General features: G+C 64.0%; 101 protein-coding genes and 1 pseudogene (1 of these 102 running past the window's edge). 42 read left to right on the forward strand and 60 right to left on the reverse strand.

What is annotated here, in order from left to right:
* The first annotated feature begins 217 nt into the window (after positions 1-217).
* Positions 218-571 carry a nuclear transport factor 2 family protein gene (locus tag IVA87_RS23745; RefSeq protein WP_247308138.1) on the forward strand — a complete coding sequence of 118 codons (354 nt, stop codon included), beginning with the start codon at positions 218-220 and terminating at the stop codon, positions 569-571.
* Between the two features lie 144 nt (positions 572-715).
* Here the strand turns inward: IVA87_RS23745 and IVA87_RS23750 are convergent, their stop codons facing one another.
* Together IVA87_RS23750 and IVA87_RS23755 are read right to left on the reverse strand one after the other, a co-directional pair.
* Positions 716-1804, reverse strand: a complete 1089-nt coding sequence (locus tag IVA87_RS23750; RefSeq protein ID WP_247278957.1) for a Zn-dependent alcohol dehydrogenase — start codon at positions 1802-1804, stop codon at positions 716-718.
* 68 nt (positions 1805-1872) lie between these two features.
* On the reverse strand, positions 1873-3657 hold the full coding sequence (locus IVA87_RS23755) for an acyl-CoA dehydrogenase family protein (protein WP_247335252.1): 1785 nt from the start codon (positions 3655-3657) through the stop codon (positions 1873-1875).
* A gap of 221 nt (positions 3658-3878) precedes the next feature.
* Here IVA87_RS23755 and IVA87_RS23760 point away from each other — a divergent pair, with 221 nt between their 5' ends.
* Positions 3879-4580 carry an SDR family NAD(P)-dependent oxidoreductase gene (locus IVA87_RS23760; RefSeq protein ID WP_247308132.1) on the forward strand — a complete coding sequence of 234 codons (702 nt, stop codon included), beginning with the start codon at positions 3879-3881 and terminating at the stop codon, positions 4578-4580.
* A gap of 162 nt (positions 4581-4742) precedes the next feature.
* The gene (locus IVA87_RS23765; protein WP_247308127.1) at positions 4743-5573 is read left to right on the forward strand and encodes an enoyl-CoA hydratase; all 831 of its coding nucleotides are present in this window, start codon (positions 4743-4745) and stop codon (positions 5571-5573) included.
* Positions 5574-5642: 69 nt separating this feature from the next.
* On the opposite strand, the gene IVA87_RS23770 is transcribed toward IVA87_RS23765, so the two are convergent.
* Positions 5643-6266 (reverse strand): GNAT family N-acetyltransferase, encoded by a 624-nt coding sequence (locus tag IVA87_RS23770; RefSeq protein WP_247308125.1) that lies wholly within the window; start codon positions 6264-6266, stop codon positions 5643-5645.
* A 69-nt stretch (positions 6267-6335) separates the two neighbouring features.
* On the reverse strand, positions 6336-6539 hold the full coding sequence (locus tag IVA87_RS23775; RefSeq protein ID WP_247278962.1) for a DUF1127 domain-containing protein: 204 nt from the start codon (positions 6537-6539) through the stop codon (positions 6336-6338).
* A 110-nt stretch (positions 6540-6649) separates the two neighbouring features.
* Between IVA87_RS23775 and IVA87_RS23780 the strand changes: the two genes are divergently transcribed.
* Together IVA87_RS23780 and IVA87_RS23785 are read left to right on the forward strand one after the other, a co-directional pair.
* Positions 6650-7549 (forward strand): transcriptional regulator GcvA, encoded by a 900-nt coding sequence (locus IVA87_RS23780; RefSeq protein ID WP_247308121.1) that lies wholly within the window; start codon positions 6650-6652, stop codon positions 7547-7549.
* A gap of 146 nt (positions 7550-7695) precedes the next feature.
* Positions 7696-9027, forward strand: coding sequence for an MFS transporter (locus IVA87_RS23785; RefSeq protein WP_247335257.1), 1332 nt, complete (start codon positions 7696-7698; stop codon positions 9025-9027).
* Between the two features lie 83 nt (positions 9028-9110).
* Here IVA87_RS23785 and IVA87_RS23790 read toward each other — a convergent pair whose 3' ends face one another.
* From IVA87_RS23790 to IVA87_RS23800, 3 genes are read right to left on the reverse strand one after another with little or no spacing between them, the layout of a single operon-like run.
* The gene (locus IVA87_RS23790) at positions 9111-9524 is read right to left on the reverse strand and encodes a Rieske (2Fe-2S) protein (RefSeq protein WP_247308115.1); all 414 of its coding nucleotides are present in this window, start codon (positions 9522-9524) and stop codon (positions 9111-9113) included.
* Positions 9525-9576: 52 nt separating this feature from the next.
* Entirely contained in the window at positions 9577-10689 is a 1113-nt protein-coding gene (locus tag IVA87_RS23795) for an amidohydrolase family protein (RefSeq protein ID WP_247308112.1), read from the reverse strand.
* A 24-nt stretch (positions 10690-10713) separates the two neighbouring features.
* Positions 10714-11772: an amidohydrolase family protein gene (locus IVA87_RS23800; protein ID WP_247308109.1), complete on the reverse strand. Its 1059-nt coding sequence runs from the start codon at positions 11770-11772 to the stop codon at positions 10714-10716.
* 178 nt (positions 11773-11950) lie between these two features.
* Here IVA87_RS23800 and IVA87_RS23805 point away from each other — a divergent pair, with 178 nt between their 5' ends.
* Complete coding sequence (locus tag IVA87_RS23805) at positions 11951-12433, forward strand: CinA family protein (protein ID WP_247308107.1); 483 nt, start codon at positions 11951-11953, stop codon at positions 12431-12433.
* A 271-nt stretch (positions 12434-12704) separates the two neighbouring features.
* Here the strand turns inward: IVA87_RS23805 and IVA87_RS23810 are convergent, their stop codons facing one another.
* From IVA87_RS23810 to IVA87_RS23870, 13 genes are all read right to left on the reverse strand, one after another.
* Positions 12705-12980: a DUF1488 family protein gene (locus IVA87_RS23810; protein ID WP_247281690.1), complete on the reverse strand. Its 276-nt coding sequence runs from the start codon at positions 12978-12980 to the stop codon at positions 12705-12707.
* Between the two features lie 169 nt (positions 12981-13149).
* A complete protein-coding gene (locus tag IVA87_RS23815) occupies positions 13150-13761 on the reverse strand; it encodes a tetratricopeptide repeat protein (RefSeq protein ID WP_247308102.1) in 612 nt (203 codons plus the stop codon).
* Between the two features lie 148 nt (positions 13762-13909).
* Complete coding sequence (locus IVA87_RS23820; protein ID WP_247308099.1) at positions 13910-15379, reverse strand: AMP nucleosidase; 1470 nt, start codon at positions 15377-15379, stop codon at positions 13910-13912.
* Positions 15380-15453: 74 nt separating this feature from the next.
* On the reverse strand, positions 15454-16788 hold the full coding sequence (locus tag IVA87_RS23825; RefSeq protein WP_247308096.1) for an HlyD family type I secretion periplasmic adaptor subunit: 1335 nt from the start codon (positions 16786-16788) through the stop codon (positions 15454-15456).
* Positions 16785-18533, reverse strand: a complete 1749-nt coding sequence (locus IVA87_RS23830) for a type I secretion system permease/ATPase (protein WP_247308093.1) — start codon at positions 18531-18533, stop codon at positions 16785-16787. Before IVA87_RS23830 ends, IVA87_RS23825 begins: the two co-directional genes overlap by 4 nt.
* Positions 18534-18783: 250 nt before the next feature.
* A complete protein-coding gene (locus tag IVA87_RS23835; RefSeq protein WP_028140658.1) occupies positions 18784-19053 on the reverse strand; it encodes a GlsB/YeaQ/YmgE family stress response membrane protein in 270 nt (89 codons plus the stop codon).
* Positions 19054-19162: 109 nt separating this feature from the next.
* Complete coding sequence (locus tag IVA87_RS23840; protein WP_247308090.1) at positions 19163-20137, reverse strand: ABC transporter ATP-binding protein; 975 nt, start codon at positions 20135-20137, stop codon at positions 19163-19165.
* Positions 20137-21549 carry an amidase gene (locus IVA87_RS23845; RefSeq protein ID WP_247308088.1) on the reverse strand — a complete coding sequence of 471 codons (1413 nt, stop codon included), beginning with the start codon at positions 21547-21549 and terminating at the stop codon, positions 20137-20139. Before IVA87_RS23845 ends, IVA87_RS23840 begins: the two co-directional genes overlap by 1 nt.
* On the reverse strand, positions 21546-21743 hold the full coding sequence (locus IVA87_RS23850; protein WP_247308085.1) for a hypothetical protein: 198 nt from the start codon (positions 21741-21743) through the stop codon (positions 21546-21548). Before IVA87_RS23850 ends, IVA87_RS23845 begins: the two co-directional genes overlap by 4 nt.
* Positions 21740-22801, reverse strand: a complete 1062-nt coding sequence (locus IVA87_RS23855) for an oligopeptide/dipeptide ABC transporter ATP-binding protein (RefSeq protein ID WP_247308082.1) — start codon at positions 22799-22801, stop codon at positions 21740-21742. The genes IVA87_RS23850 and IVA87_RS23855 overlap by 4 nt, the downstream gene beginning before the upstream one ends.
* A gap of 185 nt (positions 22802-22986) precedes the next feature.
* The gene (locus IVA87_RS23860; RefSeq protein ID WP_247308080.1) at positions 22987-23889 is read right to left on the reverse strand and encodes an ABC transporter permease; all 903 of its coding nucleotides are present in this window, start codon (positions 23887-23889) and stop codon (positions 22987-22989) included.
* 4 nt (positions 23890-23893) lie between these two features.
* A complete protein-coding gene (locus IVA87_RS23865) occupies positions 23894-24847 on the reverse strand; it encodes an ABC transporter permease (protein ID WP_247308077.1) in 954 nt (317 codons plus the stop codon).
* Between the two features lie 212 nt (positions 24848-25059).
* On the reverse strand, positions 25060-26718 hold the full coding sequence (locus IVA87_RS23870; RefSeq protein WP_247308074.1) for an ABC transporter substrate-binding protein: 1659 nt from the start codon (positions 26716-26718) through the stop codon (positions 25060-25062).
* 200 nt (positions 26719-26918) lie between these two features.
* Between IVA87_RS23870 and IVA87_RS23875 the strand changes: the two genes are divergently transcribed.
* Positions 26919-28514, forward strand: coding sequence for an ABC transporter substrate-binding protein (locus tag IVA87_RS23875; protein WP_247308071.1), 1596 nt, complete (start codon positions 26919-26921; stop codon positions 28512-28514).
* Between the two features lie 139 nt (positions 28515-28653).
* Here IVA87_RS23875 and IVA87_RS23880 read toward each other — a convergent pair whose 3' ends face one another.
* Complete coding sequence (locus tag IVA87_RS23880; protein ID WP_247308068.1) at positions 28654-30885, reverse strand: adenylate/guanylate cyclase domain-containing protein; 2232 nt, start codon at positions 30883-30885, stop codon at positions 28654-28656.
* A gap of 146 nt (positions 30886-31031) precedes the next feature.
* Positions 31032-36398: a VCBS domain-containing protein gene (locus IVA87_RS23885; protein ID WP_247335260.1), complete on the reverse strand. Its 5367-nt coding sequence runs from the start codon at positions 36396-36398 to the stop codon at positions 31032-31034.
* 652 nt (positions 36399-37050) lie between these two features.
* Here IVA87_RS23885 and IVA87_RS23890 point away from each other — a divergent pair.
* Entirely contained in the window at positions 37051-37782 is a 732-nt protein-coding gene (locus IVA87_RS23890; RefSeq protein ID WP_247308063.1) for a transglutaminase-like cysteine peptidase, read from the forward strand.
* A gap of 289 nt (positions 37783-38071) precedes the next feature.
* On the opposite strand, the gene IVA87_RS23895 is transcribed toward IVA87_RS23890, so the two are convergent.
* The 6 genes from IVA87_RS23895 to IVA87_RS23920 all read right to left on the reverse strand — a co-directional run bounded on the left by IVA87_RS23895 (position 38072) and on the right by IVA87_RS23920 (position 44909).
* The gene (locus IVA87_RS23895) at positions 38072-39271 is read right to left on the reverse strand and encodes an ABC transporter substrate-binding protein (RefSeq protein ID WP_247308060.1); all 1200 of its coding nucleotides are present in this window, start codon (positions 39269-39271) and stop codon (positions 38072-38074) included.
* Between the two features lie 140 nt (positions 39272-39411).
* A complete protein-coding gene (locus IVA87_RS23900) occupies positions 39412-41250 on the reverse strand; it encodes an AMP-dependent synthetase/ligase (protein WP_247335263.1) in 1839 nt (612 codons plus the stop codon).
* Between the two features lie 78 nt (positions 41251-41328).
* On the reverse strand, positions 41329-42117 hold the full coding sequence (locus IVA87_RS23905; protein ID WP_247308055.1) for an ABC transporter ATP-binding protein: 789 nt from the start codon (positions 42115-42117) through the stop codon (positions 41329-41331).
* A 4-nt stretch (positions 42118-42121) separates the two neighbouring features.
* The gene (locus IVA87_RS23910) at positions 42122-42880 is read right to left on the reverse strand and encodes an ABC transporter ATP-binding protein (RefSeq protein ID WP_247308053.1); all 759 of its coding nucleotides are present in this window, start codon (positions 42878-42880) and stop codon (positions 42122-42124) included.
* On the reverse strand, positions 42877-44028 hold the full coding sequence (locus tag IVA87_RS23915) for a branched-chain amino acid ABC transporter permease (protein WP_247335266.1): 1152 nt from the start codon (positions 44026-44028) through the stop codon (positions 42877-42879). The genes IVA87_RS23910 and IVA87_RS23915 overlap by 4 nt, the downstream gene beginning before the upstream one ends.
* 5 nt (positions 44029-44033) lie before the next feature.
* Positions 44034-44909, reverse strand: a complete 876-nt coding sequence (locus IVA87_RS23920; protein ID WP_247308050.1) for a branched-chain amino acid ABC transporter permease — start codon at positions 44907-44909, stop codon at positions 44034-44036.
* Between the two features lie 253 nt (positions 44910-45162).
* On the opposite strand from IVA87_RS23920, the gene IVA87_RS23925 reads away from it, so the two are divergent.
* From IVA87_RS23925 to IVA87_RS23950, 6 genes are all read left to right on the forward strand, one after another.
* Complete coding sequence (locus IVA87_RS23925) at positions 45163-45912, forward strand: ABC transporter ATP-binding protein (protein WP_247308163.1); 750 nt, start codon at positions 45163-45165, stop codon at positions 45910-45912.
* Positions 45909-47435, forward strand: a complete 1527-nt coding sequence (locus IVA87_RS23930) for a permease (RefSeq protein WP_247308048.1) — start codon at positions 45909-45911, stop codon at positions 47433-47435. Before IVA87_RS23925 ends, IVA87_RS23930 begins: the two co-directional genes overlap by 4 nt.
* A gap of 107 nt (positions 47436-47542) precedes the next feature.
* Entirely contained in the window at positions 47543-48358 is an 816-nt protein-coding gene (locus tag IVA87_RS23935) for an MBL fold metallo-hydrolase (protein ID WP_247335269.1), read from the forward strand.
* Between the two features lie 71 nt (positions 48359-48429).
* A complete protein-coding gene (locus tag IVA87_RS23940; RefSeq protein ID WP_247335273.1) occupies positions 48430-49374 on the forward strand; it encodes an EamA family transporter in 945 nt (314 codons plus the stop codon).
* Positions 49375-49447: 73 nt separating this feature from the next.
* Positions 49448-49969: a hypothetical protein gene (locus tag IVA87_RS23945; RefSeq protein WP_247308039.1), complete on the forward strand. Its 522-nt coding sequence runs from the start codon at positions 49448-49450 to the stop codon at positions 49967-49969.
* 110 nt (positions 49970-50079) lie between these two features.
* Entirely contained in the window at positions 50080-51132 is a 1053-nt protein-coding gene (locus IVA87_RS23950; protein ID WP_247335277.1) for an amidohydrolase family protein, read from the forward strand.
* Positions 51133-51217: 85 nt separating this feature from the next.
* Here the strand turns inward: IVA87_RS23950 and IVA87_RS23955 are convergent, their stop codons facing one another.
* The 3 genes from IVA87_RS23955 to pcaB form a co-directional block, all read right to left on the reverse strand.
* Complete coding sequence (locus IVA87_RS23955; protein WP_247308033.1) at positions 51218-51673, reverse strand: cupin domain-containing protein; 456 nt, start codon at positions 51671-51673, stop codon at positions 51218-51220.
* A 307-nt stretch (positions 51674-51980) separates the two neighbouring features.
* Entirely contained in the window at positions 51981-53237 is a 1257-nt protein-coding gene (locus IVA87_RS23960) for an aminopeptidase (protein WP_247308030.1), read from the reverse strand.
* A 109-nt stretch (positions 53238-53346) separates the two neighbouring features.
* The gene (gene pcaB, locus IVA87_RS23965; RefSeq protein ID WP_247308028.1) at positions 53347-54708 is read right to left on the reverse strand and encodes a 3-carboxy-cis,cis-muconate cycloisomerase; all 1362 of its coding nucleotides are present in this window, start codon (positions 54706-54708) and stop codon (positions 53347-53349) included.
* A gap of 371 nt (positions 54709-55079) precedes the next feature.
* Here pcaB and IVA87_RS23970 point away from each other — a divergent pair, with 371 nt between their 5' ends.
* Complete coding sequence (locus IVA87_RS23970) at positions 55080-56639, forward strand: winged helix-turn-helix domain-containing protein (RefSeq protein WP_247308025.1); 1560 nt, start codon at positions 55080-55082, stop codon at positions 56637-56639.
* A gap of 53 nt (positions 56640-56692) precedes the next feature.
* On the opposite strand, the gene IVA87_RS23975 is transcribed toward IVA87_RS23970, so the two are convergent.
* Together IVA87_RS23975 and mddA are read right to left on the reverse strand one after the other, a co-directional pair.
* Complete coding sequence (locus IVA87_RS23975) at positions 56693-57115, reverse strand: GFA family protein (RefSeq protein WP_247308022.1); 423 nt, start codon at positions 57113-57115, stop codon at positions 56693-56695.
* Between the two features lie 85 nt (positions 57116-57200).
* The gene (mddA, locus tag IVA87_RS23980; protein WP_247308020.1) at positions 57201-57986 is read right to left on the reverse strand and encodes a methanethiol S-methyltransferase; all 786 of its coding nucleotides are present in this window, start codon (positions 57984-57986) and stop codon (positions 57201-57203) included.
* Positions 57987-58120: 134 nt separating this feature from the next.
* On the opposite strand from mddA, the gene IVA87_RS23985 reads away from it, so the two are divergent.
* From IVA87_RS23985 to IVA87_RS24020, 8 genes are all read left to right on the forward strand, one after another.
* Complete coding sequence (locus IVA87_RS23985; RefSeq protein ID WP_247335280.1) at positions 58121-59671, forward strand: winged helix-turn-helix domain-containing tetratricopeptide repeat protein; 1551 nt, start codon at positions 58121-58123, stop codon at positions 59669-59671.
* A gap of 270 nt (positions 59672-59941) precedes the next feature.
* Positions 59942-61492 carry an ABC transporter substrate-binding protein gene (locus tag IVA87_RS23990; protein WP_247308004.1) on the forward strand — a complete coding sequence of 517 codons (1551 nt, stop codon included), beginning with the start codon at positions 59942-59944 and terminating at the stop codon, positions 61490-61492.
* 199 nt (positions 61493-61691) lie between these two features.
* Positions 61692-62663, forward strand: coding sequence for an ABC transporter permease (locus IVA87_RS23995; RefSeq protein WP_247308001.1), 972 nt, complete (start codon positions 61692-61694; stop codon positions 62661-62663).
* Positions 62660-63499 (forward strand): ABC transporter permease, encoded by an 840-nt coding sequence (locus IVA87_RS24000; protein ID WP_247281726.1) that lies wholly within the window; start codon positions 62660-62662, stop codon positions 63497-63499. Before IVA87_RS23995 ends, IVA87_RS24000 begins: the two co-directional genes overlap by 4 nt.
* Positions 63500-63501: 2 nt before the next feature.
* A complete protein-coding gene (locus tag IVA87_RS24005) occupies positions 63502-65121 on the forward strand; it encodes an ABC transporter ATP-binding protein (RefSeq protein ID WP_247335284.1) in 1620 nt (539 codons plus the stop codon).
* Positions 65122-65480: 359 nt separating this feature from the next.
* The gene (locus IVA87_RS24010; RefSeq protein ID WP_247335288.1) at positions 65481-65654 is read left to right on the forward strand and encodes a hypothetical protein; all 174 of its coding nucleotides are present in this window, start codon (positions 65481-65483) and stop codon (positions 65652-65654) included.
* Positions 65651-65860 (forward strand): hypothetical protein, encoded by a 210-nt coding sequence (locus IVA87_RS24015; RefSeq protein WP_247281729.1) that lies wholly within the window; start codon positions 65651-65653, stop codon positions 65858-65860. Before IVA87_RS24010 ends, IVA87_RS24015 begins: the two co-directional genes overlap by 4 nt.
* A 120-nt stretch (positions 65861-65980) precedes the next feature.
* Complete coding sequence (locus tag IVA87_RS24020; protein WP_247307993.1) at positions 65981-67006, forward strand: AEC family transporter; 1026 nt, start codon at positions 65981-65983, stop codon at positions 67004-67006.
* Here the strand turns inward: IVA87_RS24020 and IVA87_RS24025 are convergent.
* The gene (locus tag IVA87_RS24025; protein ID WP_247307991.1) at positions 66932-67216 is read right to left on the reverse strand and encodes a hypothetical protein; all 285 of its coding nucleotides are present in this window, start codon (positions 67214-67216) and stop codon (positions 66932-66934) included. The two genes, IVA87_RS24020 and IVA87_RS24025, sit on opposite strands and share 75 nt — an antisense overlap.
* A gap of 184 nt (positions 67217-67400) precedes the next feature.
* Here IVA87_RS24025 and IVA87_RS24030 point away from each other — a divergent pair, with 184 nt between their 5' ends.
* From IVA87_RS24030 to IVA87_RS24055, 6 genes are all read left to right on the forward strand, one after another.
* The gene (locus IVA87_RS24030) at positions 67401-67721 is read left to right on the forward strand and encodes a hypothetical protein (RefSeq protein WP_247281732.1); all 321 of its coding nucleotides are present in this window, start codon (positions 67401-67403) and stop codon (positions 67719-67721) included.
* 224 nt (positions 67722-67945) lie between these two features.
* The gene (locus tag IVA87_RS24035; RefSeq protein ID WP_247307988.1) at positions 67946-68671 is read left to right on the forward strand and encodes an outer membrane protein; all 726 of its coding nucleotides are present in this window, start codon (positions 67946-67948) and stop codon (positions 68669-68671) included.
* Between the two features lie 164 nt (positions 68672-68835).
* On the forward strand, positions 68836-70977 hold the full coding sequence (locus IVA87_RS24040; RefSeq protein ID WP_247335293.1) for a HAMP domain-containing methyl-accepting chemotaxis protein: 2142 nt from the start codon (positions 68836-68838) through the stop codon (positions 70975-70977).
* A 283-nt stretch (positions 70978-71260) separates the two neighbouring features.
* Entirely contained in the window at positions 71261-72322 is a 1062-nt protein-coding gene (locus IVA87_RS24045) for an MBL fold metallo-hydrolase (RefSeq protein WP_247307981.1), read from the forward strand.
* Between the two features lie 339 nt (positions 72323-72661).
* On the forward strand, positions 72662-73891 hold the full coding sequence (gene hemA, locus IVA87_RS24050) for a 5-aminolevulinate synthase (protein ID WP_247307979.1): 1230 nt from the start codon (positions 72662-72664) through the stop codon (positions 73889-73891).
* A 172-nt stretch (positions 73892-74063) separates the two neighbouring features.
* The gene (locus tag IVA87_RS24055) at positions 74064-77573 is read left to right on the forward strand and encodes a PAS domain-containing hybrid sensor histidine kinase/response regulator (protein ID WP_247307977.1); all 3510 of its coding nucleotides are present in this window, start codon (positions 74064-74066) and stop codon (positions 77571-77573) included.
* A gap of 12 nt (positions 77574-77585) precedes the next feature.
* Here IVA87_RS24055 and IVA87_RS24060 read toward each other — a convergent pair.
* The 4 genes and pseudogenes from IVA87_RS24060 to IVA87_RS24075 form a co-directional block, all read right to left on the reverse strand.
* Positions 77586-78406: pseudogene (locus tag IVA87_RS24060) on the reverse strand (SDR family NAD(P)-dependent oxidoreductase).
* 1 nt (position 78407) lies between these two features.
* Positions 78408-78971, reverse strand: coding sequence for a cytochrome P460 family protein (locus IVA87_RS24065; RefSeq protein WP_247335295.1), 564 nt, complete (start codon positions 78969-78971; stop codon positions 78408-78410).
* Between the two features lie 71 nt (positions 78972-79042).
* Positions 79043-80071 (reverse strand): alpha/beta hydrolase, encoded by a 1029-nt coding sequence (locus IVA87_RS24070; RefSeq protein WP_247335299.1) that lies wholly within the window; start codon positions 80069-80071, stop codon positions 79043-79045.
* Between the two features lie 34 nt (positions 80072-80105).
* Complete coding sequence (locus IVA87_RS24075) at positions 80106-80525, reverse strand: organic hydroperoxide resistance protein (protein ID WP_247307969.1); 420 nt, start codon at positions 80523-80525, stop codon at positions 80106-80108.
* Positions 80526-80722: 197 nt separating this feature from the next.
* Here IVA87_RS24075 and IVA87_RS24080 point away from each other — a divergent pair, with 197 nt between their 5' ends.
* Positions 80723-83563 carry a tetratricopeptide repeat protein gene (locus tag IVA87_RS24080; RefSeq protein ID WP_247307966.1) on the forward strand — a complete coding sequence of 947 codons (2841 nt, stop codon included), beginning with the start codon at positions 80723-80725 and terminating at the stop codon, positions 83561-83563.
* A gap of 29 nt (positions 83564-83592) precedes the next feature.
* Here the strand turns inward: IVA87_RS24080 and IVA87_RS24085 are convergent, their stop codons facing one another.
* Positions 83593-84264: a response regulator transcription factor gene (locus IVA87_RS24085; protein ID WP_247307965.1), complete on the reverse strand. Its 672-nt coding sequence runs from the start codon at positions 84262-84264 to the stop codon at positions 83593-83595.
* Between the two features lie 339 nt (positions 84265-84603).
* On the opposite strand from IVA87_RS24085, the gene IVA87_RS24090 reads away from it, so the two are divergent.
* Positions 84604-86229, forward strand: coding sequence for an MFS transporter (locus IVA87_RS24090; protein WP_247281744.1), 1626 nt, complete (start codon positions 84604-84606; stop codon positions 86227-86229).
* Positions 86230-86290: 61 nt separating this feature from the next.
* On the opposite strand, the gene IVA87_RS24095 is transcribed toward IVA87_RS24090, so the two are convergent.
* Positions 86291-86764, reverse strand: coding sequence for a secondary thiamine-phosphate synthase enzyme YjbQ (locus IVA87_RS24095; RefSeq protein ID WP_247307959.1), 474 nt, complete (start codon positions 86762-86764; stop codon positions 86291-86293).
* Positions 86765-86909: 145 nt separating this feature from the next.
* Positions 86910-87431 carry a hypothetical protein gene (locus IVA87_RS24100; RefSeq protein ID WP_247307956.1) on the reverse strand — a complete coding sequence of 174 codons (522 nt, stop codon included), beginning with the start codon at positions 87429-87431 and terminating at the stop codon, positions 86910-86912.
* Positions 87432-87789: 358 nt separating this feature from the next.
* Here IVA87_RS24100 and IVA87_RS24105 point away from each other — a divergent pair, with 358 nt between their 5' ends.
* From IVA87_RS24105 to IVA87_RS24125, 5 genes are all read left to right on the forward strand, one after another.
* Complete coding sequence (locus tag IVA87_RS24105) at positions 87790-88164, forward strand: AtpZ/AtpI family protein (protein ID WP_247281747.1); 375 nt, start codon at positions 87790-87792, stop codon at positions 88162-88164.
* A gap of 110 nt (positions 88165-88274) precedes the next feature.
* Positions 88275-89024: a F0F1 ATP synthase subunit A gene (locus IVA87_RS24110; protein WP_247307951.1), complete on the forward strand. Its 750-nt coding sequence runs from the start codon at positions 88275-88277 to the stop codon at positions 89022-89024.
* A gap of 52 nt (positions 89025-89076) precedes the next feature.
* A complete protein-coding gene (locus tag IVA87_RS24115; RefSeq protein ID WP_007599451.1) occupies positions 89077-89307 on the forward strand; it encodes a F0F1 ATP synthase subunit C in 231 nt (76 codons plus the stop codon).
* Between the two features lie 66 nt (positions 89308-89373).
* Positions 89374-89937: a F0F1 ATP synthase subunit B gene (locus IVA87_RS24120; RefSeq protein WP_247307948.1), complete on the forward strand. Its 564-nt coding sequence runs from the start codon at positions 89374-89376 to the stop codon at positions 89935-89937.
* Positions 89938-89942: 5 nt separating this feature from the next.
* The gene (locus IVA87_RS24125) at positions 89943-90428 is read left to right on the forward strand and encodes an ATP F0F1 synthase subunit B (RefSeq protein ID WP_247335304.1); all 486 of its coding nucleotides are present in this window, start codon (positions 89943-89945) and stop codon (positions 90426-90428) included.
* Positions 90429-90641: 213 nt separating this feature from the next.
* Here the strand turns inward: IVA87_RS24125 and IVA87_RS24130 are convergent, their stop codons facing one another.
* From IVA87_RS24130 to IVA87_RS24150, 5 genes are all read right to left on the reverse strand, one after another.
* Positions 90642-91292, reverse strand: a complete 651-nt coding sequence (locus tag IVA87_RS24130; protein WP_247307942.1) for a hypothetical protein — start codon at positions 91290-91292, stop codon at positions 90642-90644.
* Positions 91293-91438: 146 nt separating this feature from the next.
* Positions 91439-92026 carry a GNAT family protein gene (locus tag IVA87_RS24135; protein ID WP_247281752.1) on the reverse strand — a complete coding sequence of 196 codons (588 nt, stop codon included), beginning with the start codon at positions 92024-92026 and terminating at the stop codon, positions 91439-91441.
* A gap of 40 nt (positions 92027-92066) precedes the next feature.
* Positions 92067-93356 carry a pitrilysin family protein gene (locus IVA87_RS24140; protein WP_247281753.1) on the reverse strand — a complete coding sequence of 430 codons (1290 nt, stop codon included), beginning with the start codon at positions 93354-93356 and terminating at the stop codon, positions 92067-92069.
* On the reverse strand, positions 93353-94771 hold the full coding sequence (gene thrC, locus IVA87_RS24145) for a threonine synthase (RefSeq protein WP_247307919.1): 1419 nt from the start codon (positions 94769-94771) through the stop codon (positions 93353-93355). Before thrC ends, IVA87_RS24140 begins: the two co-directional genes overlap by 4 nt.
* A gap of 546 nt (positions 94772-95317) precedes the next feature.
* Positions 95318-95962 (reverse strand): response regulator transcription factor, encoded by a 645-nt coding sequence (locus IVA87_RS24150; protein WP_247307918.1) that lies wholly within the window; start codon positions 95960-95962, stop codon positions 95318-95320.
* An 87-nt stretch (positions 95963-96049) separates the two neighbouring features.
* On the opposite strand from IVA87_RS24150, the gene IVA87_RS24155 reads away from it, so the two are divergent.
* Positions 96050-97384, forward strand: coding sequence for a histidine kinase (locus tag IVA87_RS24155; RefSeq protein ID WP_247307914.1), 1335 nt, complete (start codon positions 96050-96052; stop codon positions 97382-97384).
* A gap of 54 nt (positions 97385-97438) precedes the next feature.
* Here IVA87_RS24155 and IVA87_RS24160 read toward each other — a convergent pair whose 3' ends face one another.
* The 9 genes from IVA87_RS24160 to coxB form a co-directional block, all read right to left on the reverse strand.
* Complete coding sequence (locus tag IVA87_RS24160) at positions 97439-97804, reverse strand: nuclear transport factor 2 family protein (protein ID WP_247307911.1); 366 nt, start codon at positions 97802-97804, stop codon at positions 97439-97441.
* Positions 97805-97909: 105 nt separating this feature from the next.
* On the reverse strand, positions 97910-98671 hold the full coding sequence (locus tag IVA87_RS24165) for an SURF1 family cytochrome oxidase biogenesis protein (protein ID WP_247307909.1): 762 nt from the start codon (positions 98669-98671) through the stop codon (positions 97910-97912).
* Entirely contained in the window at positions 98668-99069 is a 402-nt protein-coding gene (locus IVA87_RS24170; protein ID WP_247307906.1) for a DUF983 domain-containing protein, read from the reverse strand. The genes IVA87_RS24165 and IVA87_RS24170 overlap by 4 nt, the downstream gene beginning before the upstream one ends.
* A gap of 99 nt (positions 99070-99168) precedes the next feature.
* Positions 99169-100065, reverse strand: coding sequence for a cytochrome c oxidase subunit 3 (locus tag IVA87_RS24175; protein WP_247281760.1), 897 nt, complete (start codon positions 100063-100065; stop codon positions 99169-99171).
* 79 nt (positions 100066-100144) lie between these two features.
* Positions 100145-100789: a cytochrome c oxidase assembly protein gene (locus IVA87_RS24180; protein WP_247307881.1), complete on the reverse strand. Its 645-nt coding sequence runs from the start codon at positions 100787-100789 to the stop codon at positions 100145-100147.
* A gap of 5 nt (positions 100790-100794) precedes the next feature.
* Complete coding sequence (locus tag IVA87_RS24185; protein WP_018644977.1) at positions 100795-100959, reverse strand: hypothetical protein; 165 nt, start codon at positions 100957-100959, stop codon at positions 100795-100797.
* Between the two features lie 7 nt (positions 100960-100966).
* Positions 100967-101911, reverse strand: a complete 945-nt coding sequence (locus IVA87_RS24190; protein WP_247335307.1) for a heme o synthase — start codon at positions 101909-101911, stop codon at positions 100967-100969.
* 61 nt (positions 101912-101972) lie between these two features.
* Positions 101973-103589, reverse strand: coding sequence for a cytochrome c oxidase subunit I (gene ctaD, locus IVA87_RS24195; RefSeq protein WP_247281764.1), 1617 nt, complete (start codon positions 103587-103589; stop codon positions 101973-101975).
* 87 nt (positions 103590-103676) lie between these two features.
* A complete protein-coding gene (gene coxB, locus IVA87_RS24200) occupies positions 103677-104516 on the reverse strand; it encodes a cytochrome c oxidase subunit II (protein ID WP_247307877.1) in 840 nt (279 codons plus the stop codon).
* 448 nt (positions 104517-104964) lie between these two features.
* Between coxB and IVA87_RS24205 the strand changes: the two genes are divergently transcribed.
* From IVA87_RS24205 to IVA87_RS24220, 4 genes are all read left to right on the forward strand, one after another.
* Positions 104965-105498, forward strand: a complete 534-nt coding sequence (locus IVA87_RS24205) for an invasion associated locus B family protein (protein WP_247307875.1) — start codon at positions 104965-104967, stop codon at positions 105496-105498.
* A 112-nt stretch (positions 105499-105610) separates the two neighbouring features.
* On the forward strand, positions 105611-107038 hold the full coding sequence (gene tldD / locus IVA87_RS24210) for a metalloprotease TldD (protein ID WP_247307874.1): 1428 nt from the start codon (positions 105611-105613) through the stop codon (positions 107036-107038).
* Entirely contained in the window at positions 107035-107814 is a 780-nt protein-coding gene (lepB, locus tag IVA87_RS24215; protein WP_247307873.1) for a signal peptidase I, read from the forward strand. The genes tldD and lepB overlap by 4 nt, the downstream gene beginning before the upstream one ends.
* Positions 107815-107931: 117 nt before the next feature.
* The gene (locus tag IVA87_RS24220; protein WP_247307872.1) at positions 107932-108501 is read left to right on the forward strand and encodes a nucleotidyltransferase family protein; all 570 of its coding nucleotides are present in this window, start codon (positions 107932-107934) and stop codon (positions 108499-108501) included.
* 27 nt (positions 108502-108528) lie between these two features.
* On the opposite strand, the gene IVA87_RS24225 is transcribed toward IVA87_RS24220, so the two are convergent.
* From IVA87_RS24225 to IVA87_RS24235, 3 genes are all read right to left on the reverse strand, one after another.
* The gene (locus IVA87_RS24225) at positions 108529-109095 is read right to left on the reverse strand and encodes a PAN domain-containing protein (RefSeq protein ID WP_247282045.1); all 567 of its coding nucleotides are present in this window, start codon (positions 109093-109095) and stop codon (positions 108529-108531) included.
* Positions 109096-109205: 110 nt separating this feature from the next.
* Positions 109206-110576, reverse strand: a complete 1371-nt coding sequence (locus IVA87_RS24230) for a glutamate--cysteine ligase (RefSeq protein WP_247281770.1) — start codon at positions 110574-110576, stop codon at positions 109206-109208.
* A 98-nt stretch (positions 110577-110674) separates the two neighbouring features.
* Positions 110675-111172 carry a MarR family winged helix-turn-helix transcriptional regulator gene (locus tag IVA87_RS24235; protein ID WP_247307871.1) on the reverse strand — a complete coding sequence of 166 codons (498 nt, stop codon included), beginning with the start codon at positions 111170-111172 and terminating at the stop codon, positions 110675-110677.
* A 126-nt stretch (positions 111173-111298) separates the two neighbouring features.
* Between IVA87_RS24235 and gstA the strand changes: the two genes are divergently transcribed.
* Entirely contained in the window at positions 111299-111913 is a 615-nt protein-coding gene (gstA, locus tag IVA87_RS24240; protein ID WP_247307870.1) for a glutathione transferase GstA, read from the forward strand.
* Between the two features lie 128 nt (positions 111914-112041).
* Here the strand turns inward: gstA and IVA87_RS24245 are convergent, their stop codons facing one another.
* Both IVA87_RS24245 and IVA87_RS24250 read right to left on the reverse strand, forming a co-directional pair.
* Complete coding sequence (locus tag IVA87_RS24245; protein ID WP_247307867.1) at positions 112042-114255, reverse strand: FAD-dependent oxidoreductase; 2214 nt, start codon at positions 114253-114255, stop codon at positions 112042-112044.
* Between the two features lie 157 nt (positions 114256-114412).
* On the reverse strand, positions 114413-115343 hold the 3' portion of the coding sequence (locus tag IVA87_RS24250; RefSeq protein ID WP_247307865.1) for an acetyl-CoA C-acetyltransferase. 278 nt of this gene lie beyond the right edge of the window; 931 of the gene's 1209 nt are visible here — the last part of the coding sequence; its start codon lies off the right edge, out of view; its stop codon occupies positions 114413-114415.

Here is a 115343-nt window from a genome sequence, read left to right on the forward strand (position 1 = left end):
CCGAAAGATCCCACGGTCGGGACGAAGAGCTGGCCTGCAATCGAACAAAGAGCTGATCATAAATCTTGACACACCAAACCCCCATGTGAGCAATCCAGACTGTACCCGCAGAGACATTTCTGAATTGCTTTTCTTCGCTCGCAATGACGGCGGTAAAACAACATCGAGATTCCGGGGCTAGCGCTACGCGCATCTCGGACGGGAGGAGAGAGAGGCCATGAGCAACGATCTCGAACAGCTCACCGCACTCAACCGCGACTATGTCGCTTCGGTCCAGAACTGCGACGTCAAGCGCTTCGACGAGATCCTGGCGGCGGAGTTCTACTGCTCCAATCCCGACAAGACGCTGGTCGACCGTGCGGCCTTCCTGGAGCAGACGGCGCGGCCGATCGCGATCCGCAATCTGCATGAGCACGACGTCATCATCCGCATCATGGGCGATTTCGCCATCATCCACGCCGCGACGAGCTACACCATGGCGGACGGCCAGCATGCTACGGGACGATATACCGATTGTTGGGCGAAGCAGAACGGCAAGTGGCTGGCGGTGTCGGCGCACGTGTCACGGTGAGTTAGGCACACAGCCGGCATCCCCGGCGCTATCATGCCCCGCGAAGGCGGAGCATCCAGTACTCCGCGGCGGTTCGTTCACGCAACTTCCGTCGCAGCGTATTGGATCGCCCGGTCAAGGCCGGGCGATGACACAGTGGTTGTGTCAGCTATCGAACACGATCACGCTGCGCAGCGTCTTGCCGGCTTTCATGTTGGCAAAGCCCTCGTTGATCTCGCTTAGCTTCAGCTTGGCCGAGATCCAGTCCTCCAGGTGCAGCCGGCCGCGCAGGTAGAAATCGACCAGGCGCGGCATGTCGACGCGGAAATGGTTGGAGCCCATCGAGGAGCCCTGGATCTTGCGCTCGCGCAGGAAGTCGAAGCCGTGCAGCTCGATCTTCTGTCCGAACGGGATCATGCCGACGATGGTCGCGGTGCCGCCGGAGGCGAGCATGCCGAACGCCTGCTCGGCGGTCTCCTTGCGGCCGAGCACCTCGAACGAATGATGCACGCCGCCATTGGTGAGGTCGCGCACCTGCTTCACGACGTCACCATCGGCGGGATTGATGATGTCGGTCGCGCCCAGCTTGGTCGCGAGCTGCAGCTTGGCCGGATTGGTATCGATGGCGATGATGCGGCCGGCGCCGGCGATCTGCGCGCCGTTGATCGCGGCCATGCCGACGCCGCCGCAGCCGATCACCGCCACGGTCTCGCCGGCCGTCACCTTTGCCGTGTTCACCACCGCGCCATAGCCGGTGATAACGCCGCAGCCGATCAGCGCGGCGAGATCGAGCGGCATTTCCTTCCGGATTTTGACGATCGCATTCTCGTGCACCAGCATCTGCTCAGCGAAGGACGAGAGGTTAAGAAACTGGTGCAGCTTCTCAGGTTTCGCCCACTGCATCCGGTCGGAGACGCCCGGCAGCATCTTCACCGTCGTGTCGGTGCAGAGCACGGTGCGACCCGTCGTGCAATTGTCGCAAGTGCCGCAGAAGACCGAGAGGCAGGTGACGACGTGATCGCCCGGCTTGACGTAAGTGACGTCGGAGCCGACCTGTTCGACCACGCCGGCGGACTCGTGCCCAAGCACCGCGGGTAACGGATGCGGATAGAGGCCTTCCATGAAGTGCAGATCGGAATGACAGAGCCCGGCGACTGCGGTGCGGATCAGGACCTCGCGCGGGCCGGGCTTCGGCAGGCTGATGTCCTCGATGACGAGCGGCTGATTGACTTCATAGAGGACGGCGGCCTTCATCGGTGTTTCCTCATGCTGTTTCGTTGAGTGCATTCCTCACCTCTCCCTATGGGAAAGGTGAAAGGAGCCTACGCCGCCAGAACCAGTTCGCCAACCTCGCTCATGGTGGCGTCGCGATCGCCGAGCAGCAGCGCGGCGATCTTCTGCTGCACTGGATTTTCCGTCAGCCGGAACGGATCGCTCGGCAGGACGCGATGGTCGATCACGAGCCGCGACAGCAGCAGCCGGCGCGCGTCGCCGCGCATGTCGTGGATGCGATGCGATTCCCAGGCGAGCGCGACGGCGCTCGCGACATGATAGAGCAGGCTGGTGGCGCGCCGCGCATCGGCCTCGTATTCGACCTTGGCAGCGACCTCTCGCGCGAAGCCGACGGCGCCATCGGTGAGGCGGCGCAGATTATCGCGCCAGGCCTGTGGCACGGAGGCGCTGTCGTCGAGCTGGGCATGCAGATCGGCCGCGAGCGCGGACTCCGCGCCATGACGGCCGACCGCGCGCCGCAGCGCATCGATCGCGACAATGTTGCCGGTGCCTTCCCAGACCGAGCCGAGATGCGCATCGCGCAGCAGGCGCGCGGTGGCGAATTCCTCGATATAGCCGATGCCGCCGCGCATCTCGAGCGCATCTCCGCAGACCTTTCGCGCGTCGCGCGTGGCGCGGAACTTCAGCGTGGGGGTGAGAATGCGCAAGAGCGCCGCCGCATCCTGGCTGCCGGCTTCGGCGCGGTCGAGCGCGTCGGCGGTGAGGAAGCTCATCGACAGCGCTTGCTCGACCGGCAGCATGATTTTCAGCATCTGCCGGCGACCGAGCGGCAGGTCGATGATGCGATTGCCGAACACGACGCGGTTCTTCGCGACGGCAAGCGCGTCGTGATAGGCCCGGCGCATCAGCGCGGTGGATTTGACACCATTTGAGAGCCGCGACGAGTTCACCATCTCGGCCATCTGCACGAACCCACGGTCGAGCTTGCCCACTGCGTAGGCGATCGCGCCTTCGAGCTTGATCTCGCCCGAAGCCATCGAGCGGGTGCCGAGCTTGTCCTTGAGACGCACGATCCGGTAGCTGTTTTGCGAGCCGTCGTCGAGGAAGCGCGGCATCAAGAACAGGCCTACGCCGCGCGTGCCCGGGCCGGCGCCTTCAGGACGCGCCAGCAGCATCACGATCTTGGCGTCGGCGTTCGAGCAGAACCATTTTTCGCCGTAGAGGCGCCAATGGTCGCCTTCCTGCACCGCGCGGGTCGTCAGCGTGCCGACGTCGGAGCCGCCTTCTTTCTCGGTCATGAACTGGCCGCCCTGGGTCAGCTTGCTCATGTCGGTCTGGGTCAGGCCATCCAGATATTTCGCCTTCAGCGCTTCACTGCCGAAATTCGCCAACAGTTTTGCGCAGCCGTCGGTGACGTTGATCGGGCAGCCCATGCCGAATTCGGTCTGGTTGAACAGGAAGGTGAAGGCGTGCTTGGCCACCACGGGATATTTGTCCGGCCAGCCCATGATGCCCTTGCGGATCGAGAGCGCGTGGATGCCGAATTCGCCGAACGCGGCCTTCTCTAGCTCGCGATAGGCCGGATGATACTCGATCCATTGTATGTCGCGGCCGAACTTGTCGCGCTGATGCAGGATGGGCGTGTGCCGGTCGGCAAGCCGCGCGCATTCGTCGAGCTGGCCGCCGGCGAGTTCGCCGAGGCGATCGAGATGCGGCTCGATATGGCGGAACAGCGTGTCCGGCAGATGGATGCGCAAGAGGTCCGTCAGTCCGGGATCGGCGCGGTAGAAATTCATGCCAGTGGTATCGGGTGCCAGCAGGCCGGATGGCTCGACCGCGATACGTGCTGGCGGCGCTGGGATCGGCTTGTGCATGATCGTCCTCTCGTTTCCGCCCGACGGCAATTCTTTGCGCTTGCCGCTTGGGATGATGTCGATCATGCTCCAGAGGCGAATGCGGATAAAGCCGCAAATCGTCAGGGCGGCATGATCGCCGTGAGGGAGCAATTCACTCTGCGGAATTGTGACCGCCCCGGCTGGTCGTCCGCGCAGACCATGCTTAGATCAACGGCTCCTTGTCTGCGAGAGATCACGCCATGGAACACCCAAAATACAGGATCGCGCTCATCATCGGCGCCGGCGAAGGATTGAGCGCCTCGCTGGCAAGGCTCTTTGCGGCCCAGAACATCCGCGTCGCCCTTGCCGCGCGCAAGATCGAGAAGCTGGGCGCGCTCTGCACCGAGACCGGGGCCAAAGCCTATGCCTGCAACGCCACGGAGCCAGAGGAGGTTGAGCGATTGTTCGGCCTGGTCGAGCGCGAGATCGGCACGCCCGACCTCGTCGTCTACAACGCCAGCGGGCGCACGCGCGGACCGCTCGTCGACCTGGTCCCTGCCGATGTCGCGCACGCCATCGCGGTCAGCGCTTATGGCGGCTTCCTGGTGGCGCAGCAGGCGGCCAAGCGTATGCTGCCGAACAGGCACGGCGCGATCCTGTTCACCGGCGCCTCCGCCAGCGTCAAGGGCTATGCGCAGTCGGCGTCGTTTGCGATGGGCAAGTTCGCGCTGCGCGGACTCGCACAGAGCATGGCGCGCGAATTGTCGCCGCAGGGCATCCATGTCGCGCATTTCGTCATCGACGGCGCTATCCGCAGCGCGACGCGGACCGAGCCGGCCGACAAGCCGGACTCGATGCTCGACCCTGACGCCATCGCGCAGAGCTATTGGAACGTGTTGCAGCAGCCGCGCAGCGCCTGGAGCTGGGAGCTGGAGCTGCGGCCATGGGTGGAGACGTTTTGAGGCGGTGTTTTGAGGCAATAACGTCACAACAATCGTCATCGCGAGCGAAGCGAAGCAATCGAGATATCTTCGCGGAGACAAACTGGATTGCTTCGTCGCCAGCGCAGACTTGCGTCGCAATTTTGTCGCGGGCTGCTCGCCATGACGAAGAGAGGGAGCGACATGACCACGGAAACCACCATCGATACCGGCACCAACGAGCTGCTCTGCGTCATCCGCGAGCGCGTCGCTGTCATCACGCTGAACCGGCCGGAGGCGCGCAACTCGCTGTCCGATACGTTAACGCCGGCGCTGCGCACGATGATCCGGAGCTGCGGCGAGAACCCTGATGTCGGCGCACTGCTGCTCACCGGCGCGGGCGAAGCGTTCTGCGCCGGCGGCAACGTCAAGGGCATGGGTGCGCATCGCGATTCAAAGAAGCTGGAGATGTCGCTTGAGGATCGCATCGCCGATCTCCAGGAGCGGCAGCGCCTGCTCACCGGCGCGCTGGTGTCGGTGCGCAAGCCCACCATCGCCGCCCTACCCGGCCCCGCAGTCGGCGCCGGGCTTGCCATCGCCATGGCCTGCGACATCCGCATCGCCGCGCAATCTGCGTTCGTTGCCACCGGCTACGCCCGCATCGCGCTCAGCGGTGATTACGGCATCGCCTGGCTGCTGACCCGGCTGGTCGGCACCGCGCGGGCGCGCGAATTGATGTTCACCGGCGATCGCGTCGATGCCGCGCGCTGCGAGGCGATCGGCCTCGTCAATCGCGTCGTGCCCGACGACTTGCTGCAAGCCGAGGCTTTCGCGCTGGCCAAATCGCTCGCCGAAGGCCCTCGCCTCGCGCTGCGCTACATGAAGGACAATCTCGACGAAGCCCTGCTCTTCGACTTCGAGACCGCGCGCGACCACGAGGCCGAGCGGCTGGTGCGCCTCACCGCGACCGCCGATCACAAGGAGGCCGTGCAGGCCTTCATCGAGAAGCGCAAGGCGGTGTTCACGGGGAAGTAGGCCGAAGAAGGCTGCGTGAAGGCAAAAAAATGCCCGGCTCTGGCTTGGCCAGGCCGGGCTCGGAGTGTGTCAGGCCGAGGCTGAGGGGCTGTCGGCCTGACGGGAAAGGGCGGCGAGGCGCCAGCTCGCACAGGGAATGTCTTTCGGTGCGACCGCGATCTTCTTGTCGAAGCGCACCAGCTTCCAATCGTCGGGATGATTGACGAAAGCGAAGCCGGATTTGCGGGCGAGCGAGATCATGGTCTCGTTGGAGCGCAGCGTCTCGCCAAAGATGTGCTCGGCGCGCAGCGCAGCGGCGCGGCATTCCAGGTTCTTCAGAAGCGCAGTGGCGATGCCGTGACCGTGCCAGCGGTCGTCGACCGACAGGCCGAACTCGACCGCTGCGGTCTCGGCATGGAGCGCATAGCGCATTTCGGCGACGATAGTCTCGAAGCCGTCGACCATCATGGTCGCCACCACGGTGAAGCGCTCGCGCTCTCCGACATCGAGGAAATCGTGCAGGAGTCCCTTCGGCAATTCGCTGATCGCGCCGAAGAAACGGTTGTAGCGGGACCGGGTCGAGAGCGACCGGAAATAATGCTGGAGCTCCTCTGTGTCGCGCGGCTCGGCGAAGCGAACATTGAGCGTCTCACCCTGCCGGGTGCGCAGCGAATCGGAATATTGCCTCAGGTCTTCCAGACGAAGCGTACTCATGACACATGCCGCAAAGGGAAAGGGACCGCCGGCGCCCCTGTGATCAGGCGGCGCCGGCCTGGCGGCCGATCAGGCCCGCCAGAAGGGTTTGTCGGCTTCATAAGCCACATCGCTCCAAGTCAGGCCGACGTCCTGCAGATCACGCGCAGTCCAGTTGGTGAGCTCGCGCCGGGTCCGGTAGCGTTCGTGCCAGATGTGGAGGGTGTCGCCGATCTGGTGGATCAGGCTCGGCGCATGATGATTTGTCATCGAATTTTGGGTCAAGGTAGACATCTTCAGCTCCTAGAGCTAACCTGAGCGCTAATATCTGCCTGCTGCTGCGCCGCGACAAACGACAATTTGTACCTTTCCGCATGAAATAACGTCATACATCCTGCTGCCAAATGACTGCCAGATTGCCATCCCTGAACGGATTGCGAGCGTTCGAGGCCGCCGCGCGCCATCTCAGTTTCACGTTGGCGGCGACCGAACTGAACGTGACCCAGACCGCGATCAGCCATCAGATCCGCAGGCTGGAGGAGGAGCTCGGCATCCGCCTGTTCGTCCGGCAGAACCGCGCGCTGACGCTCACGCCGGAAGCGCGTGACTATTTGCCGGGCGTCCGCGCTGCCTTCAACGATCTCCGCCTCGCCACCGACCGGTTGCTGCGCAAGGACGACGACAAGGTGCTGACCGTGTCGACGCTGGCTTCGCTCGCCGCAAAATGGCTGCTGCCGCGGCTAACCGATTTCCAGGAGCAGCACCCCGGCATCGACGTACGCATCACCACCTCGACCAGTCTTGTCGACTTCCAGCGCGACGACGTCGATGCCGCGATCCGCTACGGCCGCGGCCAGTGGCCGGGCTTGCGTGCCGACTGGCTGATGGCGGACGAGCTGTTTCCGGTGTGCAGTCCCTCCCTACTGCGCGGCGACAAGCCGCTACGCCGGCCCGAAGACCTGCGAAACCATTCGCTGCTGCACACCTCGAATGCCAACAGCGACGATTGGCGGCTGTGGCTGACGGCGGCGGGCCAGCCAGCCGATATCGCCAGGCAGCCCGGCATCACTTTCGACATGATCTTCATGACCATCCAGGCCGCGATCGACGGCATCGGCGTCGCGATGGGCCGGACCTCCTACGTTCAGGACGATATCGCCAAGGGCCGCCTCGTGGTGCCCTTCAAGATCGCGCTGCCGGCCGATGCCGGCTTCTACCTCGTCTCGCCGGAGGGCCGCCGCGAAGCGCCGAAATTGGCCGCTTTCCGGGACTGGATGATCGCTGCGACGCAAAACAAGACCTGAACAATCATCAGCTTTCTCGGCAAAACCGATTGACTCGCCTCCCACCCTGCGGGAAGGGGTATGACAGATTGTCGCAGCATCAATCTGTCGCCTTGCCGTGAAGATGAGTTCCGGCCGGCCACGCCTTTCCAAAGGGGGAGACCGCAATGGCTGGATCAGCCGCATCGACCAATCCACCCGCAATCAAGTCGCGCATTGGCGCCATCCTGCGCGCCACCTCCGGCAATTTCCTCGAGCAGTTCGACTTCTTCCTGTTCGGCTTCTACGCCGCCGCGATCGGCAAGGCGTTCTTTCCCTCCACCGATGAAACAGCGTCGCTGCTCAACACCTTCGGCGTGTTCTGGCTCGGCGCCTTGATGCGCCCCGTCGGCGCGATCGTGCTCGGCGCATACATCGACCGCATCGGCCGCCGCCAGGGCCTGATCGTCACGCTCGGCATCATGGCCTTCGGCACCGTCGTCATCGCGTTCTGCCCGAGCTACGCGACCATCGGTATCGCGGCACCCGTCATCGTGCTGATCGGGCGCCTGCTGCAGGGCTTCTCCGCCGGTGTCGAGCTCGGCGGCGTGTCGGTGTATCTTGCGGAAATCGCAACGCCCGGCAATCGCGGCTTCTACACCTCGTTCCAATCGTCGAGCCAGCAGGTCGCGATCTTCGTGGCTTCGATCCTCGGCTTCATCCTCTCCGAGGTGATGCCGGCCGACACCGTCGCCGCTTGGGGCTGGCGCATTCCCTTCTTCGTCGGCTGCCTGATCATTCCGCTGATCTTCGTCCTGCGGCGGACGCTGGAGGAGACGCCAGCCTTCCTCGCCATGAAGAAGCACCCGACGACCAGCGAGGTGTTCGCCTCCGCGCTCGCCAACTGGCGCATCGTCATCCTCGGCATGATGATCGCGATCCTGACCACCACGACGTTCTATTTCGTCACGGTGTACACGCCGACCTTCGGCAAGACCGTGCTGAAGCTGTCGACACAGGACGCGTTGCTGGTCACGCTGCTCGTGGCAGTCACCAATTTCATCTGGAATCCGGTCGGCGGTGCGCTGTCCGATCGCATCGGCCGCAAATCGGTGCTGCTCGCCATCGCCGGCCTCTCACTCGTCACCGCCTATCCTGCGCTGCACTGGCTGGTGGCGGCGCCGACTTTCGGCAAGCTGCTCGCAGTTGAGATGATGTTTTCGTTCTATTTCGGCGTCTACAGCGGCACCATGCTCGGTGCTCTCGTCGAGATCGTGCCGGCGCATGTGCGCACCACCTGCTTCTCGCTTGCGTTCGCGCTCGCCGCCGCGCTGTTCGGCACCTTCACGCCCCTCGCCTCGACCTGGTTGATTGAGGGGACCGGCGACAAGGCCTCGCCCGGCTTCTGGCTGATGTTCGCAGCCCTGCTCGGCATCATCGCGGCGTCGACGGTGTATCGCGGCGGCGGCAAGGCAGTACCGACCTACGATGCCGTGCCGGAGCCGGTGGCGGGACACTGACGGTCACTCCGGAGGCACGCTCCTTCACCTCTCCCGTAAAAACGGGGCGAAGGAGCACACCTCCGCTGCGGTCGCAGTTCAGGCTACAATTCCACCACCACGTAGTCGCTCTCGACCTTCACCGGGATAGTCTCCGCGACATACGGCCCCTTCACCACGGTCGCGCCCGGCTCGACATGGGCCGGATAGGCCTTCACGCGGAAGCGGCGGGGATCGCAATAGGACTGGCCGGTGCGGATGTCGAACTCCCAGCCGTGCCAGGGGCAGCGGATGATCTCGCCGAGTTTCGTATATTGGATCTCGCCGGGATCGTTCGATTGCGCGAGGCCGATCAGCGGGCCCTCGCACAGCGCCGCGCCCTGATGCGGGCAGCGGTTCATCAGGCCGAAATACTCGCCCTTGACGTTGAACACCGCGATCGGCCGTCCGTCGATCTCCAGTAATTTTCGCGTGCCCGGCGGAAGCTCGTCGACCGCGGCAATCACATGGCGCGCCATATCTGTCTCTTCCGCATGATCTTATCGAAAAACCGCTTCACACTTTTTCGGATCATGCGGCTAGTCCGTAGAGCTTCTTGGCATTGCCGAGATAGAACGCCTCGCGATTGGCTTCGCTGACGCCGGCCGGCAGCACGCGCGAGGGCTCATCATAGTCCCAATGCGGATAGTCGGTCGCAAACAGGAGGCGATCCCAACCGATCCAGTTGATGACGTCGAACAGCTCCTCGCGGCGCTCCGGGTCCTCCATCGGCTGCGTCGTCCACCACACCTGCTCGCGGATATATTCGGACGGCGGCCGCTTCACATGCGGCACCTCACTGCGCAGCCGCTGCCAAGCCTTGTCGAGCCGCCACGCCAGCGACGGCGCCCAGCCGAAGCCGGCTTCGATCATCACCATCTTCAGTTTCGGGAAACGCTCGAACACACCTTCCAAAACCAGACTCGCGAGCGCCGATTGCTGGCACTGCGAATGTCCCACCATCTCCTCGATGTAATAGGAAGGCCAGCCCGACGGCGTGATCGGATTGCCGCCGAAGCCGAAGGCGTGCACGCCGACGGGAAGGCCGGCTTCTTCTGCGGCCTGATAGATCGGCCAGTAGCGGCGCTGGCCGAGCGGCTCGACGTTGCGGCTGAGCAGCAGCACCTGCACGAAGTTCTTGTCGCCGGCCCGCTCGCGGATCTCGGCGGCGGCCGTCAGGCCATCTTCATTGCCGACGACGATCGAGGCCTTCAGGCGCTTGTCCTTGCTGGTCCATTTGTCGATCTGCCAGTCGTTGATCGCCGAGCACAGCGCGGCCGAGAGTTCGTGATTGCGGATGCCCTGGCCGGTGTTGAGCGGATTGAGCACGCCGAGTTGCACGTTGTTAGGGTCGAGCAGTTGCTTCTGCATGAAAGACAACGAAGAGCCCTGCGGGCCGCCTTCCGGCGGATAGGCGTCGCGGCGCGAGGCGTTAGGCTGGGCCTTCGGATAGGGCGGGCCTTCCATCATGCCCTGATAGGCGTGGACGCCATAGATGTCGAGGTGATGCTGCCAGCGTTTGGCGAGGTAGGGATAGAGCTCGGTGTGGGTGGCGCGGGCCGGATGGATGTCGCAATCCGCGATCGCGGTTTTCGCAGTCAGTGGGGAAGCAGCTTCTGGACTTTCGCGAAACTGGATATTCATCGCCTTGCCTCCTTTGGCAGCGGGCTAAGTCAGGCGGGGATAGGTCGCATACGGATTGTCGATCATGATCTTGCGCACGAGATCGGGGGACAGACCTTCGGGCAGCGCCTCCTGGCCATCGAACTGCCAGTGCGGATAGTCCGTGGAGAATAGGACCAATTCGTCCGACTGCATATGATCAAACAGCCGAATTAATGTCTCCGGTTCCGGCGGCGCATCAAAGGGCTGTAACGAGAAGCGAATGTTGCTGCGCACAATCTCCAGCGGCGCGCGATCGACCCAGGGCGTCTCCATCCGCACCCCGCGCCAGAACTTGTGCAGGCGCCAGAGATAGGGCGCGATCCAGGAGACGCCGGACTCCAGCATCACCATTTTCAGTCGCGGATATTTGGCGAACACGCCCTCGACGATCAGGCTGGTGAGCTGGGTCTGGAACGCCTGGGCCTGACCGACATAATCCTCGATGTGATAAGACCCCCACCCCACAGCAGTGGGCGGATTGTGGTAGGCGGAACCGGCGTGGACGCCGACCGGGAGTTCCAGCCGTTCCGCAGCTTCGTAGATCGGCCACAGCGCACGCTTGCCGAGCGGTATGTCGCCCATGACCAGCATGAGCACCTGCACGAAGCGGCGATCTTGCGCGCAGCGCTCGATCTCGGCGACCGCCTTCTCGACGCTTTGCGTGGGGATCACGATCGAGCCGCGCAGGCGCGGATCGCGATCGAGCCACTCCTTCACGAGCCAGTCGTTCAGCGCGCGGCAGAAGGCCGCCTGCATGTCCTCGGAGAACACCATCTGCACGCCGTACAGAGGATTGCAAATGGCGAGCTTGAGCTGGAAACGATCGAGCACATGGCGCTGCATGTCCTGCAGGCTTTCGCCGGGCTTGCCCTTCTCGGGGCGCCAATCGGGACGCGCCACGATCGGCGAGTTCTGCGGATAGGATTGCGAGACGAGATCGACCATGCCGCGCGTCGTCACCTGATCGCGCCAATAATCGTTCAGGTACGGCAGCAGACTGGTCAGATGCGGCACGGCCGGATGCACGTCGCAATCGACAGCGCCGGCGATCAGGGACGCCATGACATCTCCTTCACGTTTCCCTGTGGAGTTCTTAATCTCGTCTTCTCGCGGGCAGCGCCTGGCCGCCCCGCTTTGTCTCCGCCATTCAAGCAGGCCTGCCCGCCGCCTGCAACTCGGCCAAGGCTTCCGTCTATGCTAGCAAGGCTGATCACAGTTGCGAGGATCAGAGGTGAAGGACATGAAAGAACTCGTCGGCATTGCGGAACAGGTCGCGGCCAAACTGATCGCGCGCAAACAGACGATTGCGGTGGCAGAATCCTCGGCCGGTGGCCTGATCTCGGCCAGCCTGCTCGCCGTGCCCGGCGCGTCCGCCTATTTCCTCGGTGGGACCGTGGTCTACACGCGCGACGCCAGGCGCGTGCTGATGGATATTTCGGACGACGGCATGAAGGGCTTTCGATCCTCATCGGAGCCCTACACGAAACTGCTTGCCGAGCGGATGCGAACGCGCTTCGGGTGCGACTGGGGCCTGTCCGAAACCGGCGCCGCCGGTCCCACCGGCAACCGCTACGGCGACGCCGCCGGCCATAGCTGCATGGCGGTGGCGGGCCCTACGGCAGAGGTGATGACGCTGGAGACGGGCAGCAACGACCGGTTCGGCAACATGCAGGTGTTCGCGGCAGCGGCGCTGAGGTTGTTGCTGAAGAAGCTGCAAGCCTGACGCAAGGTAGGGCGATCGCATATGACTTTTGGAGGCGCCTGAGCGCACGCCTCGTCCTTCGAGACGACCGCTTCCAGCGGTCTCCTCAGGATGAGGCCACGTTGGCGCTCGTTGAAACTGTTCCCGCACACTCCGCCCTCATCCTGAGGGCCTGCCGAAGGCGGGCGTCTCGAAGGATGGCCGCAGGCGAGGAGTGTTGCGATCGCCCTGCCATCGCAAACAGAGCTTTGAAGAACGACGGCGGGGGCTGGCGCTCGTGGTTCAATGGATCTCACCTCGCCAAATGCCGCGTGAAAATCCGCACCACGTGCCCCTTCACCCGCGGCGCTTCGTCGTAGAGGTCTGACGCGATCCGCTCGATGGTCTCGCGCAGCGACAGGAATTGCGCCTGGCGCGCGCTGCTTTCGGTGCCCTGCATGCCCGCGAGTTCGTCCATCGCGGCGTCGCTGATCTGGCACTGCACCACATCGCCATCGTTCAGCATGGTGAAGCGAAAGGCCAGCCGTTCGAGATCATGGCCAATGATCTTGTCGCGCATGAGTGGCATCAAGTCGTCCCGGTCGAGCCCCCGCGCCGGACAATGCTGAAAATTTCTTCGCTTGTCACCATGTCCAGGGGTGGGTTAGCCTAGGGCGTAACCCACCTATTGTCGCGATAGTGAACTACGCCGAGCGGACTGCGCTTCGTACAGCGGCAGGCCTGACCCGCCTGCGTTCTCAGTAAACGAGGGCAGCGCCTGTGGGTTTCTCCAGCGCAGTCGCCAGGGACTTGTACTCCTCGCAATCACGCCCGCAGATCGCAGCGATGCGGTCCAGGTGAAACATTGCCTGCTCGCGGTTGCCCTGCTCGAGCTGCCAAAGCCCATAATACTGCCAAGTCAGCACGTGATTCGGATCGGCCTTCAGCGCGCGCTCGTACCAAATCTGCGACTGCTTGTAGTCGCCGAGCTTGCGATATGAGTAACCGATGAGATTGGCGACGGCAGGATGATCGTCGTGGCCGAGCGCCTTCAATTGCTCGATCGCGACCGCATAATCGTTGCGCTCGTAGATCGTGTCATAGGCCGCGCGGTAGCCGGCCGCGAATGCGGGATCACCGATGCTGGACTGGCTGTTCGGCTTCTTGCCTTTCTGGGTTGCCCTTGGGTTGGAGCGTTTCGGGTAGCTGGGCTGCGCTTTCTGATCCGAATAGGCGCCCGCATAGGGGTCCGTGGAGCTGACGCCACCACCTCCACCGCCTCCTCCACCGCCCGCGGCCAAGACCGGCGAAGCGAACAGCGCCGCTGCGAACGTTCCCAGCACGACGATTCTGATCATCGCTGTGATCATTCCTATCTCCTGCTTCTGCGGCCCCGGATGACGTGATAACCCTGTCATGGCGGCGATATTCCGGAATGATTGCGCTCTCACGGAGACGCCAGCGTCGGGCGTGCGACAGTCTTGCTGCCAGATCCTGCCGGCAAGCGGGAGGGACGCGCTACTGAAACGCGACCTCGGCGAAACTCCTCAGCTTTCGCGAATGCAGCCGCTCCGATTCCTGCTGCTTGAGCCGCTCCAGGGCCTTCAGGCCAATCTCGAGATGCTGGCCGACGCGACGGCGATAGAACTCGCTGGCCATGCCCGCGAGCTTGATCTCGCCGTGCAGCGGCTTGTCGGAGACGCAGAGCAGCGTGCCGTACGGGACGCGGAAGCGGTAGCCATTGGCGGCGATCGCGGCCGATTCCATGTCGAGCGCGACCGCACGTGATTGCGACAGGCGGCGGATCACCGCCGGCCCGGAAATCTCCCAATTGCGGTTGTCGACGCTCGCGACGGTGCCGGTGCGCATCAGCCGCTTGAGCTCGAAGCCTTCCAGCCCGGTGACGTCCTCGACCGCCTCCTCGAGCGCAACCTGCATCTCGGCCAGGGCCGGGATCGGCACCCACAGCGGTAGCTCGCGATCGAGCACATGATCCTCGCGCACATAACCATGCGCGAGCACGTAATCGCCAAGCCGCTGCGTGTTGCGCAGGCCTGCGCAATGGCCGAGCATCAGCCAGGCATGCGGGCGCAGCACGGCGACATGATCGGTGACGTTGCGCGCATTGGACGGGCCGGTGCCGATATTGATCAGGCTGATGCCGCGATAGCCGGGCGCGACCAGATGGAAGGCCGGCATCTGCGGCACGCGCAATGGCGGCGTGCCGCTGATCGAGCCACCATTGCGCGTGATGACATTGCCCGGCGCGACAAAGGCTTCGAGGCCAGCCTCGCCGGACTGAAGCCGTTGCTGGCAGAGCTGCGCGAAGGCGTCGACATAGAATTGGTAATTGGTGAAGATGACGAAGTTCTGGAAGTATTCGGGATCCGTGCCGGTGTAGTGATAGAGTCGGCGCAGCGAGTAATCGACGCGCGCAGCGCGGAACAGGGATAGCGGCTCGGGCGCGCCGGGCTGGAGCTCGAAGGTGCCGTCGGCGATCGAATCGTCCATCGTGGCGAGATCAGGCACATCGAACGCATCGCGCAGCGAGCGCGTGATGGCCGAGTTCTCGCTGGTGGTGATGGCGGCTTCGATGTTGATGTCGCGGCGATAGGCGAAGTGGATCGGGATCGGCTCGGCGGATTCCCCGATCTCGACGGGAACACCGTGGTTCTGAACCAGCAGGCCGATCTGCTCGGTGAGATAGGCGCGGAACAGATCCGGCCGCGTCACGCTGGTCTCGTGCACGCCGGGACCGGCGACGAAACCGTAGGACAGGCGCGAATCCAGCCGCGCATGCGTCGCGGTGGTGACGCGGACGAAGGGATAATAGGCCCGTACCCGCGTCGTGACCGCTTCGCCGCCAACATAGGCCTCGAACCGGTCGCGCAGGAATTTCGTGTTGCGCTCGTAGATCTCTTCGAGACGGGCGACGGCAAGGCCGGCGTCGGAGAAGGATTCAGTGGCGATGGAGGGTGGAGATTGCATGCTCGACCGAGGGTTGCTGTTTGCAATCGCAGTATAACAAACTGACAGTCGTGGAGATGGCCCGCTTTCGCGCGTCACTTCTCCCGGAACGCCCGCATCAGCTGGTCGTGCAGCGGTTTCATCAGATACGACAGCATGGTGCGGTCGCCGGTCTGGACGAAGGCTTCCACGGGCATGCCCGGGATCATCTTGATGTCGCCGAGACGGGCGATCTCTTGCGCCGGCATCGAGACGCGGATCGTGTAATAGCTCTGGCCGGTGCGCTGGTCGCTGGTGACGTCGGGTGATACGCGGCTGACGACGCCATTGAGCTCAGGCGTGGTGCGCTGGTTGAAGGCGGACAGACGCAACAGCGTCTTCTGGCCGATCTGGAGCTTGTCGATGTCGACCGGGTTGACCTTGGCCTCGACCTGGAGGTCGTCGGCCTGCGGCACGATCAGCATCAGGGCATCGCCGGCGGTGACGACGCCGCCGACGGTGTGCACCGTCGATTGCAGCACCATGCCGTCCTGCGGCGCGCGGATATCAATGCGGCGGAGCTGGTCTTCGGCGGCGACCTTGCGCTCGATCAGCTCGCCGATCTTGTCGTTGGTCTCGCGCAGATCCTTGGAGACCTCGCTGACGACGTCCTTGTCGATCTGGATGATCTGGAGCTCGGTCTCCGTGATCTTACCCTTGGCCTGGGCGCGCGAAGCGATGTACTGCGCGCGCTCGCCGTTGAGGCGCGCCGAGTCGCGTTCGAGCTGGGTCAGGCGCGAGATCTGCACAAGGCGCTTGTCGTAGAGCTCACGCACGCCGGTGAGCTCATTCTGCACCAGCGCGATCTCCTGATCCTTGGCCTTCTCCTGCGCGCTGAGGCCGGAAATTTCCTCGTTGAGCTGCGTGATGCGCTCGCGCAGCTGGGCCTTCTGCCCGGTGCGACCGTTGACACGGACGTCGAACAGCTTGGTTTCGGCGGAGAGCAGCACCCTGACGTCAGGATCGTTGGCGCGCTCGAGGAGGGCTTGCGGGAATTCGATCTTGTCGAGACCGCGCTGCTCGGCCTGCAGTCGCGCCGCGCGCGCTTGCGCGGCATCGAGATTCTTGGTGACGATGGCGAGGTTGGCCTTGGTGACGGTATCGTCGAGCCGCACCACGATATCGCCGGCCTTGACCACGTCGCCATCGCGGGCGCGCACCTCGCCGACCACGCCGCCGGTCGGATGCTGCACCTTCTTGACATTGGACTCGACCACGATCTGCCCTGGCGCGATCAGCGCGCCCGAAATCAGCACCGTTGAAGCCCAACCGCCGAGACCGACGACGAGGACCACCACGATGGCGAGGCCGAGCAACAGGTGGAACTTGATCGAATCGCGCACGGTCTTTTTCGCGGCGGGCTTCGTGCCGCCGATCGCCAACGTGCTCATGACTTTGGCACTCCACCTTCGCTGACGATCTTGATCGGCGCCGGCGGCGACACGCGCGGCTGCAGCACCTGGGCCAGCACCTGCTCCTTCGGGCCGAAGGCCTGCATGCGGCCGTCGCGCAGCACCAGGATCTGGTCGACCGCCTCGACGCCGATCGGGCGGTGCGCCACCACGACGACAATGGCGCCGCGCTCGCGCGCCGAGCGGATGGCGCGGGTCAGCGCCTCGTCGCCTTCGGTGTCCAAATTTGAGTTGGGCTCGTCGAGCACGATCAGGAACGGATTGCCGTAGAGCGCGCGCGCCAGCGCCACACGCTGCGCCTGACCTGCGGACAGCGCGGCGCCCTGCTCGCCGACCTGCGTGTTGTAGCCCTCGCGCATCTTGATGATCATCTCGTGCACGCCGGCCTCCTTGGCCGCGGCGATGATCGCGTCGGAGGTGGCCTCGGGATCGAACCGGCTGATGTTCTGCGCGATGGTGCCGCCGAACAATTCGACGTCTTGCGGCAAATAGCCGATGTGGCGGCCGAGCATGTCGGAGGACCATTGGTCGAGCGCGGCGCCGTCGAGACGCACCTTGCCGCGCACCGGCTGCCAGACGCCGACCAGCGCGCGGATCAGCGACGACTTGCCGGAGCCGCTCGGCCCGATCACGCCGAGGCCGTTGCCGGCGGCGAGCGCGAAGGTGACGTCCTGCACGATGAGGCGCTGGTCGCCGGGGGCCACCATGGCGACGCCTTCGACCGAGAGCCGGCTGGTGGGCGCCTGCAATTGGGTCGGCATCGCCTGCGCCGGCATCTGTTCGAGGAGCCGCGTGAGACGCTGCCAGCTCTGGCGAGCCGCGACGAAGGATTTCCAGTGCGCAATCGCAAGATCGACCGGCGCCAGCGCGCGGGCGGAGAGGATCGAGCCGGCGATGATGATGCCGGCGGTCGCCTCCTGATGGATCACGAGATAGGCGCCGACCGCGAGCACGGCCGATTGCAGCATCATGCGCAGCACCTTTGCGACCGCGCCGAGACCGCCGGCGACGTCGCTCGCCCGCTGATTGCCGGCGAGATATTTTTCGTTGGCCTCGCTCCAGCGCTGGTTCATCCGGCCGGCCATGCCCATCGACACCATGACTTCGGCATTGCGGCGGCTGGCCTGGGCGAGATCGTTGCGTTGGGCGGCAAGCCCCATCGCTTCGCGCGCCGGCTGGCGGGACATGAACTCGGTGACGAGCGTCAGTCCCACCAGGATGATGGCACCGGCCAGCGCAGTGACGCCGATGAGGACGTGGAAGGCGAAGCAGATGGCGAGATAGAGCGGCAGCCAGGGCAGGTCGAAAAACGCGCTTGGCCCCATGCCGCCGAGGAAGGAGCGGACGTTATCGAGGTCGCGCAGCGGCTGCAGGCCCTCGTTGCGGCTGCCGACGATGAGCGGCAGGCGCACGATGGTGTCGAACACGCGCTTGTTGAGGGCCTCGTCAAGCGCGGTTCCGATCCGACCCAAGATCCGGTTGCGGATCATGTCGAGCACGCCCTGCGCCATGTAGAGGAAGCTGGCGAGGATGATGAGGCCGACCAGGGTCGGAATGCTGCGGCTCGGCAGCACCCGGTCGTAGACCTCCAGCATGAAGACCGATCCGGTCAGATAGAGCAGGTTGATCATGCAGCTCATCAAGCCGACGCCGACGAACGCCGAGCGACAAGCTCGCAAGGCGTCACCGAGCTCTGAACGGCGGACGCCAGGGATGGCTGCCATCAGTCTGATCTCTTTCGGGTGAGGGGCAAAGCCCCCTGATTTCAAAGGCGAATTAAGGGTACTTGACCCGGATTAACAACGCGTTTTCCGCGCGTCCAACGCAGTCGACCTAATCCGGGCCCGATGAGCCACATCTACCCCTGGCAGCCTTCCGCGCAAGTCCGGAATTTCACAGGCTTGCGGCTTTTTTCTTGCAGGCTTTCAGGCTCTTCCCGCAAAAGGCTGAAAGTTCCGATCGACGAACGCCGGGCTAAAACCGGCCCCCGCCGCGCACCAGTCGCACCACGAGAAGCAGAATGACCGCGCCGATGGCGGAATAGACGATCTCGGACACGAGCCCGGTGCCGAGACGAATACCGAGCTTTGGAAACAGGAAGCTCGCGACCAGGGCGCCGGCGATGCCGACCACGATGTCGCCGATGATGCCGAATCCGGTCCCGCGCACCACCTTGCCGGCAAGCCAGCCAGCAACCAGGCCGACGAACAGGATGACGAGCAAGCCTTCGTTGGAAATGTGCATCGGTTACATCCCTCTCCGTGAATGGCCTATGGAACCGAAGCCGGATGAATGGGGTCTGAATGGGTGTTCGCCGCGCCCGACGGTAGACGCTGCGAGATGAATGCAACGCCTACGACGCGACCACCGGCTCCGCCAGCACGCATCTGGCCGCCCGGCCCGGCGCGACCTCCACATTCGCAGGCAACTGCTCCAGGCAGCGTGGCTCGGCGAGCTTGCAGCGGGAGGCGAAGGAGCAATTGTGGGGTTTTTCGGCCAGCGACGGCGGCGTGCCGGGGATGGTTTCGAGCCGCTGCCCGCGCTTGGCGCCGTGGATGGTGGAGGCGAGCAGGCCCTTGGCGTAGGGATGCACCGGCGAACGGACGATGTCGCGCAGGCTTCCCTGCTCCACGATCTGGCCGGCATACATCACCGCGACGCGGTCGCAGATCTCGATGGCGACGCCGATGTCGTGGGTGACGAAGATGACGGACATGCCGAACTCGCGCTGCAGCTCGCGCAGCAGCAAGAGGATCTGGATCTGCACGGTGGCATCGAGGGCGGTGGTCGGCTCGTCCGCGAGCAAAATCTTCGGCCGGCAGGCGAGCGCTAGCGCGATCATCGCGCGCTGGCGCATGCCGCCGGACATCTCATGCGGATAGGCATCCAGCCGCCGCTTGGCCGAGGGGATGCGCACGACCTCGAGCATTTCGAGCGCTCGCGCCCGCCCTTCCGCAAAGCTCTTGCCTTCATGGCGCACGACGCTTTCGGCGATCTGCGCGCCAATGGTGTAGACCGGATCGAGCGCGAGCGCGGGCTCCTGGAAGATCATCGAGACGGTTTGGCCGCGGAAGGACGAAAGCTCTTCGTCGTTCATGGCGAGCACATCGCGGCCCATTACGTTGACCGTGCCCGAAATCTGCGTGCGCTTTTTCGGCAACAGCCGCATCAGCGCACGCAATGTCACGCTCTTGCCCGAGCCGGATTCGCCGAGCAGGCCCAGCACCTCACTGTTTCCGAGCGAGAGGCTGAGATCGTTCACGGCATAGACCGTGCGCTCGCCGGTGAAGCGGATGTTGAGGTGTGAGATCTCGACGAGTTTTGTCATCACGGCAGTTTCGGTAATCGATCGTGATAGTCGGTGACGCGCTGGAACGCGGCGCCGATGGTGAGCAAAGTGGCCTCATCGAACGAGCGGCCGATCAGCTGCATGCCGATCGGCAGGCCGCTTTTGGTGAAGCCGGACGGCACCGTGAGCGACGGCAGGCCGAGGAAGTTCGCCGGGCGGGTGAACAACGTCAGCCGCTGCAACAGCGCCGGCGCGTTCGGGCCGCCGCCGACGTCGCTCTCCTCGATTGTCGGCGCCGGCACGGGGGACGCCGGCGCGATCACCGCGTCGACGGCCGCGGTGGCCGCGTTGTGGGCAGCAAGTGCTGGGCCGCGCCAGCGCATCGCCTCGAGATAAGTGATGGCGGGAACGGCGAGCCCGTTCTGAAGCCGCATCAGGACCTGCGCGCCATAATCTTGCGGACGCTCGATCATCCAGCGCTTGTGGAACGCGGCGGCTTCGGCCGCGAGCACGAGCTGGCTCGCCGAGGACAATTGCCGCTGGTCCGGAAGCTCGACCGTGACGATGTCGGCGCCCTCGCGCTTGAGCACGGCAATAGTCTCGTCCAGCACGCGCGCGACCTCGCTGTCGAGATCGTCGACATAGAAGGACGCCGGCACCCCTAACTTCAGACCCTTCAGAGAGCCCTTGGTCGCAGCCACGTAATCCGACAACGGCTCGTGGCTACAGGTCGAATCCAAGGGGTCCGCACCGGCCATCAGGGCCAGCAGCAGCGCGCAATCCTCGGCGGTGCGGGCGAGCGGGCCGACCGTGTCGAGCGATTGCGACAGCGGCATCGCGCCGGCGTGGCTGACGCGCCCGACGGTGGTCTTGAGGCCTGTGACGCCGCAGAAATGCGCGGGCATGCGGATTGAGCCGCCGGTGTCCGAGCCGAGCGCCGCATAAGTCAAACGCGCAGCAACCGCCGAACCGGAACCGGATGAGGACCCGCCGGTGATGTGGGCCACGTTCCAGGGATTGCGCACCGGACCGTAATGGGCGTTGTGCCCGGTCGGGCCGTAGGCGAATTCAGCGAGGTGCAGCGTGCCGAGCCGGACCTGGCCCGCATCCTTCAGCCGCTGCAAGGCGGTGGAGGTCACGGTCGGAACGAAGTCGCGGCGGATCAGCGAGCCGCAGGTCGTAACCTTACCGGCATCGTAATACATGTCCTTGTGCGCGAGCGGCACGCCGTGCAGCGGACCACGAACGTTGCTCTTGGCAAGCGCGGCGTCGGCGGCCTCGGCCGCCTTCAGCGCGGCTTCCGCCTCGATCGACATGAAGGCATTGAGATGCGGCTGCCACTGCGCGATGCGTTGCAGCAACGCGCGTGTGACCTCATGAGAGGAGACCTGCTTCATCGCGATCGCACGCGCGACCTCGGTGAGCGTCATCAAGGCAGGCTCGGTGCTCATTTCGACACCTTCTGCATCTGCGCGAGCACATAGCCGGCGGGCTCGAGATCGAACGGCAGCGTGCCGGCAATGGCCGCAAAGCCCTCGAAGGCAGGCCCGATGGAGTTGGAGATGCGGGTTGCGATCTCGTCATCCACGGGAACGCCAGCGATCCGTGCTATCGGCTTGATCTCTTTCGGTGTCGGTCTCGTCATGCGGTCTTCTCCCTCGGCGCGCTGCTATGGCCTGAATCTGGGATCGCCATGTAGCACGCGGCCTCGTGCCCCATATTATCGAGCGCAGTTAGCTTTGGCGTCGCATTTGCGCAGAGCGGCTCCGCAAACGGACATCGGGTGTGGAAGCGGCAGCCCGAGGGCGGGTCGATCGGATTGGGCGGATCGCCCGTGATCGGCGGCGTCTCGGTGCGGCTATCAGGGTCGGAAGACGGCATCGCCGCCAGCAGCGCGCGCGTATAGGGATGCGCCGGCTGGTCCCAGACCTGGTCGACCGGGCCGAGCTCGACGACCTCCCCGAGATACATCACCAGCACACGGTCGCTGATGTAGCGGACGACATTGAGGTCGTGGCTAATGAACAGATAGGTTAGGCCGAACTCGCGCTTGAGATCGGCCAGCAAATTGAGCACCTGCGCCTCGACGGACTTGTCGAGCGCGGAGACGGCTTCGTCCAGGATCAGCAGTCGCGGCGACAGGGCTAGGGCGCGCGCGATGTTGACGCGCTGGCGTTGGCCGCCGGAGATTTCGTGCGGATAACGGCTGGCGAAGTTTTCGGGGCGCAGGCCGACCTTGCCGAGCAAATCGCGAGCCAGCGTGCGCGCTGCGTTATCGGCCATGCCGTGAACCTTGGGGCCGAAGGCAATGGATTCCTCGATCGTCAGCCGCGGATTAAGTGAGGCGTAGGAATCCTGGAAAACCATCTGCATGCCGCGGCGAAGCTCGCGCAAGCTCAGCGACTGGCCGACGGTCATGCCGTCATAGATGATGTCGCCGGTGTCGCGCGGCATCAGATGCATCAGGAGGCGCGCGGTGGTCGACTTGCCGCAGCCGGACTCGCCGACGATGCCGACGGTCTCGCCCTTGGCGACGGCGAAGGAGACGTTGTCGACGGCACGCACGGTGCGCTTGGCGGCGAACAGTCCGCCGCGCACGGGAAAGTGTTTGGTCAGGCCATTGACCTGAAGCAGCGGCTGCGCGACGCCGCCGCGGTCCTCGACCGGCTCCAGCATTTCAACAGATGTGTTGCTCTCGCTCATGGCCGCGATCCTTCACCTCTCCCCATCGGGGAGAGGTCGGCGCGCAGCGCCGGGTGAGGGGGCGCGGCAAACTCGATGCAGCGTGACCCCTCACCCGGATTGCATCTCGCGATGCAATCCGACCTCTCCCTAGGGGAGAGGTGTACGGAGCATGCCGCGGCAGTTCGCTCTTGCATCACCATTGTCTAATTCCTGATGTCCATGGCGCTGCGCAGGCCGTCCGAGAGCAGATTGAAGCAAATCGAGACCGCGAAGATCATGGCGCCCGGGAGCGCTGCGACCCAGGGATTGACGTAGATCGCCGTGCGCAAGGTGTTCAACATCAGGCCCCATTCCGGCTCCGGCGGCTTGGTGCCGAGGCCGAGGAAGGACAGACCTGCCGCCAAAATCATCGAGACCGAGATCAGGCTGGTGGCATAGACGAAGATCGCGCCGAGCACATTGCCAAGGATGTGCACGCGCATGATGGTGAAGGCGCCGGCGCCGGACGCGCGTGCGGCCTCGACGAAATCCATGTTGCGCACGCCGGTGGTGACGCTTTCGGCGACGCGGGTGATCTGCGGCACGAACACGACGGTCAACGACACGATGGAATTGAGGATCCCCGCCCCCAGCGCGCCGGAGATGGCGATGGCGAGCAGCACGGACGGAAAGGCATAGAACACGTCGACCGTGCGCATGATCGCGGTGTTGAGCCTGCCGCCGACATAGCCGGCGAGGAGGCCGAGCGAGGTGCCGATGCAGAAGGCGAGGATCACGGGCAAAATGCCGATGAGCAACGACAGCCGCCCGCCATAAATCAAGCGCGCCAGCATGTCGCGACCGAGCTCGTCGGTGCCGAGCGGATAGCCCGTCGTTCCGATGTGGCGGAGGCGGCGGATCATCGAGCCCTTATAGGGATCTTCGAGACCCAGCCATGGCGCGAGGATCGCGGACAGGAAGATCAGCAGCAGCACCAGCGCGCAGGCCATGCTGACTTTGTCGCGCATGATGCGGCGGCCGACAGTCGCCCAGTAGCCGCGCGCCTTTGTTGCGGGTGCGGCCTGAAGTGCGGCGTCGCTGGTGGCGGACAACGGAAGCTCGCTCATCCCGCTAGCCCCGCTTGATGCGCGGGTCGATTGCGGCTTGCGCGATGTCGACCAGCAGATTGAGGAACACGAAAAACAGCGCCAGGATGAGGATCGTGCCTTGCAGCAGCGGCAGGTCGCGCTGGAAGATCGCGGAGTTGAGCAGGAAACCGGAGCCCGGCCAGGAGAACACGGTCTCGATCAGGATCGAGCCGCCGAGCATGTAGCCGAGCTGAAGCCCCATCACCGCGAGCCCGGTCGGCGCTGCATTCTTGATGACGTGGCGGAATACGCCGGTTTCACGCAGGCCTTTGGCGCGCAATGCTTCGACAAAATCCTGGCTGAGAATGTCGCCGGTGAGCGCACGCACGGTGCGGGTGACGATGCCCATCGGGATCACCGAGGTCGTGATCGCCGGCAGCACGAGATATTTCAGGTGCGCCCAGTCCCAGGCCCACGAGTTGGAGCCGTTGGGCCCGGCGCCGATCGCGGGCAGCCAGTTCAGCTGCACCGAGAAGATGATGACGAGCAGCATGCCGAGCCAGTAATGCGGCACCGAGACGCCGGCGATCGCAAAGGAGGTCGCGACCTTGTCGATCCAGGTCTCGCGAAAATAGCCGGCGATCAAGCCGAGCAGGACGCCCATGGTGAAGCCGATGATGGCTGCGGCAATCGCCAGCGTGACGGTGTTGCCGACCGCGCGCATGACCTCGGCCAGCACGGGACGGCCCGTAGCGATGGAATTGCCGAGATCGCCGTGGAGCGCACGCAGCAGCCAAAGCCCGAACTGCACCGGTAACGGTCGGTCGAAGCCATAGGCGGCGCGCAGCTGCGCTGCGAGCTCCTGCGAGGCATCGGCTGGCAGCACGGCGACCAGGGGATCGCCAGGCGTGATGTGCACGAGCAGAAAGCACACCAGCGCCACGCTGATGACGATCGGGACGACATAGACGATGCGTCTGGCAGTGTAGGCGAGCACGTTGAGTTCTTTCTTTCTTCTCCCCTTGTGGGAGAAGGTGGCGCGCGCAGCACGCCGGATGAGGGGTTTTATCCGCGAGTACAATCATTCCGAATGCAAGAGAGGCTCCCGCGGAGAGAACCCCTCACCCGTCTCGCCGCTGCGCGGCGAGACACCCTCTCCCACAAGGGGCCCCCACAAGGGGAGAGGGTGCACCGAGCGTGTTGCGCGAACTACCGCGCGATCGACACCGGCGAGAAGTCGATGAACCAGCTCTTCGGCTGCACGACGCCTGTTACCTTCGGGCTCATGGCGCGCGGGCCGACGTCGTGGGCGACGTAGAGGAAGGCGGCGTCGTCGACGGAGGCTGCGTGCAGCTCGGCGAGCGCGGCGTCACGCGCGGCAGGATCGAAGGTCTGGCGCGCCTTCTTCACGAGCTCGTCGAACTTGGGGTTGTTGATGAAGCCCCAATTGTTCGACACCGGCGGCGCCATGCCCGATTGCAGGAAGCGCACCAGCGCGAAGAACGGGTCCATCGCCGCATAGGTGACGTTGGTCGCGTTCGCGCCGTTGGCGCTAGCGTCCTTGGCGCCGCGGCGCCAGTTGGTGAACAGCGTGTTCCATTCGATGACATCGAGCTGCACGTCGAAATAGCATTCGGCCAGCGCCTGCTGGAGATATTCGTTCATCGGCAGCGGCTGCATCTGGCCCGAGCCGGAGGCTGATGTCTGGGTCTTCACCGTCAGCTTCTTGTTCGGGCCGAAGCCGGCCTCCTGCATCAGCTTTTGCGCAGCCGCCTTGTCGTACTTGATCTCGAAGCTCGGCTTGCCGCGCCAGGGATGGCCGGGCTCGAAGGTGCCGGTCGCCGGCACCATCAGGCCGGCGAGCAAGCCGTCCCTGAGGCCCTCGCGATCAACGCAAAGGTTCGCGGCCTTGCGCACGCGGATGTCGTTCCAGGGCGAGCCCTCGACACGCGAGAACTGCCAGGGCCAGACATGCGGCTGCTCGTTAGCGTAGAGCTTGAAGCCACGCTGCTTGAGCTCGGGCAGCGCATCCGGCGCCGGGGCCTCGACCCAATCGACCTGGCCGGAGAGCAGCGCGGCAGTGCGCGCATTGGCTTCGGGCATCGGCAACAGCACCATCTTGTCGATCTTCGGCACGCGCGCCTTGTCCCAATAGTTCGCGTTCTTGACCAGTTCGAGCCGTTCGCGCGGGGTGAAGCTCGCCATCTTCCACGGGCCGGTGCCCGAGGCGTCCCTGGCAAACGCCGTCCAGGCAGCTTGCGACTTCGCCTTGGCGTCAGGGCCTTCCGCCTTGTCGTAGAAGGCCTGCCACTTCGTCGGACTCGCCATGAACAGGTTGGTGAGGTTGATCGGCAGGAAGCTGTCGGGTTCCTTGGTGGTGAGTTCGACCGTCATGTCGTCGATCTTCTTCGCTGACGCCAGCGTCGGCATGCGCGAGGCCGTAACGCCGACCTGGCTGGCGTCGAATTGCGGCGCGTCCTGCTTCAAGACCTTCTCGACGTTCCACACCACGGCGTCCGCATTGAACGGCGAGCCGTCATGGAAGGTGACGCCGGGGCGCAGTTTGAACACCCACTTGGTCTTGTCGGCATCGTCGACTTTCCACTCGGTGGCAAGGCCGGGGATTACCACGCTCGCCTTGTCGGCCGAGGACAGGTCCCAGCCGGTGAGCCCGTCATACATGGTAAGGCCGGTGAAGCGATTGCCCTCAAAACCCTGGTCAGGCTGGCCCAGCGTGCGCGGAATATCGGCGGCGGTCATGCCAATGCGCAGCACAGTTTCGGCACTGGCCACGCGCGGCCATGCGGCGGCGGTCGTTAGAGCGAGCACCGCGATCAATGCCGCGCGTGTGGTCTTCTTGATAAGCATCGCCTCAATCCTTTTCCGGCCTGGATGACTATTTTTGATGCAATCGTATGCAATGGCTATGCCAAAGAGAAACTTATTCTGCCATTTGTCACTGCGACGACAAGTCCTTGTGGCTGGCGCGCGGGCGAATGCATCGCGCTGCCTATTCTGGCATCAAGATTGCAGGTTCGGCCCCGACGTCTCCTGGGAGCTTTGGGCCAATGCGTATTCGATTGTCGACCTGTCTCGCCGTGCTTGCGCTGGCGTTGTCCGCGATGGCGGCGCGCGCCGAAACGGTGGTGCGCTACGGCATCTCGATGGCGGATATTCCGCTGACGACGGGCCAGCCGGATCGCGGTGCCGGTGCTTATCAGTTCACCGCCTACACGATCTACGATCCCTTGGTGGCCTGGGAGATGGACGTCGCCGACCGCCCCGGCAGGCTGGTGCCGGGGCTCGCCACCGAATGGAAGGTCGATGATACCGACAAGACCAAATGGCGCTTTGCTTTGCGCAAAGGCGTGACGTTTCACGACGGCAGCGAGTTCAATGCCGATGCAGTGATCTGGAATCTCGACAAGGTGCTCAACGACAAGGCGCCGCAATTCGACAAGCGGCAGAGCGCGCAGGTGAAGACTCGTCTTCCCTCGGTCGCTAGCTACGCCAAAATCGACGATGTCACGGTGGAGATCACTACCAAGACGGTCGACTCCTTCTTTCCCTATCAGATGCTGTGGTTCCTGGTGTCGAGCCCGGCGCAATACGAAAAGCTCGGAAAGGACTGGGACAGGTTCGCAAGCCAGCCCTCCGGGACCGGTCCATTCAAATTGACAAAGCTGGTGCCGCGCGAGCTCGCCGAGCTCACCAAGAACCCGGACTACTGGAACAAGAAGCGCATTCCGAAAGCCGACAAGATCGTGCTGGTGCCTATGCCGGAGGCCCTGACGCGCACCAACGCGCTGCTTGCCGGCCAAGTGGATTTGATCGAGACGCCGGCGCCAGACGCCGTGCCGCAGCTGAAAGCGGCCGGCATGAAGCTCGTCGACAACGTCACGCCGCATGTCTGGAACTATCATCTGAGCGTGCTGCCGGGCTCGCCCTGGACGGACATCCGCCTGCGCAAAGCACTGAACCTCGCGATCGATCGCGAGGCGGTGGTCGCCCTGATGAACGGCTTGGCAAAACCTGCCAAGGGTCAGGTTGATCCCTCCAGCCCGTGGTTCGGCAAGCCGAGCTTCGAGCTGAAATATGATCTCGCCGCGGCCAAGAAGCTGGTCGAAGAGGCCGGCTACTCCAAGGCGAAGCCACTGAAGACCACCTTCATCATTGCGCAGGGCGGCACCGGCCAGATGCTGTCGCTGCCGATGAATGAATTCCTGCAGCAGAGCTTCAAGGAGATCGGCATCGAGATCGACTTCAAGGTGGTCGAGCTCGAGACATTATATACACACTGGCGCAAAGGCGCGGCTGACGAGATGAACGCCGGCATCACCGCCAACAACATCGCCTATGTCACCTCCGATCCGCTCTACGCCATCGTTCGCTTCTTCCATTCCGGGCAGATCGCGCCGGTCGGCGTCAACTGGGGTGGCTACAAGAACCCTGAGGTCGATGCACTGATCGACGAGGCCAAGCAGACGTTCGATTCCGCCAAACAGGACGCTCTGCTGGCGCAGGCGCATGCGCTGATCGTGAACGATGCCACGCTGGTCTGGGTGGTCCACGACACCAATCCGCATGCGCTCTCGCCGAAGATCAAGCAGTTCGTGCAGGCGCAGCACTGGTTCCAGGATTTGACGACGATCGGCGTGGAGTGAGGGGCTGCGCGCAACCTACCGGCGTCTTCCCAGCCTAGTGCACGGGAAGCCGGGACGACATTTTGGTGCGGCTGCGGACTTGCGCAAAGCATCAACTGTCGTCCTTTATGACGCTCGGAAGGAGCTAAGTCACACGCCCCTACTTCGCCAGCAGCGCATAAGCCCCGGTCCACCCTTCCGGTGGCGGCGTGAGCTGGAAATCCCTGATTCGCGCTTCATAGAGCCTGAACAGCTTCTCCAGGGTGTCGGCGTCTTCGCTGCGGCGGCCGCGCTCGATGGCGTCCAGTGCGCCCTGCCAGTCGCGATTGCGGTAGCAGCCGAGCATCTCGATGGTGATGTTGCGCAGGCGCTGGAAAGCGCCCGAATGCATCACGTCCTCGCGGCCGGCGATGGCATAGATCACCTCCGGCTCGGTCTTGCCCTTGACCATGATGAAGTCGAGCTCGAGGATCGCGAACTTGTCCTTGGCCGCGAGCGCAGTTCTTGAGCCGACGATGATCGGGAAGCCGTATTCCTTGGTCTGCCCCTCAAGGCGCGAGGCGAGGTTCACGCTGTCGCCGAGCACGGAATAGTTCTTCTTCAGATCGGAGCCCATGTTGCCGACCACGCCGATGCCGGTGTTGAGACCGATGCCGACATTGAGCGGAATGTAGACGTGGCCGCCGTCGGCGGCTTCCTGCTCGCGCTCCTTGTTGACGGCGTCGATCTGCTCCAGCATCTGGATCGCGGCCTCGCAGGCGTTGACCTCGTGCTCGGCATCGTCGAGCGGCGCGTTCCAAAACGCCATGATGGCGTCGCCCATGTATTTGTCGATGTAGCCCTTGCGCTCGATGATGACGTCGGTCAGCGGCGTCAAAAAGCGGTTCATCAGCGCGATCAACCCTTGCGGGTCGTGCTTGTAGCTCTCCGAGATGGTAGTGAAGCCGCGCACGTCGGAGAACATGATCGTCATCTCGCGCTCCTCGCCGCCGAGCACGAGCTTCTCCGGCGACTGCACGAGTTGCTCGACCAGAACCGGCGACATGTATTGCGCGAATTGCCCGCGGATCTGCACGCGCTGTCGCTGCTCGCGCACGAAACTGGCAAAGATCAGCGTCAGATAGATCGCGGTGGTCGACAGCAGGGGATAGGTGAAATCGATGAGGTAGCGGTACTGCGCGTAGAAGAACCAGGACACGCCGACCAGAATGACGGCGAAGGCCGCGCCCGCCAGCACGAGGCGCACTGGGCCGAGGTTTGGCGTAAAGATGATGACGAGGAGGCCGATGATTAGCGCCGCTATCAGCTCGACCCCGAGCGCATAGTTCGGCTGGGAGATCACGGCGCCGCTCAGCACGCTCTCGAGCACCTGAGCATGGATCTCGACCCCCGGCATGGTCGAGGACACCGGGGTGGTCTTGATGTCGTTGAGCCCGACCGCGGAGGTGCCGACCAGCACCAGCTTGCCGGCGAGCTTGGCGGGCGGCGCGGTGCTGTCGAGCACGTCGGCCGCCGAGACGTAGATCGAGGGATCCTGCCGCGCATAATGCACCCAGAGCTGACCGTTCTTGTCGGTCGGGATCTCGAGGCCCTTGAGGCGCACGGCCCTGATGCCAGTCTTGTCGGTCCGGATCAGGAGCGTCGGCGTGCCCGTGGCGACGCGCAGAATCTCAAGGCTGAGCGAAGGCATGATGTTGCCCTGGGCGCGCATCACCATCGGCACGCGGCGGATCAGGCCGTCGCGCTCGGTCTTGATCGTGAACAGGCCGCGGCCGGCGGCGATCTTTTCGATGACGGGCACGTTGCGCAAGAGGCCGGGGAATTCGAACAGGAAGCGCTCAGCGCCCTCTTCGCCGACCGTGGCGACGCCGGTGAAGGGCAGGGACTTGTCGAGTTCGGAGGAGATCGCCGGCTGCCCGGTCTCGCCCAGCACCACGCGGGAGCCCTTGATCGCCTCAGCGAGGATCTGGTCGTTGGTCGGCAGCTCGCGCAGCTTGGCACGGGTGGCGTCGTCGAGATAGCGCATCTGGTTCGCGACCAGATCCGGATTGAGCCGATCGGCCTCGGAAAACACCACGTCGAAGCCGATCGCCACCGCGCCGTTCTTGGTGAGGTTCTGGATCAAATCGGCAATTCGCGTGCGCGGCCACGGCCATTGCCCGAGCTTGGCGAGGCTCTTGTCGTCGATATCGACGATGGTAACAGGCCGCGCCGTCTTGTGGCGCGGATCGATCAGCTGGAACATGTCGAAGGTGCGCAGCCGCAATTCCTCAATCGGCGGCGGATCCCAGAGACGAGCGCCGGCAAACAGGACCAGCAGCGCGAGGCACATCAGCCGCGCAAAGCCGAACTTGCGCGCAAACCACCGCCGCAGGATTTTTAGACGTTTCATGCCGGTCGGGCTTCCTGTCCCGCCTCCTGCCGTGCGCACCGATCATGGAGCGTCCGCGCGCGATTTACTATGCCCTGGCTACTGAGGATTATGGATTTTTTGCCGTGGTCAGGCCGCGAGCCGGCGCCGGGAGCCCCGGGGGGCGATCAAGTCATGTGGAAGATGAAATCGCTGGCCTTGAGATTTGCCGCGATCACGTTCTTCAGCAGCAGCGACTCGTGCTCCGTGACCGATGGACCCTCGCGATGAGTGATCTGTTGTTGCCACGCAGCCGACGTATCCTCAGACTGTTGGACGATGGTGAGATTGCCGATGGAGCTGATGTCCGAGAACTCGCGGAGATCGATCTTGTCCAGACCTATCGCGAAATCGGCAATGGTGTGCGTGAAATCCGTATGGTGTCCGTGGCCATAACCAATCGAACCCGGCGAGAACACGAACTGGTCCTTGCCGCCGCCGCCGGTCAACGTATCGCCCGTCTCGGTCGCGAAAATGACGTCCTTGCCGTCGGTGCCCTGCAGGATGATGCCGTGCCTGGCGTCGCCCGCCTCGTTGAAGATGAAGTGAACGGTATCGAACAGGCCGGTGGTTTTGTCCTTCACCGTCAGCGTGATCTGATCGTTGTCCGGCGGCGTTTGGCCCGGATCATAAGTGACCCCATCCGCGAGGGCCGAGTTGATGTCATCGAGAGAGCCGCACGCCGCCCCCGGGGCGACACTGCTGTCCGGATCATGTGCAGTTACGGTCCTGATCTGGAACTCATCCGTCGCAGCGTCGGCATCGGTGTCGATAACCGGGCCGCTGGCGTCGTCGGCGCCGATCACGTCTACCGTGAGCGTTGCCGTGCCGGTGGCACCATGCGCGTCCGTGGTCTGGACCGTGAAAATATCTGCATAGGACCCGTCCGACAGCGCGTTGATGGCCCCTGCATTGGGAACGTAGCTGTAGCTGCCGTCCGGGTTGACCGTGAGCGAACCGTACAGTCCCGCAACCGTCGTCGTGGCATGGTGATCCGCGTTCAAGACGGCAAAGGTCAGCGTCGCCGTCTCGCCGCTATCGGAGTCGGTGCCGGCCAGTTGCCCGGTGAGGTTGGAGAAGGTGTCGTCCTCGGCGGTGTCCGTGAGCGGGCCGATCTGAAGATCGGACAGCGTCGGCGCATCGTTGCTGCCGGCAATGTTGACTGTGACGATAGCGCCTGTGCCAGCGCCCTCGGCATCCGACGGAACAATCGTGTATTGCAGCGACAGAGTCTGGCCGACGGCGAGAAAGTTGAAGGCCTGGCTACCCGAATTAAAACACCAGGAGAACTGGGCATAAGTGGCCGTGCCATCGAGGATGTCGCGGGACGGCACGGTGAGATAGTTCAAAAGATCTGCATGCGACAGCCCGCCGACGCAGCCGGTTTGTGGCACGCCGTCGAGAGAGACCTGTACCTGGCTGACCGACACGGTGACGTGGTCGATCGCGTCGACGTCGGAGACCGTCAGCACGCCATGCGAGAGCTGGCCGGCGTTGGTTTCCATCAGACCGGCAACGGCGCCGCCCGGCCCGGAGGTCCCGCTGGCCCAAGCCGCAGTGCCCTCGATCGCGAGGCTGTGGGCGGAGTTGACCGTATTGGCGGCCATGGTCCCGCTGCCGTCGCCGAGCTGATAATACGCGGCAAGATTCGCCTCGTTGCCGGTGAGACCGGTGAAATCGATCGACTGGATCTGCGTCTGCGTGAGCGCAGTGGTCCAAACGCTAACATCGGCGATCGAGCCGGTGAAGCCCTCCCCCTTATAGCCGGGTCCGCATTCATGACTGGCCGCACCGATCATCATGTAGGACGCCGACGGATTCGACGGGCTGCCGTCGATCGGATTGAACGCCCATGACTGCGAATATTCGAGCTTTCCATCCAGATAGAGCGTGAAGGTGCCGTTGTCGCGGGTCAGCGCGATGTTGTGCCACTGCGACGCCGTGAGCGCCACGCCGGTATCTTCGATATCGACGCCGCCTGCAAGAATCTGCAGCTCCAGGGTACCATCGTGGTTGACCGTACGGAGGAGACCGAAACCGGTGGTCGAGGTGTTGCCGTTGTAGAACAGGATCTGGCCGTCGCCGGGATGGGCGGCCCCGCTCCAATTCACCCAACCGTCCAGCGTGACGTCATCAGTAGCGACGGTCGGCACGTCGCCAACCGCGATCGTCTCGCCGTCGAAATTCATGTAGTTCGACGTCACATAGGAAACGGCCGGCGCATCGTTGGTGCCCGTAATCGTGACGGTAACGTCCTGGCTGACGGTGCCGCCGTGATGATCGTCGAACGTGACGGTGTAGACCTGGATGACGGTCTGTCCCTCCGCCAGCGACTGCAGCACGGGATCGCTGTTGTCCAAGGTGAAGTGCCAGCCCAGCGTCGCAGCGTTGCCGGTGTCGCTACTGGATTCAGCCACCGACGAATCGATCGAGAAAGTGCCGATATGCGAACCGGTCCCGAAGCCCGCCAGAGCCGAGCTGACGGACGACGATTTGAACGACCACTGCGCCGTATGGGTGTCGATCAGGTCGACGTCCTGGATCGCCAGCGTGCCGCATGCCGACAGCGACGAGCCCTCATCCTCGGTGACCGCGCCCGTTGCCGCCGCGGCATCGCTGGTGATGGTCGGCGCGTCGTTGACGCCCGTGATGGTGACGGTGACGTCCTGCGTGACCGTCGCATTGTGATCGTCAGTGAAGGTGACGGTGTAGACCTGGGTGATAGTCTGCCCTTCCGCCAGGGACTGCAGCATCGCATTGCCGTTGTCGAGCGTGAAGTGCCAACCCAGCGTGGCGCCATTGTTGGTGTCGGTGTTGGATTCGAGCACCGAAGGATCGATCGTGAAGGTGCCGATATTCGTGGCGCCCTCAGCAAAGCCAGGCAGATGCGCACTCGAGGACGAGGACTTGAACACCGCCTGCGCCGTATGGGTGTCGATCAGGTCCAGATCCTGGATCGCCAGCGTGCCGCCGATCGACAGCGTCAGGCCCGTGTCCTCGATGACTTTGCCCCTTGCCGCGTCGGCATCGCTCGTAACGGTCGGCGCATCGTTGGTCCCGGTAATGGTCACCGTGACGTCCTGGGTGACCGTCCCGCCGTGATGATCGTCGACCGTAACGGTGTAGACCTGCGTGATGGTCTGGCCTTCGGCCAGCGACTGGAGCACCGGATCGCTATCGTGGAGCGTAAAGGTCCAGCCCACGGAACCTCGCGTGCTGACGCCGGGACTTTCGCTCACCGCCGCAAGCGCGAAAGTGCCGACATGCGAGGTGCCGTCGCTGAAGCCGGGTAGATGCGCGCTCGACGTCGTCGACTTCAGCGCGAAACTCGCGGTGTGCGTGTCCGTGAGATCGGGGTCGTTGAAGGCAATGGTGCCGCTCGCCGCGAGCGTCCCCGCCGTGTCCTCGATCACCGCGCCGGTTGGAATCGTGGAGTCTTCGACGATCGTCGGCAGGTCGTTGGTGCCCTCGACATTGACGTCCGCACCGTTGATGGACACGGTGATCGGCGTGCTGACCACACCGCCGTGCCCGTCATCGACCTGCACGACATAGTTGAGGGTCAGCGTCTCGCCTTCGGCGAGGAAATCGAAGAGATGGTCGGGAACGCTGTAGGTCCAGATCGCCGAACCGTTGTTACTGTTTCCCGCGCCCTGCACCACGGTCAGCGGCACCTCAACGGCGGCGATCGCGGCGCGTTGCTCCGGCGTCAGCGTCGCGGTGATATCGTTGCCTTCCGCATCGAGATATTTGAACGGCTGGGTCGACGAGAGCGCCGCGCTCACGATCGGCCGGTCCGTCAGATCGACGTCGGTGAAGGTGACCGTGCCCGTGATGGTGTCCAGAGCCTGGTTGCCGGTCCCGACCTTCTCGATGACGGTGCCACCCGATGTCGCGATGGCGGGCTTGTCGTTCGTCCCGGTGATCGTGATGGTGATCGGGATGAACTTGGACTCCGGACTCACCGCGAAATTGGTATCGACGCGAACCATGTAGGTCAGCGTCAGCGTTTCACCGGCCGCGAGGAAGTCGAAAACGTTGTCGGGGATCGTGTAGGTCCAGACCGCGGAGCCGTTGTTGGTGTTGCCGCCATCGGCGACGACACTGATCTGGATCTGCGTCGCCGCGATGTCCTGCTTCTGGAGCGCGGTGAGCGAGCCGGTGACGTCCTGCTGGCCGGCGTTCTTGTAGACGTAGTTCGGCGACTCGGCGAGGCTCACCGACACCGACGGCCGGTCGCCAAGGTTTTGGTCGACGAAGGTGATCCGGCCTGAGACAGTGTCGGCATGCGTTGTGTCGCCCGTGGCGTCCGCGCGCTCGGTGAGCGCGAACGCGGTCTTCACATTGCCACTGGAATCGAGGCTTTGCACCAGCGGCTGGCCGGGAACACGGGTGGCCGTGGGCGTGGAGTTGCTAGGGGCTTCCTGTCCCTGCGGATTGAAGTTCGTGAAGACCGCGGTCACGATGTAGCCGGCCGGGGTCTTGATCAAGATTCCGTCGCTGGTCTGCGTGATCGTGTCGGTGAAGTTCGTGGTCAGCTTGGTGTTGCTGTTGTTGTCGGTGAACTTCAGCGTGAACACGTCCGTGATCAGCTTCTGCACGTCGGGCGACATCAGCGCATTGGTGATCGAGACGTTGCCGCCGCTGATCTGGATCATCTGGCCGGCCTGGTTGACCGTCGCGATCGGCAGCAGCGTGATCTTGTCGAACAGAATGTACGAGCCCGTGGTGCCGTTCGGCTCGACCAGCACCTGGAAGCTCGCCTGCGGCTGCGGATCGCCCCCGCCGGCGGGGACGACGAAGTTGATCTGGGTCAGCACCGCAGTGCCGCGGATGCCCATCGTGGCGACCGGCGTGTCAACCTTCATGTCGCCGTGCTTGGCGGTCTCGCCGGCGACGAAGGTGATGGTACCCGCGACCAGGCTCAGCAGCGAGGAATTGCTCGACCCGTTGGGGTCGTAGACCATCTCGTTCAGAACCATCCGCGCATTGGAGGACAGGCCGAACACGGTGCCGTCGATGAAGGTGATGCCGAGCGTCGAATCGGCGGCGGTCGAGACCACGTCGCCCTTCTCGACATTGTCGCCATTGTTCAGGATGACCGATACGCCGTTACGGATCGCGGTCGCGCTGCCGGAGAGTTTTGTGACGTGACCGATGACCTGGGCCGCTGCGGTGCCGGGCGCAGCCTGCGCATATTGTACATGGCCCGTGAGGGTATTGACGATGTCGCCGGTGAGATGGGCGCCGTCTTGCGAGGCGATCGCTGTCCGCTTGTCGCCCCTGAAATAATCGTGAACGACGAACTCGCGACCCTCATGGGACAGCACGAGGTCGAGACCTGCGCGCTTGAACTCGCCGTTGAAGATCAGCCTGGGGTCAGGAACAACGAACGCGCCATCGGGCACATTGCCATGTGCCTTTGCGATAAAGGGCTTGGCGGCAGAGAAATCGACATGAACATCGGCGGGTAAACGGGAACCCGGGCCGTCCAAGGAGATCGCGGCGTCAAATTTGCCAGCGTAGTTCAACCGCGCACCGTAAAAAGGGTTAAAATCTAAGTAAGTATCGACTGCCTAAGCTTGCATAGCATTACCAACTCCTTAGCGAAACCATCTATTGCTTGTGTGATTTGGCGTCACCGAAGCCGCAGAGGCCCATCGAACCAAGTCTCCTGGAGGACGCGCGGCAATACCGGCAACATTCGGAAGTATAATTTTCAGCTGCCCGAGCTCATTTCGTCGATCTCCACGTATTCTATAGTATAGAATAGGTAAGGAATACTTGTGTCAGCTTTTATTCGGATGCCCGGCAGCACACTGGGGCAAATATGGAGCCAAATCTGTGATCCAGTTAATAGAACGCGTGAAATAGCGAGTCGTTAGCCATAGCGCGTGAAATCACGAATGCACAACCATCACTTGCAGTTGGCTCCATTTCGCGTCGGTGGCGTCCCCCCTCGCCTGTGGCCCGTAAAATTTTACGCAATATGAGCAGGCGCGTTTCAGCCTGTTCCCCGGTTTTGTGACCCCTGCCGGGCGCGTTAAGCAGAACAAAACGGCCCATCTCGCACTATCTGCCCGAAAGCAACGAAGCCGGCACGTCGAGATCGAGAGGGATCTCGCGAAGCCCGGAAGGGGATGTCAGATGGAGACCGCTGCTCGCTGGCGCGCTTGGCGCGCAATCCTTGTCATGTGCGGATTGGTCCTGCTCGGATCGGCCGCTGAGCTTCGCGCCGGGACGCTGCTATCGCCCGGCGCCGGCGTCCTTGTGCGCAAATCCGCCGAGCCGTTCGGCGTGTTCGCCTTCGCCATCTCGTCGGGCGGCCTGCAACGGAAATGGCTCGCGCTGAAGGACAAGCTCGACGACGACATGGTGCAGCTCGCGCTGTGCGATGGCGATCGGGACAATTGCGCATCGCCTGCGGCCCTGAAGCTGCTCGCCATCGTCGACCAGGCTCGTGATCGCGACGGCCGTGCACGGCTGGGCGAAGCCAACCGCGCCATCAACCTCGCCGTCCGAGCCGTCAATGACGGCACCGATGACGTCTGGAGCTCGCCGCTTGCGACCTTCCAGCGCGGCGCCGGCGATTGCGAAGACTACGCTATTGCCAAGCTCGCCGCACTGCGGCTCGCCGGCATTGCCGCTGAAGACCTCCGCATCGTCGTGGTGCGCGACACCCGCGCCGGCGAGGCGCATGCTGTGGCCGCCGCGCGGCTCGACGGCCACTGGCTGATGCTCGACAATCGCCGCATGGCAATGGTCGAGGACGACGCTGCGCGGAGCTATCAGCCGCTGTTCGTGCTCTACCAGTCGGCCGTGATGAAATATGTCGACGAACCCGCGCGGTTCTCGATCGCAGCCACCGAGCCGCGGTGATCGACTTTGTAGCGCGCATGAAGACAACGGGCCGGCGCAAGGCGCTGCCCGCTGCCGTTGCAGGGAGGACGAACTGGCCCCGGTGAATTCGGGGACGGCGGGTGGGGATCGTAGCCGGTCGCGCTTTCTTCCTTCTCCCCTTGCGGGAGAAGGTGGCGCGAAGCGCCGGCTCTGTCTCCGCTCGCAAGACTGCTCGTGAGGATAGAACCCCTCACCGACGTCGCATTCGCGAAGCCACCCTCTCCGGCGAGTGGAGAGGGTGAAGCGTTCGCGCGGCAGAGCGAGCGCATCAAAACATCAGATTGTCCTTCACCAGCACCCAGCGGCCGCCCTTGACCTGCTGTACCTGAGTGATGGTGTTGGCGAGGTGGTCGGTCTTGGAGAACTTGGTCGGGGGCGAGTTGAAGATGTCGAGGAATTTCTCGCCCGATTCGAGCGCGTCCAGCATCTTCTGACCTGTGAGATCCTTGCCCGCCTTCTCCGCGTAGAACGCAAAGGTCATCACCGCGTTGTAGCCGATGATCGCCTGCGTGTTGGCGTCGGTGCCAAACATCTTCTTGTAGTTGACCAGCCAGTCCTTGACCTTGCCCTTAGCGGTGTCCTCGTAAGGAATCTCGAAGCCGCTGGCGGCGTAGAGACCTTCGACGGCTTCCTTGCCGAGCATCGGCACCTCCATCACGTTGGTCGGCGTGGCACCGAGGAAGGTGACGTCCCAGCCGAGTTTCTTGGCTTCGGTCATCGCTCCTATGGTCTCGCGGAGCACAGTGCCGAGCACGACGAGGTCGCAGCCGTCGGACTTCATCTTGGCGATCTGCGCGCTGAAGTCGGAGGCGCCCCGCTTGTAGCTCGTGATCGAAGCCGGCTGAGCCTTCATCGCGGTGAGCTGCTGGTTGAAGCCGTCGAGCACGTTCTTACCGTACTCGTCATCCTGATGCATGATGCAGGGCTTCTTGAAGCCCTTCCACTCCATCATGAATTTCAGCGCGGCCCGCGTGCTCTCGACGTAAGGCAACAGGTTGTTGAACTTCAACCGCTCCTGCGGCTTGGCCGGATCGAACTTGAAGGTGAACTCGGCCGCCGTCAGCGGGAAGAGCTGCAGTACGCCGGCGTCGAAGAGGATGTCCTGCGCGGCGAGGACCGTCGGTGATCCCATAGGCCCCACCATCGCGAAGATCTTGTCGCGCTCGATCAGTTTTTGCGACGCCAACACGGCCTTTTTCGGATCATAGCCGCTGTCCTCGATGACCAGTCGAATCTTGCGGCCATTGATCCCGCCGGACGCATTGATCTCCTCGGTCGCCATCTTCATGCCGTTTGCGACCGGGACGCCCCAACCCTTGATCGGTCCCGACAGGTCCTGGTGAGTGCCGATGACGATCTCGGATGGCGAGATGCCTTCGTTGGTGACCTTGGTTTGCGCCGCGGCCGGCAGACAGGTGAGCACTACGACACTCACAGCAAGGCCGAACGCGCTGAACGATTTCGACATTGACGTCTCCTCTCCTAAAGGCCCGTGTTGGACGAAGGGCGAGGGCCATCGCTCCTCCGCTTGCTCGAATGGCTGGCTTTTCTTTTCTGCACATGCGCCCTGTCGGAAAACCGATTCCCACTCTTCGGGGGGCATGTGGGTCACGCTACCGCACGCTGGCGATACATCCCCTCGATCTCGGCAGCGTAGCGCTTGTTCACGAAGCCGCGCTTCAGCTTCATGGTCGGCGTCAGTTCCTCGTCTTCCGGGGTGAGCTGGCGCTCGATCAGGTAGAACTTCTTGATGGTCTCGACGCGGGCAAAATTGCCGTTGACCCGTTCGATCTCGCGCCAGATCAGGTCCTGAATCTCCGTCGCCCGGCACAGGCTGGCGTAATTGGTGAACGGGATGTCGTGGTCCTGCGCAAATTTCTCGACATTCTCCTGGTCGATCATCACGAGGCAGGTGAGATAAGGCCGCTTGTCGCCGATCACCACGGCATCCGAGATGTAGGGCGAGAATTTGAGCTGGTTCTCGATCTCAGACGGCGTGATGTTCTTGCCGCCCGAGGTGATGATGATGTCCTTCATCCGGTCGGTGATGCGGACGAAGCCTTCATTGTCGATGGTGCCAACATCGCCGGTGTGCAGCCAGCCGCGAGAATCGATGGTTTCGGCGGTCTTCTCCGGCTGGTTCAGGTAACCCATGAACAGGAAGTCACCTTTGATCAGGATCTCGCCGTCGGACGACAGTGCGACCTCCCCCCAGGGGACGGCCGTGCCGACCGAGCCGAGCTTGATCCGCTCCGCCGGCATCATGGTGGCAACCCCGCAATTCTCGGTCTGGCCATAGACTTCGTGCATGTCGATGCCGAGCGCGAGATACCAGCGGATCAGTTCGGGGGCGATCGGCGCGGCGCCGGTGAAGGCGATGCGGCAGCGGTCGAGCCCAATCATGCGGCGAATGTTGCGGAAAGCGACGCGATAGGCGAGACGGTTGGCGAGGCGCAGCGTCAGCGGCGGCCTCCTGCCCTCGAGCCGGCAATCGACCATGCGGTAGCCGATGCCGATGGCGCGGCGATAGACCCATTGCTGAAGCGGCGTCGCATCCTTCAGCGCGATGGTGATGGCGGAATAGAATTTTTCCCAGATCCGTGGCACTGCGAGGAAAACGGTCGGCTGCACCTCGCGCAAATTATCGGGCACGGTCTCCGCACTCTCGGCAAAGTTCATCACCGAGCCGAGCGCGACCGAGATGTAATAGCCGCCGACGCGCTCGGCGACATGGCAGAGCGGCAGAAAGATCAGCCGGTCCTCGTCCTCTTGCGCGGGAATGAAGTCGCTGGCGTGCCGCATCTGATGCGTCACGCTGCGGTTGGCATGCATCGCGCCTTTGGGCGGCCCTGTCGTGCCCGACGTGTAGACGAGGATTGCGAGATCGCTGGCGCCGCGGCTGTCGATCATCTCCTGCCACAGCGTCTCGCGGCCGACCATGTGGTTGCGGCCGAGCGCGCGGAACTCGTCGAGCGACATCACCATGTCGTCGGAGAAGCCGCCGAGGCCCTCCATGTCGAACACGATGATCTTCTGCAAGGTCGGACAGCGCGCCCGGCAGGCGAGGACCTTGTCGAGTTGCTCCTCGTCCTCGACGAAGATCACCTTTGTTCTGGAGTCGTTGACGAGATATTCGACCTGGGAGGATGCGTCGGTCGGATAGATCCCGGAGGAGACGCCTCCGGCGCACAGGATGCCCATGTCGGCATGGACCCATTCGGGCACGGCATTGGCGATGATGGAGGCGACGTCGCCGGGCAAGAAGCCGATCGCGCGAAGCGCATAGGCGACCTCTTTTGAGATATCCAGCCATTGGCGCCAGCTCGTCGGCTGCCAGATGCCGAACTTCTTCTCGCGGATCGCCGGCCTGTCGCCCCGCGTCTCGACGGCGCGCAGGAAGCTCTTCGCGATCGTATCAGCGACCGTCAGCACCGCCGGTCGGGCCATGCACCTCTCCTCCTTGTCGCGATCCCCTCCGTCGCCTGCCTTGCCGGCGGTCTATGTCTTGCGGAGGGGCTCGTCCATCTAACGCCACGTTTTCTTCTTTTTCCAGCGCCGTTCGCCTCTAGCGCCCACTTCCTTGGCGCCAAGGTAAAATTCCTGGATGTCCTGGGAATGCATCAAGCGGTCGCAGGTGTCGTTCATCACGATTCGGCCGATCTCCAGGACATAGCCGTCATGCGCGGTCTCCAGCGCCACCTTGGCGTTCTGCTCGACCAGCAGGATCGACATGCCCTGCTCCTCGTTGACGCGGCGGATGATGGTGAAGATCTCCTTCACCAGCAGCGGCGATAGACCGAGCGAGGGCTCGTCGAGCAGGAGCAGCGTCGGCCGGTTCATCAGGGCGCGGCCGATCGCCAACATCTGCTGCTCGCCGCCGGAGAGCTGACCGGCCGGCTGGTTGATGCGCTCCTTCAGGCGCGGGAAATAGTCGTAGACGCGCTCCAGATCTTCCGCGACGCCGTCACGGTCCCGGCGCGGATAGGCGCCCATCATCAGGTTCTCGCGCACCGAGAGGAACGGGAAGACTTCGCGCCCCTCCGGCACGTGACTGAGGCCGAGCCGCACGATCCTGTCGGCTTCCATGCGCTGGATCGGCTTGCCCATGAACTCGATCGCGCCCTTCTGCGGATCGAGGATGCCGGAGATGGTCTTCAGCACCGTGGTCTTGCCGGCGCCATTGGCGCCGAGCAGCGTGACGATGCGGCCGCGCGGTACCTCCAGCGAGATGCCGCGGATCGCCATGATCGGCCCGTAATAGCTCTCGATGTTCGAGAGTTTCAAGATGGTCTCGGGTGTCGCGGTCGCATCCATAGACTCAGGCCCCCAGATACGCGGCGACGACATCGGGGTGCTGCTGCACCTCGGCCGGCGAGCCCATCGCCAGCACCCGGCCATAGTTGAGGGCAATGACGCGGTCGGAAACGCGGTTGACCAGCGACATGTCGTGCTCGACCATCAGCACGGTGACGCCGAGTTCGTTTTTCATGTCGCGGATCCAGAACGACATGTCGTCGGTCTCCTCGACATTGAGGCCGGAGGACGGCTCATCCAGCAGGATCAGCTTCGGCTCCGAGCACAGCGCGCGCGCCAGCTCGATGACCTTGCGCACGCCATAGGGAAGGCCCGAGATCAGCTTGTCGCGATAGGGTTCGAGATCGAGGAATTCGATCACCTGCTCGACCCGGCGGCGGTGCACCTTCTCGTTGGCCCGTACGCTCGGCAGGAACAGCAGCTCCTGCCAGAGTTGCGTGGTGGAATGGCGGTGGCGTCCAACCAGCAGATTGGAGAGCACGGTCGCGTTCTCGAACAGCTCGATGTTCTGGAAGGTGCGGGCAATACCGAGCTTGGCGATGTCGTAGGGCGGCTGTTCGGTGATGTCCTGGTCCTCGAAGAAGATGCGGCCCGAGGTCGGCCGGTAAATCCGCGAGATCAGGTTGAAGATCGAACTCTTGCCGGCGCCGTTGGGACCGATGATGGAGAGGATCTCGCCTTTCTCGATCGCGAACGAGACCGCATCGACCGCCTTGAGACCGCCGAAGTGCAGCGACAGGTTCTCAGCGCGGAAATAGCTCATCGGTTGCGCTCCGATTTCACGTAGATCTTCTGCCGCTTGAAGGTGGCGCGCTTGTAGAGCGGGAACAGCTGGAAGAAGAGCTTGATCTTGAGCCAGCGGCCGTAGAGGCCGAGCGGCTCGAACAGCACGAACAGCACGATGATGATGCCGTAGATCGCGCCTTTCAGGCCGTTGAGCGAGGCGAAGGCTGCGACCTTGGACTGAATGTTGCCCGCAGTCGCCGAGCTCGCACCAAATGTCGCGGCGATGCCGGCGATCATGCCGGGCATGTCGTCCTTGAGATAGGTCAGGAACGGATCGATCATCACGATAAAGATCGCGCCCAGAACCGCGCCGTGCAGGCTGAAGGCGCCGCCGATCAGGATCACGATGATGAACTCGATCGAGAGCTGCAGCGTGAACATCTCCGGCGAGATGAACGAGAGCTTGTGCGCGAACAGCACCCCGGCAAAACCGGTGATCGCCGCCGAGATCGCAAAGGACTTCACCTTGTAGAGCGCAACATTGACGCCCATGCTGCGCGCCGCCGTCTCGGAGTCGCGGATCGCAACAAAGGCGCGGCCTGTCGGCGAGCGCAGCAGATTGAGCGTGCCGACGATGGTCAGCACCAGCACGGCAAGGCAGAGGTAATAGAAGGTCGGGCTGTCGCGCGGGACCGTGACGCCGAGCAGCGATAGCGTCTTGACCCGCATGCCTTCATTGCCGTTGGTGACGCTCTCCCAGCGCGCCAGGATCTCCTCGACGATCAAGGCAAAGGAGATGGTGGCGATGACGAGATAGATGCCGGTCAGGCGCAGGGCGGGAAAGCCGACCATCGCGCCGATGATGCCGGTCAGCAGTCCTGCGGCGAGGAAGTAGACCGGGAACGGCACGTTGTATTTCTGCAAATACGCCGCGGTATAGGCCCCGATCGCGAGGAACGCTGCGTGCCCGAGCGAGGCCTGGCCGGTAAACCCGGTCAGGATCAGCAGCGCCACGCCGACGGTCGCATAGATGCAGACGAAGACGAGCTGGCTCATCAGGTAGCTGGAGAGCACATACGGCGCGATCAGCAGCAGTGCGAGCAGGGCGCCATAGGTGGCGACGTAGCCCGAGTGCGGAAACAGCTTGATGTCGTCCTCATAATCGGTCTTGAACAGAAAGCGCATGGCGTTCAGACCTTCTTGCGGACGTGGAGACCGAACAGGCCTTCAGGTTTCAAGAGCAGCACGGCGAGCAGCACGATATAGGGTGCGACGTCCTTCCAACCTTCGGCCAGATAAAAGCCGGCCATGCTCTCGATCACGCCGATCAGCACGCCGCCGACGACTGCGCCCGGGATCGAGCCGAAGCCGCCGAGCACGGCGGCGGGAAAGGCCTTTAGGCCGAGCACGAGGCCGACATTGGAATGGATGAAGGTGATCGGCGCCAGCAGCACGCCGGCGCAGGTGGCGACCGCCGCGCTAATGGCCCAGACGATCGACACCACGCGCTTGACCGGAATACCCATGTAATAGGCCGCCAGCATGTTCTCGGAACTGGCACGCATCGCAGTGCCAAGCGTGGTCTTGTTGAAGAACAGCCATAGCAGCGCGCACAGGATCATTGTTGCTGCGATCACCGAGAGCTTGTCGTAGGCAAGGACCAGAGAGCCCATGCGCAGCACCCCCTGGCTGAAGGGGGTCTCGATTTTCAAGTCGTCGGTGCCCCAGATCATGCCGGCGATCGAGCGCAAGAAATAGCCGAGGCCGATCGTCGCCATGATGATGGAGAATTGTGGATAGCCGAGGATCGGCCGCACCACCACGCGCTCCGCCAGCATGCCGAACAGCGCCATGGCGGCTATGGCACCGGCAAAGCCGATCCAGTAGTTCAGACCCATCATGCCGATGAAGGTGAAGGCGAAGAAACCGCCGAGCATCATCAGGTCGCCCTGGGCGAAATTGACGACCTCGGTGGCCTTGTAGACGAGCACGAAGCCGAGCGCGATCAGGCCGTAGACGCAGCCGAGCGCAACACCGCTGACCAGCTGCTGAACGAAATCCAGCATCGCCGCGCATCCTCCCGACGCAACCAACGGTTCTTCTTGACCGCCTTGTTGCATCTTGTGTCCAGTCGCTACGCAGTCGTTTCGCTGCGTCAGCGCCATTTGTCCGAGGCCAATTCAGCCTGAACCGCCAAGCGCTGTCAACAAACGGTGACTTGCCTTTAGGATGACGGAATTTGTCGGCCGTAAATTCACGGTGCCGAAACATCTTAAAGTCATGGTCGCGGACGATGCAAAACCGGATGGTGTGGCCGTCATGAAGCCGGACAGCTCGGCGCTGGAAGTCCTGGGGTTAACGAAGCGTTTTGACCGTTTGGCGGTCGATGGCCTCGATCTCACTATTCATGCCGGCGAATTCTATGCCCTGGTCGGCCCTAACGGCGCCGGCAAGACCACCACCCTGCGCATGGTTGCAGGCCTGCTGCGGCCCGATGCCGGACGCGTCTCGATCTTCGGCATCGATGCGCTCCAAAATCCGGTCGCCGCCAAGCAGATGATGGCATGGGTGTCCGACGAGCCGATGATCTACGACAAGCTGACGCCGCTCGAATATCTCGAGTTCGTCGCCGGTCTCTGGGGTATCGCGCCGTCCAGCTCGGAACCTGTTGCGCAGGAGCTTCTCGGCTCGCTTGGCCTCGAGTCGCATCGGCACGAACGCTGCGAAGGCTTTTCCAAAGGCATGCGCCAGAAGGTGGCGCTGGCCGGCGCGCTGGTGCACGATCCCCGCCTCATCATCCTCGACGAGCCGCTGACGGGGCTCGATGCCGTTTCCGCCCGCCATGTGAAGGGCCTCCTCAGCGAGCGCGTCCGCGCCGGCTGCACCGTCATCATGACCACGCATATTCTCGAGGTCGCCGAGCGCATGGCCGACCGCATCGGCGTGATCGCATCGGGCCATCTGGTCGCCGAAGGCACGCTTGACGAACTGCGCCGGCAGAACGGCCATGATGATACCAGCCTGGAAGACCTTTTCATCGCGCTGGTGACGTTTCCGGACGCCGCATGAGCTCGGCGACCGCGATCTCCTGGTTCGCTCGTCACGAGCTCCGGCTCGCCTGGCGCGAATGGTTTGCCATGATGACCGGCGGCCAGCGCAAGCGAGCGCGCGCCGCCCTCATCGGCCTGTTGTTCTTCGCAGCACTCCTGCACGTGCCGGCCTGGGCGGTGATCGGCCGCTTCGCCGATCTGCAACTGCCGCTCGACAAGTCCTCGCTGATCGTGATCTCGGCGACGATCTTTCTGGCCTGGAGCTTGATGCTGTCGCAGGCGATCGAATCGGTGACACGGGTGTTTTACGCCCGTGCCGATCTCGACCTCATCATGTCCTCGCCGGCGAGGCTGGCCAACCTGTTCTCGGTCCGCATTGCCGCGATCGCGCTGACCGTCACGGTGATGGCGCTGCTGTTCTCGACGCCCTTCATCGACGTGCTGGTGATCGGCGGCGGTGCGCGATGGCTCAGCGCGTTGGGCGTCGTGGTCGCGATGGGCCTGTCGGCGGCGGCGATCGCTATTGCCGTCACCATTCTCCTGTTTCGGCTGATCGGGCCGGCGCGGACGCGCTTGATCGCCCAGATCCTCGCCGCGGTCATCGGCGCTGGCTTCGTGATCGCGCTCCAGGTCGCCGCGATCATGTCCTACGGCACGCTGTCGCGCTTCACCATCCTGACCTCGGGTAGCCTCGCCGCCTACGCGCCCGATGTCGACAGCATCTGGTGGTGGCCGGCGCGGGCGACCATGGGCGACTGCGAGGCGCTGTTGCTGCTTCTCGCGCTCGGGCTCGTGCTGCTCGGAAGCGTCATGGCGATCTTTTCGGGCCGCTTTGCCGATACTGCCATCGATGCGGCGGCGTATGGCGCATCCGGCCGCGTGCGCGCGAAGGAGCGCCCGTTCCGCGGCGGATCGCGGCAGCAGGCGCTGCGACGCAAGGAATTTTCGCTGCTCTGGCGCGATCCCTGGCTGATCTCGCAGACCCTGATGCAGCTGCTCTATCTGGTGCCGCCGGCGCTGCTGCTCTGGCGAAATTTTGCCGATAGCTCGGCAGCGCTGACGCTGATCACGCCTGTCATCGTAATGGCGGCCGGACAGCTCGCCGGCGGGCTTGCCTGGCTGACCATCTCGGGCGAGGACGCGCCCGACCTGGTCGCGACCGCGCCGCTGACGCCATCCAGCGTCATCCGTGCCAAGATCGAGGTGGTGCTGATCGCGACCGCCGTGATCTTCTGCCCTCTGGTGGCGGCGCTGGCCTTCGCCTCGCCAATCCAGGCGGCAATTAGCGCCGGCGCAATCATCATCAGTGCGGCCTCCGCCACCGCGATCCAGCTCTGGTTCCGGGTGCAGGCCCGGCGCAGCCAATTCCGCCGCCGCCAGACCTCCTCGCGGCTTGCGACTTTTGCCGAAGCCTTCTCCTCGATCGGTTGGGCCGCGACTGCGGCGCTGCTGCTCGCTCTCCCCATCGCCGGCCTCATCAGCGGCCTGATCACAGCTAGCCTCATTGCCATCACCTGGAAGTTCAGCCCGCGGCGTGAATAAGCCACGCCAGCGAAAGGTGCGACACTGACGCGCTGTTGATCGCAGCCCATTGGCCACGCGCCGCATTGCACGCTAGACTTTCTCGTGAAGTCATCGGGGACGGATGCATGTGGCGACTGGTTTGGGCGGCTTTGGTGCTGTTCGGCGTATCCCTCGCACCTACCCTCGCCCAACAGCCACCTCAACTCAGCGAGTGTCTGGCGATGGCGAACGCGGCGCCGCGCGCGCTGCCGGTCGCGTTCCGGCAGGCCGCCGGCTCAGCCGAGGTCGAGATCACCTATGCCGGCCACTCCACCTATTTCATCGATACGCCCGGGGGCCTGCGCATCGCCACCGACTATAGCGGCGCCTATCAGGTGGGACCGCTGCCCGACGTCGTCACCATGAACCGTGCGCACAGCACGCACTACACCCTATTCCCGGACAAGCGCATTCCTCATGTGCTGCACGGCTGGGGCGTGGATGGCAAGCCGGCGATTATATCGGAGCGCATCGGCGATACCTTCATCCGCAACGTCACCACCGACATCCGCCGCTATTTCGGCGACGATTCTGGCGCCGACATGATCCGCGACGGCAACTCGATCTTCATCTTCGAGGTCGCCGGCCTCTGCATCGGTCATCTCGGTCATCTTCATCACAAGCTCGACGACAGCCATTTCGCCCAGATCGGGCGGCTCGACATCGTGATGGTGCCGATCGACGGCACCTACACCATGTCACTGGACGGCATCTCCGAGATCACCAAACGGCTGCGCGCCTCGGTGGTGCTGCCGATGCACCGCTTCGCCACCCCGCTCGACGATTTCATGCGCCGGATCAGCCAGCAGTTCGAGATCGATCAGCGCATCGAGCGGTCGTTCCGGATCTCGCGGGATGCGCTGCCGTCGAAGCCGACGGTGATCATCCTCGACGGGGTCTGACGCGCGAAGCCGGAACACATGAACGTCCTCTGACTTGGTTTGCTTCAAGATCATCCTTGCTCGGAGCAATCATGAGCAGACGGTTTCTTATCCTCGGCTCATTCACCGCGATATATTTGCTGTGGGGTTCCACCTACTTTGCCATCACATTGGGCCTAAAATCGATCCCGCCATTTTTGCTGATGGCGCTCCGCTCGTTCTGCGGCGGCATTGCGCTATTGGCGATGAGCGGTGGGCAGGTCGCAAGCATATCCTCGCAGGCGTGGGCGCGGGCGAGCCTTTGCGGACTGCTCTTCTTCGTCGGCTGCCACGGCGTGCTCGCTTATGCCCAGCAATCGATTCCTTCGGGCGCGGCAGCGATCGTGCTCGCTACCATCCCGTTCTGGATCTTGCTGATCGATGTCTTGTTCCCCGACGATCAGCGACCAAAGCCCCTCGCCCTGCTGGCGCTCGTGCCCGGCTTCTTCGGCGTTGGCCTCGTGGCGCGGCAGAACGTCGAGCAGGCCGGCATCAGCATTCTTCCCGTCGTCCTTCTCCTGGCTGCGGCCTTGTCATGGTCGGTCGGGACCGTCCTGTCCCGGAGCATGTCGCACCAGGCGTCGGCCATCCTGCTGTCGGGCATGCAGCTTACGATCGGCGGTGCCGTGTTGTTCGCAATCAGTTGGCTGACCGGCGAGATCGGAAGCTTCAGGCCGAGCGACGTCTCGCTGACTTCGCTTGCGGCGGCGCTTTGGCTGATCATCTCAGGCAGCGTGATCGGATTCGTCGCCTACAATTGGCTACTGGAAAACGTCTCGACCTCGTTCGTATCGACCTACACTTTCGTCAACCCGGTGATCGCAGTGCTGCTCGGTACTGTCATACTGGGCGAGCCATTTTCACGTCTGATGCTGCTTGGCGCGGGCCTCGTCATTGTCTCCATCATCGTCATCTGGCTGGCGGAACGTTCAGCGAGCCGGCGAACGAACGACGCGACCGATCGCGGCGTGAGGCATCTGTCGCCACGCCAGACCTGACGACCGCGGACGGCAATTTTCTCCAAGTCACTAAGGCACGTTCGTGCTGATCTCGTCGCAAGAGGAGATCGACATGACAGATTTTGCGAGACTGTTGCATGCGGACGGACCGAACCCAGAGCACGCGGCGGCGCTGCAGCTTTACGGTCGTTTTGTCGGCGACTGGGACGCCGAAATCACCGCCCACGGGCTCGATGGAACCAAACACACAGCGTCAGGCGAAATCCATTTCGGCTGGGTACTGGAGGGGCGCGCCGTGCAGGACGTCTGGATGATTCCTCGTCCCGCCGGCAGCCCGGCCTTTCCGATCGCCGGCAATTGGTACGGCACGACGCTACGTGTCTATGACCCAACCATTGCCGCGTGGCGGATTTCCTGGTTCGATCCAGGCCGCAGCGTGTTCCGCCAGCAGATCGGCCGTCCGCGCGGCGACGATATCGTACAGGAAGGCACGACCGAAGCCGGTGAGCTGACGCGCTGGAGCTTTACGGAGATCACCGACGATTCCTTCCACTGGCTCGGGGAGGTCAGGCCGGCCGCCGTAGCGGACTGGCGGCTGATGGTCGATGTGAAAGCAAAGCGGCGCGAGGGCTGACGAGGGTGCCGCTGTGCTCGCGATGACGGGTGCGGTTGCATGACGCGCGCTGCCGCGTGACGAAATGAGGTGTTAGGCTCTCAGCACAAAAACAGAGGGAGCGAACGCCGATGGCCGCAAGTGGGTTGCCCGCCAATACGAGCGGACTGTTTGTCGAGCCGCGCGAGGACTGGCTTGCGCAGCACCAGGAGGAGATCATCGATGCGCCCCGGCCGATCGTCGATCCTCACCACCATCTCTGGAATCGCGGGCACCGCTATCTGATCGAGGAGATGGCGGCCGACATCGCCTCCGGCCACAACGTCGTCGCAACCGTCTACGTCGATTGCCGCTCGATGTATCGTGCGCATGGGCCAGAGGCGTTCCGGCCCGTCGGCGAGGTCGAGTTCGCCGATGGCGTCGCCGCGATGAGCGCGAGCGGTGGTTACGGCAGGGCGGCGATCTGTGCGGGCATCGTCAGCCACGCCAATCTGCTGCTGGGCGACGCGGCCAAGCCGGTGCTGGAAGCGGAGATCGCGGCGGGCAACGGCCGCTTCCGCGGCATCAGGCATTCCTCGGCCTGGGACGAAGACCCCGTCGTCGCCGGCATGTATGCGAACCGGCCGAAGGGCCTTTTGCAGGATTCGACCTTCCGCAAGGGATTTGCCTGCCTCGCGCCGCTGAACCTCAGCTTCGATGCCTGGCTGTTTCATCCGCAGATCGGGGAGTTGACCGAGCTTGCGCGCGCCTTCCCCGACACCAGAATCGTGCTCGACCATTGTGGCGGCCCCGCCGGCGTCGGCCGCTTTGCGGGACGGCGCGAGGAGGTGTTTTCGCAATGGCGCGCCTCGATCCGCGAGATCGCGAAATGCGAGAACGTGGTGGTTAAGCTCGGCGGGCTCGCGATGTGCCTGCTCGGCTATGACTTCCATCTGCGCGAGAGGCCGCCATCATCCGAGGAGCTTGCCACAGCCTGGCGGCCTTATGTCGAAACCTGCATCGAGGCATTTGGCCCGAGGCGCGCGATGTTCGAGAGCAATTTCCCGCCGGACAAGGGCCAGTGCAGCTATCACGTGATCTTCAACGCCTTCAAGCGCATCGCAGCGGCCCTGAGCGAGGCCGAAAAGACGGCGCTGTTCTCGCAGACCGCGATCGATTTCTATCGGCTCGAACTGCCGTCGTGACGAGAAGAGGGGCCGGGATGTTGATCCCGACCCCTCTTCCGTCGTAGCCGCTGGGAAGCGTCCTTGAAAACGTATTGTTCGGGCTCTAGCCGGCGCCCATCAACGAAGCTGGACGGCGCTCGCCGCTGGAGGTGAACATCTTCTTGAGCTTGTTGACCACACGGATCAGAAGGCCGATCATCACCGGATTGGTCTTGCGGCAGAAGGCGATCTTCTTGACGTGCCCTTCGACATGCCATTTGGCATGCGCGCCGTCGCGGAAGAAAATGACGTCGCCGGGACCGTAGCGCTTCGGCGGCATACCGTCGCTTTCGAGCACGATCGATCCTTCCATGATCATGATCGTCTCGTCGATATCGTAGTACCAGTTGAAGCGCCCTTCAGTGCAGGCCCAGATGATGGTTTGGGCCGTGCCGTCGGCGCTGGTGGACAGGACGCGCGAGCGCGACACCGGGTTACCCTCGATGATCCAGGACGGCTCGATCGGCCGCAGCTCCAGATCCACATTGCAACTGCCGATCTCAATCATGGCGCGCGACATCTGTTTCCTCAGGGAATGAAATAAGTTTGACCGGGTCGGAGCCCGGATTGTTTCAATGATCCTCGCAACGCTAGTGATCGGCTTTTAATTCTTCCTTACGCAGGCCTCGACAATCGACCGTAGTTGAAGCCGCAAAGCGCGTTAACGCCGTGATTTCCTGCCAATTGGCCTATGTGAACCCATCTTTTCCGGGGGTGCGACAAAATGCGCGAACGTGACCATCGAGGGAGTCATGGAGGCTCCTCGCGCTCGAGGTTCTGACAGCGAACCACCGTGCTCACCTCTCCTACAAGAGAGGTAAAGCAGGTTACTTCGCCCACTCGCCCTTGCGGAACACCGGCACCTTGCTGCCGTCGGCGAGAATGCCGTCGATGTCGGTCTCGGCCGAGCCGATCATCCAGTCGATATGGATCAGGCTCTGGTTGCCGCCCTGCGCGGCGATCTGCTGCGGCGTGAGCTGCGCGCCGTTGACGAAGCATTTCGAGTAGCACTGGCCGAGCGCGATGTGGGACGCCGCGTTCTCGTCGAACAGCGTGTTGTAGAACAACAGTCCGCTCTGCGAGATCGGCGAGGAATGCGGCACCAGCGCCACCTCGCCGAGGCGGCGCGCGCCCTCGTCGGTGTCGAGCACCTTATTCAGCACCTCCGCGCCGCGCGAGGCCTTTGCGTCGACGATCTTGCCGTCCTCGAAGCGCACCGAGATGTTGTCGATCAGGGTGCCCTGGTAGGACAGCGGCTTCGAGCTCACGACGTGGCCGTAGACGCGGCGGCAATGCGGCGTGGTGAAGACCTCTTCGGTCGGGATGTTGGCGTTGCAGCTGATGCCGTTCTTGGAGAGCGAGGCGCCGCCCTCCCATTCATGGCCATCGGCAAGTCCGATGGTGAGGTCGGTGCCCGGCCCCGAATATTGCAGCGCGCGGAAACGCTGGCCATTGAGCCAGCTGGTGCGCTCGCGCAGCACCGCATTGTGGCTCGCCCAGTTGCTAATCGCGTCTTCACGGTCGACGCGGGACGCCGCAAAGATTGCATCCGCGAGCTTGCCGATTGCGACGTCCTCAGGATCGTCAGGAAACACCTGCCTGGCCCAGGACGGGCTCGGGTAAGCAATGATGTTCCAGTTGGTGTCGAAATTGACGATTTTTTCCAGCGCCGGTTGATAGGCCATGGAATTGGCCTTGCTGGCGCGCGCCACCTTGGAGGGATCCTCGCCCGACAGCAGCATCGGATTGTCGCCGACGATGGCGAGCCGTGCGGTGTTGTCCGAGAATGCCTTGGCCATGCCCTCATACAGCCAGCCGGCAGCACGATCGAAACTATCGTCGTGACCGAAGCGGTAGCGCGCCAGCGTCATCTCCTCATCCGACAGGATCGGCGTTACGATCCCGGCGCCGGCCTTGTAGGCGTGCACGGCGATCCGCCGCACCAGCGGCAGCGCGATCGCAGGCGCCGTCAGAAGAAGATCCTGCCCCGGCCGCAAACCCAGCCCCACCTTCACCGCCACCTCGGCCAGCCGGTCGAGTTTCGCGGGATCGATGGGAGAAGCGGAATTGCGGTGATCAGTCATACGGGGCCCTCTGCCGTCTCTCGTTCAATCTAAGCCTAGGATCGCAAGGCGCAAGTGCGCGAGCACCTTGCGACAGCGATAAGATACGCAGTTTCACGCATGTTGGTTTTCAACGCGTTGCCGATTTCAACACCCGGTCGACCATGGCCGGCGCAAGGCCGAGGTAATTTCTTGGCGAGGTGAGTGCCTCGATTGTGGCACGGTCGATGCAGTTCAAGACGCGGGAGTCGGATGAAAGCGCATCCGCCAGCGACAGACTTTTCTCACTGGCGAGCCGGCAGGCGTCATAGACCATGTCATGCGCCTCCTGCCGCCCGATTTGCGGCGCGAGCCCCATCATGACCGCTTCGGCCACGATCAGGCCGCGGCTGATGGCGAGATTGTCGTTCATCTTCGCCTCATCCACGATGAGGCCTGCGAGCGCAAACTTCGCCTGGTGCAGCGCGCCGGCGGTCAGCACGAAGCTTTCTGGGATTGCCATCCATTCGGCGTGCCAGGGGCCGGTGGCGCGCTCGAAATCCTGCACCATCGCATCCAGCATCAGGCCTGCATGCTGGCGCACCGCCTTGGACGCCGCAAGCATCAGTTCGGAGGAGATCGGGTTGCGCTTCTGCGGCATGGTGGAGGAGGCGCCGCGCCCCTTGACGAAGGGTTCGTAGACCTCGGCAAACTCGGTCGAAGCCATGATCATGATGTCGAGCGCGATCTTGCCGAGCGAGCCGGTGACGAGCGCCAGGAAGTTCACGGCCTCGGCAAAGCCGTCGCGCGCGACGTGCCAGGTCGAGGCGGGAACGCCGAGCTTCAGCTCGGCGCAGAGCGCCTCCTGCACCTCGAATCCCTTGTCGCCGAGCGAAGCCAGCGTGCCGGCAGCGCCGGCAAACTGGCCGACCAGGACGCGCGGCTTCAACTGCGCCAGACGCTCGGCATGACGGTCGAACATCGCGAGCCAGATCGCGGTCTTGTAGCCAAACGTCACCGGCAGCGCCTGCTGCAGATGGGTGCGGCCCGCCATCGGCGTATCGCGATAACGCTTGGACAGGTCTGCAAGAATCCGGCGCAGTTCGGCAATGTCCCTTTCGACGATCTCGAGCCCGGCACGCAGTTGCAGGACCACCGCGGTGTCCATGATGTCCTGCGTGGTCGCGCCCCAATGCACGTAGCGGCCAGACTCGCCGCACTGCTTCACCATCTGATGCACCAGCGGCAGGATCGGATAGCCCACGATGTCGGTCTCCTGCCGCAACAGATCGAAATCGAGCGCGGAAACATTGGTCCCGGCCGAGATCTGATCAGCGGCGTCCTGCGGTATCACGCCGCATCTGGCCTCTGCCTTCGCCAACGCCACCTCGACCTCGGCATAGCGCGCCACCAGCGCGAGATCGGAGAACACTTCCCGCATCTCAGGCGTGCCGAAGGCGTCGCGGAACAGCATGGAGTCGAGCACGGTGGTCCCAGTGGGAAAAGCGGGCATGGGCATTTCTTCGTGGTTGGAGTGTTCTCTGTGAAGGCAGCTTACGCGGGCCATGCTATTCGACAATGCCTGCCATACGACCGGGTCGTCCTGGCGGATGCCCACGGGCATTCGCCGGGCATTCGCCAGGACGACGCTGGGGAAGTGTCCGACACTGCGGACGCAGCTACACTTGCGGATTAACCCAGCGGCATTCTGCGCCAAGCCTCCACATTCTATCGAGGTCGTATTCCCCATCCGAAGACAGCATAACTGGCATCACGCGATCGTGGTGAACCTGACAGCCCCTTCGGCGGACTTACAGATTTTCAAGTCGAAATCCATTTGGTTTTAGTATTGCCCGATGTCGTGGGAAGGACTGAGTTTTCGACGTGCAATTTCTGTTCCGGGACCATCTCCTCGATACCGACCGGCGCGAGCTGAGCCGCGAGCAGGTTCCCGTTGCCGTGGAACCTCAGGTTTTCGATCTGGTCGTGCATCTCATGGAGAACCGCGACCGGGTGGTCAGCAAGGGTGAGCTGATCGACAAGATCTGGCACGGCCGCAGCGTCTCCGAATCGACGCTGACCAGCCGGATCAACGCGGCACGCAAGGCGATCGGTGACAATGGCGCGAACCAGGCGCTGATCCGCACCATCGCGCGCAAGGGCTTTCGCTTCGTTGGCGACGTCGAGGCAAAGCGCGGCGCGGCCGTTCAGGAACCCGGTCCCGCGGCGCCGGTGGCGCAGACCACGCTCGCGCTACCCGACCGGCCCGCAATCGCCGTGCTGCCCTTCACCAACATGAGCGGCGACCGCGAGCAGGACTATTTTTCCGACGGCATCAGCGAGGATATCATCACCGCCCTGTCGAAGCTGCGCTGGTTCTTCGTCGTCGCGCGCAACTCGTCCTTTGTCTACAAGGGGCGCGCTGTGCACATCCACGAGGTCGCACGCGAGCTCGGTGTGCGCTACGTGATCGAAGGCAGCGTGCGGCGCAGCGGCGAGCGCCTGCGTATCTCGGCGCAGCTCAACGATGCCTCGACCGGCAGCCATCTGTGGGCGGAGCGCTACGACCGCGAGCTCGCCGACGTCTTCGCCGTGCAGGACGAGATCACCGAGGCGATCGTCGCGGCGATCGAACCGCAGCTCTACGCCGCCGAGAGCTTTCGCGCGCAGCAGAAACCGCCGGGCAGCCTGGATGCCTGGGATCTGGTGATGCGCGCATTGTCGCATTACTGGCGCATCACGCGCGAGGACAATGCCGCTGCGCAGGAGCTGCTGGAAAAGGCAATCGCGATCGATCCCGCCTATGGCAAGGCGCTGGGCCTGCTCGCGACCAGCCACATCTTCGGTGCGCATATGGGCTGGGCGGAAATGGCTGCGACCGTGCCGATCGCCGAACGCGCAGCGCTGGCCGCGGTGGAGGCCGATCGCGACGATGCCTGGGCGCATCACGGCCTCGCCTATACTTATCTGTTCCGCCGCCGCTTCGACGACGCACTGGCGGAGTTCGATCTGGCTCTCAAGCTCAATCCGAATTTCGCGATGGCGTACGCCTTCTACGGCGTGACGCTGTGCTACGCGGGGCGATGGCAGGACGGCGACGCCGCCGCGCGCCGTGCGCTGCGGCTGAGCCCGCGCGATCCGCTCGCCGCGATCTATGGTGGAGTTGCGGCCTACGCCCGGTTCATCGGCCGCGACTACGAAGGAGCCGTGCAGATGGCGCGCGAGTCGCTGCGGCAACGCAGCGATTTCGTCGGCGCGCATCGTGTGCTGACAGCCGCCGCCGGTATATCGGGAAATGCGGCCCTTGCCGCCTCCGCCCTGGACGGCCTGCGCCGCGCCCAGCCCGGCATTTCGCTTGCCTGGATCACGCGCGAGCTGCCGATGCTACGCGACGAGGATCGCGCGCATTACCTGGAAGGGCTGCGGCGCGCAGGGATGAGGTAGCTCGCCACAGCTTACCGGCCCCTGGGGGCCTCCAGGGGAGGGCAAGAAAAGTCCTACTCCTGCATCATCTCGCCGCTGCCGCCAAACTCGGCGGGAAAGTCCTTCAGCTTGGGCAGGCCGTCGCGCATCGGCAGCACCGTCTCCGCATAATTGACGTGGACGCCTGGCGAAAATGCGAGCGTGGGGATGGTGGCGGTGAAGACGTCGATCAGGCCGAGCGGCGGGTGGTTGGTCATGAGATGACCGCCGCACTTCTTGCAATATTTGCGTTGGCTGAGCGGCGTCTTGGCGAAGGTCTCGACGTTCTGGGCGCCTTCGGTGATGCGCACCGCCTCGGGCTTCCACAGGCTGAAGGCATTCACCGGTCCGCCCGACCACGACCTGCAAGAACGGCAATGGCAATAGCCCATCGCCTCCGGCTCGCCCGTGACCTCGATCGTGACCGCGCCACAGAAGCAGTTTCCGACATGTTTCATTTTGCTCGTCTCCATTGGGATCGATATTGCTGGTCGGGCCAGCCACGCGTCCTCCTTTCGGTGGACGCCTGGCGCGAGGCGAAGACTATACCGATCTGCGCCAGGGAATAAGCATCGACACGCGTTGTTTGTACTGCCGGTACTCGTCGCCGAAGAGAGCGACGAGGTCGCGCTCCTCCAGCGCGATGCCGACGAAGATGTAGAGCGTGGTCACGGCGGCGAACAGCAGATGGCCCGCGGTCATGACCGGCGCCGCCCAGAACGCGATGATGAAGCCGAGATAGATCGGATGACGAACGAATTTATAGAGCAGCGGGGTCTTGAACCGCGCAGGCGCCGCTTCCTTGCCGACGAGATGGTTGGTCACCTGATGCAGGCCGAACAGCTCGAAATGGTTGATCATGTAGGTCGAGGTGAAAACCAGCACCCAGCCTGCGAAGGACAGCGTGACCAGCGTCACGGCAAAATCGGGATCCTGGACCTCCCAAACGACTGAAGGCAGCGGCCGCCACTGCCAGAACAGGAGCAGCAACGACAGGCTCGCCAGCAGCACATAGGTGCTGCGCTCGACCGGCTTCGGGACGAACTGCGTCCACCAGGCCTTGAAGCTCTGACGCGCCATCACGCTGTGCTGGATGGCGAACAGGGTCATCAGGAGGAGATTGATGATGACGGCCTCAAGCGGGGGCGTGGCGGTTCCGGTGTCGATGGTCTTCGGCACGACCAGCCCCATGACGAAGCCGATGGCGTAGAGAATGGTGACGAAAAACACGAGATATGCCGCAATTCCGTACAGAAAGGCGACGAACTTGAACATGCGTGAGCCCGCAACCGCCGGGCTGATCGAATGAACCTGATCAATCTGAGACATGGAAAGCTCCGTTGTGCCAAAACATCGGCACTATGTGGTCGCCCCACCATGCGCTTCGGACGGGCCTGAGACTTTCGCCGACAATTGATTTTCGCCTGAGACGCCATTGATTTTTGCTTGAGACGACACAAAACGTGCGATTTTGCTTTGAAAACAACGTGCTCGACGGCGACCTGCGGGAACTCACCTGCGCCGGGATAGCCGTGCCGTTGCAGCCGCAGGTGTTCGATCTGTTGCTCTATCTGGTTGCTCAACGCGCGCGTGTGGTCAGTAAGGATGACCTGATCAGCCAGATCTGGAGCGACCGCATCGTCTCCGATTCCGCCCTGAACAGCCGGATCAACGCCGCGCGCAAGGCGATCGGCGACGACGGCGCGACCCAGCGGCTGATCAAGACCATTCCGCGCAAAGGCTTTCGTTTCGTCGGCGAGGTCCAGGAAGAGGTGGCGGCGTCGCCTGCGCCCGCCATATCCGTTTCTGCCCGGCCGCACACCGCCACAGACCGCCCGGCAGTCGCGGTGCTCGCCTTCGAGAACATGAGCGGCGATCCCGCGCAGGACTATTTCGGCGACGGCATCAGCGAGGACATCCTCACCGCGCTGTCGAAACAGCGCTGGTTCATGGTGATCGCCCGCAACTCGTCTTTCACCTACAAGGGACGCGCGGTCCACATCAGGCAGATCGCCGAGGAACTCGGCGTCCGCTACATCGTCGAGGGCAGCGTGCGCAAGGCGGACAACCGGGTGCGCATCACCGCACAGCTCAACGATGCCACGTCGGGCAGCCATCTCTGGGCCGAGCGCTACGACCGCGAGCTGATCGACGTCTTTGCCGTGCAGGACGAGATCACCAACGCGATCGTGGCGGCGATCGAGCCGCAGATCCACGCGGCCGAAAATTTTCGCGCTCACCGCAAGCCGCCTGCGAGCCTGGACGCCTGGGATCTGCTGATGCGGGCACTGTCGCACTACTGGCGCGTGACGCGGCAGGATCACGAGGCCGCCCGGACGCTGCTGGAGCGCGCGATCGGAATCGATCCGAATTATGGTCAGGCGCTGTCGGTGTTGGCGGCAAATCATATGTTCGGCGTGCATCTCGGCTGGGCCGAGCTTGCCGCGGTGGCGCCAGTGGCGGAAGCCGCCGCGCTCGCTGCCGTGCGCTGCGACCATGAGGATGCCTGGGCGCATGCCGCGCTCGGGAGCGTCCTGTTCTCGACACGTAGGCTGGCCGACGCACTGTCCCAGTTCGAGCAGGCGCTCGCGCTCAATCCGAACTTCTCGCTGGCGCAGGGCTATTACGCGCTGGCACTGTCTTATGCCGGACGCTCGAAGGAATCGTTCGAGGCGGCGCAGACGGCAATCCGGCTCTCGCCGCGCGATCCCTCGCTGGCGATCTATCACGGCATTGCAGGCTATGCGCGCTTTACCGACCGGCACTATGACGAGGCGATCGCGCTCGCGCGCGAGGCGATCCGGCACCGCGGCGACCTCACCGGCGCCTACCGCGTGCTCGCGGTCTCCGCCGGCATGACCGGGGACGCAAAGCTTGCAGAGATGGCGCTGAGCGAACTCCGCCGCGCCCAGCCCGGAATCTCGCTGCACTGGATCGCGACGCAACTGCCGTGGGCCAATGACGCCGACCGCAATCACTATCTGGAAGGATTTCGGCGGGCGGGGTTGCGATGACGGGCCTGCCCGCGACGCTGTGTCGCTAGCCGCGGGTCATGTCGGCCAACGACCGACATCAGCGCTACACAGCGATAAGCGGCAGATAAATCAAAACAGGACACGCTGTACATTTTTTGTGCGAACGTTGTCGCGACTTTCATCTTGCGGCGCCGAGCGAGACTATGTGAGCCTCGCTACCGGATGGGGACTGGGATGGGCCGGCCGTCGCTTTGCGCGCGAGCACGTTGCGAAGCGTTACCGGCTGACCTCGCTTGATAAAGTTTAGACATGCCGAAACGAGTGTTGCTTGGTCTCCTCCTGGCTTGCGGCCTCACGGCCCCGGCGCCGGCGCAAGAGCCGAAAACAGGAGGCGTGATCAATGCCGTGATCCAGCCCGAGCCGCCCGGCCTGATGCTTGCAATAGTCCAGAACGGTCCGACCCAGATGGTGTCGGGCAACATCTTCGAGGGGCTGCTGCGCTACAGCCCCAAGCTCGAGCCGCAGCCGGAGCTCGCCGAGAGCTGGAGCGTAAGCGAGGACGCGAAAACCTACGCCTTCAAGCTCAGGAAGGGCGTGACCTGGCATGACGGCAAGCCCTTCACCGCCGCAGACGTGCTGTTCTCGGTCGAGATGCTGAGGCAGACCCACGCGCGCGCCCGCAACAACCTCGCCCAGGTCGACAAGGTCGAGGCGCCCGACGACTACACGGTGGTCTTTACGCTGAAGCAGCCGTTCGGCCCGTTTCTCGGCATCTTCGAGGTTGGCTCGATGCCGATGGTGCCGAAGCATCTTTATGAAGGGACCGACTTCAAGACCAATCCCTACAACAACGCGCCGATCGGCACCGGTCCCTTCATGTTCAAGGAGTGGCAGAAGGGCTCGTTCATCCGCCTGGTCAAGAACCCGAACTACCATGAGAAGGGCAAGCCCTATCTCGACGAGATCTACTGGCAGATCATTCCTGACGCCGCGGCGCGCTCGGTGGCGTATGAGACCGGCAAGGTCGACGTGCTGCCCGGCGGCTCGGTCGAGAATTTCGACGTGCCGCGGCTGTCCAAGCTGAAAGACACCTGCGTCACCGGTGCCGGCTGGGAGTTCTTCTCCCCGCTGGCCTGGCTCTGGCTCAATAACCGCCAGGGTCCGCTCGCGGACAAGCGGGTGCGGCAGGCGGTCATGTATGCAATCGACCGCGATTTCGCCAAGGACGTCATCTGGAACGGGCTCGGCAAGGTCGCGACCGGCCCGTCGGCCTCGACCATCAAATATTACACCGACGACGTGAAAAAATACCCGTACGATCCGGCAAAGGCCAAGTCGCTGCTGAAGGAAGCCGGCTACAAGGGCGAGAAGATCCGCCTGTTGCCGCTGGCCTATGGCGAAACCTGGCAGCGCTGGGGTGAAGCGGTGAAGCAGAACCTCCAGGACGCCGGTATCAACATCGAGACGATTGCCACCGACGTTGCTGGCGGCAACCAGAAGATCGGCGACTGGGACTATGACATCGCCTTTACCTATCTCTATCAGTACGGCGATCCCGCACTCGGGGTAGGACGCAATTACGTCTCCAGCGCCATCGCCAAGGGCCAAGTCTTCAATAACGTCGAAGGCTACTCCAACCCGGAGATCGACAACCTATTCGCCGACGGCGCCGTCGCGACCCCGGACTCCAAGCGCAAGGAGATCTATGAGAAGGCACAGAAGATCCTGGTCGAAGACGTGCCGGTGGCCTGGATGCTCGAGCTGCAATTCCCGACCATCATGCGCTGCAAGGTCAAGAACCTGATCACCACGGGGATCGGGGTCAATGATGGCTTCAAGGACGCATGGCTCGACAAGTGATGGTGCACGCCGCACGCTTGTTTCACCTTCCCGGCTTGCGGCGGAGGTCGACGCGCTCGCAGAGCGCGGCGGGAGAGGGCTTTCTCCACCCGGTGTCCTCTCTGCGGAAATACCCTCTCCCCTACCCTCTCCCGCAAGCGAGAGAGGGAGCGCACCGCGATCGCCGCTGCGTTCAACCTGATCTGATCGCCATCTAATTATGCTCTCCTTCGTCGCTCAGCGTGTCCTAAAGGGCGTGATCGTCCTGCTCGCGATCATCGTCCTCAATTTCTTCCTGATCCGACTTGCGCCCGGCGACCCTGCGGTGGTGATGGCGGGCGAAGCCGGCGCCAGCGACCCGATCTTCGTCAAGCAGCTCCGGGAAAAGTTCGGCCTCGACAAGCCAACGCCCGAGCAGCTCTTCATCTACGTCAAGGGCGTCGTCACTCTCGACCTCGGCTTTTCCTTCCGCCAGCAGGCGCCGGTCGCAAAGCTGATCGGCGAACGGCTGCCGGCAACGCTGCTGCTGACACTGACCGCATTCGCGATCTCGCTCGTGCTCGGCATTCTCTTCGGCACCTTCGCCGCGCGCTTTGCCGGAACCTTCCTCGACACGGCCATCACCGTCTTTGCACTGATCTTCTACGCCATGCCGATCTTCTGGGTGGCGCTGATGGGGATCCTGCTGTTCTCGGTCACCATGGATTGGCTGCCGAGCTTCGGCTACGAGACGGTCGGCGCCAATCTCACCGGCCTTGCCCGCGCGATCGACGTCGCAAAGCACCTGATCATGCCGGCGATGACCCTCGGGCTGTTCTTCATGGCGACCTACACCCGCATGACGCGCGCCTCGATGCTCGAGGTAAAGCGGCTCGACTTCGTCAAGACCGCGCGCGCCAAGGGCCTGTCCGACGCCGTGATCCAGCGCCGCCACGTGCTGCGCAACGCGCTGCTGCCGGTCGTGACGCTCGCCGGCGTGCATTCCGGCACGCTGATCGGGGGCGCCGTCATCACCGAGACCGTGTTCGCCTGGCCCGGCATCGGCCGGCTGATGTACGACGCGCTACTCCAACGCGACTACAACCTGCTGCTCGGCGTCTTCGTGATCTGCTCCGCCATGGTGCTGATCTTCAACCTCATCACCGACCTGGTCTACCGCCTGGTCGACCCGCGCATCGAATTCGCTTCATGAAACAGTTTTGGAAATCGATGCTGAAGAGCCCGAGCGGCGTCATTGGGCTCGTCATCCTGCTGCTTGCGATCTCGGTCGCGGTGTTCGGGCCGATGCTGTTCCCGAACTCGCCCTGGCGCATGGTGCAGCGGCCGTTCCTGCCGCCCTTCACGCTGCAGGCCGTGCCGCTCGGCACCGATGCGCTCGGCCGCGACGTGTTCGCCGGCATGATCTTTGGCGCGCGCGTGTCGCTGCTCGTTGGCCTCGTCTCGACGCTCGTAGCCTTGATCGTCGGCGTGCCGATCGGCGCGATGGCCGGTTATTTCGGCGGCAAAGTCGACGATGCCTTAATGCGCTTCACCGAATTCTTTCAGACCATTCCGAGCTTCGCGCTCGCGATCGTGCTGGTCGCGATCCTGCAGCCCTCGATCTATTCCATCGTGGCTTCGATCGCGGTGGTGAGCTGGCCCCCGGTCGCCCGCCTCGTGCGCGGCGAGGTGCTGTCGCTGCGCACGCGCGAATATGTCCAGGCCGCGGTGGTCACGGGACAGAGCAACACCTGGATCATTTTGCGCGAGATCCTGCCGAACGCACTGTCGCCCGTGATCGTGCTGGCCTCGCTGATGGTGGCGACCGCAATCCTCTTGGAATCCTCGCTGTCGTTCCTTGGCCTCGGCGATCCCAATCTGATCTCCTGGGGCTACATGGTCGGCGCCGGCCGCACCGTGATCCGCCAGGCCTGGTGGATCACGGTCTTTCCCGGCGTGGCCATCCTGATCTCGGTGCTCGGCCTCAATTTGATCGGCGAAGGCCTCAACGACGCGCTCAATCCGCGACTCTCTCGGGAGGGGCGCTGACGATGACCGCACCGCCCGCCATCTCCATCAGGAACCTGAGGATCGCGCTGCCCAAGGGCGCCGAGCGTCCGTTCGCCGTCGACGGCGTCTCGCTCGATTTGCAGCCCGGCAAGATCGTCTGCGTCGTCGGCGAGTCCGGCTCCGGCAAGTCGATGTGCGCGCATGCGCTGATGGGCTTGTTGCCGGACACCGTGTCGGTCGCCTCCGGCGAGGTCCAGTTCGAAGGTCGCGACCTGCTCAAGCTGGGCGACGACGGCTGGCGCGATCTGCGCGGCCGCAGGCTCGCGATGATCTTTCAGGAACCGATGACCGCGCTCAATCCGTTGATGCGGATCGGTGACCAGATCGTGGAGATGTTCGAGGCCTATGGCCTGCTCACGCCGAAGGAGCGGCGCGCAAGAGCACTCGCGTTGGCGCGCGAGGTCGGCCTGCCCGACCCCGAGCGGATCGTGCGCGCCTACCCGCACCAGCTCTCCGGCGGCCAGCGCCAGCGCGCCGTGATCGCGATGGCGCTCGCGCTTGAGCCCGCGGTGCTGGTCGCCGACGAGCCGACCACCGCGCTCGACGTCACCACGCAGGCACAAATTCTCGATCTGATCCGCAATCTCCAGCGCAACCGCAACATGGCGGTGATGTTCATCACCCACGATTTCGGCGTGGTCGCCGACATCGCCGACCAGGTCGTGGTGCTCCGACACGGCAAGGTGGTCGAGGAAGGTCCCGCTGCGACGGTTTTCCACGATCCGCAGCACGATTACACCAAGGCGCTGCTCGCCGCCGTGCCGTCGATGGACCCGCCGGTGCGCAAACCGCTCGACGATCAGGCCCACGCCGTCGAGGTGAACGGACTGGACAAGACCTACGTCACGTCGGGCGGCTGGTTTCGCGAGGACCGCCGCGTCGAGGCGGCGCGCGAGGTCAATTTCAACATCCTCAAGGGCGAGACGCTCGGCCTCGTCGGCGAATCCGGCTCCGGCAAGTCGTCGGTGGCACGGCTCGTGATGCGGCTGATCGAAGCCGACCGCGGCACGGTGCGGATCGGCGACACCGATCTCACCTCTCTTTCGGGCAGGGCGCTGCGCGCCGAACGGCATCGCATCCAGATGATCTTCCAGGATCCGTTCGCCTCGCTCAATCCGCGGCGCAAGATTGGCCACATCATCGCCGACGGCCCGATCGCGGCCGGCACCGATCCGAAGGTCGCGTTCGACCGCGCTCGCGATCTCCTCAGGATGGTCGGCCTCGACGCCGGCGCCCTCGAGCGCTATCCGCACGAATTCTCCGGCGGCCAGCGCCAGCGTATCGGCATTGCGCGCGCGCTCGCGCTCGAGCCCGAGATCATCGTCGCAGATGAAGCCGTCTCCGCGCTCGACGTTTCCGTGCAGGCGCAGGTGTTGAAGCTGCTCGAAGACCTCAAGGCGCGCCTCGGCCTTTCGATGCTGTTCATCACCCATGATCTGCGCGTCGCGGCGCAAATCTGCGACCGCATCGCGGTGATGCAGCGCGGCGCCATCGTCGAACTCAAGCAGACCGCGCAGCTCTTCGCCGCGCCCGAGCACGCCTATACGCGTGAACTGCTGGCGGCGGTACCGGGGCGGAAGGCGCGCGCGCCGGCGGCATGAACGATGGTCGTGACCAGTTCGCCGAGCTGCAAGATTGTTCCAAAAACTTGCACGTGATGCCGGCGAAACATATTTGGTCGATCGGCATTTGCTTTGCAGAGACTGCCTTGCCGGTGCGGCAAGAGTAAGCTGTCATCGGCGTCCGCTCGCGCGGTAATTGCAGCAGCGCGATAAGAGCGGTGAACGGCCCCCGTACCTGGCGCAAGAACACCCCGGCGTTGGGATGCCCGCGCGGTCACAGGTTTTTTATTCCGTCGTGAACGGGACGCCGTTTCAAAGCCGAGGGGACGCCATAGATGCGATTAGGATGATCATCGTCATCTCATGACCTGCTTGCCCCACTGATATTCGGAGCCAACATGGGCGAAATTATTCGATTTGTCTCAAGATCCGAGCGCGAGCGCGCGCGCCTCATTCAGGAGGCACGCGCAATCTACGACAGCATCTTTCCGCCATCCGATCCGATCAGTGATGGGCAGGATAAAGCAACGGGCCGCACGATCAGCGGCGGCGACAGGGATAACCTCTCGTGATCAAGATCATTGCCGTGCTTTGCAGTCTCTCCTCCCCGACCAATTGCCACGAGCAGATTGTCACCAGCTCGGACTTTGCTCAGGTCTCGGTGCAGTCCTGCCTGATGGGCGCCCCGCAGCTTGCGGAATGGATGAACCAGCATCCGGCTGAGCGCCTGGCGGCATGGCGTTGCGTAATTGGGAAGCAGGACCGGAGGGGAATCTAACGAGGAAGATTTCGTCCTTTGCGATTGACGATCACCCGGGACGGCTCCATTAAATCCCGCAGTGACGACAATCCATCGCTGGGCTAACCTCGCCGCCGTTCGTCAATGAGGGGAAGCCGGATGGAGGTCGCCAGCCTCGTTCTTCCCGTATTCGCGATCATCGTCACCGGCTGGCTCGCAGGCGAGTTCGGCTATCTCTCCCGCTCGCTTGCCGATGCGCTGGTGCACTTTGCTTACAACGTGGCGATGCCGGCGCTGCTGATCGTCACGATCGCGCGGGAGCCGGCCCGCAACCTGCTGGAATGGCGCTTCCTGCTCGCATTCGGCGGCGGTTCACTGATCTGCTTCGGGCTGGTGTTTCTGGCAGTCCGCGCGGGTGGCAAGCACGATATCGCCAGCAGCACCATTCATGGGATGGCGGCGGCAATGACCAATACCGGGTTTGTCGCGCTGCCGATCCTGCACGCGATCTACGGCCAGCCCGCCGTCCTGCCCGCCGCAGTAGCGACAGTGTTCGTGGCCGCCGTAATGTTTCCGATCACGGTCATCCTCCTGAAAGGACGCGACCCGCACCAGCCCGCGCATCCCACGGGACTGGCAAAGCAGATCCTGCTCAACCCGATGGTGCTGTCGACGCTCATTGGGCTGGTGTGGGCGATCACGGGCTTGCCGATTCCGGCGCCGGTCGCGACCTATCTGAACATGATCGCTGCAGCGCTCACGCCTTGCGCGCTGTTTGCCATCGGGCTTGGTTTGTCCGTCGAGGGCCTGCGATCCAACCTGAAGGCATCGTTTGCGCTCGCGGCGGTGAAACTGGTGATCATGCCTCTGATCGTCTACGGACTCTGCGTGATCTTGGGCCTCGATCCTCTCTACACGGTCGCCGCCGTCGTCTGCGCGGCCGTGCCGACGGCGAAAACCGTGTACGTCCTCGCGCATGAGCACAAGGTCGAGGAGAAGCTGGTTGCGGCCACGGTCTCGATCACGACGATGCTGTCCATCGCAACGTTGCTGGTCGCGCTCTATCTGCTCTCCGGCCTCGCGATTGGCGCCCCGCTGACCGGCATCGGTCTATCTCGTGGTGTTGCTCCAGGTGGGGACCGAGTTGGTCACGCCGACCGAGGGCCAATTGTACGAGCCGACTGACGGCGCCGTGACGGTGCCGACCGTCTGTCCGGACGACCCATAGGACGCGCTCGGCTGCGCTGACGGCGTTCCGGCACCGCTATTGGTCGGCGCCACCACACCGGTGCTGTAATGTCGGCTCGACCGGGCTTTCTTCGCTTCGGCCGCAAAGGGCACGGCAAGCAGCCCGGCAGTGACGAGTGCGGCAATGGCGAGTTTGATGGTTGTCATGGCCTGATCCTTTCGCCCCGTGCCCGGTATGCCAAGTGTTCATTCATCGGAAAATTTCCATAGGTCTGCGTTCATAACTCCGTGCGCGCGCGAACGTGCCGGGGGCTGCGCGCTCGCCGCCTTCGGATGAACCCGAATCAGCGCTAGTGCATTGGCTTCAGTGACTTTCCTGGACGCAAGCAGCATGACCGGCGCCGAACTGAAGCAACTCCGCAACGACCTCTCCGACGCCCTTGAGCGCAAGCTCACCGCGGCCGACATGGCCAGGCTATGCGGGCTGCCGGAGAAAGGCGGCGCCGAGACGATAAGGCGCTGGGAGGTCAGCGGCCCGACACCGGCGGCGACCAAGGTGCTGCGCGTGCTCGCGATGGCGAGCGAGCGGTATCCGATCCTGGAAAAGTTCGACATCTTCGATCGTCACGACGTGCGCGAGGAAGACCGCCCGGCAAAGCGCGCGGCCTTTCGCGCGCAGATGCGCGACGAGGCGCGGCGACGTCTTGGTTAAGAGGAGGCGCCCGCAAGTTACCGGCGACGGGCGAAGTTAAGCCTTCCTTCAGCATTTCTTAAGCCGCCATTAAGCACGAAAATCATTTGGGGCCCAATAGGTTAGGTTGGGGCCCGCTGTGTCACGCATGTGACAGCATTTTCGTCAAAAGCGAGCTATCTGCAAAACCAACGACGGCGCGAAAGCGCGCCTGCCGGGGACCTTACGTGTTGGAGTTCAAGACGATGAAGAAGATTCTGTTTGCGACCGTTGCGCTGCTCGTGCTGGGCGCGGCCGCGCCGGCCGTGGGGGCCGATCTCGGTAACCGCAACTACTACAAGGCACCCGCGCCGGCCTATGCGGCACCGATCTACAACTGGACCGGTTTCTACATCGGCGGCCATGTCGGCGGCGCGTTCTCCAGCGACAACAATTTCAACGGTCTCTCCACGGGGAACAATGGCAACGGCCGTTTCCTCGGCGGTGTGCAGGTCGGTGCGGACTGGCAGTTCAACCCGAACTTCGTGGTCGGCGTCGAAGGCCAGTATTCCTGGCTCTCCGGCAGCGTCGGCGCGGTGTTCCCGGGCGGCATCGCCTACACCAACGACCAGCGCGGGCTCGGCTCGATCACCGGCCGGGTCGGCTACACCTGGGGTCCGGGCCTCCTCTATGTGAAGGGCGGCTATGCCTATTCGGACAACAACGAGAGAGTGATGGTCGGCGGCGTACCGTCCGGCTTCATCATCGATGGCGATCACCGCAACGGCTACACCGTCGGCGCCGGCCTCGAATACATGTTCGCACCGAACTGGTCGGCCAAGGCCGAGTACCAGTACTACAATTTCGGCGACGCGCACTTCACCGCGGGCCCGCTGGTCGGCACCGGCAACTTCACCACCGACGACCACACCGTCAAGGCGGGGATCAACTACCGCTTCAACTGGGCCAGCCCGGCCGTCGCGCGCTACTGAGCGTTAGCAAAACGTTATCATCACGAAGGGCCGGCGATGTTGCCGGCCCTTCTTTTTTTCGCCCTGCGGAACGCGCGCAACCGATTGCACAGATTGCGATTTTTTAACCGGCGTGCCCGATACTCCCGGCCACAAAACAGAAGCAAGGGCGTGGGGGAATTTCGATGGCGATCCGTTTCAGTCTCGGCCGATTCAAGCCGCGTTTCAAACTGCCGAAATGGGGCGTGCGCGGCAGCTTGTTCGCGGCCTTCGCAGTGATCGCCGGCATGGGCCTCGTGATTTCGGCCGGCGCCGGCCTGGCGCTGCAGAAACTCGGCGGGCGCATGACTGAACTGAGCGGACGGGACATTCCGCGCCTTGCCGCGAGCCTGCAATTGTCGGCCTTGAGCGCCAGCCTTGCGGCACAGGGACCTGCCCTGCTTGCGGCTCAAACCGAGGACGCCCTGAACGAGCGCACCAAGAAGCTGAAGGAATTGCAGGAGCAGACGCAGCAGAAACTCAACGAGATCATCGAGCTCGGCGGCGACAAGGCCGTCGTCTCTGGTCTCAGCGAGACGATGAAGAGCATCAACGAAGCGGCCCAGAGCCTGGCCAAGGCTGCCCGCGAACGGCTGGACATTGCGGCCCTGCATGACAAGCAATATGACGCGCTACGCAACGCGCAGGGCGCGTTCGTCGGCGCGGCCAGTCCGGCGATGCTGGACGCGCAGACCCGAGTCAACGCCATTCTCGGCTCTGCCGACCTGTCCGCTGCAGATGCCACCGACGCCGCGCAGACCGTCGGCCAGCTCGGCAACGTCGTCGCCAGCGGCAATCTCGCAGCCGCCGATATGAGCGCGGCGCTCTCGGCGAACACGAGCGACAAGCTCGACGACATCCAGAAGGAATTCAAGACGGCACAGGGGCGCCTGCGGTCCAACCTCGATCTGTTGCCAGACAATCAGGGCAACAAGATGCTGCGCGAGACGGCAGAAAAGCTGCTCGCGCTCGGCACCGGCAGGACCGGCGTATTCAATTTGCGCGAGAAGGAGCTCGATTCCGTCGATTACGGCCAGACCATCCTGGACGAGACCCGCAAGCTCAATGTCGGCCTCGGCATCAGCGTGCAGCAGCTCGTCGACGCCGTGCAGAAAGAGACCAACACGTCGACCTTCCAGGCGCAGCAGGAGATTTCGCTCGCTACGACCGCGATGCTAGCTCTGGGCGCCATGATGCTGGTCGGCTCGGCGCTGTTCGTCTGGCTCTATGTCGGCCGCAACATCCTCCGCCGCATCAGCGGCCTGCAGCGCGCCATGCAGCTGCTCTCGGCCGGCGATCTCGAAACCGAGATCGCACGCGCGAAGCACAATGACGAGATCGGCGCGATGACCGATACGCTTCACGTGTTCCGCGACAGCATGATCGAAGCCCGGTCGCTGGCCAGCGAGCAGGACAAGGATCGTGCCGCGAAAGCCGAACGTGCCGCGCGCATGGAGGCGAAGATCGCCGAGTTTGAAAGCACGGTGCGCTCCGCGCTCGACAATCTCGCGCAATCGGCCAATTCGATGCAATCGACGGCGCAGAGCATGTCGAATACCGCCGACCAGTCCAACGCGCTGGTGAACGCGGTCGCCTCCGCCGCGGAGGAAACCTCGGTCAATGTGCAGACGGTCTCAGCCGGCACCGAGCAGCTGTCGTCCTCGATCGCCGAGATCAGCCGTCAAGTGGTGACCTCGGCGGAGATCGCCAAGAAGGCGGTCGACGAGGCCGGCGCCACTGACGCGACGGTGCAGAGTCTCGCCGACAGCGCGAGCCGCATCAGCGTCGTCGTCGATCTGATCCAGACCATCGCCTCGCAGACCAACCTGCTCGCCCTCAACGCCACCATCGAGGCGGCACGCGCGGGCGAGGCTGGCCGCGGCTTCGCAGTGGTCGCGTCCGAGGTCAAGAGCCTTGCGAGCCAGACCGCCAAGGCGACGGAAGAAATCCGCACCCAGATCGCCAGCATGCAGGAGATAACGACCTCGGCGGTCGGTGCCATCCAGGGCATCGGCCGGATCATCGGCGAGATCAACGACGTCACCACGACGATTGCGGCTGCGGTCGAGCAACAGGGCGCCGCTACCCGCGAGATCGCCCGCAACATCCAGCACGCCGCCGGCGGCACCAGCGAGGTCTCCAGCAACATCGTCGGCGTCTCCACGGCGTCTGCCGAGGCCGGCGCTGCGGCAGGCGAAGTGCTGAACGCCTCCGATGCACTGCGCCGCGAGGCCGACATGCTGCGCGGGGAGATCGACGCGTTCCTCAACAACATGCGCGCGGCGTAGACGCCTGCGGCTCGGGGCTGCGCTCCCTCTCCCACTTGCGGGAGAGGGCTGGGGAGAGGGTATCTTCGCAACGGGGTTGTCGCCGCGTGTCGAGAATATCCCCGTGCGGAGAGAGCCCCCACCCGGCGCTACGCGCCGACCTCCCCCGCAAGCGGGAGAGGTGACCGAGTTCGGAGCACGAGCGTCCCACATCACGGAAAACCACCGGTATGACGGCCATGCGACGGTCGACTCCCATCCTTTTCGGCTGGCGCCCCGCGCGCCGCGGGTTTAAGCCGGTAGCATGAATTCGAAAACCGACACCGCGCAGTCCTCGGCCGAGGCCTTGCGCTACCCCTGGGAACAGCATCCCGGCCCCGAAGAGGTGGTTGAGGTGCGGCCCGGTGTGCTGTGGGCGCGGCTGAAACTGCCGTTCCGCCTCAATCACGTGAACATCTACCTGCTCGCCGACGTCGACGGCTATGCCATGATCGATGCCGGCTTCGGCAACCAGGAGACGATCGAGGCCTGGACAAAGCTGTTCGAGGGCCCGCTGAAAGGCGTCAACATCACGCGGCTGATCGTCACCCACTCGCACCCCGATCATGTCGGTCTCGCCGGGTGGATCGTCGAACGGTTCAACTGCCCGCTGGTGATGTCGCAGGTCGAATATCTGCAATCAGTCTATCACCAGAACCGCGGCACCGAGGAGCGACGCGAGGCGCAGCGGCTGTTCTTCCGCCGCCATGGCATGGACGAATCGCTCACCGAGAAACTGCTCGGCCGCGGTCAGGATTATCTCAAGCGCGTCTCCGTGCTGCCGCCGTCCTACCGCCGCATCTCCCATGGCGACGACGTCGTGATCGGTTCACGCCGTTTCAAGGTGATCACCGGCGGCGGGCACGCGCTCGACCAGGTGATGCTGTATTGCGCCGACGACAAGCTGTTCCTCTCCGCCGACCAGGTGCTGAGCAAGATCTCGCCGAATGTCAGCGTCTGGGCGGTCGAGCCCGACCAGAACTCGCTCGGCGAATATCTGGCCTCGCTCGCCAGCCTCACCACGACGCTCCCCTACGACGTGCTGGTGCTGCCTGGCCACGGCGTGCCGTTTTACGGCTTGAAGACCCGCATCAAACAGCTCGCCGACCATCACGAGGAGCGCTGCCGCCTGATCGCGGAAGCCTGCCGCGAGGTGCCGCAAACCTCGCGCGCCTTGGTGCCCGTCGTGTTCAACAAGCATGTGCTGGACGAGCATCAGATGGGCTTTGCCGCCGGCGAACTGGTCGCCCACGTCAACTACATGATCGTCGAGGGCCGGCTGAGGGCGGAGACGCAAGACGGCGTGTTGCAGTTCAGGACGACCTGAGTTGCCTTCGCCTCTCCCCGCCTGCACCCCGCTTGCGGGGAGACGCCGAATTGAAGCGCAGCTTGAGGCGATGGCGTCGGCGCGGCCGGCTCCGCAATGATACAGGAGCGTGCACCATGGACAAAATGTCCACGGCAGCCACACCTTCCCGACAATCCGGTCCCGGCCGCCCGCGTGCGCTAGGCACTTGATCCAAATCAACAATCGCGGCTGGGCCGGCGTTATCAATTGGCACGCTCCGCCTTGCCGCAAATGTGAGCAGGTGCATGGACATCGGAGCTGGAAAAGCTCTAAAAATTGAACGGCCGCCTTGGGCCGGGTTCCGCTGCAGGTTTGCCGATGGATTACAACGAGTTCTTCAGTTCCGCCCTCGACCGTCTTCACACCGAGCGGCGGTACCGCGTGTTCGCCGACCTCGAGCGCACGGCCGGCCGGTTCCCACACGCGGTCTGGCATTCGCCGAAGGGCAAACGCGACGTCGTGATCTGGTGCTCCAACGATTATCTCGGCATGGGTCAGCACCCGAAGGTGGTCGGCGCCATGGTCGAGACCGCAACCCGCGTCGGCACCGGGGCCGGCGGCACCCGCAACATCGCCGGCACGCATCATCCGCTGGTCCAGCTCGAGGCCGAGCTGGCCGACCTCCATGGCAAGGAAGCCGCACTTCTGTTCACCTCGGGGTACGTCTCGAACCAGACCGGCATCGCCACCATCGCAAAACTCATTCCGAACTGCCTGATCCTGTCGGACGAGCTCAACCACAATTCGATGATTGAGGGCATCCGGCAGTCCGGCTGTGAGCGGGTTGTGTTCCACCACAACGACCTTGCCCATCTTGAAGAGCTGCTGAAAGTGGCCGGCCCGAATCGGCCGAAACTGATCGCCTGCGAGAGCCTTTATTCGATGGATGGCGACATCGCCCCGCTCGCCAAGATCTGCGATCTCGCTGAAAAGTATGGCGCGATCACCTATGTCGACGAGGTCCACGCGGTCGGCATGTACGGCCCGCGCGGCGGCGGCATTGCCGAGCGTGACGGCGTCATGCATCGCATCGACATCCTCGAAGGCACGCTGGCGAAAGCTTTCGGCTGCCTCGGCGGCTACATCGCCGCCAACGGTCAGATCATCGACGCCGTGCGCTCCTATGCGCCGGGCTTCATCTTCACCACCGCGCTACCGCCGGCGATCTGCTCGGCCGCGACCGCCGCGATCAAGCACCTGAAGACCTCGAATTGGGAGCGTGAGCGCCACCAGGACCGCGCCGCCCGCGTCAAGGCGATCCTCAATGCCGCCGGCCTGCCGGTGATGTCGAGCGACACCCATATCGTGCCGCTGTTCGTCGGCGATCCCGAGAAGTGCAAGCAGGCCTCCGACCTTCTGCTCGAGGAGCACGGCATCTACATCCAGCCGATCAACTATCCGACCGTCGCCAAAGGCACCGAACGGCTGCGCATCACGCCCTCGCCCTATCACGACGACGGTCTGATCGATCAGCTCGCCGAAGCCCTGCTGCAAGTGTGGGACCGCCTGGGCCTGCCGCTGCGCCAAAAGCCGCTGGCGGCGGAGTAGGCTTCGCTTCCACCCTCCCCTGAAGGGGAGCCCTGCCGCAAGCACCTTAACGACAACTCCAGTTCCGGGCTCCACCGGGCATTTCGCTGTCGCTTGCGACCGCGCAACGCGCTAGATTTGCTAGGAAAATGAGATCGGGCGCTGCCAGCGCCCAGGGAGAAGCGCGCTCGCCATGCTGCACGACTGGGGCGTGATCGCCGCCGCCTTCGGCTACATCGGCTTTCTGTTCCTGGTGGCGAGCCATGGCGACCGTCGCTCGCCGGCCGGGCCCGGCCGCGCCTCCGGGCTGATCTACCCGCTGTCGATGGCGATCTACTGCACCTCCTGGACCTTCTTCGGCTCGGTCGGCTTCGCCACCCGAACCTCGACCGACTTCCTGGCGATCTATGTCGGCCCGATCCTGATGATCGGACTGGGCGCCGGCGTGCTCCGGCGCGTCATCCAGCTCGCCAAAGCCCACAACATCACCTCGATCGCCGACTTCATCGGCGCGCGCTACGGCAAGAGCCAAGCGGTGGCAGCCACCGTGGCGCTGATTGCCATCATCGGCTCGGTGCCTTACATCGCGCTGCAGCTCAAGGCGGTCGCCTCATCGCTCGGCACGATCCTGAGCGAGGACCAGGCCTTCTCCCACATCCCGATCCTCGGCGACATGGCGCTGATGGTGACGCTGGCGATGGCGGCCTTCGCCGTGCTGTTCGGCACCCGCCAGACCGACGCCACCGAGCATCAGCACGGCCTGATGCTGGCGGTCGCGACCGAATCCATCATCAAGCTGGTCGCCTTCCTCGCCGCCGGCATCTTCGTCACCTTCTGGATGTTCTCGCCGCAGGAACTGATCGAGCGCGCCATGAAGACGCCGGAGGCGGTGCGCGCCATCAACTACTCGCCGTCGATCGGCAACTTCCTGACTATGACGCTGCTGTCGCTGTGCGCGATCATGCTGCTGCCGCGCCAGTTCCACGTCAGCGTCGTCGAAAATTCGTCCGACGCCGAAGTCGGCCGCGCGCGCTGGCTATTCCCGCTCTATCTCGTCGCCATCAATCTGTTCGTGATCCCGATCGCGATTGCCGGCCTCGTGACCTTCCCGTTCGGCGCCGCCGACCCCGACATGTACGTCCTGGCCCTGCCGATGGAGGGCGGCGCGGATCTGCTCAGCGTCGCCGTCTTCGTCGGGGGCCTGTCGGCGGCGACCGCGATGGTGATCGTCGAGTGCGTCGCGCTCTCCATCATGGTCTCGAACGACCTCGTGGTGCCCTTGGTGCTGCAACGTCGGCCGGAGGGACGCACCGGCGGCGCCGATTTCAGCGATTTCCTGCTGCGCTCGCGGCGACTTGCGATCTTCGCCATCATGGTGATGGCCTATTTCTACTATCGCGCGCTCGGCAACACCCAGCTCGCAGCGATCGGCCTGTTGTCCTTTGCCGCCATCGCCCAGCTTGCACCAAGCTTCTTCGGCGGGCTGCTGTGGCGACGGGCGACGGCGCGCGGTGCGATCGGCGGGATGCTGGTCGGCTTCGTGGTGTGGCTCTACACCCTGTTCGTTCCGAGCTTCATGGATTCCTCGACGACGGGAATCCTGCTGCTCCAGCACGGCCCGTTCGGAATCGAGGCGCTGCGGCCACAGGCGCTGTTCGGCGCCGACCTGCCGCCGCTGATGCATGGCGTCATCTGGTCGCTGTCGCTCAATATTCTCACCTATGTGCTGCTCTCGCTCGCGCGCCGGCCATCTTCGATCGAGCTGGTGCAGGCCGATCTGTTTGTCCCCAACACGCTCGCGCCGATCTCCCCGAGCTTGCGCCGCTGGCGCACCACCGTCACCGTGCAGGACATCCAGACCACGGTCGCGCAATATCTCGGGCCCGACCGCGCCCGCCATTCGTTTGAGGCTTTCTCGGCGCGGCGCAATGTCCGGCTCGAACCCGGAGCGCCCGCCGATTTCGAGCTGTTGCAGCATGCCGAGCACCTGATCGCCTCGTCGATTGGAGCCGCGTCCTCGCGGCTCGTGATGTCGCTCCTGCTGCGCAAGCGGACGGTCTCGGCGAAGGCCGCGCTGAAACTGCTCGACGATTCCCATGCAGCGCTGCACTTCAACCGCGAGATCCTTCAGACCGCGCTCAACCATGTACGCCAGGGCATCGCGGTCTTCGACGCCGATCTGCAACTGATCTGCTCCAACCGGCAGTTCGGCGATCTCCTCAACGTTCCTCCGCATTTCATTCAGTTCGGCACTCCGCTTCGCGAAATCCTGGAGTTCATCGGCGTCAGCGATCCGGACGACCCGGTCGAGCGCGAGGCCATGCTGGAGCGGCGGCTGGCCGCCTACACCACCGACAGCGAGCCCTATCTCGAACGCCTGCCGGAACGCCACATGGTGATCGAGGTGCTCACCAACCGCATGCCCGGCGGCGGCTTCGTCATCACCTTCACCGACGTCACGCCCACCTTCGAGGCGGCGGAAGCGCTGGAGCGCGCCAATGCGACGCTGGAAAAGCGCGTCCGCGACCGCACGGAGGAGCTGACGCGGCTGAACTCGGAGCTGGCGCTGGCCAAGAGCACGGCGGAGGACGCCAGCATCTCCAAGACGCGCTTCCTCGCCGCCGCCAGCCACGACATTCTCCAGCCGTTGAACGCGGCGCGGCTCTACGTCACCAGCCTTGTCGAGCGCCAGCACAATGGCGAGGAGACCCGGCTGGTCGAGAACATCGACGAGTCGCTTCAGGCCATCGAGGAGATCCTCGGCGCGCTGCTCGACATCTCCAGGCTCGACGCCGGCGCGATGACGACCTCGATCACGAGCTTCAAGATGGCCGATCTGATGCGCTCGCTGGAGATCGAGTTCGCGCCGATCGCGCGCGCCAAGGGCCTGGAGCTTGCCTTCGTGCCCTGCTCGTTGCCCGTTGAGTCGGATCGGCTGCTGCTGCGGCGCCTGCTCCAGAATCTGATCTCCAACGCGATCAAGTACACCCCCCGAGGCCGCGTGCTGGTCGGCTGCCGTCGTCACGGCGCCTCGCTCAAGATCTGCGTCTACGATACCGGCGTCGGCATCCCGCCGGTCAAGCGCGGCGAGATCTTCAAAGAATTCCATCGCCTCGAGCAGGGGGCGCGAATCGCACGCGGCCTTGGCCTGGGGCTCTCGATCGTCGAGCGGCTGGCCCGCGTGCTCAAGCACGGCATCGCCATCGAGAGCAATGCAAGCGGCGGCTCGGTATTCTCCGTGACGGTGCCGACGGCGAAGGCGATCACCCACACGGCGGCGGTGACCAGCGCGACGCCGCTGGCACGCACGCCGATCTCGGGCGCACTGATCGTCTGCATCGAGAACGATGCGGCGATCCTCGACGGCATGCGCACGCTGCTGAAAGCGTGGGACGCCGAGGTTATCGCCGTCGCCGATCCCGAGGGCGCGATGGCGGCGATCGAAGCCGCGGGACGGCGCGTCACCGGCCTGCTCGTCGACTATCATCTCGATCGCGGTAACGGCATTGCCGCCATCCGCGACATCCGCCGCCGCTTCGGCGACGGCATCCCCGCGATCCTGATCACCGCCGACCGCAGCCCCGCCGTGCAGGTCGCCGCGCGGGATGAAAAGGTCGCGGTGCTCAACAAGCCGGTCAAGCCGGCCTCGCTGCGCGCCCTGCTCGGTCAGTGGCGCACGCAGCAGATGGTCGCGGCGGAATGAATGCGGGGCCGGTCAGTAGTCGGTCGACACACTGAGCGCGCCATTTCTCTAGCTCTTCGAGCCGAAGCCTGTCCGTCGCCGCGATCGCGTTCACCGCGTCGCTTCCGAGGGCGATCCGCAGAGGTGGACGCTTCATGTCGACGAGCTTCAGCACAAGTGCTGCAGCCTTGGCCGGGTCACCGGGCTGGCGGCCATCGTAATCGCGCTGCATCCTGACGGCTGCGCCGACAACCAGGTCGTACTCGGCTCGCCCCTCGCCGGTCGCATGCGCGGTCTGGGCAAAGCCGGTGCGGAAGCCGCCGGGCTCGACGATTGTCACCTGCACACCGATCAGCGCCATCTCTCGCGAAGGACTCCGAAAAGCCCTCGATCCCCCATTTCGCGGCCGAATAGGCCGCGCGAGCCGGAGCACCAATGCGCCCGCCAACGGATGAGACTTGCACGATGTGCCCGCGGCCTTGCCGGCGCAGGACGGGGATCGCCGCCTTGGTACCGATGATGGTGCCGATCAGGTTGACCTCGATCTGCTGACGAAACGAGTCCAGGCTCGTGTCCTCGATCGATCCGAGATCGCCGTAACCGGCATTGTTCACGACAACATCGACGCCACCGAAGGCTTCCACGGCCAGGCCGAGCGCCGCTTGCGCTGCCGCCTCGTCGGTCACGTCGAGGGTTGCAAGCCGAAGCCTTTCGCCGAAGCGCCCAAGCAACGGTTCGAGCGGCTTTGGGTCCCGGGCCGAAGCGACGACGCGATCTCCCGCCGCGAGCGTCGCCTCCACGATGGAGCGGCCGAGCCCGCGCGAGCCGCCGCTGATGAACCAGATCTTGGACATTTCAGGGGGCCAGCCGCGTGAAGACGTAGTCTCGGCTCTTGGCACGGGCTTCGTGGCAGGAGAAGCAGGTGCGGTGCTGGGCCTCATCGACCGCCTTGCCGTCGACGAAGCGACCAAAACCCCAGCCGCCGGTTGAGGCGTATTTCTTGGAGTCTTTGACCATCACCTGAACCGTAGTTGCGGCGCCGGGAATCGTCGCGGACGCAAATTCAGGGGACTGTTTCCGCTTCCAGGCGCGCTTGACCAGAACGGTGCCGTCCGGGAACGGAAGCTTTCCCGTGTGGTAAGCGTCAATCGCGATCTGGTTGCCGACGACAGCGCGAAGCTCGTCGAGCGGCGCCGCCTCTTCGGCCGGCGCGATCAGCTCCCATTGCTTGTAGCCCGGCGGAATCGTGGCCCCGAAGATCGGCGAGGCGTCCGCCGCGCTGCGGTCCGCCGGACCTTCCGCGAAGGCGACCGTGACGAGATACGGCACGCAGGTCAGGAGCACGACGAGGAGGACCACCGCCAGAACGACCATCGTGGGGTAGGGAGACTTCTTCTTTTCAGGTTCGGTTGTTGTCATGACGTTTCATCAAGCTGGAACGAGGGGCGATCCTTGGTCCAGCCTGGCTGGACCGAGGTGCTGACAAATGCTCAGGCGCGGTCGGCGTCGATGACGGCCTTGGCAAAGGCTTGCGGTGCTTCCTGCGGCAAATTGTGGCCGACGCCGCCGGTGATCAGGCGAAACTCGTATCGGCCTGAGAACTTCTTGGCATAGGCGCTCGGGTCGGGATGCGGCGCGCCGTTGGCGTCGCCCTCCATCGTGATCGTTGGCACGTCGATGACGGGAGCTGCCGCGAGCTTCTTTTCGAGATGCTCGTATTTCGTCTCGCCATGGGCAAGCCCGAGCCGCCAGCGGTAATTGTGGATCGTGATCGCGACATGATCCTTGTTGTCGAGCGCTGCTGCGCTTCGATTGAAGGTGGCGTCGTCGAACTTCCATTGCGGCGAGGCGAGCTTCCAGATCAGCTTGGCAAAATCATGCGTGTACTTCTCGTATCCGGCGCGGCCGCGCTCGGTCGCGAAATAGAACTGGTACCACCATTGCAGTTCGGCCTGCGGCGGCAGCGGCGCGTTGCCCGCGGCTTGGCTGGAGATCAGATAGCCGCTGACCGATACCAATGCCCGGCAGCGGTCCGGCCACAGCGCGGCGATGACGTCCGCGGTGCGCGCGCCCCAGTCGAAGCCGGCGACGACGGCCGTCTTGATATCGAGCTTGTCCATCAGCGCAATGATATCGGCAGCCATTGCCGCCGGCTCGCCGTTGCGCGGCGTCTCGCTGGAGAGGAAATGCGTCGTACCATAGCCGCGCAGGTAAGGGATGATCACACGATAGCCGGCCTTTGCCAGGATCGGCGCGACATCGACGAAGGCGTGAATGTCGTAGGGCCAGCCGTGCAGCAGGATCGCCACGGGCCCGTTGGAGGGACCCGCCTCCGCATAGCCGACATTGAGGACGCCGGCATCGGTCTGCTTGATCGTACCGAAGGACGCGTTCGATGCTTGGGATCGCGACGCTTCCGTTTGGGCGCGGGCGAGTTCGATCACGCCGAGACCGGCGGCAACGGTTCCCGCGGCGACGCCGAGAAACTGGCGGCGATGTTGGTCGATGATCTGCTTCATGGTGGCTACCTTGCTGATGGTGGGTGATAGTGCGTCAGATCAGCGCGACCGTGACGTCTATGTTGCCACGGACGGCCTTGGAATAGGGGCAGGTTTGATGCGCTTCATCGATGATGCCGCGTGCGACCTCGCGATCGAGACCCGGCAGACTGATATTGAGGCGCGCCCTCAGCGAGTAAGCGTCCTCGTCGAGCACGAGGTCGATCTCCGCATCGATCGCGCATTTCCTGGGAAGATCGATTTTCCGCTTGCGCGCCGCGATCTCCATCGCGCCTTCGAAACAGGCCGACCAGCCGGCCGCAAACAATTGCTCGGGATTGGTGCCGATGCCTGCGCTACCCGGCGGCGACAGCTTGACGTCAAGCCGACCGTCGGAACTGCGCGACATGCCGTCGTGTCGACCGCCGCTGGTGTGTGTCTTCGCCGTGTAAAGCAGTTTTGCCGCCTGCGTCATGAAGGCCTCCTTGCCATTGCGCAACTGACTAGCAGCGGCTGCTGCAGGACACCCGTTTGGAGTTGTGAGAAGTTGTGAGGTCTCAGCTCGCTCGCCTCACAAGGGCTGCATCCACGGTCTGATGCCGATGCAGGCAGGCGCCTTGCTGGATCGCAGCCATCTGCTACCGGGTCCATTGGAAAGCATCAGGATTCGTCATGACTGAACCGGCCGGGTCTGCGGCAAAAACCCTATCGTTCGGGCCATTCACCGTGACACCGCACGCAAGGATGGTGACGCGCGACGGCGTCGCGCTGCCGCTCGGCGCGAAAGCCTTCGACCTGCTCATCGCGCTGATGTCGCGGCCGAACGAGGTCGTCAGCAAGTGGGATCTGATGGCGCTGGTGTGGCCCGGCCTGACCGTGGAAGAAGCCAGTTTGCGCTTTCAAATCGCAGCCCTTCGCAAGGCGCTCGGCGACGGCAGGGACGGCGCACGCTACATCACCACGCTCTCCGGCCGCGGTTATTGCTTTGTGGCGCCGATCTCGCGGGCGGCCATCCCGGCAGAGCGGCGCCTGGCATCGCGAGGCGGCCTGTCGCCGGTGAAGCTGCCGAACCGGCTGCAACGGATGGTCGGACGCGACGATGCGATCGCCGCCGTCTCGGACAAGCTCATCGCCTCGCGCTTCGTCACGATCGCCGGTCCCGGCGGCGTCGGCAAGACGGCCGTGGCGGTCGCGATCGCTCATGACCTGCTCGAGACCTTCGCCGATGCCGCACACTTCGTCGATCTTGCCGCGCTCAGCGATCCCGATCTCGTGATCACCTCGATCCTGCTGATGCTGGGCTTGCCGGCGCAGACCGACGATCCTTTACCCGCGCTGCTCGCGCACCTCGGTAACAAGAGGATGCTGCTGATCCTCGACAATTGCGAGCACGTCATCGCTGCTGTGGCCCCGCTGGCTGCGGAGATCTTCCACGCCGCGCCGCATGTCCATATCCTGGCCACGAGCCGCGAAGCCCTACGCGTCGAGGGCGAGCAAGTCTATCGATTGGCGCCGCTCGCTGTTCCGCCGGATGGCTCAAGACTAACAGTCGCTGCGGCGCGGACCTATCCCGCACTTCAACTCTTCCTCGAACGTGCCACGGCCAGCGGCGCGCAGATCGCGCTCGACGATGCCAATGCCGCGATCATCGCAAGGATTTGCCGCACGCTCGACGGCATGGCCCTGGCGATCGAGCTCGCCGCCGGCCGGGTCGAGGCCTATGGCCTGGAGCAGACGGCTACGCTGCTAGACGAACGCCTCAATCTGCTCTGGCAGGGCCAGCGCACCGCGCCGCCGCGGCAGAAGACGTTGCAGGCGACCCTGGACTGGAGCTACGGGCTCCTGACCGACACCGAGCGCCTGGTGCTGCGCCGACTTGCGGTGTTCGCCGGGCACTTCACCATCGACGCGGCGCTCGAGGTCGTCCCGGACGAACGCGTCGATCGCTCCCACCTGTTCGACGCCATCGACAGCCTCGTCGCCAAGTCCATGGTGGCGCCGCGACCGATTGGCGCCATGATGCGCTACCGGCTGCTCGACACCACGCGCGCCTATTTGCTCGAGATCGAGCCGAACGACGCGGGGCTCGCCGGACGCCATGCCACCTACTACCGGCAATGGCTGGAGCAGGCAGGCTCGACCTGGGCCACCGTGCCGAGCGCCGACGAACGGGCGATCCACCTCTCCGCACTTCACAACGTGCGCGCCGCGCTGGATTGGTGCTTCGGCACGGACGGCAACGTCGGCATCGGCATGGCGCTCGTCGCTGCGGCGGCACCGATCTTCCTCGCAATGTCGCTCTTGATCGAATGCCGGCGCTGGTCGGAGCGGGCGCTGCTTGCGATCGATCCGTCCTCGCGCGGTAGCGCCGAGGAAATGCACATCCAGGCTGCCCTCGGCCTCACCTTGATGTTCACGCGGGGCGGCAGCGAAGCGGCGCGCGCCGCCTTGAGCCGGAGCCTTGCGATCGCCGAGGGCCGTTGCGACGAGATCAACCAGCTCCAACTGCTCGGCCGCATGCATATCTTCCACGAGCGGATGGGAGAGTTCGATGCCGCACTCCGTTACGCCCAGCAGAGCCTCACCGTTGCCGAGGCGCTCGGCGATGCGGCTTCGACCGCACTTGCCCATTCGCTTCTGGGCGTCTCGCTGCATCTGGCCGGCGAGCATCACGATGCGCTGACCATGCTGGAGGCTGCCTGGCTGGGGCCAGGCACGGAACGGATCAGCACGGTCTACGGCTTCGATCATCGCAACCGGGCCGGCATTTCGCTTGCACGAGAGCTTTGGTTGCAGGGCCGGCCGGCGCAGGCGCAGCAGCTGGCGCGACAGACGGTCACCGAAGCCGCGCAAATGGATCATCCGATCACGCTCTGCATCGCGCTGATCTGGGCGGTTTCGATCGACCTCTGGAACGGAGACCTCGACGACGCGGAAGCGAACATCGACCGCTTCATCGCACACGCCGAATCGCGCTCGATGGGCCCGTATCTCGCGGTCGGCCGCGGCGTCAAAGGCGAGCTGGCAATCCGGCGGGGAAACGCCGCTGACGGCCTCGAGACGATCAGGGCTTGTCTGCACGAGCTCCACGATGCCCGCTACGAGCTGCTCACTACGACCTTCAACGCCGCGATGGTTCAGGGCTTCTTGGCAATCGGACAGATCGAGCAGGGTGCGCGCCTGGTCGACGAGGCGATTCGCCTTGTCGAGCGAGGCGGCGACCACCTCTACATGCCTGAGCTGCTGCGCATGAAGGGCAGAGTCCTGTTGTCGCTGCCAGAGCCCAACGCTGAGCAAGCAGAAGCCCATTTCATGCAGTCGCTGGATTTGAGCCGCCACAGAGGTGCAAAAGCCTGGGAGCTGCGGGCGGCCATCGATCTCGCCGAGATCCTTGCGGAACGGGGCCGGCGAGAGCACGCGAAACGCCTGCTTCAATCAGCGCTCGATGGCTTCGCCAAGGGCTCCGAGACGACGGATATCACCGCCGCTAACAGGCTGCTGGCGATGATGTAGGCCGGACTGTGCGCACCCCCGGGGACGCTTCACCCCGTCGGCGTGCCCTGCTTCCACTGGCCACCGGCGATCTTCGCGGCGGCGATGACGGCTTGAGTGCGGCTCTCGACCCCGAGCTTTTGCAGGATGGCCGAGACGTGCGCCTTGATGGTGGCCTCGGAGACGCCGAGCTCATAGGCGATCTGCTTGTTGAGGAGGCCCTCCGACAGCATCATCAGGACCCGGACCTGTTGCGGCGTCAGCGTCACCAGACGGTCGCGCAGGCGCGTCATGTCGGGGTCGGCGGCGGCCGACAGATCGGTGTCCGCGGGAACCCAGACGTCGCCCTCCATCACCTTGAGAATGGCGTCGCGCAGCGTCTCGACGCCGAAACGCTTGGGGATGAAGCCGGAGGCGCCAAAATCGAGCGAGCGGCGAATCGTGGCGCTGTCGTCGGAAGCCGAGACGATCACGACCGGAATCGCCGGGTATTGCGCCCGTAGATAGATAAGGCCGGAAAAGCCGGAGATCCCAGGCATCGAGAGGTCGAGTAGGACCAGATCCACGTCGGAGGCCTGTTCCAGCAGCTTGGTCAGCTCCTCGAACGATCCGGCCTCGTCGATCCTGGCCGAAGTCAGGACGCCCGCCACCGCCTGCCGCAGCGCGTCGCGGAACAGCGGATGATCATCGGCAATGACGAGATGGGTTGAGGGAGCGTTCATCGTTCTCTTGCTGTCGTTCGCGGCGGGAGGCGTGTCAACGCCGCGGCGGTCAATTCTTCCCCGAGCGGCCATGGCATGCAAGTGCACATTATCCCTTTGTCGCAAAGGGGTTAATCCCAGCCTTTACGGTTGCGCACCGGCGCCCGAGACCGGAGCGTCAGGCGCGGGTCAGTGCGCAAAGCCGAAAGTCGTATTGGGGCGGGTTTCACGCCGATGTTACCTTGCAAGCAAGACCTGGATTGATCCGGCACGTCCGGGCATCTGGGGCGCGAGGAAACGCATTTCGGGGAGCGACTCAACATGTCGACAATGGCAGTGTCTCAGACGGGCGCGGGAGGGATGACGAAGGACGAACGGTTCGTCATTCTCGCCTCCTCGCTCGGTACCGTCTTCGAATGGTACGACTTCTACCTCTACGGTTCGTTGGCGAGCATCATCGGCGCCCAGTTCTTCTCGGCCTATCCGCCCGCAACCCGCGACATCTTCGCGCTGCTGGCCTTCGCCGCCGGCTTCCTGGTGCGCCCGTTCGGCGCGATCGTGTTCGGCCGCATCGGCGACATCGTCGGCCGCAAATACACCTTCCTCGTCACCATCCTGATCATGGGTCTGTCGACCTTCATCGTCGGCCTGCTGCCCAACGCGGCGACCATCGGCATCGCGGCTCCGATCATCCTGATCGCGCTGCGCCTCGCCCAGGGTCTGGCGCTCGGCGGCGAGTATGGCGGTGCGGCGACTTATGTCGCGGAGCACGCCCCGAACGGCAAGCGCGGCTACTACACCTCCTTCATCCAGACCACGGCGACGCTCGGCCTGTTCCTGTCGCTGCTGGTGATCCTGTTCACCCGTACCGCGACCGGCGAAGCCGATTTTGCGGCCTGGGGCTGGCGCATCCCGTTCCTGGTCTCCGTGCTGCTGCTTGGCATCTCGGTCTGGATCCGGCTGCGTCTCAATGAGTCGCCGATCTTCCAGAAGATGAAGGACGAGGGGAAGAGCTCGAAGGCGCCGCTGACGGAGGCCTTCGGCAACTGGCAGAACGGCAAGCTCGTGCTGCTCGCCCTGCTCGGCGGCGTGATGGGCCAGGGCGTGGTCTGGTACACCGGCCAATTCTATGCGCTGTTCTTCCTGCAATCGATCCTGAAGGTCGACGGCTACACCGCCAACCTCCTGATCGCCTGGTCGCTGCTGCTCGGTACCGGCTTCTTCATCGTGTTCGGCATCCTCTCCGACAAGATCGGCCGCAAGCCGATTATCCTCGGCGGCTGCCTGATCGCGGCGCTGACCTTCTTCCCCATCTTCAAGATGATCACCACCAACGCCAATCCGGCGCTGGAAAAGGCCATCGAGCAGACCAAGGTCGAGGTGGTGGCAGATCCAAAAGGCTGCGGCGACCTGTTCAACCCGGTCGGCACCCGCGTCTTCACCGCGCCTTGCGACACCGCACGCGCCTTCCTGTCGCAGTCGTCGGTCAAGTACTCGACCACACCAGGCCCGGCCGGCTCCGGCGTGAAGGTCATGGTGAACGGCAAGGAGGTTCCGTACACGAACGCCAAGGACAGCAACCCGGCCGTCCTCGCCGCCGTGCAGGCCGCCGGTTACCCGAAGGCGGGCGATGCGGGTATCGTGAAGATGGCGCACCCGTTCGACATCTTCCGCCCGCAGGTGGCGGCAGTCGTCGGGCTGTTGTTCATTCTGGTGGTGTTCGTCACCATGGTGTACGGCCCGATCGCGGCGATGCTGGTCGAACTATTCCCGACCCGCATCCGCTACACCTCGATGTCGCTGCCCTACCACATCGGCAACGGCTGGTTCGGCGGCCTCCTGCCCGCGACCGCCTTCGCCATCGTGGCCTCGACGGGCGATATCTATGCAGGTCTCTGGTATCCGGTCATCTTCGCGTCCATCACCGTGGTGATCGGCTTCCTGTTCCTGCCCGAGACCAAGGACGTCGATATCAAGGCGACCTGATCGAAAGCACAGTCGACAACACGAACCGGCCGCGGTCTCCGCGGCCGGTTTTGTTTTGTCCCTACTGATGGCTGCCGACGAATTGCAGCACGATCTCGCGCCGATGCGGCCGGCTGCGATGTTCGATCAGGTAGATCGCCTGCCAGGTGCCGAGCGCGAGCTTGCCTTTCAGGACTGGCACCTGAAGCGAGGTCCCCGTCAGCATCGTCTTGACGTGCGCCGGCATGTCGTCCGGCCCCTCGGTGTCATGCGTCCACCCGGCATTCTCCGGTGCAAGCCGGGACAGCGCCGTGGTGAGATCGACGAGCACGGACGGATCGGCGTTCTCCTGAATCGTCAGCGAGGCCGAGGTGTGGCGGATGAACAATGTCAGCGCGCCCTCACGCGCGTGCGCTTCGGCGATGAACCTGGCTGCCTCGCTGGTCAGATCGGTGAAGCCGCGGCCGGGCGTCTGCACGGTGAGCAGCGACGATGCGAGCGTGGTGGTTTGCACGAATGATGGCGCCGAACGCGTTACGGATTTGCCTGATGTCATCAAGAGCCTCTCGTCGTCCTGGCGAAGGCCGGCGAAAGCCAGGACCCATTACCCCGAATGCTCGTGATGGCGAAAAGTGGCAATTCGCGTCGAGAAAAACAGAGAGGCTGCGGCACGGCTTCAGGACGACCTCGAAGGAGCCGAATCAAATCTTCCCCGACACGTCCTTCTGCACGCGGTTGGCCATGTCGATCAGCCGGCGCCAGGCCCTTTCCAGGAACGACATCACGCGGTCGACATCCTGGTCGCTCGGCAGCGGGATCTCGATCTTGCGCTCGCCCTCGGCGGCCTTCGGCTCCGCCTTCTTGAGCGGATCGGATTTCGGCAGCGGCTCGTCGACCTTGCCCGATACGGTCGGCCCAGCCGCGAGCTGGCCCTTCAGCTTCTCGACTTCGGCCTGAAGCCGGCCGATTTCGGTATCGAGCGCGGCCCGTTCGTCCGGCAAGGCGTAGCAGGCCCAGCCGGCGCCGTTCTTGGTGCAGGTCGACATGGTGCCGGTGCGGGTGTCGAGCCGCAACACGCCCTCCGGGATCGGCGTCATGCTGTAGCGGCCGTTTTCGCTGTCAGGAGCGGATTGCGCGGCGACGAAGCCGCCGCTGACGACCATCACCACGGCGAACGTCGCTACCGCAAACCATGATGTTGTGGATGACGTCACAGGTCTCATCTTGCGCTCCGCCACGACGTGCAGGTGGCACTTTCGCAATTCTACACCCCGCCGAGGCAATCCGCCGCCCAAAACGCACCACCGATATCAACGACCGCGACCGTCCCTTGATCCCGGCAGCGCGGCGAAATGGCGGCTGCATTCGTCGATCATGCGGAGAGCTGCTGCGGTGCGGCGTCACGCTGTGTGCAGCACTGCTGTGCGCGCCAATATCAGCAAAGAAATCAGACACATAACGGAAAGCGACGCAATCGTGACTTGGCTTGACTTGATAATAGGCCATCAGTATGGTCCGCGCGGCTTTTGAGGGTGGCGGGCGTAATTTCCATTCAGCCGCGGCGTTTCGGGTCTTCGTTGCATGACACAGGGCACGGAGCACGGCGGGAATGGAGATCGCGATAGATCGTCCGAGGAAGCTGCGCTTTCCGAACGGCTCGGAAATCTTGATCAACGCTTGTCCGAACTTCGGGACCGGCGGAGCAAGACCGAGCAACCCGCAGGTGACGGTGAAGACGGAGCGGCCAGAGCCTCGGCGATGGCGCTTGGTTTCCGGTTATCCTCGGAGTTGATCGCCGGCGTCGTTGTCGGAGCGGGGATTGGCTGGGGGTTCGACCGCTTGCTGTCGACGTCGCCTTTCGGATTTATCGTGTTCCTGCTGCTGGGCTTCGTCGCCGGCGTGGTGAATGTGGTGAGAACGGCGGGCGCGGGTCAAAACAGGCGCGGTGGTTCTTAAGCGATCCGCCCAGCAGAGGAATGATCGTGCCGGCTTTGCCGGTACGGGCCGGCCCGGCCGGCAGACCGAGACCCGCCGGCATTGCCGGCAGACCAAGAGATGCCGCGCTGATGAAAATCGACCCGATCCACCAGTTCAACATCGAGCCTCTCTTCACCCTGGGCCATATCGGCAATCATACGATCGCCTTCACCAATTCGTCGCTTTACATGCTGGTGGCGGTCGCGATCATCTCGATCCTGATGCTCGCCAGCGGCACGCAGCTGGTTCCCGGACGCCTCCAGTCCGTCGCTGAAATCTCCTACGAATTCGTCGCCTCGACCATCCGTTCGACGGCCGGCGCGGAAGGCATGAAGTTCTTCCCGCTGATCTTCTCGCTGTTCATGTTCATCTGCGTCTCGAATCTGGTGGGCATCATCCCCTACACCTTCACGGTGTCGAGCCACCTGATCGTCACCGCGGCGCTCGCGCTCCTGGTGTTCTTCACCGTCCTGATCTACGGCCTCTACAAGAACGGCCTGAAATTCTTCAAGATTTTCGTTCCCCACGGCGTCCCCATCTACATCCTGCCGCTGGTCATGTTCATCGAGGTCCTGTCGTTCTTCCTGCGGCCGGTCTCCCACAGCGTCCGCCTCTTCGCCAACATGTTGGCCGGCCACATCGCGCTGAAGGTGTTCGCCGGCTTCGTCGCCATGCTCGGCTTCTCGCTCGGCGCCCTCGGCTGGGTCGGCGGCGTGCTGCCGCTGGCGCTCACGGTCGCGCTGACCTCGCTCGAGATCCTGGTCGCGTTCCTTCAGGCCTATGTGTTCGCGATCCTGACCTGCATCTATCTCAACGACGCCATTCATCCAGGACACTGAGCGGTCCGGGGAATTTCCACCCACAACCCATCTTTCTTCCAAGGAGACTAAAATGGATCCGGCAGCAGCAAAACTTATCGGCGCGGGCATCGCGTGCATCGGCATGGGCGGTGCGGGCGTCGGCGTGGGCGTGATCTTCGGCAATTACCTCGCCGCAGCCGTTCGCAATCCGTCGGCGGCTCAGGGCCAGTTCGGTAACCTGATCTTCGGCTTCGCCGTGACCGAAGCGCTCGGCATCTTCTCGCTGCTGATCGCGCTGCTGCTGCTGTTCGTTCCGCTCTGAGAACGACGTTTTTTCGCGCCGTTCCAGCCTCTGGGACGGCGCGCGTGACAGCAACAGGAGAACTCCATGGCTGAGAGTCATGGCGGCGCGAAAGGTCCGGCGAGCGCTCACACCGAGGCTGACGGTGGTCACCACGGTGGCGGTTTTCCGCCGTTCGAGAGCAGCAGCTTTGCTTCGCAGCTGGTGTCGCTCGCGATCTTCTTCGTCCTGCTTTACGTGATCGTGTCCAAGCTCGCTCTGCCGCGCGTCGGCGGTGTGATTGAGGCGCGGCAGAACAAAATCGAGGGCGACCTCGCCGAAGCGCAGAAGCTGAGGGACCAGTCCGACGCGGCGCTGAAGGCCTATGAAAGCGAGCTCGCTTCGGCGCGCATGCGGGCACAGGCGATCGGCAACGAATCCCGCGACAAGGCGAATGCGCAGGCGGATGCCGAGCGCAAGGCGCTGGAAGAGCAATTGGCGGCCAAGCTGGCCGGGGCGGAGAAGACCATCGCCTCGACCCGCGCCGCCGCCATGAGCAACGTCCGCGGCATCGCGGCGGATGCGGCAGGCCAGATCGTGCAGCAGCTCACGGGCGTCGTTCCCGATGCAGCGTCGGTCAATGCCGCGGTCGACGCGTCCTTGAAGGGTTAGTTGAGATGTTCTTCGAACCTGAATTTTGGGTCGCCGTCGCCTTCGTGATCCTGATGGTCGTGTTCGGCTATCTCGGGATCTTCAAGACGGCGATGACCGCGCTTGACCATCGCGCCGATCGCATCAAGGCCGAGCTCGACGACGCGGCGCGCCTCAAGCAGGAGGCGGCCAAGGTGCTCGCCGACTACAAGGCGCGCAGCGCCATGGCCGAGCGCGAGGCTGCCGACATCATCGCCAATGCCAGGGCCGAAGCCGAGCGAATCGCAGCCGACGCCAAGGCGAAGATGGAAGACTTCGTCGCCCGCCGGACCAAGACCGCGGAGAGCAAGATCGCGCTCGCCGAGGCCCAGGCGCTGGCCGATGTCCGAGCCGCAGCCGCGGAAGCCGCCGTTCAGGCCGCTTCCACGATCCTGTCGCAGTCGGTCAAGGGCCAGGTCGCCGACGACCTGCTCGCCAGGGGCATCAACGAAGTCCGGCAGAAGCTGAACTGAGAACTCTGCCTTCACCACTCAAAAGCCGGCGCGATGAGCGCCGGCTTTTTTGTTGGCCGATCTATAGCCACAAGTCCGGTGTCATGCCCCGCGCAGGCGAGGCAACCAGTACGCCGCGACCTCTCGATAGATCACTCACCTCTCTGGAATACTGGATCGCCCGCCTTTGCGGGTGATGACAGCCGTAATTGTAGTGACAGCCGACCTTGAACCCTACTTCTTCTTCCGTCCCTTCGGCTCGGGCGCGAGCGCCTGCGGGTCGAAGCCGACATAGAAGATGTAGGAATCGGCGGCCGCGGCCGAGGGCATCGGGTAGGCCAGATCTTCGGCCACGAACGTGAAGGGCACGCTGCCGCCCTCCGACATCTCGACCGTGGTCCGGTAGGCCTTTGAGGCGATCACCTTCTCGCCGACGCCGCCCTGCACCACGGCAACACGCAAGGGGACCTCGACCGTCGCAGGCGCGCCGGCGGGACCGGCGATGACACGGCCCTGGATTCCGATCCGCGCGGTGATATCGCCGCCGCTCCGGGCGCATTCGCGCGCCATCTTGGTGATTGTGGCCTGGAAGCGGATGTCGTTGCCGACAGCCTGCTTGCCGCTCGCGCCGACCGCATAAGTCGAGGCGCCGGCGCGCACCGTGACCTGCGGGCAATCAACGTCGTCGTCGGCCGGCTGGCCGGGCGCGGGCGGCGGCTTGGGCTGGGCCGGTTCGTCGGACTTGCCGCCGAACAGGCTCTTGAAGCGGTCGCTCAAGGACTGGGCCGCCACCGGCGAGACAGACGCGAGCGCAACCGACAACGTCAAAGCTACCACCGTCCCCCGCCGCAACGCATTTCGCGACGACCGAAGCTCCTTCACCATCAACACCCATACTCCATGACAGCACTCCGGCCGATCGCTGGCCAGCCCGCGCCGTTATATCGCCAAAATCGGCGAACCCAAGGCAGGCAAATTACGGCAGCAAACAAGGCGAGACGATCAAGACTTTGGCCGCAGGACGTGGCGGCTCAACCGCGAAAATCCTCATGCAGCAGGCCGAACAGCAGGTGGTCCTGCCAGATCCCGTTGATGCAGAGATAGCGGCGCGCCAGCCCCTCCCGCGAGAAGCCGCACTTCTCCAGCACCCGGATCGATGGTGCATTGGTGGGGATGCAGGCGGCCTCGACGCGGTGCAGGTTGAGCTCGCCGAACAGCGTCGGCAGCAGCACCCGCAGCGCAGCGGTCATGTAGCCGCGATGGGCGTAGGGCTGCCCAACCCAGTAGCCGATGGTGCCTGCCTGCACGATGCCGCGCCGGACATTGGCCAGCGTGATGCCGCCGACCATGGCGCCGTCGAGTTCGCGGAAGATCAGAAAGGGATAGGACCGGTCCGCGGCAATGTCCTCGGAATAGCGGCGCAAGCGGCGGCGAAAGCCGGACCGGGTGAGATCGTCCGACGGCCAGATCGGCTCCCAGGGGGTGAGGTAGTCGCGGCTACTTTCGCGCAAGTGAGCCCATTGCAGGAAGTCCGACATCTGCGGGGCGCGCAGCAACAGCCCGTTGCCGCGCGGCGCGAGGGCGGCGGGTCCACTGGATGGCAGGCGGAACAGGGCCATGGTGATGCTTCCCGGAGCGGGCGCCCCTGGGCGACGGCTCTTAATGCAGCCGCGCCTTGGCACGCGCCCGCGTCAATCCTTCCGCAAAAGATACCGCGGTGTCCAGACCCCTGCCACTGCCCAATGCAACAACCGCAGGGCGGCTGCGCGAAAGCAGCGCACGCGCGGCATCCCGGGTCGATTCGACGCTGACGGCGTCGATCCGGGCCACCAGCTCCTGCACCGTCTGCGGCCGGCCATAAGCCAGCACATGCCGGGCGAGCTGTTCGGCGCGGGAGGAGCAGCTCTCCAATGCCATCAGCAGGCCCGCCTTCATCTGCGCCTTGGCACGCGCGATCTCGGCCTCGGTCAGGGTCTCCACCGAATCATTCATGACATCGACCACGACCTCCATCATCTCCGGCGCGTCGGCGGGATCGGTGCCGGTGTAGAGGCCGAAGAAGCCGGTGTCGGTGTAGGGCGCGTGGAAGCTGTAGATGGAGTAGCAGAGGCCGCGCTTCTCGCGCACCTCCTGGAACAGCCGCGACGACATCCCACCGCCGAGAATGTTGGTGAAGACCTGGAGCGAGAACAGCGAGAGGTCGGTCTGCGGCACCCCTTCGAGCGCCAACGTCAGATGCGCCTGCTCGAGCTCGCGGTGGACCACCTTGGCGCCGCCCTTGCCGAACTGGGCGGATTGCGGCTTCGGTCCCGGTGTCGCCTCGAAGCTCGCGAAGCGCTGCTCGACCTCGGCGACCACCTGCTTGTGATCGACCGCGCCGGCGGCGGCCACCACCATGTCGGGCCCGCGATAATGCGTCGACAGATAGCCGCGGAGCATGTCGCGGTTGAAGCCGCGCAGCGTCTTGGCGGTGCCGAGCAGCGAGCGACCCATCGGCTGGTCGGGATAGCAGAGCTCGTTGAGATGCTCGAACACGACGTCGTCGGGTGTGTCCTGCGCAGCCCCGATCTCCTGCACGATGACGTTCTTCTCGCGCTCCAGCTCGTCCGGCTCGAAGGCAGGATTGGCGAGAATGTCGGCGAGCACGTCGAGCGCGAGCGGCACGTCGGCCTTCAGCACCCGCGCGTAGTAGGACGTGGTCTCGGTCGAGGTGCCGGCATTGAGATCACCGCCGACCGCCTCGATCTCCTCGACGATCTCGCGCGAGGAGCGCTTGGTCGTACCCTTGAACGCCATGTGCTCCAGGAGATGCGAGATGCCATGCTCGTTCGGCTTCTCGTCGCGCCCGCCGACCCCGGCCCAGACGCCGAGCGCCGCAGTCTCGAGATGTGGCATTTTGTCGGTGACGACGGTGAGGCCGGAAGCAAGCTTGGAAATCTCGACGCTCATCCGGCAACTCCTTGCTTTGCGGCGCGGCTGATCGACAGCACGAACCGCTCGACCTCGGCCTGATCGTTCTTCATCACCTTCACGTGTTCGGATTTAGTCATCAATCCGTCGAGCCAGGCGGGCAGTTGCGGCCGCTGGCCGCAGGCCGCCTCGACCGCGTCGGGGAATTTGGCCGGATGGGCCGTAGAGAGCACGATGCTCGGGACCGTCGTGTCGGTGGTGTCGCGGTCCGCGACCGCCAGCGCCACCGCGGTATGGGGATCGACCAGCTCGCCCGCCTCGCGCCAGGCGGCGCGGATTGCGGCCGCGGTTTCGGTCTCGTCGGCACGGCCTGCGTCGAACACCTCGCGGATCGCGGCCAGCGTGGCATCGGGCAGCACGAAACGCCCCGACTGCTTCAGTGAATCCATCAGGCGGCGCACGCCCGCCGCATCGCGCCGGCCGGCCTCGAACAGCAGCCGCTCGAAATTCGAGGAGATCTGGATGTCCATCGACGGCGAGGCCGTGGCGTGCACTTCGCGCACCTCGTAGATCCCGGTCTTGAGCGTGCGGGCCAGGATGTCGTTGACGTTGGCGGCGATGTGCAGCGTGCGCACCGACAGCCCCATGCGCTTGGCGACGTAGCCGGCAAAGATGTCGCCGAAATTGCCGGTCGGCACGACGAAATCCACCGCGCGCGCCGGTGCACCGACGGCAACGGCCGACGTGAAATAGTAGACCACCTGGGCGACGATACGCGCCCAGTTGATCGAGTTGACGCCGGACAGCGACGTCGCATCGCGAAAGCGATGGTTGTTGAACATTCCCTTCACGAGCGCCTGGCAGTCGTCGAAAGTGCCTTCGACGGCGAGCGCATGCACATTGGCCGCACCAGTCGTCGTCATCATCCGCTGCTGGACCTCGGAGATGCGGCCATGCGGGAACAGCACGATCAGGTCGACATTCTCCAGACCCGCAAAGGCTTCGACCGCGGCGCCGCCGGTATCGCCGGAGGTTGCGACCACGATGGTGGTGCGCTGGCCGCGCTTGGCGAGCACATGGTCCATCAGCCGCGAGATCAGCTGCATCGCCACGTCCTTGAAGGCGAGCGTCGGGCCGTGGAACAGCTCGAGCACGAACTGGTGCGGCGACATCTGGCGCAGCGGCACCACCGCGGGATGGCGGAAGGTGGCATAGGCCTCGTTGGCCATGCGGCCAAGCTCGGCGTCCGTGATCTCGCCGCCCGCGAAGGGGCGAATCACGTCGACCGCGACCTCCCAATAGGCGCGGCCGAAGAAGCCGGCGATGGTCTGCGCCGAAAGCTGCGGCCAAACGGCCGGCACGTACAGGCCGCCATCGCGGGCTAGCCCGGTCAGCATCACGTCGCAGAAGCCGAGTTCGGGGGCTTCGCCCCGGGTCGAGATATAACGAGTCAAACTGCCCTCCAAAGGCCAACCGAGTCTGAGCTCGCTCGTTAAGCCTTTGATTTTACGAAATTACTTGTTAACAGCCAGAGGCGTTGAGCCACCATAAAGTGTTTTGCGGCATCGGGAAACCGCTTCCGCTCGCCCCGCAGCCCAATGAAAAAGGGCTGCGGCATTGCCGCAGCCCTTCTCTTGGAAGGTCTGTCGTTGTGTGCAGACCGATTGCCTCGTCGGGTCGTTCGACCCGCTAAACTGTTCACCCAAGCTTTCGTCAGCTGTCGTCAAATCGTCAAGAGCCAAAACGGCAGGCGGCGGAAAATGTTCCTGTTTTTCCCGCCGTGCTCAGGGCCTTCTTTCGCGGATATGAGCAATGACTTGCGTGATATTGCCGTCTTTTCCCGAACCTTTGGCCTGCCCTGGGGAACGAATGCCGTGGCGACCGATTGGGTCGGCGGACGGTGCCGGCCATCGCCCATGCATTGCCCGGCTGATGGCGACGCCGATCCGTCGACCGAACCGCTGCCTCCTGGAGCAGCCGGTTCGGTCGTTGGCGACAGGTCAATTCATCCCGATTTCCACTGCGATCCGGATCAGGTCGGAATGGTTCTTGGCCCCTAACTTCTGCTTGAGCAGGGACGTCGTGTTCGCCACGGTCTTGTAGGAGATGCCGAGCGCCTTGGCGACCTCGACGATTTTGTCGCCGCGTCCGAGCAGGCGAAGAATCTCGAGCTCCCGCGGCGTCATCTGCGAGGCTGGATTGGCCTTGATTGCGGCACCGGAAAACGTCACGGCTTCCGCAAGCTGCGGAGAAATGAAATTGTCGCCCGCGACCACTTTGCGCACCGCTTTCAGCAGTATCCTGGGATCGTCACCCTTGGAGACATAGCCCTGGGCCCCAAGCTCGACCGCCCGCACCACGAAGGCCGGATCATCGTTCATGCTGAACATGATGATCTTGGCGTCCGGATCGTCCTTCCGAATGCGTCGCATCAGCTCGAAGCCCGAGACATCAGGCAGGCTGATGTCGATCACGGTAACATCGGGCCGCTTGCTGACATAGGCGCGGTGCCCGGATTTGGCATCGTTCGCCTCGTCGATACGGATCGACTGGTCGGACGCGAACAGGGTGCGGCAACCGGACAGCACCACAGGGTGGTCGTCGACGATCAGGACCTTGGTTGCCGGCTTGGCGGTATCTTGCATCGCAGGCTCACTTGCTTTCTCGACTCATAGACCGGCGGGAACAAATGGAAAGAGAGAATTCCGTCAAAACACGTTAGAATTGACCTAATGTGGCAACGACTCTCGTTCAGGACGCAACTGTTTCTTCCGCTCGGCGCGAGCCTTCTCGCGGCACTGATCCTGGGCGGCGTGCTGCTTCAGACCTTCGCAGGGGGCCAGCTCGTTGAGGAGAATGAGCCGGGCCGGCGTTCGACCCGGGCCATCGCCACCGCGCTCAACAACACGCTGCGCGCTTCCGACAATCCACGGCGGACGCTCGATGCGTTTGTCCAATCGTTGGACACCTCCTCTGATATCCAATTCCGTTCCGTGGAAGCGGGTCCCGCGCGCTCCCCGAAGGACGACCCGCGCACGCCGCATAGCGTGCCGCAATGGTTCATCGACCTGATCACCATCCCCGAGATGGACGCGGCATCCCCGGTGACGATCGACGGCGAGCGTGTCGGCGATATCGTCTTCGTGCCCGACCTGTCCGCCGAGCTGTTCGAGAAATGGATCGGCTTCCTCGCGCTCACCGGCCTGATCGCCGGGCTGATGGCGCTTACCGGAACCATCGCCTACGTCCTGGCGGCGTCGGCGCTACGCCCCCTACAACAGCTCGGCGAAGGACTGACGCGGATGCGACGCGGCGACTACACAAAGCCGATCCCGGTGGCAGGGCCGCCGGAGATCCGGCAGAGCTGCGCGGCGGCGAACGCGCTGGCGGGGACGTTGGCGCAACTAAGCCAGGACAATCGCGACCTGTTGCATCGGCTGGTGTCGCTTCAGGACGATGAGCGGCGCGACCTCGCCCGCGAATTGCACGACGAACTCGGCCCGCTTCTGTTCGGCATCCGCGCCGGCGCGGTCGCGCTGATCGAGGCCGCGCCTGCCGTGGGAAATCTCGGCAATTCGGTGCAGGAGGTGCTGCAATCGGTCGAGGCGCTCCAGCAGGCCAACCGCCGTATTCTCGACCGGCTGCGGCCGCTCTATGTTGAGGAACTGGGCCTCGCAAGCAGCGTCCAGACACTGCTTCAAAACTTTCGCAAGCAGGCACCGCATATCGGTCTGACGGACACGATTGACCCCGGTCTCAACGGACTAGACGGGCCGCTGGCGCGGACCGTCTATCGGTTGATCCAGGAGGCGCTGACCAACGTGCTGCGCCATGCCAAAGCGAGCAACGCCCATGTGCAGACGACCATCACCGGTGAGACGCTCGTCATCGAGATCTCCGACGATGGCGGCGGCTTTCCCGCCGACAACGTCTTTGGCCGGGGCCTGACCGGCATGCATGAGCGCGTTCGCGCGCTCAGCGGATCGCTGTCACTGCTGCGCGCGAATGAACGAACCTATGTCCGATGCCGTCTTCCGGCTGCGCCAACCCGGGAGGCGCCGGTCTAGCTGAGCATGATCTTTTCGGAAAACCGCTACACACTTTTCCGGATCATGCCCTAGCTAGCACGCGCAGCCAACATGCGCGTTCTGTCGCGCCGGCTCGCACAGCGTGCTGCGGATCTTGCCTTCCGTGCTGAAGCGAAACGAGGCGCGAATGCGCAGCGCGCCAGCGATGGAATATTCGAGATCGACGCCGTTGGACACTGGATCGATCTCTTCCAGCCTGAAGCCCGCCGACGACAAGGCGCCAAGTCGCGGCCTCCAATAGCTTTCGAGCTCGCTTCGGCCGCGATGGCGCTGCGTTCCGTTGCAGATACATTCAAGCTCGGCGTCGTCCGCATATAGATCGAGCAGCGCCGCGAGGTCGCCCTTGCGGCAGGCATCTACCCAGTCAACGACAATTCCCATCTGGTCGAAATCGCTCACGCTGCAATCCTGTTCTGCCGCGGACACCAGGGGCGGCTTAGGACCACACTCGTGAATGTGCGCTGAACGGTAAAGCCCGGACGATACCGGGTTCCCTCGGTTGATCTACGGATGAGTTCGGTCTTGCCGCCCCCTCGCCCACACCGCGAAGGCGATCAGCAGGGCGCCCGCGAGCGTGAACCAGGTGATCGCGTATTGCAGGTGATCGTCTTTCAGATGCACGTCGAGCGGACCGGGACGTGGAACGCCGTTCTCGGGCACCGGCTGCTCGAGGTCGACATAGAACGGCGCAACCGTTCCCCAGCCGAGCGCGCTCGCGATTGCCAGATGATCGCGCACGAACCAGAGCCGCTTCTCGCGGTTCTCCGCAGGTGTCAGCCAGCCCGGTGCTTCCGGGAACCTGAGATAGCCGGTGAGCACGACCGGCTGGCCCGTGACGAGCTGCTTCACCGCGCGATCCTCGACGCCGCGATCCTGCATCGTGTTCTCGACGAAGCCGGCATCGATCACGACCATCTCGCCGCTCGGAAGCCGCGCCGGCAGGAACGCCCAGGTGCCGGGACCGGAGGCGTCCTTGCGCACGGCCGAGCCGGAGGAATAGACCATCGCATCGGGCAGCGGGACGTAAGTTGCAGAGAAGCTGACGCGGCGGAATTCGTCGCGCGCGCGATTGAGCGCCGCCCATTGCGCGGGCGCCGGCAGCGCGACCGGCGCGGTCGCAAGCCGTTCGGTGAGAGCAGCGATCAGCTCGTGCTTGGCTGTCCGGCGCTGCAATTGCCAGAAGCCAAGCCCGACGAACACTGCCGTCAGGAGCAGCGTGAACAGCGCAAAGCCGGCCACGCGAGGCTTGCGCACGGTCCGGTTCATTTCGCGCGGTCGATGAGTCGGCCCGGCGCCGCCTTGTGGTGGAATTGCAGCGCGATCAGCAGCGACTTCATCGCGCGCAGCGGCAAAAGCGTGGTGGCGAGAATCAGCGGCAGCCAGAGCACCGCGTGCAGCCAGAACGGCGGCTGATACTTGACCTCGACGACGAGCGCGCAGCCGACCACGATCGCGCCGGCCAGCATGATGATGAAGATCGCCGGACCGTCACCGGTATCGATGAAAGCATAGTCGAGACCGCAGCGCTCGCAGCGAGGCGCGAGTGTCAGGAAGCCCGCATAGAGCTTGCCCTCGCCGCAGCGCGGACATTTGCAGGCGAGCCCGCGCAGCGCGCTTTGCAGGACCGTGGTTTGAGACTCCGATGGGCCGGCGATGTCGTTCATGATGGCAAACTCTATCACAGTTTCGGCCAAGGCTTCCGGCGGCCGGAAAGCGAAAGGGCGGCCCTGCGGCCGCCCTTTCTGAATCATCTGCCTCGCAGCTCAGTGCGCGCCGTGAGCCATGGTCTCGGCGCCGTGTCCCCAGACATAGATGCAAAGGAACAGGAAGAGCCAGACCACGTCGACGAAGTGCCAGTACCAGGCGGCGAACTCGAAGCCGAGATGCTGGGTCGGCGTGAAGTGGCCGGCATAGGCGCGAAACAGGCAGACCAGCAGGAAGATGGTGCCGACCAGCACGTGGAAGCCATGGAAGCCGGTCGCCATGAAGAAGGTCGCACCATAGACGTTGCCGCCGAACGAGAACGCCGCGTGGCTGTACTCATAGGCCTGCACGCAGGTGAAGAGCGCACCCAGCACGACGGTGAGGATCAGGCCGTATTTCAGACCCTGGCGGTCATTCTCGAGCAGCGCATGGTGCGCCCAGGTTACCGTGGTGCCGGAGGTGAGCAGGATCAACGTGTTCAGGAGCGGCAGATGCCAGGGATCGAAGGTCTCGATGCCCTTCGGCGGCCAGGTGCCGGGAACGGAGCAGGCGCCGGCCTGCGTGCCAAGGCCGCAGCCGAACACCGCATCACGCGTGGCATGGACGGCGTCAGCCGGGAACAGCGCGGCGTTGAAATAGGCCCAGAACCAGGCCACGAAGAACATCACCTCGGAGGCGATGAACAGGATCATGCCGTAGCGGTGATGGAGCTGCACGACGCGGGTGTGGTCGCCCTTGTACTGGGCTTCCTTGATCACGTCGCCCCACCAGCTCGCCATGGTGTAGAGCACGCCGACGGTGCCCACACCGAACACGATCGGCGCAGCCGAGAACATGTGGTGCATCCAGGCGATCGCGCCAACCGCCATGATGAAGGCCGACAGCGAACCGACGGCCGGCCAGGGAGAGGGATCGACCAGATGGTAGTCGTGATGCTTGGTGTGCGCCGTTGCCATTTGCGGTCTCTCTCCTCAATCCCGTGCCTGTCAGGCACTTATCCCCTTGCGTCCAATCCCCCGAGCGTGCGCCCGGCGATCAGAGATTTCCCTTGCGTTTGTCGTCGTCACCCGATGCCAGCGGCTTCACCACGGGATCCTTCACCGGATAGAACGTGTAGGACAGCGTGATCGTGTTCAGCCCGTCGTTCTCGCGATCCTCGGCAATCGACGGATCGACATAGAACACGACCGGCATCTCCCGCTTCTCGCCGGGCGCCATGGTCTGCTCGGTGAAGCAGAAGCAGTTGATCTTCTGGAAATATGACCCAACCGTCAGCGGCGCGACGTTATAGGCGGCTTGGCCCGCGGTGGTGCGCGCGGCCTGGTTCGTCACGGTGTAGTAGACCGTCGTCACCTGACCGATATTGACCTCGATCTCGCTCTGCTCGGGCTCGAACTTCCAGGGCAGGCCCGGCGCGACGTTGGAATCGAACCGCACCGAGATCTTTCGGGCGATCGGGCCGGTGGCCGGTGCGGAGGTCGCGACCTGGGTCGTGCCGTTGAAGCCGGTGGCGCGGCAGAACCAGTTGTAGAACGGCACCGCCGCGTAGGATGCCCCCACCATCAGCGCCACTACGCCGCCGCAGATCGAGGCGACCAGCGCGTCGCGGCCAAGACCACCGATGCGGCCCTTGCCCGCCGTCCGGCTCTGATCCTGCGATATGGTCGGCTCGTGATCCATGTTTCCTACATCGGCCGCACTAGAACCGCCGGCCCCTTGACCATGGTGACGGCGAAGAACAGCACCACGAGCACGCCGAGCGCCAAAGCAATGGCAATGGAGCGCTGACGACGGCTCTTCTTCTGCGCCTCGGTGAGGACGATTCCATCTGGCTCCGGTTTGTCGGCCATCCCCGCCTCATGCGCCCCATGCCATCGGAGCAAGCGCCCGGAATACAACCTGGGCCAGCAGGGTGGCGAACAGCGCAAACAGATAAAGGATGGAGAATGCAAACAGCTTGCGGGTGGCACGCAGCGACTGGCTGCGCTCGCGACGCATGTAGACGTTGATGGCGAGCACCAGCATGCCGGCGCCGAGGATCAGCGAAACGATGCCGTAGACGGCGTCGAAATAGCCGAGCGCCCAGGGTGCGGCGGCGACCGCGATCAGCACGATCGTGTAGAGCAGGATCTGGAGCCGCGTCGCATCGGGACCGGCGACGTTGGGTAGCATCGGAATGCCGGCGCGCGCATAATCGTCGGAGCGGAACAACGCCAGCGCCCAGAAGTGCGGCGGCGTCCAGAAGAAGATGATGGCGAACAGCAGCAGTGGCTCGACGTCGACCGTGCCCGTCACGGCGGCCCAGGCCACCACCGGAGGCAGCGCGCCGGCAGCGCCGCCGATCACGATGTTCTGCGCGGTCCAACGCTTCAGACCCATCGTATAGATCACGACGTAGAAGAAGATGGTGAAGGCGAGCAGCGCGCCCGCGATCCAGTTGACGAGGATGCCGAGCGTCATCACCGAGAAGAAGGCGAGCGTCATGCCGAACGCCATCGCTTCGGGGCGGGTGACGCGGCCGCGCGGGATTGGCCGGTTCGCCGTGCGCGACATCTTGGCGTCGATGTCGCCCTCGAGCGCCATGTTGAGCGCGCCGGAGGCGCCGGCACCGACGGCGATGCAGAGTAGCGAGGTGATCGCCAGCACGGGATGGAAATGCCCGGGTGCCATCGCCATCCCGACCAGCGCGGTGAAGATCACCAGCGACATCACGCGCGGCTTGAGCAGCGCGATGTAATCGCCGACCTCCGCTTCGGAGATGCGAGGATTGATGTCGACGGCATTGTGGTCGAGGACGGACACTTAATTCAGCTCGCTTCCTGAAAGAGCCGCGGCGCCCGTCACGGGCGCCGCGGGCGATGGCTTACTGCACGCGAGGCAGCACTTCGAACTGGTGGAATGGCGGCGGCGAGGGCAGCGTCCACTCCAGCGTGGTTGCGCCCGCACCCCAGGGATTGTTACCGGCAGGCACCTTCTTCATGTAGGCGTCGAGGACGCAGTAGAGGAAGATCAGCACGCCGAACCCGGAGATGTAGGAGCCGAGGGACGAGATCAGGTTCCAGCCCGCGAACGCGTCGGGATAGTCGACGTAGCGGCGCGGCATCCCCGACAGGCCGAGGAAGTGCTGCGGGAAGAACACCAGGTTGACGCCGATGAAGGTCACCCAGAAGTGCAGCTTGGCCAGCCACTCATTGTACATGTAACCCGACATTTTCGGGAACCAGTAGTACCAGCCCGCAAAGATCGCGAACACGGCGCCGAGCGACAGCACGTAGTGGAAGTGCGCGACGACGTAATAGGTCTCCTGGAGCACGCGGTCGACGCCCGCGTTCGCCAGCACGACGCCGGTGACGCCACCAACCGTGAACAGGAAGATGAAGCCTACCGCCCAGATCATCGGCGCGCGGAATTCGATCGAGCCGCCCCACATCGTGGCGATCCAGGAGAAGATCTTCACGCCGGTCGGAACCGCAATGACCATGGTGGCGGCGACGAAATAGGCCTGCGTCGCCGAGGACATGCCCACCGTGTACATGTGGTGCGCCCACACCACGAAGCCGATGCCGCCGATCGCGACCATGGCGTAGGCCATGCCGAGATAGCCGAACACGGGCTTGCGCGAGAAGGTCGAGACGATCTGGCTGATCATACCGAAGCCGGGCAGGATCAGGATGTACACCTCGGGGTGACCGAAGAACCAGAACAGGTGCTGGAACAGCACGGGATCGCCGCCGCCCTCGGGCGCGAAGAACGTCGTGTGGAAATTGCGGTCGGTGAGCAGCATGGTGATCGCACCGGCGAGCACCGGCAGCGATAACAGCAGCAGGAACACTGTCACCAGGATCGACCACACGAACAGTGGCATCTTGTGCAGAGTCATGCCCGGTGCGCGCATGTTGAAGATCGTGGTGATGAAATTGATGGCGCCGAGAATCGACGAGGCGCCCGCCAGATGCAGCGACAGGATCGCGAAGTCGACGGCGGGGCCGGGGTGACCGGAGCTCGACAGCGGCGCATACATGGTCCAGCCGGCGCCGACGCCGTTGGCACCCGGCTCGCCCTCGACGAAGGTCGACATCAGCAGCAGCGCGAAGGAGGCCGGCAGCAGCCAGAACGAGATGTTGTTCATGCGCGGGAACGCCATGTCGGGCGCGCCGATCATCAGCGGCACGAACCAATTGCCGAACCCGCCGATCATCGCGGGCATGACCATGAAGAAGATCATGATCAGGCCGTGAGAGGTCACGAACACATTATAGGTGTGCGTCTCGTGAAAGATCTGCACACCCGGATACATCAGCTCGGCCCGGATCGCGATCGACATCGCGGCGCCGATGACGCCGGCGACGACCGCGAAAATCAGGTACATCGTGCCGATGTCCTTGTGGTTGGTCGAATAGACGTAGCGCCGCCATCCGGTCGGATGGGCGTGCTCGTCATGATGCGCGTGATCGCTATGTGCCGCTGCGCTCGTTGCCATATTCAAATCCTGCCTTGCGTCCCATTCGGACCGTATGCGGTCCCGCCCTTCATATCGCTTTCAGTCCCTCGAGCTTCCGCCCGGCGCTTACTGCGTCGGGCCGGCCGCGGAGGCGTAGGTGCTGGTGCCGCCGCTCGCGAATTTCTTCTTTGCCGTCTCGACCCAGGAGGCGAACTCCTGGTCGTCGACCACGCGGATCGCGATCGGCATGAAGGCGTGATCCTTGCCGCACAGCTCCGAGCACTGGCCGTAGAACATGCCGGTCTTGGCCGCCTTGAACCAGGTCTCGTTCAGCCGGCCTGGAATGGCGTCGATCTTGACGCCGAAAGCCGGCAGCGCGAAGGCGTGGATGACGTCCGCGCCGGTGACCTGGACCCGAACCACCTTGTTGACGGGCACTACCATCTCGTTGTCTACGCCGAGCAGGCGGGGCTGCTTGTCCTGGGCCATCAACGAGTCGAACTCGAACTTGCCGTTATCAGGATAGGCATACGACCAATACCACTGCTTGCCGGTCGCCTTGATCGTCAGATCCGCCTTCGGCACGTCGAGCTCGAGGAACAGCAGCCGGAACGACGGCACCGAGATGCCGACCAGGATCAGCACCGGAACGAGCGTCCAGGCCACCTCGATCAGCGTGTTGTGGGTGGTCCGCGACGGCACCGGGTTGGCCCTCGCATTGAACTTGACGACCACCACCACGAGCAGCGCCAGGACGAACAGCGTGATCAGGGTGATCAGCACGAACAGGAAGTTGTGGAACCAGACGATGTTGTCCATCACCGGCGAGCCGGATTGCTGGAGCGTCCACTCCCACGGCGCCGGTTGCCCGAGCTCGGCGAATGCCACACCGCCCGTCGCCAGCGTCAGACCCGCCACGGCCAATCCCAGCAACTGCCGGCCCATCCGGCCCATCGACATCCTCATGCCGTTCGCGCTCCCCTTACGAAATCACCCCACGTGCATTTCCCTATTTCCGGGAAACGCTTATTCCATCCGCCCGTCTGACAAACCGCCGCGCAAGAATACCTCTAAGAGGAATTGGGGCCAGATCGCTAGAACGCCGAAATCAAGCCTCTCAAACCATAATTCTTGATCTATCGCAATGCAGTCTTGGGCCTCATTTGCCAGGCATCACCCGCAAGATATTTCCTAGTAACATCAGACAAAATTACCGTTTCCCGGTATGCTGCGGCTTGACAGCGAGATTGCCCGCGGTAGGCACTGACAGACGGCCGCGCAGGAACCTGATTCGTGCGGGCGATGGTGGCGCGCGGCGGCGCGATATTTGCTTGGGAATTGCCTTCAAGACGCCGTCATTCCCGTATCAGTCCGCCAGGTGCGAGCGAACCAGGCGAGCAGAGGGACCGACCCGATGGGGCTTTCGAGAAGCATGGCAAGGCAGGCTGGCGGGCCCACGATGCTGGCCGCCCTGCTGGCGGCGGTCGCCGTCCTCGCGCTGCCCGGCCTGGCCCATGCGCAGGGCGCGGTGCGCTCCGTCCATGGCGATTGGCAGATCCGCTGTGACACCCCGCCCGGCGCCCAGACCGAGCAATGCGCCCTGATCCAGAGCGTGGTGGCGGAAGACCGCTCCAATGCCGGACTGACCGTGATCGTGCTCAAGACCGCCGACCAGAAGAGCCGGCTGATGCGGGTGGTCGCCCCGCTCGGCGTGCTCTTGCCCTCGGGCCTCGGCCTCAAGCTCGACAACCAGGACGTCGGCCGCGCCGGTTTTGTCAGATGTCTGCCCAATGGCTGCGTGGCCGAGGTGGTGATGGACGACAAGCTGCTGGGTCAGCTCCGCGGCGCCAAGACCGCCACCTTCATCATCTTCGAGACCCCGGAAGAGGGCATCGGCTTCCCGCTCAGCCTGAATGGGCTGGGTGAGGGATATGACAAGCTGCCGTAAGGTGTGAGATCGAGGGCGATCCTATTGTTTCCGTAATGTGAGGCTTCGTGCCCTCGCGGAACCGTTCCGAAAACATTATCTTGCCCCACACCTCCCGATAATGGACGGACGCATGACCAACCCTGCCACAACCTCCCTGCTCGACCGCGCCAATCTCGACCGCGACCAGGTTCGCAACGAGGTTGCGCGCGGGCTGGCCGGTGCCGACGACGGCGAATTGTTCCTGGAATACAGCCAGACCGAAGCGCTGATGTTCGACAATGGGCGGCTGAAGCAGGCGACCTATGACACCTCGCAAGGCTTTGGCCTGCGCGCCGTCAAGGACGACGCGGTCGGCTATGCGCATTCCTCCGACGTGTCGCTGCCGGCGCTGATTCGCGCCGCAGATGCGGTCGCGGCCGTGCGCGGCGGCTATTCCGGCAGTTTTGCGGCTCCGCCCCCGCACACCAATGTGCGGCTCTATGGCGACGACAATCCGCTGGATGCGCCGGGCTTCGAGACCAAGGTCAAGCTGCTCGCCGAGATCGATGCCTACTTGCGCGACAAGGATCCGCGGGTGCGGCAGGTCAGCGTCAGCCTGGGCGCGACCTGGCAGGTGGTCGAGATCCTGCGCCCTGATGGCGAGAGCTATCGCGACGTCCGCCCGCTCGTGCGCGTCAACATCTCCGTCGTCGCCGGCCAGGGCGACCGCCAGGAGAGCGGCAGCAAGGGTTATGGCGGCCGCGCCGGCTATGGCGAATTCATCGAGAGCAGGTCCTGGCGGGAAGCCGCCGACGGCGCGCTGCGCGAGGCGCTGGTCAATCTGGAATCGATTCCGGCTCCCGCCGGCGAGATGGATGTGGTGCTGGGCGCCGGCTGGCCCGGCGTGATGCTGCATGAAGCGGTTGGCCACGGCCTTGAGGGCGACTTCAACCGCAAGAAGACCTCGGCCTTTGCCGGCCTGATGGGCCAGCAGGTCGCGGCCAAGGGCGTCACCGTGGTCGACGACGGCACCATCGCCTCGCGCCGCGGCTCGCTCTCCATCGACGACGAGGGCACGCCGACCAATCGCACCGTGCTGATCGAGGACGGCATCCTGGTCGGCTACATGCAGGACCGCCAGAACGCGCGCCTGATGAACATGAAGCCGACCGGCAACGGCCGCCGCCAGGGCTACGCCCATGTGCCGATGCCGCGCATGACCAACACCTACATGCTCGCGGGCGACCGCGATCCCGCCGAGATCCTCTCCTCCGTGAAGAACGGCGTGTTCGCCGCGAATTTCGGCGGTGGCCAGGTCGACATCACCTCGGGCAAATACGTGTTCCAGTGCACCGAGGCCTATAAGATCGAAAACGGCAGGCTGGGGGCGCCCCTGAAGGGCGCCATGCTGATCGGCAACGGGCCGACCGACTTGCACCGCATCCGCATGATCGGCAACGACCTCGCGCTCGACACCGGCATCGGCACGTGCGGCAAGAACGGCCAGGGCGTGCCTGTCGGCGTCGGCCAGCCGTCGCTTCTGATGGAACGCATCACGGTAGGTGGGACGGGCGCATGAGCGTTGAAGAAAAGGTCACTGTCACCACCAAGCGGAAGAGCAGTGGCTGGGGCGGACAGCTGATGCAGCTCGCCGGCATCGTCGCCGCCGTGTTCATTGCCAAGGGCGCGCTCGCCGAACCGTTCTACGTGCCGTCGGGCTCGATGGAGCCGACGCTGCTGATCGGCGATGCGCTGCTCGCCTCGAAATTCCCCTATGGCTACGGCACCTCGTCGCTACCGATTCAGATCAACCTGCCGGAGACTGGCCGCGTGTTCGCGGAGACGCCGAAACTCGGCGACGTCGTCGTGTTCCGCTGGCCAGGTGATCGCTCGCAGGCCTGGGTCAAACGCGTCGTCGGCTTGCCTGGCAACCGCATCCAGATGCGGCAGGGCCAGCTCTTCATCAACGACCGTCCCGCCGAGCTGAAGCCCGATGGCGTTGGCGCTGCCGAGGACGACAAGGGCGGCAGCGAGCCAGCCTACCGCTATGTCGAGACGTTGCCGAACGGCGTGTCGCACCTGATCTTCAAGATGCGCGACAACGGCCCGCTCGACAACACGCCGGAGGTGACGGTGCCAGCAGGCCATCTCTTCGTGCTCGGCGACAACCGTGACAATTCCGCCGACAGCCGCGTACCTTTGCGCTCCGGCGGCGTCGGCCTGTTGCCGATCGACAATCTGGTCGGCCGCGCGGACGCGGTGCTCGGCTCCTGGGATCTCGGCATCCGCGGCCAGCCGGTGTGGACCTGGCTCTCCGGCTTCAGGCTCGCACGGTTCTTCACCGCCGTGCATTGAGTAGAGTGTAGATCGGAGAGTGGGCAAAGTGCCCACCACTTCTATCGTAAGTGATGGTGGGCACGACGCGCGAAGGAGCGCGCGCCTTTGCCCACCTTACGATTCCTACGGTTTGCCATGAGCAAAGACGAATTCCTCGCTCTCGCTCTGCAAAACCCTGTCAACGCCGCGATCGTCGATGAGCTCGGCCGACTCGCGCTGCCGGATGCGTGGCTGGTCGCAGGCTGCCTGGTGCAATCGGTGTGGAACGCGCTCACGAGCCGCCCGATCGATCACGGTATCGCCGATTACGACGTGTTCCATTTCGATTCCGATACCTCCTGGGAGGCGGAGGATGCGGTGATCCGCACGCTGCATGCGCGGCTCGCGCATCTCGCCGCCAAGGTCGCGATTCGTAACCAGGCGCGCGTGCATCTGTGGTACCCCGACAAGCACGGTCTGCCCTATCCACCGCTGACATGCTCGACCGACGGCATCGACCGCTTCCTGACGCAGAACACGCAAATCGGAGGGAGACGCGCGGGCGACGGTTTCGATGTCTATGCGCCGCACGGGTTCGACGACGTCGCGAGGCTGATCGTACGGCCCAATCGGGCGCTGAGTTTTTCCGCCGCCAATTACGAGGCAAAATCCGCGCGATGGAAGGCGCTGTGGCCGGAGCTTACCGTGATTGCAGCGGGCGCGTAACCTTCTCGTGTCCCGGACAAGACAGGCCTATCTCACAACGCCCGACGTGAACCCAGCCTTCCGCCGCGGCGGCTTGATTTCCTTCTTCAGGAAACAGCGCGCCTCGCGCCCGGTGTAGCCGGGACGGGCATAGGTGAAGGCGCGGCATTTGTTGTCGGCGGTGCAGGCGGCCTTGCAGGTCTCCTCGCCCTCGCCGACCTTGAGCTCGAAATTGCGCAGGTCGCCGCCCGGGCGATCGATCGACGTTTCCACACCCTCGATGCGCGGCTCGATCACGCCGGCGCCGCGCACCCCGGAGATGCAGCAATTGCCCGGCACCCGCGTCGGCACCGTGTTCTTGAGCCAGCACACCGCCGAGCCGCCTTCGACGTCGGGATAGTTGAAGCTCCAGGAGCGGCAACGGCGGTCACGCTCGCACAGCAGCGCGCAATCCTCAGGGTCGCCTGAGGTGACCGGCGTGTTGAAATAGTCGCCGCCTGGGCGGTCGAACGCCGTCTGCGCCGGCGCCGGCGCGCTCGCAAACAGGAGCGAGAGCAGCGCGACGCAAGCCAGGACGCGGGCCATGACGACCCCAGGCAGGCGGCCCTTTCCCATCGGAACAGCTTTCGAGTTATTGACGATGCACAGGTTTTTCCAGCCGATCATTTGATCGCCGCAAACCTGTACGGGCGATGAACGGCTCAATTGCCTGCTATTAGCCTGGTCTAGAAAGCGTATTCCGCGTAGGCAGGTTCCACCGAGCCCTTCCAGGGACCATTAAACTTGTCCAGCATCTCCTCAGCCGGCGTCCGGCCGAACTCGATGATGCGATCGAGCGGCTCCAAATGCCTCGTCTCATCGCGGCCGAGTTGGTCGAGCCGGCCACGCCGGCGCAGGCCGGCGTGTGCCAGAACCAGGCACTCCTTGGCGACCTCGAAGAGATAGCGATCCCTGATCCGCGACTTGAAGCCGAAGCGCGGCACGTCGTCGCGCAAGGCCTGACGTTCAGGCGCGCTCCAGTGCTTCACGATTTCCCAAGCGGCGTCGAGCGAGACATCGTCGTAGAGCAGCCCGACCCAGAACGCCGGCAGCGCCGGCAACCGGCCCCACGGACCACCGTCGGAGCCGCGCATCTCGAGATAGCGCTTGAGCCGGACTTCCGGGAAGATCGTCGAGAGGTGATTGGCCCAGTCCGACAGCGTCGGTCGCTCGCCGGGGAGATTGTTGTTGCGGCCGTCGAAGAAGGCGCGGAACGAGGAGCCCGATACGTCGATGTACTGCTCGCCGCGCTTGACGAAATACATGGGCACGTCGAGCGCGTAGTCGACATAGCGCTCGAAGCCCATGCCGTCCTCGAACGCCCACGGCATCATGCCCGAACGCGCGTTGTCGGTGTCGCGCCAGATCTCGGAGCGGAAGGAGAGAAAGCCGTTCGGCTTGCCTTCGGTAAACGGCGAATTGGCGAACAGCGCGGTCGCGACCGGCTGGAGCGCGAGCGAGACGCGCAGCTTCTTGACCATGTCGGCTTCCGAGGAGAAGTCGAGATTGGTCTGCACGGTGCAAGTCCGGTACATCATGTCGAGGCCATATTGACCGACCTTCGGCATGTAATTGGTCATGATCTTGTAGCGGCCCTTGGGCATCACCGGGATGTCCGCGCGCGACCAGGACGGCGTCATGCCGAGCCCGAGAAAGCCGATGCCGAGCGGGGTTGCGATCTCGCGCACTTGCGCCAGATGCGCCATCAGCTCGCTCTGGGTCTGGTGCACGTTCTCGACCGGCGCGCCGGAGAGCTCGAACTGTCCGCCGGGCTCGAGCGAGATGGCACCGCCGCCAGTGACGTCGTAGAGGCCGATGATATTGCCCTGTTCCATGATCGGCTCCCAGCCGAGCAGGAGCTTCATGCCCTCGAGCAGCGCGCCGATGCCCCGCGCCCCCTCATAAGGCACCGGTCGGTGGCCTTCGAGCGTGAACGGCGTCTTCTCGTGCTCGGTCCCCATGCGGAATTCGGACGGATCCTTGCAGCCGGCCTCGAACCACGCAACGAGCTCGTCGCGCGATTGCAGTGGCGTCATGTCGATCTGGTCTCGCGCCATATCAAACTCTAATCAAAAAGCGCTTCGACCGAACGCGCGGGTGACGGGGAGCGTCCGCGAACCCGCCGGGCGCGCGGACGTGCTGGTTTGCCGCGCGATCATCGCGACGGTGTGCTTTCGTTGGCGTTGGCGACGGGCGGCAGTTTCATCTCGCCGCACGAGCAGCCCAGGCGATCGAGCAGACCGCTGAGCTTGACGGCGTCGGCATCCGATAGTTTCGAACCGACATATTTCTCGATTGCGGCCGAATAGGCGCCCCACATCCGCTTCTGCAACTCGCGGCCGGCTTCCGTGATCTCGACGAACTGGCCGCGCTTGTCGATCTTGCATTCGCGCCGCAAGGCGAGACCTTCGTCGACCAGGCGGTCGATCAGCCGCGAGGTCGAGTATTGCGGGATCAACATCTGACGTTCAAGCTCCACCGGCCGCAACTCGCCAGAGGGGGCGCGGGACAGTTCGAGCAGCGCGTCATACCAGGCGAGCGGCGGGAACCCGGCCTTTTTCAGATCCTGCTCGACGCAATCGAGCACGCGGCTCTGCACCCGCATCAGGCGGATCCAGGCCGAAGTTGCCTCGGTTGATGGTTTGCGCTTCATGGTCCCGCTCAAGCTCGTCGCCCGCTCTTTACCTCATTCGATGCACCTGCATCAATCTTGACTATTTCATGCAAGCGCATGTAGTCGTTCTTTCGCTCGAACCAAGCATCATGAGGAGGAAATTCCATGAAACTGTATTATTCGCCCGGCGCCTGCTCCCTGTCCCCCCACATCGCGCTCCTGGAAGCCGGCCTGCCCTATGAGCTGGTCAAGGTCGATATCCGGGCCAAGAAGCTCGAAAATGGTGAGGATTATCTGAAGCTGAACCCCAAGGGCCAGGTGCCTGCGCTAGGCCTGGACAGCGGTGAGATCGTGACCGAAGGCCCGGTGATTGTCCAGATGATCGCCGATCAGGCATCAAGCAAGGCGCTGGTCCCCGCCCGCGACAGTTCCGAGCGCTACAAGCTGCTCGAATGGCTCAACTTCCTCACCTCGGAGGTGCACAAGAGCTTTGGCCCCCTGTTCGCCCCGGCGCTGAACGAGGAGGCCAAGGCCTTCTTCAAGGACCGCGTCATGGGCAAGCTGAAATATATCGACAGCCAGCTTGCCGGCCGCGACTACCTCATGGGCAGGCAGTTCACGGTCGCCGACGGCTACCTGTTCACGATGCTGACCTGGGCCGACCGCATGAAGTTCGACCTCTCGGCGATGCCTAACCTGACCGCCTATAAGGCCCGCGTCGCGGCGCGCCCGCAGGTGCAGGAGGCACTGAGGAAGGAAGGATTGGTCCAGGCGAAGTGATTGTTCGTCATTCCGGGGCGCCGCGACGCGGCGACCCCGGAATCTCGCAGTTGTTGCATGACCGCGCGACGCCAATCGAGATTCCGGATCAGTCCGCGTTGCGGACTGCCCGGACTGACGACTTTGTATCAGGCCGCCGCCTTCTTCGGCGCGAAGCGGCCGTAGAAGGTCTCGCCGTTTGCGGCCATCTCCTCGAGCAATTTCGGCGGCGTGAAGCGTGAGCCGTATTTGGCCTCCAGCTTGTGGCAGAGTTCGACGAACTTCTTCGTACCCATGAAATCGATGTAGGACAGCGTACCGCCGGTGAACGGCGCGAAGCCGAAGCCGAGGATCGAGCCGACATCGGCCTCGCGCGGATCGGTGATGACGTGATCTTCCACCGTGCGCGCGGCTTCCACTGCCTGCACCACCAGGAAGCGCTGCTTCAGCTCTTCGGCGTCGAGCGTGTCAGGGTCAAGCTGCTTCGGCTGCAAGGCCGAGAGACCCGGCCACAGGCTCTTCTGGCCTTTGCCCTTCTCGGGATAGTCGTAGAAGCCCTTGCTGTTCTTGCGGCCAAGCCGGCCCTGCTTCTCGACCATCTCGACCATCAGCTTCTTCTGCTCGGGATTGATGGCGTTGGGGCCGAGATCGGCTTCCGTCGCCTTCATGATCTTGAGACCGAGGTCGAGCGCGACTTCATCCGACAGCGAGAGCGGGCCGACCGGCATGCCGGCCATCTTGGCGCAGTTCTCGATCATCGCCGGCGGCACGCCTTCCAGGAACATCTCGTTGCCCTCGGCGACGTAGCGGCCGACGCAGCGGTTGGCGAAGAAGCCGCGGCTGTCGTTGACGACGATCGGCGTCTTGCCGATTTGCCGGACGTAATCCAGCGCGGTGGCAAGCGCGACATCGCCGGTGTTCTTGCCCAGGATGATCTCGACCAGCATCATCTTCTCGACCGGGGAGAAGAAGTGGATGCCGACGAACTTGCCCTGGTCGTTGAAGCTCTCGGCCAGCGAGGTGATCGGCAGCGTCGAGGTGTTGGACGCGAAGATCACGTCAGACTTCAGGTACTCCTGCGCCCTGGCAAAGGTCTCCGCCTTGACCTTGCGGTCCTCGAACACAGCCTCGATGACGAGGTCGACGTCCTTCAGCGCGGCGTAGTCCGCCGTCGCGGTGATGCGGGCGAGCAGCGCCTCGGCATCGCCAGGCTTCGCGCGGCCCTTCTTGATCTGCTCCTCGATCACCTTCTGCGCATGCGCCTTGCCCTTGTCGGCGCTCTCCTGGTCGCGATCGATCAGGACGACATCGAGACCGGCACGAGCCGAGACGTAGCCGACGCTCGCGCCCATGAAGCCGGCGCCGATCACGGCAATCTTCTTCACCTTGGTCGGCGGCACGTGCTTCGGACGGCGCGCGCCCTTATTGAGCTCCTGCATCGACAGGAACAGGCTGCGGATCATCGCGGCCGCCTCCTTCGAGCGCAGCACCGAGGTGAAATAGCGCGATTCGACGCGCAAGGCGGCGTCGATCGGCAGCTGCAGGCCCTCATAGACGCAGCTCATGATCGCGCGCGCGGCCGGATAATTGTCGTAGGTCTCGCGGCGATAGATTGCGTTGCCGGCCGGGAACATCATCATGCCGGCCTTTGAGAACACCGGGCCGCCGGGCAGCTTGAAACCTTTCTCGTCCCAGGGTGCGACCGCCTTGCCACCGCCCTTGATCCAGTCCTTGGCCGCCTTGATGAGGTCGGCAGCGGGAACCATGGCATGGATCAGGTTCAGCGCCTTCGCCTTCTCGATCGTGACAGGATCACCCTTGAGCAGGATCGTCATCGCGTCCTGCGGCGGCACCAGACGCGGTACGCGCTGCGTGCCGCCAGCGCCGGGGAACAGGCCGACCTTGACCTCGGGAAGACCGAGACGAGTCTTGGGATTGTCGGCGGCAACGCGATAGTGGCAGCACAGCGTGATCTCGAAACCGCCACCGAGCGCGAGGCCGTTGATCGCCGCCGCCCACGGCTTGCCGGAGGTCTCGATCGAACGCAGGACCTGCGAGAAGCGCCGGCTCTGCTCGAACAGCATCTGGTTCGCCGCGGTCTCGCCCTGCTCCTTCAAGACCTTCGCATAGGCCTGGTTCATGCCTTCGAGCATCGAGAGATCTGCGCCGGCGCAAAACGCTTCTTTCGCTGAGGTGATGACGACGCCCTTCACCGCGGCATCAGCCGTGGTCGCCTTGACGATCGCGTCGAGCTCATTGGTCGAGGTCTCGTCGAGCACGTTCATCGAACGGGCCGGGATGTCCCAGGTGACGAGCACGATGCCGTCTGCGTCGGTCTCAACCTTGAAGTTCTTGTACGACATATTGGTTGCTCCTCGGTGCCGGCTGCCGATCTCAGGCGCTGGCGGTTGACTTGAGATCTCGTAGGGTGGGCCAAGGCGCTCTTGCGCCGGGCCCACCATCATTTTCGAAGACCGCAGTCGTGGGCACGCTTCGCTTTGCCCACCCTACAGCAGCGCGTTACACGCGCTCGATGACGGTTGCGGTGCCCATGCCGCCGCCGATGCACAGCGTCACCAGCGCAGTGGACTTGTTGGTGCGCTCGAGCTCGTCGAGCACGGTGCCGAGGATCATCGCACCGGTGGCGCCAAGCGGATGGCCGAGCGCGATCGCACCGCCATTGACGTTGATCTTGGCACTGTCGATGTCGAAGGCCTGGATGTAGCGCAGCACGACGGAGGCGAAGGCCTCGTTCAGCTCGAACAGGTCGATGTCGGACTTCCTCATGCCGGAGCGCGCGAACAGTTTCTCGGTAACGTCGACCGGACCGGTCAGCATCATCGCCGGCTCGGAGCCGATATTGGTGAAGGCACGGATCTTGGCACGCGGCTTCAGGCCGTATTTCGCGCCTGCCTCCTTGCTGCCGAGCAGCACGGCGCCGGCGCCATCGACGATGCCCGAGGAGTTGCCGGCGTGATGCACGTAGTTGATGCGCTCGATCTCCGGATGCGACTGCACCGCGACGCCGTCGAAGCCGCCCATCTGCGCCACCATCGTGAACGACGGCTGCAACTGGGCCAGCGACTGCATCGTCGTCGAGGGCCGCATGTGCTCGTCCTTGGCGAGGATGGTGAGGCCATTGATGTCCTTCACCGGCACCACCGACTTATCGAAGCGGCCCTCGTCCCACGCCTTGGCCGCGCGCTGCTGGCTTTGCACCGCGTAGGCATCGACGTCGTCGCGCGAGAAACCATATTTGGTGGCGATCAAATCGGCCGAGACCCCCTGCGGCATGAAATAGGCCGGCACCGCGATTGAGGGATCCATCGGCCAGGCGCCACCGGAGGCGCCGATGCCAACGCGGCTCATGGATTCAGCGCCGCCGCCGATCACCAGCTCATGCTGGCCGCTCATCACCTGGGCGGCGGCGAAGTTCACGGCGTCGAGACCT

Source organism: Bradyrhizobium sp. 147, assembly GCF_023073935.1.
GTDB lineage: Bacteria > Pseudomonadota > Alphaproteobacteria > Rhizobiales > Xanthobacteraceae > Bradyrhizobium.

Bases quoted from the DNA above. Each gene is read 5' to 3' on its own strand.
- IVA87_RS23745 (WP_247308138.1), top strand. From the start codon at position 218: ATGAGCAACGATCTCGAACAGCTCACCGCACTCAACCGCGACTATGTC.
- IVA87_RS23750 (WP_247278957.1), bottom strand. From the start codon at position 1,804: ATGAAGGCCGCCGTCCTCTATGAAGTCAATCAGCCGCTCGTCATCGAG.
- IVA87_RS23755 (WP_247335252.1), bottom strand. From the start codon at position 3,657: ATGCACAAGCCGATCCCAGCGCCGCCAGCACGTATCGCGGTCGAGCCA.
- IVA87_RS23760 (WP_247308132.1), top strand. From the start codon at position 3,879: ATGGAACACCCAAAATACAGGATCGCGCTCATCATCGGCGCCGGCGAA.
- IVA87_RS23765 (WP_247308127.1), top strand. From the start codon at position 4,743: ATGACCACGGAAACCACCATCGATACCGGCACCAACGAGCTGCTCTGC.
- IVA87_RS23770 (WP_247308125.1), bottom strand. From the start codon at position 6,266: ATGAGTACGCTTCGTCTGGAAGACCTGAGGCAATATTCCGATTCGCTG.
- IVA87_RS23775 (WP_247278962.1), bottom strand. From the start codon at position 6,539: ATGTCTACCTTGACCCAAAATTCGATGACAAATCATCATGCGCCGAGC.
- IVA87_RS23780 (WP_247308121.1), top strand. From the start codon at position 6,650: ATGACTGCCAGATTGCCATCCCTGAACGGATTGCGAGCGTTCGAGGCC.
- IVA87_RS23785 (WP_247335257.1), top strand. From the start codon at position 7,696: ATGGCTGGATCAGCCGCATCGACCAATCCACCCGCAATCAAGTCGCGC.
- IVA87_RS23790 (WP_247308115.1), bottom strand. From the start codon at position 9,524: ATGGCGCGCCATGTGATTGCCGCGGTCGACGAGCTTCCGCCGGGCACG.
- IVA87_RS23795 (WP_247308112.1), bottom strand. From the start codon at position 10,689: ATGAATATCCAGTTTCGCGAAAGTCCAGAAGCTGCTTCCCCACTGACT.
- IVA87_RS23800 (WP_247308109.1), bottom strand. From the start codon at position 11,772: ATGGCGTCCCTGATCGCCGGCGCTGTCGATTGCGACGTGCATCCGGCC.
- IVA87_RS23805 (WP_247308107.1), top strand. From the start codon at position 11,951: ATGAAAGAACTCGTCGGCATTGCGGAACAGGTCGCGGCCAAACTGATC.
- IVA87_RS23810 (WP_247281690.1), bottom strand. From the start codon at position 12,980: ATGCCACTCATGCGCGACAAGATCATTGGCCATGATCTCGAACGGCTG.
- IVA87_RS23815 (WP_247308102.1), bottom strand. From the start codon at position 13,761: ATGATCACAGCGATGATCAGAATCGTCGTGCTGGGAACGTTCGCAGCG.
- IVA87_RS23820 (WP_247308099.1), bottom strand. From the start codon at position 15,379: ATGCAATCTCCACCCTCCATCGCCACTGAATCCTTCTCCGACGCCGGC.
- IVA87_RS23825 (WP_247308096.1), bottom strand. From the start codon at position 16,788: ATGAGCACGTTGGCGATCGGCGGCACGAAGCCCGCCGCGAAAAAGACC.
- IVA87_RS23830 (WP_247308093.1), bottom strand. From the start codon at position 18,533: ATGGCAGCCATCCCTGGCGTCCGCCGTTCAGAGCTCGGTGACGCCTTG.
- IVA87_RS23835 (WP_028140658.1), bottom strand. From the start codon at position 19,053: ATGCACATTTCCAACGAAGGCTTGCTCGTCATCCTGTTCGTCGGCCTG.
- IVA87_RS23840 (WP_247308090.1), bottom strand. From the start codon at position 20,137: ATGACAAAACTCGTCGAGATCTCACACCTCAACATCCGCTTCACCGGC.
- IVA87_RS23845 (WP_247308088.1), bottom strand. From the start codon at position 21,549: ATGAGCACCGAGCCTGCCTTGATGACGCTCACCGAGGTCGCGCGTGCG.
- IVA87_RS23850 (WP_247308085.1), bottom strand. From the start codon at position 21,743: ATGACGAGACCGACACCGAAAGAGATCAAGCCGATAGCACGGATCGCT.
- IVA87_RS23855 (WP_247308082.1), bottom strand. From the start codon at position 22,801: ATGAGCGAGAGCAACACATCTGTTGAAATGCTGGAGCCGGTCGAGGAC.
- IVA87_RS23860 (WP_247308080.1), bottom strand. From the start codon at position 23,889: ATGAGCGAGCTTCCGTTGTCCGCCACCAGCGACGCCGCACTTCAGGCC.
- IVA87_RS23870 (WP_247308074.1), bottom strand. From the start codon at position 26,718: ATGCTTATCAAGAAGACCACACGCGCGGCATTGATCGCGGTGCTCGCT.
- IVA87_RS23875 (WP_247308071.1), top strand. From the start codon at position 26,919: ATGCGTATTCGATTGTCGACCTGTCTCGCCGTGCTTGCGCTGGCGTTG.
- IVA87_RS23880 (WP_247308068.1), bottom strand. From the start codon at position 30,885: ATGAAACGTCTAAAAATCCTGCGGCGGTGGTTTGCGCGCAAGTTCGGC.
- IVA87_RS23890 (WP_247308063.1), top strand. From the start codon at position 37,051: ATGGAGACCGCTGCTCGCTGGCGCGCTTGGCGCGCAATCCTTGTCATG.
- IVA87_RS23895 (WP_247308060.1), bottom strand. From the start codon at position 39,271: ATGTCGAAATCGTTCAGCGCGTTCGGCCTTGCTGTGAGTGTCGTAGTG.
- IVA87_RS23900 (WP_247335263.1), bottom strand. From the start codon at position 41,250: ATGGCCCGACCGGCGGTGCTGACGGTCGCTGATACGATCGCGAAGAGC.
- IVA87_RS23905 (WP_247308055.1), bottom strand. From the start codon at position 42,117: ATGGATGCGACCGCGACACCCGAGACCATCTTGAAACTCTCGAACATC.
- IVA87_RS23910 (WP_247308053.1), bottom strand. From the start codon at position 42,880: ATGAGCTATTTCCGCGCTGAGAACCTGTCGCTGCACTTCGGCGGTCTC.
- IVA87_RS23915 (WP_247335266.1), bottom strand. From the start codon at position 44,028: ATGCGCTTTCTGTTCAAGACCGATTATGAGGACGACATCAAGCTGTTT.
- IVA87_RS23920 (WP_247308050.1), bottom strand. From the start codon at position 44,909: ATGCTGGATTTCGTTCAGCAGCTGGTCAGCGGTGTTGCGCTCGGCTGC.
- IVA87_RS23925 (WP_247308163.1), top strand. From the start codon at position 45,163: ATGAAGCCGGACAGCTCGGCGCTGGAAGTCCTGGGGTTAACGAAGCGT.
- IVA87_RS23930 (WP_247308048.1), top strand. From the start codon at position 45,909: ATGAGCTCGGCGACCGCGATCTCCTGGTTCGCTCGTCACGAGCTCCGG.
- IVA87_RS23935 (WP_247335269.1), top strand. From the start codon at position 47,543: ATGTGGCGACTGGTTTGGGCGGCTTTGGTGCTGTTCGGCGTATCCCTC.
- IVA87_RS23940 (WP_247335273.1), top strand. From the start codon at position 48,430: ATGAGCAGACGGTTTCTTATCCTCGGCTCATTCACCGCGATATATTTG.
- IVA87_RS23945 (WP_247308039.1), top strand. From the start codon at position 49,448: ATGACAGATTTTGCGAGACTGTTGCATGCGGACGGACCGAACCCAGAG.
- IVA87_RS23950 (WP_247335277.1), top strand. From the start codon at position 50,080: ATGGCCGCAAGTGGGTTGCCCGCCAATACGAGCGGACTGTTTGTCGAG.
- IVA87_RS23955 (WP_247308033.1), bottom strand. From the start codon at position 51,673: ATGTCGCGCGCCATGATTGAGATCGGCAGTTGCAATGTGGATCTGGAG.
- IVA87_RS23960 (WP_247308030.1), bottom strand. From the start codon at position 53,237: ATGACTGATCACCGCAATTCCGCTTCTCCCATCGATCCCGCGAAACTC.
- pcaB (WP_247308028.1), bottom strand. From the start codon at position 54,708: ATGCCCGCTTTTCCCACTGGGACCACCGTGCTCGACTCCATGCTGTTC.
- IVA87_RS23975 (WP_247308022.1), bottom strand. From the start codon at position 57,115: ATGAAACATGTCGGAAACTGCTTCTGTGGCGCGGTCACGATCGAGGTC.
- mddA (WP_247308020.1), bottom strand. From the start codon at position 57,986: ATGTCTCAGATTGATCAGGTTCATTCGATCAGCCCGGCGGTTGCGGGC.
- IVA87_RS23990 (WP_247308004.1), top strand. From the start codon at position 59,942: ATGCCGAAACGAGTGTTGCTTGGTCTCCTCCTGGCTTGCGGCCTCACG.
- IVA87_RS23995 (WP_247308001.1), top strand. From the start codon at position 61,692: ATGCTCTCCTTCGTCGCTCAGCGTGTCCTAAAGGGCGTGATCGTCCTG.
- IVA87_RS24000 (WP_247281726.1), top strand. From the start codon at position 62,660: ATGAAACAGTTTTGGAAATCGATGCTGAAGAGCCCGAGCGGCGTCATT.
- IVA87_RS24005 (WP_247335284.1), top strand. From the start codon at position 63,502: ATGACCGCACCGCCCGCCATCTCCATCAGGAACCTGAGGATCGCGCTG.
- IVA87_RS24010 (WP_247335288.1), top strand. From the start codon at position 65,481: ATGGGCGAAATTATTCGATTTGTCTCAAGATCCGAGCGCGAGCGCGCG.
- IVA87_RS24020 (WP_247307993.1), top strand. From the start codon at position 65,981: ATGGAGGTCGCCAGCCTCGTTCTTCCCGTATTCGCGATCATCGTCACC.
- IVA87_RS24025 (WP_247307991.1), bottom strand. From the start codon at position 67,216: ATGACAACCATCAAACTCGCCATTGCCGCACTCGTCACTGCCGGGCTG.
- IVA87_RS24030 (WP_247281732.1), top strand. From the start codon at position 67,401: ATGACCGGCGCCGAACTGAAGCAACTCCGCAACGACCTCTCCGACGCC.
- IVA87_RS24035 (WP_247307988.1), top strand. From the start codon at position 67,946: ATGAAGAAGATTCTGTTTGCGACCGTTGCGCTGCTCGTGCTGGGCGCG.
- IVA87_RS24040 (WP_247335293.1), top strand. From the start codon at position 68,836: ATGGCGATCCGTTTCAGTCTCGGCCGATTCAAGCCGCGTTTCAAACTG.
- IVA87_RS24045 (WP_247307981.1), top strand. From the start codon at position 71,261: ATGAATTCGAAAACCGACACCGCGCAGTCCTCGGCCGAGGCCTTGCGC.
- hemA (WP_247307979.1), top strand. From the start codon at position 72,662: ATGGATTACAACGAGTTCTTCAGTTCCGCCCTCGACCGTCTTCACACC.
- IVA87_RS24055 (WP_247307977.1), top strand. From the start codon at position 74,064: ATGCTGCACGACTGGGGCGTGATCGCCGCCGCCTTCGGCTACATCGGC.
- IVA87_RS24065 (WP_247335295.1), bottom strand. From the start codon at position 78,971: ATGACAACAACCGAACCTGAAAAGAAGAAGTCTCCCTACCCCACGATG.
- IVA87_RS24070 (WP_247335299.1), bottom strand. From the start codon at position 80,071: ATGAAGCAGATCATCGACCAACATCGCCGCCAGTTTCTCGGCGTCGCC.
- IVA87_RS24075 (WP_247307969.1), bottom strand. From the start codon at position 80,525: ATGACGCAGGCGGCAAAACTGCTTTACACGGCGAAGACACACACCAGC.
- IVA87_RS24080 (WP_247307966.1), top strand. From the start codon at position 80,723: ATGACTGAACCGGCCGGGTCTGCGGCAAAAACCCTATCGTTCGGGCCA.
- IVA87_RS24085 (WP_247307965.1), bottom strand. From the start codon at position 84,264: ATGAACGCTCCCTCAACCCATCTCGTCATTGCCGATGATCATCCGCTG.
- IVA87_RS24090 (WP_247281744.1), top strand. From the start codon at position 84,604: ATGACGAAGGACGAACGGTTCGTCATTCTCGCCTCCTCGCTCGGTACC.
- IVA87_RS24095 (WP_247307959.1), bottom strand. From the start codon at position 86,764: ATGACATCAGGCAAATCCGTAACGCGTTCGGCGCCATCATTCGTGCAA.
- IVA87_RS24100 (WP_247307956.1), bottom strand. From the start codon at position 87,431: ATGAGACCTGTGACGTCATCCACAACATCATGGTTTGCGGTAGCGACG.
- IVA87_RS24105 (WP_247281747.1), top strand. From the start codon at position 87,790: ATGACACAGGGCACGGAGCACGGCGGGAATGGAGATCGCGATAGATCG.
- IVA87_RS24110 (WP_247307951.1), top strand. From the start codon at position 88,275: ATGAAAATCGACCCGATCCACCAGTTCAACATCGAGCCTCTCTTCACC.
- IVA87_RS24115 (WP_007599451.1), top strand. From the start codon at position 89,077: ATGGATCCGGCAGCAGCAAAACTTATCGGCGCGGGCATCGCGTGCATC.
- IVA87_RS24120 (WP_247307948.1), top strand. From the start codon at position 89,374: ATGGCTGAGAGTCATGGCGGCGCGAAAGGTCCGGCGAGCGCTCACACC.
- IVA87_RS24125 (WP_247335304.1), top strand. From the start codon at position 89,943: ATGTTCTTCGAACCTGAATTTTGGGTCGCCGTCGCCTTCGTGATCCTG.
- IVA87_RS24130 (WP_247307942.1), bottom strand. From the start codon at position 91,292: ATGGTGAAGGAGCTTCGGTCGTCGCGAAATGCGTTGCGGCGGGGGACG.
- IVA87_RS24135 (WP_247281752.1), bottom strand. From the start codon at position 92,026: ATGGCCCTGTTCCGCCTGCCATCCAGTGGACCCGCCGCCCTCGCGCCG.
- IVA87_RS24140 (WP_247281753.1), bottom strand. From the start codon at position 93,356: ATGAGCGTCGAGATTTCCAAGCTTGCTTCCGGCCTCACCGTCGTCACC.
- IVA87_RS24150 (WP_247307918.1), bottom strand. From the start codon at position 95,962: ATGCAAGATACCGCCAAGCCGGCAACCAAGGTCCTGATCGTCGACGAC.
- IVA87_RS24155 (WP_247307914.1), top strand. From the start codon at position 96,050: ATGTGGCAACGACTCTCGTTCAGGACGCAACTGTTTCTTCCGCTCGGC.
- IVA87_RS24165 (WP_247307909.1), bottom strand. From the start codon at position 98,671: ATGAACCGGACCGTGCGCAAGCCTCGCGTGGCCGGCTTTGCGCTGTTC.
- IVA87_RS24170 (WP_247307906.1), bottom strand. From the start codon at position 99,069: ATGAACGACATCGCCGGCCCATCGGAGTCTCAAACCACGGTCCTGCAA.
- IVA87_RS24175 (WP_247281760.1), bottom strand. From the start codon at position 100,065: ATGGCAACGGCGCACACCAAGCATCACGACTACCATCTGGTCGATCCC.
- IVA87_RS24180 (WP_247307881.1), bottom strand. From the start codon at position 100,789: ATGGATCACGAGCCGACCATATCGCAGGATCAGAGCCGGACGGCGGGC.
- IVA87_RS24185 (WP_018644977.1), bottom strand. From the start codon at position 100,959: ATGGCCGACAAACCGGAGCCAGATGGAATCGTCCTCACCGAGGCGCAG.
- ctaD (WP_247281764.1), bottom strand. From the start codon at position 103,589: ATGGCAACGAGCGCAGCGGCACATAGCGATCACGCGCATCATGACGAG.
- coxB (WP_247307877.1), bottom strand. From the start codon at position 104,516: ATGAGGATGTCGATGGGCCGGATGGGCCGGCAGTTGCTGGGATTGGCC.
- IVA87_RS24205 (WP_247307875.1), top strand. From the start codon at position 104,965: ATGGGGCTTTCGAGAAGCATGGCAAGGCAGGCTGGCGGGCCCACGATG.
- tldD (WP_247307874.1), top strand. From the start codon at position 105,611: ATGACCAACCCTGCCACAACCTCCCTGCTCGACCGCGCCAATCTCGAC.
- lepB (WP_247307873.1), top strand. From the start codon at position 107,035: ATGAGCGTTGAAGAAAAGGTCACTGTCACCACCAAGCGGAAGAGCAGT.
- IVA87_RS24220 (WP_247307872.1), top strand. From the start codon at position 107,932: ATGAGCAAAGACGAATTCCTCGCTCTCGCTCTGCAAAACCCTGTCAAC.
- IVA87_RS24225 (WP_247282045.1), bottom strand. From the start codon at position 109,095: ATGGGAAAGGGCCGCCTGCCTGGGGTCGTCATGGCCCGCGTCCTGGCT.
- IVA87_RS24230 (WP_247281770.1), bottom strand. From the start codon at position 110,576: ATGGCGCGAGACCAGATCGACATGACGCCACTGCAATCGCGCGACGAG.
- IVA87_RS24235 (WP_247307871.1), bottom strand. From the start codon at position 111,172: ATGAAGCGCAAACCATCAACCGAGGCAACTTCGGCCTGGATCCGCCTG.
- gstA (WP_247307870.1), top strand. From the start codon at position 111,299: ATGAAACTGTATTATTCGCCCGGCGCCTGCTCCCTGTCCCCCCACATC.
- IVA87_RS24245 (WP_247307867.1), bottom strand. From the start codon at position 114,255: ATGTCGTACAAGAACTTCAAGGTTGAGACCGACGCAGACGGCATCGTG.